This window comes from Nocardioides hungaricus, assembly GCF_054782915.1.
This window is the reverse complement of sequence record NZ_BAAGRO010000053.1, coordinates 1-112,109: the sequence shown is the minus strand read 5'-3', so window position 1 is coordinate 112,109 and position 112,109 is coordinate 1. Positions and strand designations below refer to the sequence as shown.

The following is a 112,109-nucleotide window of genomic DNA, read 5'->3' as shown; positions in this document are numbered from 1 at the left end:
AGCTCCGCGGCGGCGCCGTCGCGACCGCGCTCGACGGCGCCGACCTCACCGTGCGCAGCGGCGAGATCGTCGCCCTGGTGGGGGAGTCCGGCTCCGGCAAGACCACGCTCGCCCGCGCGCTCGTGGGCCTCCAGCCGCCGAGCCGCGGCCAGGTGCTCGTCGACGGCGAGCCGCTCGGCTACCGCACCAAGGACCTCAAGCCGTTCCGCCGCCGGGTGCAGCTGGTGCTCCAGGACCCGGCCGGCGCCCTCAACCCGCGACACACCGTCTACGACGCGGTCGCCGAGGGGCTGCGCCTGCACGGGATGTCGGACAACGAGGAGCGGCAGGTCGCGGACGCGCTCGCGGCGGCCGGGCTGCGCCCGCCGGAGCGGCTGTTCCTGCGCTACCCGCACGAGCTCTCCGGCGGCCAGCGCCAGCGCGTGCTCATCGCCGGCGCGCTCGCCCTCAAGCCCGACCTGCTCATCGCCGACGAGCCCGTCTCCAGCCTGGACGCCTCGATCCGCGGCGAGATCCTCGCGCTGCTGCTCAAGCTGCGCGCCGACCTCGGCCTCGGCGTCCTCGTGGTCACCCACGACCTCGGCCTGGCCTGGAACATCGCCGACCGCACCGCGGTGATGTACCTCGGCCGGATCGTCGAGGCCGGCCCGACCGAGGAGGTGCTCGCCGCCCCGCAGCACCCGTACACCCAGGCGCTGCTGTCCGTCGTGCCCGAGATCGACCAGCTGGAGCCGGTCGTGCTCGAGGGCGAGGTGCCCGACCCGACGAGGATCCCGCGCGGCTGCCGGTTCCACCCGCGCTGCCCGGCGCTGGCCTCGGGAGCCGCCGCACTGGTCGAGGTCGCGTGTCGCAGCGTGCCGCTCGCCGTACTGCCCGCGAGCGAGGGCCACCGGACCGCCTGTCATCTCGTCGCCGCAAGGGAGGGCTCCGATGTCTGATCTGCAGGCCGCACTGCCGCGGGAGATGTACGTCGATCCCGGCGCGTTCGCCCGCGAGCGCGACGTCGTGCTGTACGGCGAGTGGTTCTGCGTCGGCCGGGTCGCCGACCTCGGCCTCGACCGGCCGGGCCGGGTCGCGGTCGTCGACGTCGTGGGGGAGTCGGTGCTGGTCACGAGCGACTCCGGCGGCACGCTGCACGCGGCGTACAACGTCTGTCGGCACCGTGGCTCCCAGCTCTTCGCGACCGAGCCCGGCGCGGAGCCGGTGTGCACGGCCGCCGGGTCGCTGCGCTGCCCGTACCACTCGTGGACCTACGCGCTCGACGGCTCGCTGCTCAAGGCGCCGCACGCGGAGCTGGCGCCGGAGGAGATGCCGGGCTTCGCGCTGAAGCCGGTGGCCGTGGACGCCTGGGCGGGGTTCGCGTTCGTGCACCTCGGCACGCCCTCCTCGGCCCTCGGCGAGGCGATGGCGCGGCCGGACCGGACGCTCGCGAACTACGCGCTGGGCGAGCTGGTCACCGGGCTGCGGTTCCGCTACGAGGTCGCGGCCAACTACAAGGTCGTCGCCGAGAACTACAACGAGTGCTACCACTGCGGTCCGGTGCACCCCGAGCTGACCCGGCTGGTGCCGGCGTTCGGCGGTGGCGGCACCGACATCGACTGGGACAACGGCGTGCCGCACCGCGAGGGCGCCTGGACGTTCACGATGACCGGCACCACGGCGCGCTCGCCGCTGCCCGGGCTCGACGACGCCGAGCGCGAGCGGCACAAGGGCGAGCTGGTGCACCCGAACCTGATGCTGTCGGCGTCGGCCGACCACGTCGCCGCGTTCGTGCTGCTGCCGCAGTCGGTCGACCGCACCCGGATCGAGTGCCTGCTGCTCTTCCATCCCTCCGCGATCGCTTCGCCGGACTTCGACCCCTCGGACGCCGGCGACCTGTGGGACCTGGTCAACAAGCAGGACTGGGCGATCTGCGAGTCCGTGCAGCGCGGCATGTCCTCGCGCTCCTACACGCACGGGTGGTTCGCGCCGATGGAGGACGACTCCGCCGACATCCGCCGGTGGCTGCTGCCGCGCCTGGCCGACCGTGACTGAGCGCGTCGACCACGTCGTCGTCGGGCTGGGCGCGCTCGGGTCGGCGGCGGCGTACGAGCTGGCGGCCCGCGGCCGGTCGGTGGTGGGGCTGGAGCGCTTCGAGCTCGGCCACGCGAACGGGGCGAGCCACGACACCAGCCGGATCCTGCGGCACAGCTACCACACGCCGGAGTACGTCCGGCTGACCCGGGACGCCTACGACGACTGGGCCCGCCTCTCCGAGCGGGTCGGCCGCGACCTGACCACGGTGGTGGGTGGGCTCGACCTGTTCCCGCCCGACCCGGCGATCCCGATGATCGACTACACGTCGTCGCTCGACGAGGTCGGGATCGGCTACGAGCTGCTCGACGTCGCCGCGATCGGCGAGCGGTGGCCGCAGTTCGCGCTGCCCGCGGGCACGGTCGGGCTCTACCAGGAGCGCGGCGCGATCGTCCCCGCCGGGCCCGGCACTGCGGCGATGCAGGAGCAGGCGCGGCGCCACGGCGCGCAACTGCGCGGCCACGCGCTCGTCACGTCGGTCACGGGTACGTCGGTCACGCTGGCCGACGGGACGGCGTACTCCTGCGACAGCGTGGTGCTGTGCGCCGACGCGTGGACCAACGACCTGCTCGAGCCGCTCGGTGCGGAGATCCCGCTGACGGTGACGCTGGAGCAGGCGACGTACTTCGCGCCCGAGCGTCCGGAGGACTTCGCGCCCGGGCGGATGCCGCTGTGGATCTGGATGGACGAGCCGTCGTTCTACGGGTTCCCCTGCTACGGCGAGGCGACGGTCAAGGCCGCGCAGGACTGCGGCGGGCCGGCCGTCGACCCGGACGCGCGCGGCTGCGACCCGGACGAGGGGATGCTGGGGCTGCTGGCCGGGCACCTGACGCGGATGCTGCCCGGGGCGGGCCGGCCGGTGCGGTCGCTGCGCTGCCAGTACACCCTCACGCCGGACCGCGACTTCGTGATCGACCGCGTGCCCGGGCACCCGTCGCTGGTGGCGGGGCTGGGCGCCGGGCACGGGTTCAAGTTCGCGCCGACCTTCGGCCGGCTGCTGGCCGACCTCGCCACCGGCGAGCGGGAGTCGGTGTCGCCGACGTTCGCGCTCGACCGGCCGGCGCTCACGGATCCGTCGTACGCGGCACACTGGTTGGTGTAGAGGAGGGCAACGATGAGCGATCTGGTTCGTCTCCAGGAGGAGATCCGCCGCCGGGACGGCGCGGTGCCGGCGATGCTGCCGGCGGCCGCCTACACCTCCGAGGAGGTGCTGGCCTGGGAGCGACGTCACCTCTTCGCGGGCGGCTGGACCTGTCTGGGCCGGCTCGAGGAGCTGCTGCCCGCCGCCCTCGAGGAGGACGGCAAGCCCGCTACGCAGCGGGCGGTGACGGTGGGCGACGTGTCGGCGCTGCTGACGCGGGTCGATGACGTGGTGCGGATGTTCGCCAACACCTGCCGGCACCGCGCCCACGAGCTGCTCCCGGACGGCGACGCCTCGGCCCGCCGGTCGGTGATCTGCCCCTACCACGCCTGGTCCTACGACCTCGCCGGCGACCTCGTCGCCGCGCCCGGCTACCGCGACGAGCCCGGCTTCGACGACGCGGCGTACTCCCTCGTGGAGCTGCCGGTCGAGGTCTGGCAGGGCTGGGTGTTCGGCCACGCGGCGCACCGCCTCGGCGACCCCGACGTGGTGCCGTTCGCGGAGTACGTCGGCGAGCTCGACCGGATCGTGGCGCCGTACTCGCCCGCCTCGCTGGTCCTCGCCGAGCGGCACTCCTACGAGATCGCCGCGAACTGGAAGATCGTCGCGGAGAACTACCACGAGTGCTACCACTGCCCGCTGATCCACCCCGAGCTGTGCCAGGTCACGCCGCCGACGTCGGGCGACAACTACGACCTGCCCGGCGCGTGGGTCGGCGGCTCGATGGTGCTGCGCGACGGGATGGCGACGATGTCGCTGACCGGGGAGTCGAACGGCAACCCGATCCCCGGCGTCTCGCCGACGGCGGTGGAGTACCTCCACGTGCTGCCGAACCTGCTCATCTCGCCGCACCCGGACTACGTGATGACGCACCGGCTGGTGCCGCTCGCGCCCGGCCGGACCTGGATCGAGTGCTCCTGGTACCTCGCGCCGTCCGCCGACGGCAGCGTGCCGGACCCGGCCTTCGCGGTGGAGTTCTGGGACATCACCAACCGCCAGGACTGGGCCGCCTGCGAGTCCGTCCAGCGCGGCCTGGAGTCCCCGCACTACTCGCCCGGCCCGTTCTCACCCTCCGAGGACGCCGTCGAGCGGTTCGTGGCCCTGGTCTCGCGCGCGTACGTCGGGCTCCCCATCCACGACTACCGGCATCGCTCGGCGGCCGTCTGAGCGGGTCGCCGCCTGAGCGGGTCGTCCGCCTCTCGCCTGCGTATACGCCGCCCTCAGGCGGACGACCCGTGCTCCCGGGTTAGGCCGATCGCGGGATGTGCTCCGACCAGATCCGGGTGGAGACGACGTCGCCGTCCAGCGTGGCGACCGTCTCGATGGCGACGTCGAGGCCGGCCGCGGTGATGGCGACGTCCATGGTCGAGACCAGGTGGACGGCGACGCCGGGCCAGGCGAGGTCGTAGGTCGTGACGGCGTGGGAGGTCTGCTCCCAGGTGCGCCGGTCGACGGTGACGGCCCCGAGGTAGTCCTCGCGGGCGCGGCCGTCGTACGGCGTGTCGTACTCGGAGACGGTGTGCGTGTGCGCGGTGGTGGTCCGCCGGACCACGTCGTCCTCGATCGACCACCGGACGCCCTCGGCGGACTCCGAGGAGTGCTCGGCGCCCGGCGTGAACGCCGGCTCCGGCCAGGTCCCGTCCAGCACCGGCAGCGTCACCGTCGCGGAGTGCACGGTGAGCACGACCGGGGCGGGCGGGGCGATCGTGTTCGGCCAGTCCGAGCCGGTGACGCTGACGCGCAGCGTGTTGCCGGGCTTCCACTGGAAGGCGCAGGCGTCGAGGTCGAGCTCCACGTCGTACTCCTCGCCCGGGACCAGCAGTGACGGCGCGCCGTGGACGCCGTCGCGGAAGGTCAGGTCGAGCGAGCCGCGCGACACCAGCGCCGAGGTGCCGTCGGGGAAGACGTCGCACAGCTTCACCGACAGCGACGCGTACGGCTGGTCCACGCTGACCCGGAGCCGGGCGACCGGGTGGCCGACGATCGGCAGCGCCGGCGGCGCGACATCCCACGTCAGCGAGCGGGCGTCGTCCAGCCGCTGGTCGCCGGACTGCCCCCACGGCAGGTGGCCGGCGCAGTCGATCCACGCCGCCGTCCCGGTGTCGGGGTGTACGGCGAGCGGCGGCCGCCCCGCGAGCGCGACCGGCCACGGCGAGGTGGGCGGCACCGGCGGCAGCGAGACCCAGTACCCCTCGTGCAGGTCGAGGTCCGGCGCGGGCACGGTCGAGGTCCGCACGAACACGTCGCAGCCGGAGCGGTGGGCCTCGACGGCCTCGACGGGCTCGACCACCGGATCGTCGCGCAGCCACCGGTCGAACCACGCCGCCAGCTCGGCGTCCAGGTCGATCCGCGGGCCCGGCATGGCCGTCTTCGGGTCGGCGTGCGCCCACGGCCCGGCGAGCAGCCGGACCGGCACGTCCCGGGAGTCGAGCGCGGCGACGGTGCGGAAGGAGTTGTTGCGGTAGCCGTCGGCCCAGCCCGCGACCAGCATGGTCGGGACCTCGATCCGCTCGTAGCCGGCGGTGGTGCCGCCGACCCGCACCGAGCCGCCCTGCCAGTAGTCGCCGAACCGGTTCTCGCGCAGCCAGGTCAGCGCCCACGGCTCGTTGGTCTCCAGCCGCCGCAGCCACTCGTCCCGCCAGCCCGGCCCCCACAGCGCCGGCACCGGCGGCAGCACGCACATCGGCGTCATGTAGTTGCAGTAGTCGACCAGGTCGACCAGCTTCAGCGCGGCGCCGCGCCAGTGCACGTCGTCGGTCCACCGGTCGTCGCTGCTGAAGATCGAGAACACCGCGCCCAGCCCCGGCGGCCGCTCGCAGGCGAGCTGGAGGCCGTTGAAGCCGGAGTACGACGTGCCGAAGATCCCGACCCGGCCGTTGCACCAGTCCTGCCCGGCCAGCCAGGCGATCGTCTCGACCAGGTCGGCCTGCTCCTCGGGCGGGTACTCGTCGGTCGCGTCGCCCGAGCTCGACCCGGTGCCGCGCAGGTCCAGCCGGCAGACCGCGAAGCCGTACTCGTCGCGCAGGTGCTCGTAGCCCGGCACGTACGACGAGGTGAGGTCGTCCTTGCGGTAGGGCAGCGCCTCCAGCAGGCACGGCTGCGGGCCGCCGGCCGGGTCGGGCAGGTAGATCGTCGCGGCCAGCTCGACGCCGTCGCGCATCGGGATCCGGACGCTTCGGTCACGCACGCGCGGCATGACGCTCATCCTGCCCGAGCGCGGCCCGGAATGGGATGCTGAGCCCCGTGCGCATCCCCGTGGTCTGGTCACCCGCGACCAAGCGGCACGACCCGCTGCGCGAGGTGTGGGTCGGCGTCCCGACGCCCGGCACCGAGCTGCCGGTGCGGGTCGACGCGATCCTCGACGCGCTCGCCGACCACCCGCGGCACGAGGCCACGGCGCACGACGACACGCTCCTGGCGAGGGTCCACGAGTCCGGCCTGCTGCGGCACCTCGAGACCATCGCCGCGGAGTGGGCGGCCGGCCCGTACGACGAGCTGGTCGGCCAGGACCGGGTCGTGCCCTACTTCTTCCCGACCGACGCGCTGCTGGCCGGCATGCCGCCCACCGCGCCGACGGCGACGCACGCTCGCGCCGGGGTGCACTGCTACGACACGATGACGCTGGTCGGGCCCGGCACCTGGGAGGCGGCCCGCGCCGCCGTCGACGTCGCCCTCACCGCGGTCGACCTCGTGACGTCGGGGGAGCGGGCGGCGTACGGCCCGGCTGCCTATGCGCTCTGTCGGCCGCCGGGCCACCACGTCACGCCGCGCGGGTACGGCGGCTCCTGCTACCTCAACAGCGCCGCCGTCGCGGCGGAGGCGCTGCGCGCGGCCGGGCACGAACGGGTCGCGGTCGTCGACATCGACGCCCACCACGGCAACGGCACCCAGGCCGTCTTCTGGGAGCGCCCCGACGTGCGCTACGGCTCGCTGCACGTGGACCCCGCGGTGGGCTGGTTCCCGCACGTCTTCGGCCACGCGAGTGAGACCGGCGCCGGCGCCGGGGCGGGTACGACGCGCAACCTCCCGCTCCCGGAGGGCACCGGCGACGGGCCCTGGGTCGCGGCGGTCGCCGAGCTGGCGGAGTGGGTCTCCGACTGCTCCGCGCTGGTCGTGTCGCTCGGTGTGGACGCCGCCGGCGACGACCCGGAGAGCCCGCTGCAGGTGACCGCGGACGGGTTCCGCGCGGCGGGGACGATCCTCGGCGACCTGGGCGTCCCGAGCGTGCTCGTCCAGGAGGGCGGCTACGACCTGGCGAACCTGGGCGGGCTGGTCGCGGCGTACCTGGACGGCCACGCGGGCTGATTCATCATCTGCCGAGGAGTCGCTGGGTTCGGGGCTGCCCGGGCTGCCATCTCGACGCAATTGCGCTGTTGTGGCAGTGCTTGCCCCGGCCCGGCTGCCATTCCGGCGCAATTGCGCTGACATGACGGGCCAGCCACCCCGGATGACTGCCCCGGGGATGAGAGGTCGTCCGGGCCGGTCGCCGGGGCCAGCGTCCCCCACCGTCCGCATGACCTCCCGCGGATGCCGCCCGGCAGTGCCGATAGCGTGACCGGCATGCACCGGTTCGCCTGCGCCCTGCTCGTGGACCCGCGTGGATGGGTGCTGCTGCAGGAGCGCGACGAGCACCCGGTGATCGACCCCGAGCGGTGGGGGCTGGTCGGCGGGCACGTCGAGGACGGCGAGGAGTACGAGCCAGCGGCGTACCGCGAGCTCGCCGAGGAGACCGGCTTCGACCTGGCCCCGGGGACGCTCCGGCTCTTCGGCGAGATCGAGGTCTTCCACGAGGCGTACGGCACGCTCGACACCACGCAGGTCTGGTACGCCGCCACCGACCGCACCGACGCCGACGTGGTCGTGGGGGAGGGTCGCCAGATCGTCTTCGTCGAGCCGGCGGCCGCCCGGGCGAAGGACCTGACCGCGAGCGCGGCGATCGTCGTGCCGGCGTTCCTCGACTCGCCGGAGTACCGGGAGCTGCTGGCGTGACCGGTGGCCTCGACCCGGGCGTGTTCGCCCTCGTCTTCCTCGCCGTGCTGCTCGGCTCGACCGTGCAGGCGGTGGTCGGCCTCGGCGTCGGGCTGGTCGCCGCCCCCGTGATCACGCTGCTGGAGCCGAGCCTGATGCCGGGCGTGCTGATCTCGCTCGCCTTCGTGCTGCCGCTCATCACGCTGGTGGAGGAGCGGCGGGACATCGACTGGTTCGGGCTGAACTGGTCGCTGCCGCCGCGCGTGCTCGGCACCGGCGTCGGCGTGTGGGTGGTGGCGACGTTCACCGCCGACCAGCTCGGCGTGCTCATCGGCGTGATGGTCCTGCTCGCCGTACTCCTGACCTGGCACGCGGTCGAGGTGCCCGTCAACCGGAGGTCGCTCGGCGCGGCGGGGTTCGTCGGCGGCGTCACGGGCACGGCCACGTCGATCGGCGGACCGCCGTTCGCGCTGCTCTACCAGCACCGGCCGCCGCGGCAGATCCGCACGACGATGGCGGTCTACTTCCTCATCGGCGCCGCGATCAGCCTGATCGGGCTGACCGTCTCCGGCGACCTCACCCGCCACCAGGTCGCGGTCGCGGCGCTCCTGCTGCCCGCGGTGGTGCTCGGCGTCGTGGTCGGGTCGCCGCTGCGGCGGCGGCTCCCGACGCACCGGGTGCGCGGCGCCGTCCTCCTCGTCTCCGGCGCGTCGGCGCTGGTGCTGGTGGTCCGCTCGCTGCTCTGACGGCTCGACGACCCGTAGACTCCGCGACTATGGGAGCTCTCGACTCGATCACGTCGCCGCGTGACCTGCGCGGCCTCGACGACGCCCAGCTGGACGCGCTGGCGACCGAGATCCGCGACTTCCTGATCACCACGTGCGCCCGCACCGGCGGCCACATCGGCCCGAACCTCGGCGTGGTCGAGCTGACCATGGCGATCCACCGGGTCTTCGACTCACCGCGCGACCGGATCGTCTTCGACACCGGCCACCAGGCCTACGTCCACAAGCTGCTGACCGGCCGCAAGGCGGGCTTCGAGAAGCTGCGCCAGGAGGGCGGCGTCAGCGGCTACCCGAGCCGGGCGGAGTCCGACCACGACATCGTCGAGAACTCCCACGCCTCCACCGCGCTCAGCTACGCCGACGGCCTCGCCAAGGCCTACACGATCCGCGGCGAGGACCGCCACGTCGTCGCGGTCGTCGGCGACGGCGCGCTCACCGGCGGCATGGCCTGGGAGGCGCTGAACAACATCGCGGTCGCCGGTCGCAGCAGGCTGGTCATCGTCGTCAACGACAACGGCCGCTCCTACACCCCGACCGTCGGCGGCCTCGCCACCGCGCTGACCGCGCTGCGCACCAACCCGCGCTACGAGCACGTACTCGACCTGGTCAAGCGCCGGCTCAACGCGGTCCCGGGCGTCGGGCCGGCGGCGTACGACGCCCTCCACGCCATGAAGAAGGGCGTCAAGGACGCGCTGGCCCCGCAGGGCCTCTTCGAGGACCTCGGCCTCAAGTACGTCGGCCCGGTCGACGGCCACGACCGCGCGGCCATGGAGCAGGTGCTCGCCCAGGCCAGGCGGTTCGACGGCCCGGTGATCGTGCACGCGCTGACCCGCAAGGGCTACGGCTACGACCCGGCCGAGCGGCACGAGGCCGACCAGTTCCACGGCCCGGGGCCCTTCGACGTGCAGACCGGCGCCGAGAAGCCCAAGGGCCGGATCTGGACCGACCACTTCTCCGACGCGATCGTCGAGGTCGGCCAGCGCCGGCCCGACGTCGTCGCGATCACCGCGGCGATGATGCACCCGGTCGGCCTGGACAAGTTCGAGGCGCGGTTCCCCGAGCGCACCTTCGACGTCGGCATCGCCGAGCAGCACGCCGCCACCTCGGCCGCCGGGCTGGCGCTGGGCGGCCTGCACCCGGTCGTCGCGCTCTACGGCACGTTCCTCAACCGGGCCTTCGACCAGGTGCTGATGGACGTCGCGCTGCACCGTCTCGGCGTCACCTTCGTGCTCGACCGGTCGGGCGTCACCGGTGACGACGGCGCCAGCCACAACGGCATGTGGGACATGTCGATCCTCCAGGTCGTGCCCGGCCTGCGCCTCGCCGCGCCGCGCGACGTCGCGCGCCTGCGCGAGCTCCTCGGCGAGGCCGTCCAGGTCGACGACGCGCCGACCGTCATCCGCTACCCCAAGGGGCCGCCGCCCGAGGACATCGACGCGGTCGGCAAGGCCGGCGGCGCCGACGTGCTGGTGCGCAACGGCACCAGGGACGTCCTGGTCGTCGCGGTCGGCGCGATGGGGCAGGTGGGCGTCGAGGTGGCCGAGCGGCTGGTCGCGCAGGGCATCGGCGTGACCGTCGTCGACCCGCGCTGGGTCAAGCCGGTCGACCCCGCGATCGTCGAGCTCGCCCGCGAGCACCGGCTGGTCGTGAGCATCGAGGACAACGGCGAGACCGGTGGCAGCGGCGCGGTGCTGCTCCAGACGCTCAACGCGGCCGGCGTGCACACGCCGTTCCGCCTGCACGGCATCCCGCAGGAGTTCCTCGGGCACGCCAAGCGCGCCGCGATCCTCGAGCGGATCGGCCTCACCCCGCAGGCGATCGCGCTGTCCATCGTCGAGGAGATGGGCGTCGTGGAGGACATGACCTCGCTCACCGACGGTCGTTCTCCCCTCGATGTCGAGCACACTCCGTAGCGTTCTCGCCGCGCTGCTCCTGCTCGCGGCGCTCACGGCCTGCTCGGCCGACGAGCCGGAGAGCGCGCCGCCGCCCGTCGACGCGGCCCGCGCGATCGACCGCGCCCTCGACGCCCGCGCCCGCGCCGTACGCCGGGTGGACGCCGACGCCTTCACTCGGCAGGTCGCCGGCAGCCCGGAGTTCCGCGACCTGCAGCAGGCCTGGTTCGCGAACCTGACCCAGCTCCCGGTCGCGCGGCTGAGCTACCGGGTCGACCCCGGCAGCGTCGTCCGCAGGGGCGGCACGTGGACGGCGACCGTCGAGACCACCCTCCGGCTCGAGGGGTACGACGCCGCGCCGGTCGCCAGCCAGGGCCGCTACCGGTTCCGGGCGGCCGCCGCGCGGCCGCGCCGGTTCGTGCTCACCGGCATCGAGGAGCGGAGCCCGCAGCCGTGGGACCTCGGCCCGGTCGACGTCCGCGAGGGCAGCGGCGTGCTCGGCGTCTTCGACGCCGGCAGCGTCGCCGCGGCGCCCGAGCTGGTCGTCTCGGTCGAGAGCGGTCTCGCGGCCGTCGCCGCCGAGGTGCCCTACCAGTGGAGCCGCTCGGTCGTTCTCTACGCGCTCTCCGAGCCGGCGTTCCTCGAGGGCCTCGACGACGTCCCCGGCGACGATCCCGGGGACCTCGACGCGGTGGCGTTCCCGGTGGGGCGGGGCACCCGCTTCGCGCTCAATCCCCGGATGCTCGGGCAGCCCGGCCGCGAGCGCGACCGGCTGGTCCGCCACGAGCTGACCCACGTGGCGATCGGCACCCGCGACGACGCCGTGCCCGTGTGGCTCTCCGAGGGGCTGGCCGAGTACGTCGCCGTCCGTCCGCTCGCGCCGCGGGACCGCCGCATCCCGGAGGCCTCGGTGCGCGCCGCCCGGGCGGGCGCGACGGAGCTGCCCGACGACGAGACCTTCAACGACCAGGACTCCGACGCCCACTACGGCCTCGCCTGGTGGGCGGTCGAGTGGATCGCCGACACCTACGGCGACGACGCGCCGTGGACGCTGCTCGACGCGATGGCCGTGCCGGGCGCCGACCCGGACGCGGTGCTGCGCGAGCGGCTCGGCACCAGCACCGCGGAGCTCGCCAGGCAGGCGGACCGGCTGATCCTCGGCCTCTACGAGCCCGCCGGCTGATCTCTCACGCGGCGGCCGGGGCCGCCCGCCGGCCGGCAGAGGTCCGCAGTCGGTCCGCGCGGGCGCCGGCACCGGCGTCGCCGCCGGTGCGGGCGAGGACCTCGAGCGCGCCGATCACGGCCGGGGTGCCGCAGCGGCGGGCCGCGGTGTCGTCGGCGATCAGCTCGATGAGCAGCCGGGTCGCCCGGTCGAGCTCGACCGCCGGCACGAACCGCGGCAGGCAGGTGGTCGCGACGGCGGCCACCAGCCGCACGAGGTGGTGGCGCTGGTCGAGGTGCGCCCGCTCGTGCTCGAGCACGGCGGCCAGCTGGGCCGCGGTGAGCCGCCGGCGGAGCCCGGTGGTGACCAGGACGGTCGGCTGCGGCAGCCGGACCGACGCCGCGACCGGCCGCTCGTCGTCGATCGTGCGGACCTCGAGGTCGCCGACGAGCTCGAGGGCGTGGGGCTGCCCGCTGAGCAGGTCGTTGAGGTCCTCGCGACTGGCCGCCTTCGCCCGCACGACGGGCTCGGAGGTCGCGAGCAGCCGGGCCGCCACCGCGCCCGCGGCGAACATCGCCGGCCAGCCGGCCAGCGCGACCCAGGTGGCCGACCACCCGGCGGCCGGTGCCGGGTCCTCGGAGAGTACGCCGGCGGCGAGGCTCAGCAGCTGCAGCACGGTCGCGACGAGCGCGACCGCGCAGCTGAGCAGGGCCGCGTGCCACAGCGCGAGCGCGAGGCGCGGATGCCACACCGGCCAGGTGCCCCTCGTCAGCACCAGCGGCGCCAGGACCGTGGTGAGGACGAGGTAGCCGGCGCCGCCGGCGAGCCAGGTCACGCGGGCCCGCCGCGCCGGCCGCGCACCGAGGAGATCGCCCGCTCGACGAGCTCGGCGTCGGTGGCCTCCAGGTCGCCCATGAACCGGAGCAGCGCGGCGGCCCGGTCCGTGGACCCGGTGAGCGCGTCGAGCATGGTCTGGCTGACGTGCTCGGTCTCCGAGCTCGTGGCCGCGAACGCGACCCCGCGCGGGCCGTCGCCCACCCGCCGGACCAGCCCCTTGTGGACGAGCCGGTCGAGCACGGTCAGCATCGTGGTCTGCGCCGGCGCGTCGCCCGCGATCCGCTCGATCACCTGCCGGGCGGTCAGCGGGGAGTCGCTGGCCCACAAGACGCCCATCACGTCGGCCTGCAGGTCGCCCCGGGCCCGTCCGGTCATGCGTGCACTCCTCTCGCGCCGGGCCAGTCTAGGTGGAGCGCCCCAGGCCCGGCCGCGCCGACTACAACTTGTAGAGTTGCCGGGCCGCCACCCGCCCGCAGTCCGAGGTCCCACGCCGATGTCCGCGCCGCCGCTCGACCAGGTCGAGGCCGCGCCGCGCCCCGGGCCCGGCGCGGCGCCCGCCGTACGGCGCGGCTGGCTGGCCGTCGCGGCGCTCGTGGTGCTCGCGCTCCCGGCCCTCACGACCGTGCTCGCGGGCTCCTCGCCGTACGAGGAGACCTCCCGCGACCAGGCCGGCCTACTCACCGGCGTGCTGACGGCACTGGCGCGCGCGGTGGCCGACACCGCGGCGCTCCTCACCGTCGGCTGCCTGGTCTGGACGCTGGTGGTCGCCCGCTCGCGCCGGCAGCGCCGCGACCTGGCGGTGGGCACCGACGCCTCGTGGCGCCTGGTCTCGCGCGCCGCGGGGGTGTGGCTCCTGGCCGCCGCCGCCTCGATGCTCCTCGACGGCCTCGACTCCAACGGGATGACGCTCGGCCGGCTGTTGGAGCCCGGCATCGTGGGGTTCCTGCTCAGCACCACGAACTACGCCAACGCCTGGCTGCTCGCCGCGGCCTGCGCGCTGGTGGTGTGGCTGCTCGCCGGCTACGTGCGCCGCTGGGTCGGCACCGCCGCCCTCGCGCTGCTCTGCGTGCCCGCCGTCCTGGCGCCGGTGGCCGTCGGCCAGGTGCTGGTCGGCCCCGACCACGACCTCGGCGGCGACGCCGCCACGCTCGGCACCCTCGCGGCGAACGGGGCGCTCGGCGCGCTCGCCGTGGGCCTGTGGTTCGGCAGCCACCTCGACGGCGCGGGCCGGGGCGCGCCCCGGGCCCGACTGGTCGCGGTGGCGCGGGCCGGTCTGGTGGTGGCCGTGCCGGCCGGCCTGGTGGTGACCTGGTTCGAGCTCGCCGGGACCTCGCCGTTCGCGTCCGTGACGGGGTGGTTCCTGCTGGTGCGGCTGGCCGCGCTGGCGGTCGTCGCGTGGGGCGTCTGGAGGCTGTGTCGGGACCGCGCGGCGCGCTGGCCGGTCCTGCTGGTGCAGGCCGGCATCCTGGTCCACCTCGCGGTCGGCGTCGCCGCGACCCGGGTGGCGCCGCCGCAGTTCTTCGTGCCGACCTCGATCCAGCAGGTCTACCTCGGCTTCGAGGTGAGCGCCGCGCCGTCGCTCGGCGTCCTCCTGACCGCCTGGCGCCCCAACCTGCTCTTCCTGGCGCTGGCCGCCGGCGGCGTCGGGGCGTACGTCGCCGCGCTGCGCCGGCTGCGCAGCCGCGGCGAGACCTGGCACTGGACCCGCACCGCCGCCTGGCTCGCCGGCTGGCTGGTGATCGTGGTGTCGACCAGCTCGGGGATGGGCCGCTACTCCGCGCCCAGCTTCGCGGTGCACATGGGCGTCCACATGAGCCTGGGCATGCTGGCGCCGATGCTGCTCGTGCTCGGCCGCCCGATCACGCTGCTGCTCGGCACCGCCCGGATGCCGGAGCGGGACACGCCGCCCGGGCTCTTCGACTGGGTCGCGGTGACGCTCAACTCCCGCCTTTTGCGCGCGGTCTACCACCCGCTGCTCGTCTTCACGACCTACGTCGGCCTCTACTACGGCCTGTACTTCACCAGCCTGTTCGGCTCGCTGATGCCCTACCACTGGGGCCACCAGCTGATGAACCTGACGTTCCTGCTCGTCGGCCTGGTCTTCTACGGCCTGGTGCTCGGCGTGGACCCGACGCCGCGGTCGCTCCCGCAGGTGGGCCGGCTCGGGTTCCTGATCGCGGCGATGCCGTTCCACTCCTTCTTCGGGGTGCTGGTGATGAACCGCGGCGACGTCATCGCGCTCGACTTCTACCGGCGGCTCGGCCTGCCGTGGTCGCCCGACCTGGCCGACGTGCAGCGGCTCGGCGGCACGATCGCCGCCTTCGGCGGCGAGATCCCGCTCCTGTTCGGCATCGCGGTGCTCGGCCTGCAGATGCGGCGCGAGGACGGCGAGCGCCGATGACGACCGGCACGGACGCCGTACCCGACCTCGCCGCGGCCGGCGCCGTCGTCGAGCTGGACGTCGGCGGGATGACCTGCGCCGCCTGCGCGGGCCGGGTCGAGCGGGCGCTGAACAAGCTCGACGGCGTGGCGGCGACGGTCAACTACGCGACCGAGCGGGCCCGGGTGACCGGCGCCGGCCCGGACCTCGCCGGCCGGGCGACCACGGCGGTGCGCAAGGCCGGCTACGAGCCCCACGTGCGCGGCGGCAGCGAGCCGCAGGACTGGTCGGACGCCGAGACCTCCCGGCGGATCGTCGGCCTGCGCCGCCGGCTGGTGCTCGCGGCGCTGCTGGCGGTCCCGGTGATGGACCTGACCATCTTCCTCGGATTCGCCCCCGGGGCGCGGTTCCCCGGCTGGCAGCTGGTCTGCGTGCTGCTGGCGCTCCCGGTCGTGACCTGGTGCGCCCAGCCGTTCCACCGGGCGACGGTGCGCAACCTGCGGCACGGCGCGGTCAGCATGGACACGCTGGTCTCGCTCGGCATCGCAGTGTCGTTCGGCTGGGCGGTGCTGGGCGTGGCGCTCCCCGACCTCGTGGGCGAGACCGGCGACGCCACCTGGCTGGGCCTGGGGTCGCTGCCGCTGGACAGCGCGAGCCTCTACCTCGACGTCGCGGTCGGGATGACGGTCTTCCAGCTGGCCGGCCGCTACTTCGAGGCGCGGGCCCGCCGCCGGGCGGCCGACATCTTCCACGCGCTCGACCGGCTCGCAGTGCCGGTGGCGCGGGTCGTCCGCGACGGCCGCGAGGTGGAGGTCGACACCGCCGAGGTCCGCTCCGGCGACGTGGTCGTGGTCCGCGCGGGCGAGGTGGTCCCGGTCGACGGCGTCGTGGCCGAGGGCCGGGCCGCGGTCGACACCAGCGCGATGACCGGCGAGCCGGTGCCCCGGGCCGCGGGCCCCGGCGACCGGGTCGCCGGCGGCACGATCAGCACCGACGGCCGGCTCGTCCTCCACGCCACCGCCGTGGGCGCGCACACCCAGCTGGCGCAGATGGCCGCCGTCGCCGCGCGCGCCCAGGAGCAGAAGAGCCGGGTCCAGCGGCTGGTCGACCGGATCGTCGCCTGGTTCGTGCCCGTGGTGGTCGCCGGGTCGGTCGTCGTGGGCCTGGCGTGGGTAGCGGCGGGGGCGTCGCCGCAGCGCGCCGTCGGGGTCGCCGTCGCGGTGCTCATCATCGCCTGCCCGTGCGCGCTCGGGCTCGCCACGCCGACCGCGCTCATGGTCGGGGTGGGGCGCGGCGCCAGCCTGGGGCTGCTGGTCAAGGGCTACGACGCGCTCGAGGCCAGCGGCGTGATCGACACCGTGGTGCTCGACAAGACCGGCACGCTCACCTCCGGCACGATGGCCGTGACGGCGGTCCGCGCCGTCGCGGCGACCGAGCCCGACGAGGTGCTGGCGCTTGCCGCGGCGGTCGAGCAGCACTCCGAGCATCCGCTGGCCCGGGCCGTCGTGCGGCACGCCCGCGACCGGCTGGGCGAGGCGGCGATCGACGCGGTCGACGTACGCGACTTCGAGACGGTGCCCGGCGCCGGGGTCCGCGCCGACGTCGACGGGCGGCGGGTGCTCGCCGGCAGCGCCGGCTTCCTCGCCGACCACGGCGTCACCGGCCTCGACGACCCCGACGACGGGCCGGGCTCGCGGGTCCACCTCGCCGTCGACGGTACGCCGTGGGGCACCCTCGACCTCGAGGACACCCTGCGCCCCGGGGCGGCCGAGGCGGTGCGGGCGCTGCACGGCCTCGGGCTGGCGACGGTGCTGCTGACCGGCGACCGGGAGCAGGCGGCGCGGAGCATCGCCGAGCGCATCGGCGTCCAGGAGGTGCGCGCCGGGGTGCTGCCGGCCGGCAAGGCCGACGCGATCCGGGAGCTCCAGGCCGGCGGCCGGCGGGTGGCGATGGTCGGCGACGGGGTCAACGACGCCGCGGCCCTGGCTACCGCCGACCTCGGCCTCGCGGTCGTGCACGGCACCGACGTCGCGCTCAAGGCGGCCGACATCGTGCTGCTGCGCGACCACCTGCTCGCCGTACCCGACGCGATCGGGCTGGCCCGGCGCACCCTCGCCACGATCCGCGGCAACCTCGTGTGGGCGTTCGGCTACAACCTCGCGGCCGTGCCGATCGCCGCGGCCGGGCTGCTCAACCCGCTGATCGCGGCCGGCGCGATGTCGCTGTCCTCGCTGCTGGTGGTCTTCAACAGCATGCGGCTGCGCGACTACGCCGGGACCGGCGGAGCGCGGGAGAGCGAGCTGAGCGACCTCCTGCGCCCGGTCCGGGACGCCACCTGATACTGTTCTACAACTTGTAGAGGCGCGTGGGCGAGATGAAGGAGCGGCGATGATCGACGGACCGTGGAGCGTGGTCCTGGTGGTGGCGTTCGCGATCACCGGCGGCTACTGTCTCGTCGAGCTGCTGCGCCGGCGGGACGCGCACTCCGGGATGCAGGTCGTCCACGTCAACCACCTCCTGATGAGCATCGCGATGATCGTGATGGTCTTCGTCGCCGAACTCGGCGACCTGCTGACCTGGACGCAGGTGGGGGTCTTCGCCGTCCTGATCCTCGCGCTGCTGGTGCCGTGGGCCCCCAAGACGCGGGTGGAGCGGGTCGACGCCGCCGCCTACGGCGTGCTCAACGCCGCGATGATCTGGATGCTGCTGGCGATGCCCCAGCTGATGGCGGACATGTCGATGCCGGACATGTCGGGGATGTCGGACAGGTCGGGCGGGTCGATGCCCGGGATGGAGATGCCCGGCGACGGCATGGCCGCGATGTCCGCGGGTACGACGCCGGGCTGGGTCGACGCCGTCAACGCCGGCGCGGTCGGGCTGGCCGTCGTCTGCGGCCTGTGGTGGCTGTGGCGGGCGGTCGGGGTGCGCAGCCGGGTCGGGCATGCCCTCTGCGACACGCTGATGGCGGCCGGCATGGCCGTCATGCTCGTGCTGATGAACTGACTCCCACGACCCTCGCCCTCGCCGCCGCCCTGGTTTCGCCCCCGCGCTCGCCGGACAGTGTGGAGGCATGAGCCTGTTCCGGACGAAGTCGATCGAGCAGTCCATCGCCGACACCGACGACCCCGACCACCGGCTCCGCAGGGACCTCGGCGCCGCCGACCTGGTGGTCTTCGGCGTCGGCGTCATCATCGGCGCCGGCATCTTCGTGCTCACCGGCACGGTGGCCGCCTCCAACTCCGGGCCCGCGCTCGCGCTCAGCTTCCTGATCGCCGCGGTCGCCTGCGGCCTGGCCGGCCTCTGCTACGCGGAGTTCGCCTCGACGGTGCCGGTCGCCGGCTCGGCGTACACCTTCTCCTACGCCACCATGGGCGAGCTGATCGCGTGGATCATCGGCTGGGACCTGGTGCTCGAGTTCACGATCGGCGCGGCCGCGCTGTCGGTCAGCTTCTCCGGCTACCTGCAGGAGCTGCTGGACGGGACGCCGCTCGAGGTGCCGACGTCGCTGGCGTCGGCCTCAGACGGGCTCGTCAACCTGCCCGCGGTGGTGGTCGCCCTGGTCGTGATGGCACTGCTGATCCGCGGCACCAAGTTCTCCAGCCGGGTGAACCAGGTGGTGGTGGCGATCAAGCTCGCCGTGGTCGCCACCGTGATCGTGGTCGGCGTCGTCTACGTCGACCCGTCGAACTGGGTGCCGTTCATCCCCGACTCGCAGCCCGCGCCCGCGGGCGAGGGAGGCTTCCGCGACCTGCCGCTGATCACGACGCTCTTCGGGATCGAGCCGGCCGCGTTCGGCGTCGCCGGCGTGGTGGCCGGCGCCGCGATCGTGTTCTTCGCGTTCATCGGCTTCGACATCGTCGCGACCACCGCCGAGGAGGCGAAGAACCCGCAGCGGGACGTGCCGATCGGCATCCTCGGCTCGCTGGCGATCGTCACGCTGCTGTACGCCGCGGTCAGCCTGATCGTCACCGGCATCCAGCCCTTCGACCGGATCGACCCCAACGACGCGGCCCCGCTCGCCACCGCGTTCAAGGCGGCGGGCGTGGAGTGGATGGGCGACCTGATCTCGATCGGCGCCTGCATCGGCCTGGTCGTGGTCGCGATGATCCTCATGCTCGGCCAGTGCCGGGTCGCGTTCGCGATGGGCCGCGACGGCCTGCTCCCGCGGTGGATCTCGAAGACGCACCCGACCTGGGGCACGCCGTACCGCGTCACGCTGATCACCGGCGTCGTGGTCGCGGCGATCGCGGGCTTCGTCGACCTGTCCACGCTGGCCAACCTGGTCAACATCGGCACGCTGTTCGCGTTCATCCTGGTCAGCATCGCCGTGGTCGTGCTCCGGCACACCCGCCCCGACCTGCCCCGGGCGTTCCGCACCCCGCTGGTGCCGGTCGTCGCGTCGCTGTCGGTGCTGATGTGCCTCTACCTGATGCTCAACCTGACCGGCGAGACCTGGGAGCGGTTCCTCATCTGGATGGCCCTCGGCCTCGTCGTCTACTTCCTCTACGGCCGCCGCCACTCCCGCCTCGACGGGTGAGCCGGGCCGAAGGACCGAGCTCAGTGGAAGCTGCCGAGACCCTCGCGCTCGAGCAGCATGGTCAGGCCGCCGTTCCAGAACGAGAACCCGGCGCCGGTGATCATCGCCAGGTCGAGGTCCTCGGCGGCCGCGACGACGCCCTCGTCGAGCATCCGGCGCGCCTCGTCGGCCAGGCCCGTGAGCACCCGGGTCCGCACCTCCTCCGGCGACAGTACGACGGGCGAGGCGGGCCTCTCCAGCAGCGCCGCGACCTCGGGGTCGAGCGCGCCGTCGGTGCCGTAGTACGACGCCTTCCGCGCCGCCACCACGCGCTCCAGCGCGGGGGAGACGTAGAACCGGTCGGGGAAGGCGCCGTGCAGCGTCTCGACGTTGTGCAGCGCGATCGCGGGGCCCACCAGGGACAGGAGCTGATGGGGCGGCATCGGCGCCACGCCCGCGAAGGCGCCGTCGACCACCGGCACCGGCGTGCCCTCGTCGACGATCCGGCTCACCTCGCCCAGGAACCGGCCGAGCAGCCGGTTGACGATGAACGACGGGCTGTCGTCGACCAGGATCGTGGTCTTCCTCAGCGCCCTGCCGGTCGCGAACGCGGTCGCGAGGGCCTCGTCCGAGGTCTGCTCGCCCCGGACGATCTCCAGCAGCGGCATCACCGCCACCGGGTTGAAGAAGTGGAAGCCGACGACCCGCTCGGGGTGCTCGAGGTCGGCCGCCATCTCGGTGATCGACAGCGACGAGGTGTTGGTCGCGAGGACGCACTCGGGCGAGACAGTCCTCTCCACGTCGGCGAAGACCGCCTTCTTGACCGACATCTCCTCGAAGACGGCCTCGATGACGAAGTCCGCGTCGCGGAACGTCTCCTTGCCGACGGCACCCGTCACGAGCGCGCTGAGACGGCCGGCCTTGTCGGGCTCGATCCGCCCCTTGGCCAGCAGCTTGTCGATCTCGGCATGGACGTACCCGACGCCCCGGTCGACCCGCTCCTGGTCGAGGTCGGTCAGCACGACCGGCACCTCCAGGCGGCGGACGAACAGCAGCGCGAGCTGCGAGGCCATCAGGCCCGCGCCCACGATGCCGACCTTGGTCACCGGGCGGGCCAGCGACCGGTCCGGCGCACCGGCCGGGCGCTTGGCGCGCTTCTGCACCAGGTCGAACGCGTACAGCGACGCGATCAGCTCCGGCGTGTGCGACAGCGCCTCCAGGGCGTCGTCCTCGCGGGCGAAGCCGGCGTCCCGGTCGCCGTCGCGCGCGGCGTCGATCAGCTCGACCGCCGTGAGGGCCGCCGGGCTGGCGCCGCCGGTCTTCGCCTGCACGATGCCGCGCCCACGGGCCACGGCGGCGTCCCAGGCCGCGCCCCGGTCGACCTCCGGTCGATCCACCACGAGCTCGCCGCGCAGCACCGCATCGGCCCAGAGCAGCGACTGCTCCAGGAAGTCCGCGCCCTCGAAGACCGCGTCGGCGAGCCCGAGCTCGTAGGCCGCCGCGCCGCTCAGCGTCCGGCCGTTGTCGAGCGGGTTCTCCAGGATCACCGTCACGGCACGGTCGGCGCCGATCAGGTTCGGCACCAGGAACGCGCCGCCCCAGCCCGGGACCAGGCCGAGCATCACCTCGGGCAGGCCGAGCGCGGGCGCGCTGTCCATCACCGTGCGGTAGGTGCAGTGCAGCGCGACCTCCAGGCCGCCGCCGAGGGCGAGGCCGTTGACGAGGCCGAACGACGGCTTGCCGCCGTCCTGCAGCTTGCGGAAGACCGCATGGCCGAGCTCGGCCACCACGCGTACGGCGCTCTGCCCATCGCCCGAGAGTCCGCCGCCGGCGATCGAGGTCAGGTCGGCGCCGGCCGCGAGGATGAACGGCTTGCCGGTGACGCCGATCGCGGCGATCTCGTCGTCGGCCAGGGCCTCGTCGATCGCCTCGTCGAGCGCGAGCAGCGAGCGCGGGCCGAACGTGTTCGGCCTGGTGTGGTCCTCGCCGTTGTCGAGGGTGATCAGCCCGAGCACGGCGCCACCGGGCAGCGACACCTTGCGCAGGTGCGCCCGGGTCACGCGCTCGGCGTCGGAGGAGATCTCCCGCGCGCGGGTCAGCAGGTCGGTCATCACGCAGCTCCGTTCCAGTTCGGGTTCTCCCAGATCACGGTGCCGCCCATGCCGATGCCGATGCACATGGTGGTCAGGCCGTAGCGGACGTCCGGGCGCTCCTCGAACGCCCGCGCGAGCTGGGTCATCAGGCGTACGCCGGAGGAGGCCAGCGGGTGCCCCATCGCGATCGCGCCGCCGTACGGGTTGACGCGCGAGTCGTCGTCGGCGATGCCGAAGTGCTCGAGGAACGCCAGCACCTGCACGGCGAACGCCTCGTTGACCTCGAACGCGCCGATGTCGTCGATGGTCAGGCCGGCCTGCTTCAGCGCCTTCTCGGTCGCCGGGATCGGGCCGGCGCCCATCACCTCGGGCTCGACGCCGACGAAGCCGTAGGACACCAACCGCATCCTGGCCGGCAGGCCGAGCTCGCGCGCGGTCTCCTCGTCGGCGAGCAGGGCGGCGGTGGCGCCGTCGTTGATGCCGGCGGCGTTGCCCGCGGTGACCCTGCCGTGCGGGCGGAACGGCGTCCGCAGGCTCGCCAGCGACTCCAGGGTCGTCTCCGGGCGCATCGGCTCGTCCCTGGTGGCCAGGCCCCAGCCCAGCTCCGCGGAGCGGGTCGCGACCGGGACCAGGTCGGGCTGGATCCTCCCGGCGTCGTACGCCGCCGCGGTGCGCTGCTGCGAGCGCACGGCGTAGGCGTCGACGCGCTCCCTGGTGATCGTGGGGTAGCGGTCGTGCAGGTTCTCGGCGGTCTTGCCCATCACCAGCGCGTCCGGGTCGACCAGCCGCTCGGAGAGGATCCGCGGGTTCGGGTCGACGCCCTCGCCCATCGGGTGGCGGCCCATGTGCTCGACGCCGCCGGCGATGGCGACGTCGTAGGCGCCGAACGCGATGCCGGACGCGGTCGTGGTCACCGCGGTCATCGCGCCGGCGCACATCCGGTCGATCGCGTAGCCGGGCACGCTCTGCGGCAGCCCGGACAGCAGCGCGGCGGTGCGGCCGATGGTGAGGCCCTGGTCGCCGATCTGGGTGGTGGCGGCGACGGCCACCTCGTCCACGCGCTCCGGCGGCAGCGACGGGTTGCGCCGCAGGAGCTCGCGGATGCACGTGATGACCAGGTCGTCGGCACGGGTCTCGGCGTACTGGCCCTGCGCCCGGCCGAACGGCGTGCGCACGCCGTCGACGAAGACGACCTCTCGCAGCTGACGGGACAACACGGTCTCCTCTGGGTTGGGGATGGCGCCAGATTACCCAGCAGTAACAACACCGTCACCCACCCGGGGTGTGACCTCGCCCTCGCCACTAGGCTTGCGCCCATGCCCGAGCGCCTGGTCCACATCGTCGACGACGTCCCGGAGCTCGACGGCCTGTCGGCGCCGACGATGGTGCTCGCGCTCGACGGGTTCCTCGACGCGGGCAACGCCGCCGGCCGGGCGGTGCAGCACCTCGTCGACCTCTCCGACGGCCGGGTGGTCGCGACCTTCGACGTCGACGAGCTGCACGACTACCGGGCTCGCCGGCCCCCGATGTCCTTCGTCCGCGACCACTACGCGCGGTACGACGCCCCGCGGCTCGTCGTCCGGCTGCTGGAGGACACCGGCGGCACGCCGTACCTCCTCCTGCACGGCCCGGAGCCCGACACCCGCTGGGAGGCGTTCTGCGCCGCGGTGCGCGAGGTCGTCGAGCGGTTCGGCGTGACCCGCGTCGTGGGCATGGGGTCGGTGCCGATGGCGGTGCCGCACACCCGGCCGATGGCGATCACCCACCACGCCAACAACCCCGACCTGCTCACCGGCGAGAGCCCCTGGCGCGGCGAGCTGCGGATCCCGAGCAGCGCCCAGGCGCTGCTGGAGGTGCGGCTCGGCGAGTGGGGCCACGACGCGATGGGCTTCGTCGCGCACGTGCCGCACTACCTGGCGCAGCTGGACTACCCGGCGGCGGCCGCGGCGCTGCTCGAGCAGGTCGAGATCGCCGGCCGGTTGACCATCGACCTGTCCGGCCTGCGCGCCGAGGCCGAGGACCGCGAGGCCGAGGTCGCCCGCTACCTCGCCGCCAACGCGGAGGTCGCCGAGGTGGTGACCGCGCTGGAGCGGCAGTACGACGCCTTCGAGCGCGCCGAGGAGAGCGGCTCCAGCCTGCTGGCCCGCGACCAGCCGCTGCCGACCGGCGAGGAGCTCGGCAAGGAGTTCGAGCGGTTCCTCCGGGGGCTGGACAACCCCGGCGACGAGGACCGCGGCTGATGCCGCGCGACGCCGACGAGCTGGTCGCGCTGCTCGACCTCGAGACCATCGACGACAACCTGTTCCGCGGCGCGCAGATGCCGACCACCCGGCCGATGGTGTTCGGCGGGCAGGTCGCCGCGCAGGCGCTGGTCGCCGCCGTGCGCACGGTCGACCCGGAGTTCTCGGCGCACTCGCTGCACTCCTACTTCCTCCAGCCCGGCGACCCGGCCGTGCCGACGATCTTCGACGTCGACTACCTCCGCGACGGCCGCTCGTTCGTGACCCGCCGGGTGCTCGCGCAGCAGCACGGCCGGCCGATCTACGCCCAGACCGTCAACTTCCACCGGCAGGAGTCGGGCCTCGACCACGAGGAGCCGATGCCCGCCGTACCCGCTCCGGAGGAGTGCGCGCCCGCCGTCCGCCGCGCGCGCGACGAGCGGCACGACGACCAGTGGGACGTCGCCGAGATCCGCCGGGTCCCAGGCCCCGAGGCCGATCCGGAGCGCCCGGCCCGGCAGCGGGTCTGGCTGCGCACGTCCTCGCCGCTGCCCGGCGATCCCTTCTGGCACACCGCGGCGTTCACGTACTTCTCCGACCTGACGCTGATGGGCGCCGCCCTGGCCCCGCACGGGCTGAGCTACGGGACCGGCGAGGTGTTCCTCGCGTCCCTCGACCACGCCGTCTGGTTCCACCGGCCGTTCCGCGCCGACGAGTGGTGGCTCTACGACCAGCACTCGCCGGCGGCGACCGGCGGCCGGGGGCTGGTGCTCGCCAAGGTCTACTCCCGAGACGGCCGGCTGGTCGCCTCGGTCGCGCAGGAGGCCGTCGTCCGAGAGGTCCGGTCGTGAGCCCCACCGAGGAGCTCGTCGACCTGCTCGACCTCGAGGAGCTCGACACCGACCTGTTCCGGGGCCGCCAGCCGGAGTCCGTGCGCGCGCGGGTGTACGGCGGCCAGGTCGCCGCGCAGGCGCTGATCGCCGGCGTCCGCACCGTGCCGCCGGCGTACGCCGTGCACTCGCTGCACTCCTACTTCCTGCTGCCCGGCGACTACGCCGTCCCGATCGTCTACGACGTCGAGCGGATCCGCGACGGCCGCTCGTTCCTGACCCGGCGCGTGGTCGCGCGCCAGCACGGCCGGCCGATCTACTACCAGACGCTGAACTTCCAGCGGGCCGAGGAGGGCTTCGAGCACCAGGACGCGATGCCGTCCGTGGGCGCGCCCGACGCCGGTGTCGACCTGGTCGAGGTGATGCGCCGGGGCGGCAACGCCGAGGCCGACGCGCTCGGCAGGGAGTGGGGCTCGCTCGACGTGCGCTGGCTGGGCAACACCCGCTTCGGGCTGGAGCCCGACGGCGGGCACGTCTCGCAGGCGCGGATGTGGGTGCGCCTGCGCGAGGGGCTGGGCAACGGACGGTTGGGCGACGACCCGGTCGTGCACACGGCGGCGTTCGCCTACGCCAGCGACGTCAGCCTCCTCGGCGCCACGCTCGCCGCCCACGGCGGCAACCCGGCCAAGGTGCAGATGGCCTCCCTCGACCACACCATCTGGTTCCACCGGCCCTTCCGCGCCGACCGGTGGTGGCTCTACGACCAGTGGTCGCCGTCCGCCCAGGGCGCCCGCGGCCTGGCCTTCGGCCGCGTCTTCACCGAGGACGGCACCCTCGTCGCCACCGTCGCCCAGGAGGGCCTGATCCGCCAGCGCACCGACGACTACGAGGGTCCGGGCCAGGCCTGAACCGACATGACGGCGGGCGCGTTCCTCGCCCGGGGGACGGCGATCGGTGGTAGAACCGCAGCATGACGGGGCACGTCGCGCGCTGGCGCATGCAGATGGGGGCCGGGATCGGCCCGTGGGTCGACCATCCGGGGATGGTGCACGCGGTCGACGAGCGCCGCTGGCTCTCGCTCAGCGGGCTGTCGAGCCCGGATGTGAACATGGCGATGGTGTACGACGCCGACCCGGCCGTGCTCGCCGGAGCGGTCGCCGAGATCGACGCCCTCGGGGCGCCGGCGCTGGTGCTGCTGGCCGGTCCCGGCGCCGAGCGGGCCGGCGACCTGGCGGATCCGTGGATGAGCGCCGGCGAGATGCCGATGATGGCGATCGAGCTGGCGGACGCGCCGCGACGGCCGGACCCCCGGGTGCGCCGGGCCGGGCCGGAGGACCGGGAGGCGGTGGTCGGCCTGCTCGCCGACGCCTACCAGATGACGCCGGACGTCTTGTCGATCTGCGTCGACCCGCTGGACCGGATGGGCTCGACCATGGGGATCTGGCTGCTCGAGGACGACGGGGTCGCCGTCTCGACCGTGACGACCGCGGTCGCCGACGACACCGTGGGGATCTGGTGCATGGCGACGCCGGAGCGCTTCGGCCGGCGCGGGCACGGCCGGGCGCTGCTCGCCGCAGCGCTCGACCAGCTCCACGCCGACGGCGTCCGGACGGGACTGCTCGGCGCCACGCCGGCCGGCGAGCCGCTCTACGAGGCCACCGGCTGGCGGCACGTCGAGCGCTGGCGGATCTTCACCAACGCGACCTCGGCCCAGTTCTCCCACTGAGTCTCCCCCTGAGCCGGCTCAACGGGGCGTCGCCGCGCCGGCGAGGTGCGGGGCGCCGGACCTCGGCGCGCTGAGCGAGAACGCCCAGCGGTCGTCGACCCGCCGTACGCCGAAGGCGACCGAGCCGGGCAGCAGGATCGGCCTCTTGAACGCCACGGCGACGGTGACCGCGTCCGGCAGCCGGTTCTCCAGCGCGCCGACGCAGCGAGCGAGAGACCACATGCCGTGGGCGATCTGCCGCGGGAAGCCGAACGCCCTGGCGGTCAGCGGGTAGAGGTGGATCGGGTTCCGGTCGCCCGAGACGCCGGCGTACCGGCGCCCGAGGTCGGCGGGCAGCCGCCAGGTCAGGCCGCGGGGCGGCGCGTCGGGGAAGCCCGAGCCGGCGGGCGCGTCGTCGGACCCGCCGCCCCGGCGCAGGAACGTCGAGGTCTCCTCCCAGACGAGCTCGTCGCCGGAGCGCACTTCGGTGACCAGGTCGAAGACCCGGCCCTTGGCGTGTCCGCGCAAATGCGCCGATCGTGCAGTGACCGTCAGCCGCTCGTCGAGGCGGATCGGGCGGTGCTGGGTGATCGCGTTCTCCAGGTGCACGGTGCCGATCGCGGGGAACGGGAACGACGGCGCCGCCATGATCTCCAGGTGCAGCCCGAACGCCAGCAGGTGCGGGTAGGGGAGCGGCAGGGTGTCCTTGCGCGGGAAGCCGCACAGGTCGGCGTACGCCGCGACGTGCCTCGCGTCGATCGCGACGTCCTCGCGGGAGAGGGTGCGGTCGGGCAGCTCGCTGCCGGCGCGGATCTTCGGCAGCGCCGCCCTGACCAGCAGCGGGATCATCAGGCGCCCAGCATCATCTGGCCGCAGACCCGCACCACGTTGCCGTTGACGGCGGTGGAGCCGGGGCTGGCCAGCCAGGCGATCGCCTCGGCGACGTCGACCGGCAGGCCGCCCTGCGCCATCGCGTTCAGCCGCTGGCCGACCTCGCGGGTCGCGAACGGCACGGCCGCGGTCATCTGGGTGACGATGAAGCCGGGCGCGACCGCGTTGACGGTGACGCCGCGGTCGAGCTCGTGGGCGAGCGAGTCGACCAGGCCGATCACGCCGGCCTTGGAGGCGGCGTAGTTGGTCTGCCCGACGTTGCCGGCGATCCCGGCGATCGAGGCGACGCCGACGATCGCGCCGTTGTCGTTGACCACCCTCTCGTCGAGCAGGAGCCGGGTGATCCGCTCGGGGGCCGTGAGGTTGACCGCGACCACCTGGGCGAACCGGTCTCCCTCGGACGACGGGGCCATGTTCGCGAGCCTCCTGTCGCGGGTGATGCCGGCGTTGTGCACGACGACGTCGACCCCGCCGTGCTTGTCCTTCAGATGCCGGGCGATGCGGTGCGGCGCGTCCCTGGCGGTGATGTCGAGGAGCAGATGGTCGCCGTCGAGCTCTCGCATCACGGCCTGGAGCTCGCTGGCCGCCTGGGGTACGTCGACACCGACGATGCTCGCGCCGTCGCGGTGGAGCACCCGGGCGATCTGCTCCCCGATGCCGCGGCTGGCGCCGGTCACGAGCGCGACCCGGCCCTCGAGCGGCCGCACCCAGTCGGCCACCTCGCCGGCCTTCCTCTCGCCGTGGGCGCCGATGCGCACCACTTGGCCGGAGACGTACGCCGACTTGGGACTCAGCAGGAACGCGAGGGTGCTGTGCACCGCGCCCTCCGCGCCCGTGGCCACGTAGACCAGCTGGACGGTGCCGCCGCGGCCGATCTCCTTGCCGAGGCTGCGCGTGAAGCCCTCGAGCGCCCGCTGCGCGACCCGCTCCTCGCCCGTGACCAGCTCCGGTGGCGAGCCGAGCACGACCACCCGCGGGCAGGGGTCCAGCCGCCGGAGCAGGGGAGTGAGGAAGTCGCGCAGCGCGACCAGTTGATCCGACGAGGTGATCCCGGTGGCGTCGAACACCAGGCCCTTGAACGTGTCGGCGCCCGTGGTGTCGGTGACCGCCGCGATGCCGAGGGCGTCGAGGACGCCGGTGAGGGACTCGCCCAGCCGACCCCGGCCGCCGACCGCGACGGTGCCGTCGACGAGCGGGTCGCCCGCGGCGTACCGCTCCAGCTTCGCGGGCTGCGGCAGCCCGAGCAGCCTCGTGACCTGCCTGCCGATCGCGGACTCGGTGAAGCCGCGGTAGTAGTCGCTCATGGTGGGTATGTAACTCCTCGTGTAACTCAGAGTCCAGATTTCGTGATCCGGCCCTCATGTCCTTCTCCCGTTCCCTCCGCCGACGCAGGATGAACCCATGACCAGCACCCCCGGCAGCACCCGCCGTGTCGCCGTCCTCGGCGGCGACCGCACCCCCTTCGCGCGGTCCAACACCGCCTTCGCCGACGCCTCCAACCAGGAGCTGCTGACCGCCGCGATCGACGGCCTGGTGGCGCGCTTCGGGCTCGAGGGCGAGCGCCTCGGCGAGGTCGTCGCCGGCGCCGTGCTCAAGCACGCCCGCGACTTCAACCTCGCCCGCGAGGCCGTGCTCGGCTCCCGCCTCGCGCCGGAGACGCCCGCGGTCGACGTCCAGCAGGCGTGCGGCACCGGACTCCAGGCCGCGATCCAGGTCGCGAACAAGATCGCGCTCGGCACCATCGACTCGGGGCTGGCCGGCGGCACCGACACCACCTCCGACGCGCCCGTCGCGATCGGTGACCGGCTGCGCCGGAAGCTGATGAAGGTCAACGCCGCCCGCGACACCGCCGGCAAGGTCAAGGCGCTCGGCGCCATCCGCCCCGGCGACATCGGCCTGGAGATCCCGCAGAACGGCGAGCCGCGCACGCGTCTGTCCATGGGCGAGCACGCCGCGCTGACCGCGCTGGAGTGGGAGATCACCCGCGCGGACCAGGACGCGCTCGCGGCCGCCTCGCACCAGCACCTGGCGGCGGCGTACGACGCCGGCTTCCTCGACGACCAGGTCACGCCGTTGCGTGGCCTGGACCGCGACAACAACCTGCGCGCCGACTCGACCGTGGAGAGGCTCGCCACGCTCACGCCGGTCTTCGGCCGCGGCGAGGCGGCGACGATGACCGCCGGCAACTCGACCCCGCTGACCGACGGCGCGTCCGCCGTACTCCTCTCCTCGGAGGAGTGGGCCGAGGAGCGCGGCCTGTCGCCGCTGGCCTGGTTCGTGGACGCCGAGACCGCGGCCGTCGACTACGTGCACGGCGCCGAGGGCCTGTTGATGGCGCCGGCGTACGCCGTGCCGCGGCTGCTCGCCCGGCGGGGCCTGACGCTGCAGGACTTCGACTACTACGAGATCCACGAGGCGTTCGCCTCGCAGGTGCTCGCGACGCTCAAGGCGTGGGAGGACCCGATCTTCTGCCGGGAACGGCTCGGCCTGGACGCCCCGCTCGGCGCGATCGACCGGACTCGCCTCAACGTCACCGGCTCGTCGTTGGCGGCCGGCCACCCGTTCGCCGCCACCGGCGGCCGGATCGTGAACGTCGCCGCGAAGCTGCTCGCCGAGAGGGCTGCGTCAACAGGAGAGGGCGGGAGGGCGCTGATCTCGATCTGCGCGGCCGGTGGTCAGGGCGTCGTGGCGATCCTGGAGCGCTGACCGGCTGGCGCCGGGACCGTCGAGACACCCGAAACGGCCCTCCGGAAGGCGGTTCAGGGGCCAGTTCGGGTGTCTCGACGGCAGCTCAGCGAGCGGCGAGGGCCAGCGCGGAGGCGACCAGGTAGTCGCGCACCTGGTCGGCCGAGATCGTGCCGACCGTGGGGATCCCGGGGGCGGCCTCCTTTACCAGGATGCCGACCCGGGCGAGCTGGAGGGCGCCCAGGCCGCTGGCATAGAGGGTGTTCGCGAGCAGCACCGGGTCCTCGACGGTGAAGACGCCGGCGGAGACGCCGTCCTCGAGCACCTCGGTGAGCAGCGCCAGACAGGAGGAGATGCCGCGGCCGAGCCGGAACAGCGCGCTCTCGGAGATCTCGTCGAGCAGGTCGGGGCCGGTACGCCGCATCAGGGTCTGCGCGCAGTCGAGGAACGCCGGGTGGGCGACGCCGTACTCGACGAACGCGCCCACCAGCGCGCCGAGGCGCTCCCGCGGGTCGGCGCTCGACTCCGCGGCCTCGGCGAGCGCGACCCGGAGCTCCTCGAGGTAGCCGACCAGCGTGAGCGCGAACAACTCCTCCTTGCCGGTGAAGTGCCGGTAGACGATCGCCCGGTTGATGCCCACCGCCTGGGCGATGTCCTCGATCTGGGCGTCGCGCACGCCGCGCTCGTCGAAGAGGGCGCGGGTGGCGGCGATGATCTCTTGCTCACGGGCCCGGCGCCGGGCGGCGGCCGCGGTCCGCCGGCCGTCGGTCTCAGGGGTGCTCACGGTCCCATCGTATGAGCCGTGCAACTCCTAGTTGCACGGCTGTGGGACGCACGCACCTGACGCAACTGTCGTGAAATCGCCCGGTGAATCCCGGCCGAACGTCAGGGACTACCGCTCCGTCGCGCGTCCGTGATCCGACGACGAGCGCGGGCTCCCTGGTGCCTAGTGCTGGTAGGTCCCGTGGAGGATCGCGCGGCCCGCGGTCTTGAACGCCAGGTTGAACGACACCACCGCGGCGGACGCGTCGGAGTCGACGCCGAGGGTCTCCTCCCGCACCGCGTGCACGACGAAGTAGTAGCGGTGCACCTGGTCGCCCTCCGGAGGGGCGGCGCCCATGAACGCCTTCGGGCCGCCGTCGTTGCGGCACATGAACGCGTTGCCGGGCAGGTCGGCGCCCTCGGCGCCCGCACCGGCGTCGAGCGAGGTGACGTCGGCAGGCAGGTCGACCAGGACCCAGTGCCAGAAGCCGCTCGGCGTCGGGGCGTCCGGGTCGAAGCAGGTGACCGTGTAGCTCTTCGTGCCCTCGGGTGCGCCCTCCCACGTCAACTGCGGGGAGGTGTCGCCCCCGGCCGCCACCTGGTCGTCCTTCAGCGGCCGGCCGTCAGTGACGTCCGCGCTCGTGACCGTGAAGGACGGTACGGCGGGGAGCAGGTCGTAGGGGTTCGGGGTGACCGGGCGATCGAGAGTCATGACGCTCAACGTAGTCCGGAGGGTGAGCGCGCGCCACGGACGCGTCGCCCGAGGCCGCGATGATGTGCGGATGGACGCGTTCACGCCGTACCCCGCCGGCCTGCTGCTGGCCGGCCGCCGGGTGGTCGTCGTGGGCGGCGGGCACGTCGCGCAGCGGCGCGTGCCGCACCTGATCGCGGCCGGCGCGGACGTGCACGTGGTCTCGCCCGAGGTGACGCCGGCGATCGAGGGCCTCGCGCGGGGTGGCGAGGCGACGTGGCACGCGCGCGGGTTCGAGCCCGCGGACCTCGACGAGGCCTGGTACGTCATCGCCGCCACCGACGACCGGGCGGTCAACGAGGCCGTGTCGGAGGCGGCGGAGGTACGCCGGATCTTCTGCGTGCGCTCCGACGACGCGACCCGGGCCTCGGCGTGGACGCCGGCGGTCGGGCGGCACGCGGGCGTCACGGTCGCGGTGCTCGGCCAGCGGGAGCCGCAGCGCTCGGCCACGGTGCGCGACGAGATCCTGGAGGGCCTGCGTGAGGGCACGATCGCAGCCCGCCACCAGCGCGACCGCACGCCCGGCGTCGTCCTGGTCGGTGGCGGCCCCGGCGATCCGGAGCTGATGTCGGTCGCCGGGCGCAAGGCGCTGATGGAGGCCGACGTGGTCGTCGCCGACCGGCTGGCCCCGCGCGAGCTGCTGGGCGAGCTGCCCGCCGACGTGGAGCTGGTCGACGTCGCCAAACTGCCCCGGGGTCGGTCGGCCCAGCAGGAGGAGATCAACCGGATCATCGTGGCGCGCGCGCTCGAGGGGAAGCGCGTGGTCCGGTTCAAGGGCGGCGACAGCTTCGTGTTCGGCCGCGGCTACGAGGAGGTGCTGGCCTGCCGCGAGGCCGGCGTGCCGGTGACCGTGGTCCCGGGGCTGAGCAGCCCGATCGCCGTACCGGGCGTGGTCGGCATCCCCGTGACCCACCGCGGGGTCGCGCACGAGTTCACCGTGGTCTCCGGGCACCTGCCGCCAGGCCACCCCGAGTCGCTCGTCGACTGGCCCGCGCTGGGAGCGCTCCGCGGGACGGTGGTGCTGATGATGGCCGTCGAGAACGCGCCCGCGATCGCGGCGGCGCTGATCGCCGGGGGCCGCGCGCCGGACTGTCCCGTCGCGGTCGTCTGCGACGGGACGATGCCGGGGCAGCGGACGGTGCTCGCGACCCTGGGCACGCTCGCCGACCGGCTGGCCGCGGAGGCGGTGCGGCCGCCGGCGATCATCGTGGTGGGCCCGGTGGTGGCCGTGGCGCATCCGGAGCACTTCGCCTGATGGCCGCCCTCGTCGAGATCAGCGACCCCGCGGATCCCCGGCTCGCCGACTACCGCGACCTGCGCGACGTCGAGCTGCGCAAGCACCTCGAGGCGGAGCACGGGCTGTTCCTGGCCGAGGGTGAGAAGGTCGTCCGCCGCGCGGTCGCGGCCGGCTTCACGCCGCGATCGTTCCTGATAGCCCCGCGCTGGCTCGACGGGCTCGCCGTCGAGCTGTCCTCCACGGCCGCGCCCTGCTACGTCGTGAGCGAGGCGCTGGCCGAGGAGGTCACCGGGTTCCATGTCCATCGCGGCGCCCTGGCGTCGCTGGAGCGGCGGCCGCTGCCGTCCGTCCCGTCCGTGGTCGCGGGGGCGCGGTCCGTCCTGGTGCTCGAGGACATCGTCGACCACACCAACGTCGGCGCGATCTTCCGCTGCGGCGCCGCGTTCGGCTTCGACGCCGTCCTCCTCGCGCCGCGCTGCGCCGATCCGCTGTACCGGCGCTCGATCAAGGTCGGCATGGGCGCGGTCTTCACGACGCCGTGGACCCGCCTCCCGGACTGGTACGACGCCCTGCCCGCCCTCTCCGCGCTCGGCTTCGCCACCGTCGCCCTGACGCTCGCGCCGGACGCCGTACCCGTCGAGGACGCCGTCGCCGGCCTCGACCGGGTCGCCCTCGTGCTCGGCTCCGAGGGTCACGGCCTGTCGCCCCGCTGGGAGCGGTCCGCCGACCGCCGCGCGATCATCCCGATGACCCCCGGCGTCGACTCGCTCAACGTCGCCGCCGCGGCCGCCGTCGCCTGCTACCTGACGGCTCGCCGTTGACGTCGCGGTTTGGTCACCAACCGCAACATTTCGGCCCGAAATCATGCGGTTGGTGACCAAACCGCATCAACCAACCGGTTGCGGACGGCAGCTCAGATCCACCTGCGGCGCTTGAAGATGCGCCAGAGCGTGACGCTGACGAGCACCATGAGGCCGAGCGCGTAGGGGTAGCCGGCGGCCCACTGCAGCTCGGGCATGCTCTCGAAGTTCATCCCGTAGACCGTGCCGACGAGGGTCGGGGCGAACAGGATCGCCGCCCAGGCGGAGATCCGCTTCACGTCGTCGTTCTGCTCGATGCTCGCCTCGGACAGCGCCCGCATCTCCTCGTTCTGACGCTGGGCGACGAGGGTCGCGTTCACGGTGAGGATGTCGCGGAGCAGCTGCCGGAAGCCGTCGACCTGCTCGATCACCTGGGTGAGGTGGTCCTCGACGTCGCGCAGGTAGCGCTGGAGCTCGTCGTCGGTACCGTACTTCGCGAAGCCGGCGGACAGGCTGCGCAGCACCGTCGCGAGCGGGCGGGTGGCGCGTTGGAACTCGATCACCTCGCGGGTGAGCTCGTAGATGCGCCGCGAGACGCCGGGATCGCTGCCGAACACCTCGGTCTCGATCTCGTCGATGTCGTTCTCGAGGCCGGCGACGACCGGCGCGTAGCCGTCGACGATCCGGTCGAGGATCGCGTAGAGGATCGCCTCGGGGCCGAGCGCGAGCAGGCCGGGGTCCGACTCCAGCCGGCGGCGTACGGCGGACAGGTCGGGCGCCTCGGAGTGCCGGACCGTGATCACGAAGTCGGCGCCGACGAAGACGTGCACCTCGCCGAACTCGACCTCCTCGCGGGAGTCGACGTAGTGCGCCGCGCGGAGGACGACGAACAGCGTGTCGTCGTACCGCTCCAGCTTGGGCCGCTGGTGCGCCACGATCGCGTCCTCGACGGCGAGCTCGTGCAGGTCGAACTCCTGCGCCAGCGAGCCCAGCTCGTGCTGGTCGGGCCGGTAGAGCCCGATCCAGGCGACCGAGCCCTCGTGCTCGCGCAGCGAGCGGAAGGTGTCGCCGAGCGTCGGCGGCGAGTCGACGCGGTCGCCGGCGACGTAGACGGCGCTGTCGACCATGCTCACGCGGCCCGCGATCCGCTCGACCGCGAGCGAGGCCCCCGGCGCCGCGGGGGTACGCCGGCGGACCCGCCCGGTCAGCGAGCGGATCGGCTTGAAGGTACGGTCCGACACGGCTCGGAGCGTACGCCGGGGCTCAGCCCGCGGGCCACTCCGGTGGGTACTCCGCCGCGGTCCTGTCGTGGGCCTTCTGGAGTCGCTTGCGCTGCTTGGTCGAGAGCCGGTCGCCGAAGACGGTGCCCACCGTGTGGTCGGTCTCGTGCTGGAGGCAGCGCGCGAGCAGGCCCTCGCCCTCGAACGCGACCGGCTCGCCGTCCAGCCCGGTGCCGACCACCGAGGCGAAGTCGGGCCGGGCGCACTCGACGAACGCCCCCGGGAGGGACAGGCAGCCCTCGTCGTCCTCCTCCAGGCGCCGGTCCCTGCCCTCGGGGAGGGTGACCTGGGGGTTGCAGACGACGCCGGCGACCTGCTCCCCGGACGCGTCGGGGCAGTCGAAGACGAATATCGCGACGTCCTCGCCCACCTGGCACGCGGCCAGGCCCACGCCGTCCGCGGCGTACATCGTGGCGACCAGGTCGGCGGCGAGGGCGCGCAGCGCGTCGTCGTACGCCGTCACCGGCCGCTGCGGCCGGTGCATCACGTCGGCGCCCCAGCGGGTGATCGGGCGGACCGTGCCGCCGGTGGGAAGCACTCCGCGAGACTGATCGAGCATGGGCAGGAGCCTAGTGACCGGCCCCACGGCGCCAGGCGTAGCCGATAATGTAACTCTGAGTTACATTATCGCCATGTCCTCTCTCTCAACTCTGGGCAAGAGCCTCCGGCCCGGCGGGAAGCACGGGCTGTCGTCGACGGAGACGCGTGACCCGATCGGGTACGCCGTCGCCGCGCTGAGCCGCCTGGCACAGAGCGACCTGCTGGACCGGGTCGGGCTGCGCCGGCAGGCGGAGCAGGCCGTGTTCACGACCACCCGGAGCGGGTTCAAGACGATCACCGCGGCCAGCCGGACGTTCGCGAGGGCCGGCACGAAGGGGAGGCCGGGCGTGCGGCCCGGCGCGGCGCCCCGGTCGGGCGTCTTCGACCTCACGCCGACCGAGGACGAGCAGCTGCTCGTCGACGTCGCCACCGAGCTGGCCGAAGAGGTGCTGCGGCCGGCCGCCGCGGAGGCGGACGAGGCGTGCGCGGCCCCGGAGACGGTGCTGAAGGCCGGGCTCGAGGTCGGGCTGCCGATCCTCGGTGTCCCGGAGTCGCTGGGCGGCATCTCCGAGCAGCGGTCCGCGATGGCGGGCGCGCTCGTGGCCGAGGCGCTCGCCCACGGCGACATGGGTCTCGCGGTCGCCTCGCTCGCGCCGGGTGCCGTCGCCACGGCGATCGGCCTGTGGGGGAGCGAGGCCCAGCAGCAGACCTACCTGTCGGCCTTCGCCGATGGCCAAGGAGGTGGGCAGAGCGTGCCCACCGCTGCGCTCGCGCTCGGCGAGCCGGCCGTCCTCTTCGACGTGCTCTCCCCGGCGACCACGGCGCACCGCACCGACGACGGCTTCGTGCTGAACGGCGTGAAGTCCGGTGTCGTGCGCGGGGCCAACGCCGAGCTGTTCGTCATCGGCGCCTCGCTCGACGGCGCGCCGGTGCTCTTCCTGGTCGAGTCGTCGACCCCGGGCATCGAGGTCGAGGCCGACCCGGGGATGGGCGTGCGCGCCGCGGCGCTCACGAAGCTGAGCCTCACTGACGTCACGGTGCCCGTGGACGCCGTGCTGGGGGAGACCGACGGGTCGACGTACGCCGAGTGCGTCCGGCTCTCGCGGCTCGCCTGGTGCGCGCTGGCGGTCGGCACCGGGCAGGCGGTGCTCGACCACGTGACGCCGTACGTCAAGGAGCGCGAGGCGTTCGGCGAGCCGGTGGCGCACCGGCAGTCGGTGGCCTTCATGGTCGCGGACATCGCGATCGAGCTGCAGGCGATGCGGCTGCTGACCTGGAAGGCCGCGTCCCGCGCGGCCGCCGGCAAGGACTTCGCCCGCGAGGTCGCGCTGGCCTGGAGGCTGTGCGCCGACAAGGGCATGCAGATCGGCCTGGACGGCGTGCAGCTGCTCGGCGGGCACGGGTTCGTGAAGGAGCACCCGGTGGAGCGGTGGTACCGCGACCTGCGGGCGATCGGCGTGATGGAAGGTGCGGTGCTGGTCTGATGGCGATCAATCTGGACGACCCGAGGAGGTTCCGGCCGCTGGTCGGGCAGGCCCACCAGGTCGCGATGAACATGCTGCGGCCGATCTCGCGCAAGTACGACCGGGCAGAGCACGAGTACCCCAAGGAGCTCGACCTGCTCGCCGCGATGATCGACGGGCTCTCCGAGTCCGGCGCGAGCGAGGGTGCCGGCGCCGCGGGCGTGAAGCGCTCGAGCGACGAGGACGACGGGTCCGTGAAGAACGGCGCCAACCTGGCCTCGGTCATGTCGATCGCCGAGATGTGCTGGGGCGACGTCGGGCTGCTGCTGTCGATGCCGCGCCAGGGCCTCGGCAACTCCGCGATCGCGTCGGTGGCGGACGACGAGCAGCACGAGCGCTTCGACGGCGTGTGGGCCGCGATGGCGATCACCGAGCCCGGGACCGGGTCGGACTCCGCCAACATCCGTACGACCGCCGTACTGGACGGCGATCACTACGTGCTGAACGGCGAGAAGATCTTCGTGACCGCCGGGGAGCGCTCCGACGCGGTCGTGGTGTGGGCGACGCTGGACAGGTCGCTGGGGCGCGCCGCGATCAAGTCGTTCGTGGTGCCCAAGGGCACGCCCGGGATGACCGTCGAGCGGCTCGAGCACAAGCTCGGCATCAGGGCGTCCGATACCGCCACGATCCGGTTCGAGGACTGCCGGGTGCCGGCCGAGAACCTGCTCGGCTCGCCCGAGATCGACGTCAAGCAGGGGTTCGCCGGCGCGATGGCGACCTTCGACAACACCCGGCCGCTGGTCGCCTCCATGGCGGTCGGCTGCGCCCGCGCCGCCCTCGACCTGACTCGCGAGCTGCTCTCGAAGGTCGGGGTCGAGGTCGACTACGACCGCCCGGCGCACACTCAGCACGCCGCGGCCGCGAAGCTGATCCAGATGGAGGCGGACTGGGAGGCGGCGTACCTCCTCATGCTCCAGGCGGCCTGGCTGGCCGACAACCGGCAGCCGAACTCGTTGGAGGCCTCGATGGCCAAGGCGAAGGCCGGGCGAGTCGGCTCCGACATCACGCTCTCGTGCGTCGAGCTCGCCGGGTCGGTGGGCTACAGCGAGGGCGAGCTGCTGGAGAAGTGGGCGCGCGACTCGAAGATCCTCGACATCTTCGAGGGCACCCAGCAGATCCAGCAGTTGATCGTGGCCCGGCGGGTGCTCGGGCTGACCAGCGCCGAGCTGAAGTAGCTGAAGTAGTCGGGGGTCCGCTCGAGGTCAGCTCGAGGTCAGTCCGCCTTCTTCTGCGGGGGCAGCTTCCCGCTCGGGGTTGACCTCTTCGCCGGCGCCTTTCTGGCGGGGGCCTTCTTGGCCGGCGCCTTCTTCGCGGCGACGCGGGCGACGTCGGTCGGCTTCGGCGCCGCCCTCATCTCCGGCTCGGGCTCGGGGGTGCGGACCGGTGCCGGGGCCGACGGAGGCCGCGGCGTACCACCGCCCAGACGCGAGCGGACGGTCCGGGTGACCTGTCCGGCGACCCCCTCGGCGACCTTCTCGGCGACGGAGCGGCCGAGGGCGAGGGCGCCCCGGGCCGTGCCGACCGGGTCCTTGGCGACACCGCGCACGGTGCCGACGACGGTCTCCTGGAGCTTGTCGAGAGCGCTCTTGCTGGCCATGGTGGCGATTGAAGCATGCGACCGAAGCCGTCGGGCATGCTCGGTCCATGCCAGACTCCCGGCTCTCCCGCGCCCGAGCGGATCAGATCGTGCAGGTGCTCGACGACGCGTTCGCGCCCCTGATGACCGCCGACCCGGTCGCCTTCCGCGGCAAGTACCGCACGATGGCGTCCCACCCGCACGCGTTCTACCGCGGCACGGCGTGCCTGTACTACGCCGACGTGACCGCCGCCGAGGATCCGTTCTGCGACGACCGCAGCGGCCGGATCTGGATCCACGGCGACCTGCACGTCGAGAACTTCGGCACCTACCTCAACTCCGACGGCCGGCTGGTCTTCGACATCAACGACTTCGACGAGGCGTATCTGGGTCGGTTCACGTGGGACCTCCAGCGGTTCGCGGCCTCCCTCGCCCTCGTCGGCTGGCAGAAGGCGCTCCCCGAGGAGGACGTGCGCCGGCTGATCGGCCGCTACCTACGCGCCTACCTGTCGCAGGTCGACGACTACCGCCGCTCCGAGGGCGACGACTACGCGCTGCGCCTCGACAACACGACCGGGCCGATCCACGCGGCACTCGTGGCGGCGCGGCTGCGACGGCGGGCCGACCGCCTCGACGCGATGACCACGATCGTCGACGGCACCCGGATGTTCTCCGCCGGGGCCGGCGTGCGCCGGCTCGGCAGCCGCGAGCGGGCGCAGGTGGTGCGGGCGTTCGAGGCCTACCTCGACACGATCCCGCCGACCAAGCGCTTCGACCGCGAGCTCTTCTACGAGCTGCGCGACGTCGTCGGGCGGAGCGGGTTCGGCATCGGCAGTGCCGGGCTGCCGGCGTACAACCTCCTCGTCGAGGGGTTCAGTCAGGCGCTCGACAACGACGTCGTGCTCACGATGAAGCAGGCGAACGTCCCGGCGGTGAGCCGGTTCGTGGACAGCCGGGACGTCGAGCGGTACTTCGAGCACGAGGGCCACCGCACCGTCGTCAGCCAGCGCGCTCTCCAGGTCCACACGGACCCGCTGCTCGGGCACACGTCGCTCGACGGGGTCGGGTACGTCGTCGCCGAGCTGTCGCCGTACGAGGTCGACCTGAACTGGGCGGGCCTCACCGAGCCCGGCGGCCCCGACGGCATCGCGTCGGTCGTCGACCAGCTCGGCCGCGCCACCGCCAAGATCCACTGCGCGTCCGACGAGGACAGCGACCAGGACCTGGTCGACTTCCAGGTCGAGGACGCGATCGCGGCGTGCGTCGACCGGCGGCGGCGCGAGTTCACCGCCTGGGTCACCGACTTCGGGATCTCCTACGCCGACCGGGTCCGCTCGGACCACGCGCTGTTCGTCGACGCGTTCCGTGAGGGCCGGATCGGGGTGTCCGCGACGTAGCGGAAGGACGCGGATTGGTCACCAACCGCAACAATTCCGCCCGAAATCATGCGGTTGGTGACCAATCCGCATACCTCAGTCGACCAGGGCGGCCCGGCCGGAGGGCTCGGCGAGGAGGTGCTGGGGAGCCTCGAAGCCTGCCGAGGCGAAGGCGGAGTCGATGGCGGCGGCGACCGACTCGACGGCCGACGTCGGCACGATCGCCACCGACGAGCCCCCGAACCCGCCGCCGGTCATCCGGGCGCCCAGGGCTCCGGCGGCGACGGCGGTGGAGACGGCCAGGTCGAGCTCGGCGCAGGAGATCTCGAAGTCGTCGCGCATGGAGGCGTGGGACTGCGCGAACACCGAGCCGACGGCGTCCCACGACCCCGCCGAGAGCGCGCCGGCCACGGCCGCCACCCGCCCGATCTCGGTGACGACGTGCCGCGCCCGCCGGCGCACGCGCTCGTCGGCGATCGAGTCGAGGTCGGCGAGCGACGCGGAGCGCAGGGAGGGGACGCCGAGGGCGGCGGCCGCGGCCGCGCAGTCCTCGCGGCGCGAGCCGTACCCGCCGTCGGTGAGCTCGTGCGAGACCCGGGTGTCGGTGACCAGCAGCGCCAGCGCGGACAGCGGCAGGTCCACCGGCCACGACTCCCCGGAGTCGAAGTCGATCAGCAGCGCCGAGCCGGACGACGCCAGCATGGCGACCGTCTGGTCCATGCCCCCGGTGGGCGCGCCCGCCACCTCCGACTCCGCGCGGACGCACGCGTCGATGACCAGGGGCCGGTCCAAAGGCACCCCCGCGACCGCGCACGCGGCGACCGCGACCGAGCACTCCAGCGCCGCGGACGACGACAGCCCGGCGCCGATCGGCACGGTCCCGTGCACCATCACGTCCACCCCCGGCACCGGCACGCCGGCGGAGCGCAGCGCCCACAGCACGCCGGCGGCGTACGCCGCCCACCCGTCCGCCGACGCCAGCGACCCGAGGGTTCCGGACCACGGGGAGGCGCCGGAGGTGCTCGAGATCCGCACGGTGTCGTCGGCCCGCGGCGCCACGGCGGCGTACGTCGCGTGGGGGAGCGCCACCGGGAGCACCAGCCCGCGGTTGTAGTCGGTGTGCTCGCCGATCAGGTTCACCCGCCCGGGCGCCCGCCCGACCACGGTCGGGGAGGACCCGAACGCCGAGGCGAAGGCCGCCGAGGTGGCGGTGGCGAGCGACGACGGGTCTCCGGGATGAACGAAAGCCACGACGTAGAACCTAGACTGGGCCGACGTGCGTTTCCTCGACGGTGTCACCCCGGCCCACGACCTGACCTACGACGACGTCTTCATGGTCCCGCGGCACTCCGCGGTCGCCAGCCGGTACGACGTCGACCTGGCCACCAGCGACGGCACCGGGGCCACGCTGCCGCTGGTCGTCGCCAACATGACCGCGATCGCGGGCAAGCGGATGGCCGAGACGGTCGCCCGCCGGGGCGGCCTCGCGGTCATCCCGCAGGACATCCCCGCGACGGTCGTCGCCGACGTGGTGCGGTTCGTGAAGTCGCGGCACCTGGTCTTCGACACCCCGATCGAGCTCGCGCCGGAGCAGACCGTCGCGGAGGCGCTCGCGCTGATCCCGAAGCGGGCGCACCGCGCCGCCGTCGTCGTGCGGGACGGCCGGCCGCTGGGCGTCGTGGCCGAGGCCGACTGCGTCGACGTCGACCGGTTCGCCCAGGTGCAGCACGTCATGCAGCCGGTCGCGGTCCTGCTGGCCGAGGACGCCGACCCGCGCGACGCGTTCGACCGGCTCGACGCCGCCCACGCGAACCTCGCGGTCGCCGTGGATGCCGACGGCCGGCTGCTCGGCGTGCTCACCCGCACCGCCGCGCTGCGGGCGACGCTCTACGATCCCGCGGTCGACGCGAGCGGCGGGCTGCGGATCGCCGCGGCGGTCGGCGTGAACGGCGACGTGGCGGCCAAGGCGACCGAGCTGCTCGACGCCGGCGTCGACTGCCTCGTCGTCGACACCGCGCACGGCCACCAGGAGCGGATGCTCGAGGCGCTGGCCGCCGTACGCGCCCTCGACCCGCAGGTCCCGATCGCCGCGGGCAACGTGGTCTCCGCCGACGGCACGCGCGCCCTCATCGAGGCGGGCGCCGACATCGTCAAGGTCGGCGTCGGCCCGGGTGCGATGTGCACCACCCGGATGATGACCGGCGTCGGCCGCCCGCAGTTCTCGGCCGTCCTGGAGTGCGCCGAGGCGGCTCGGACGCTGGGCAGGCACGTCTGGGCCGACGGCGGCGTGCGCCACCCCCGCGACGTGGCGCTCGCGCTGGCCGCCGGGGCGAGCGCGGTCATGGTCGGCTCCTGGTTCGCCGGCACCCACGAGTCGCCGGGCGACCTGATGCTCGACTCCGACGGCCGCGCCTACAAGGTGTCCTTCGGCATGGCCTCGGCCCGAGCGGTCGCGAGCCGCACGGTCGGCGAGTCGGCCTACGACCGCGCCCGCAAGGGCCTCTACGAGGAGGGCATCTCGTCGTCGCGGATGTACCTCGACCCGGCCCGCCCGGGCGTCGAGGACCTGATCGACCAGATCTGCTCCGGGGTCCGCTCGGCCTGCACGTACGCCGGCGCCACCTCGCTCGCAGAGCTCCACGAGCGGGCGGTCGTCGGCGTGCAGAGCACGGCGGGCTTCACCGAGGGTCGTCCGCTGGCGACGAGCTGGTAGCCGGGCCGGCAGCCCGGCCGGCAGCAGTCGCCGACCAGTCGGCGGAGTTCTCCGGGTCGTTGTCGACGGCGATGACGAAGTCGTCCCCGTGCGCGGTGACGCCGGTGACGACGGCCTGCTCGACCGCCTCCTCGGCGTACTTGCGCCGGACCACGAGCGGGTCGGAGCGCAGGTCCTTCACCAGGGAGACCGCGAGCCCGATCATCACCAGCACGAACGGCAGCGCCGCCACGATGGTGATGTTCTGGAGGCCGGTGAGCGCCTCGTCGCCGCCGACCAGCAGCATCACCGCCGCGACCGCACCGGTGGCGATGCCCCAGAAGATCACGGTCGGCCGCGACGGGTGCTGGGTGCCGCGCTCGGAGAGCGTGCCCATCACGATCGAGGCGGCGTCGGCGCCGGACACGAAGAAGATGCCGACCAGGACCATCACCAGGACGCTGGTCAGCGTCGCCCAGGGGAACGACTCGAGCGTCGTGAACAGCTGCGACTCCACCACGCCGCCCCCGGCGCCGGCGATGTCCGTGCCGGCCTGCTGGAGGTTGATCGCGGCGCCGCCGAAGATGCAGAACCAGGCCAGGCTGACCAGGCTCGGCACGAGCAGGACGCCGGTCACGAACTGCCGGATCGTGCGCCCGCGGGAGATGCGGGCGATGAACATCCCGACGAACGGGGTCCAGGAGATCCACCAGGCCCAGTAGAAGACCGTCCAGCTCTGCAGCCACGAGCTGGCCTCATCGCCCTCGGCACCGGTGCGGGCGGCCATCATCGGCAGGTCGCCGAGGTAGCTGCCGACCGAGGTCGGGATCAGGTTCAGGATGAAGACCGTCGGCCCGACCACGAACAGGAAGAGCGCGAGCGCCACGGCCAGCACCATGTTGATGTTCGAGAGGTACTGGATGCCCTTCGCGACGCCGGTGACCGCGGACAGGATGAACGCGACGGTGAGCACGGCGATGATCCCGACGAGGACGCCGTTGCCGACCTCGCCGACGCCGCCGACGATCTCCAGGCCGCTGCTGATCTGGAGCGCGCCGAGACCGAGCGACGCGGCCGAGCCGAACAGCGTGGCGAAGATCGCCAGCATGTCGATGACCTTGCCCCAGCCGCCCTGGGCGCGGGCGCCGATCAGCGGCTCGAACGCCGCCGAGATCAGCTGGAGCCGGCCCTTGCGGTAGACGCCGTACGCGATGGCGAGGCCGACGACCGCGTAGATCGCCCACGGGTGCAGCGTCCAGTGGAAGAGTGTCGTGCCCATCGCGTTCTGGACGGCTTCGCCACCCGACGACGCGGTGCCCACCGCGCCGGTGCCCGGGGGCGGCGTGACGAAGTGGCTGATCGGCTCGCTGACGCCGTAGAACATCAGGCCGATGCCCATGCCGGCGCTGAACATCATCGCGATCCAGGACACCGTGCGGAACTCCGGCTCCTCGTCGTCGCGGCCGAGCGGGATGTTGCCGAACCTGCTGGCGGCCAGCCAGATCACGAAGACGACGAACGCACTCGCCGTGGTCACGAAGAGCCAGCCCATGTCGTCCATCACCCAGGTCAGCGCGGTGCCGGAGGCGTCGGCGAGGCTGCCGGTGCTGATGAATCCCCAGGCGAGGAACGCGAGCGCGATCGCGGCGGTCACGCCGAAGACGAGCCGGTCGAGCCCGGGCCGGTCCGGCCGGGCCTCCTCGACGGGCCGGTCGAGCGCGGGGTGCGGGATCGGGTCGGACGTCGGGAGGCGGCGCAGTGTGGTCACGAGTACGCCATACCCACCTGTCGGAGCGGCTACCCGTGTGGAGGCTCAGCCGCGGGAGCTGCGCTCCGTCCGGCCGCGCACGATCCCGATGAACCGCTGCACCCACGGATCCTCGTTCTCCACCAGCCAGGCGAGCCCGACGGTCGTGGCCGGGAGGTCGGCGACGACCCGGTAGGTCACGTCCCTGCGGTGGTGCAGGCGCGCGATCGACATGGGTACGACGGCGACGCCGGTGCCCGAGGCGACCACCTCGACGGCGTCCCGGACCGACATGGCCGGCCAGGCGAGCTGCGCTGCGGACGGCGTCCAGCCGGACCGCTCGGGGAGCACCAGCTGCTCCTCGGCGAGATCGGCCGTGGTCACCTCGTCGGCGAGCGTGAGGAGGTGCTCGGCGCCCAGGACGGCGACCGGCAGCTCCTCGTAGAGGGGGATGCAGTGCAGCCCGTCACGGTCGATCGGCAGCCGCACGAGCGCCGTGTCGAGCGTGCCCGCGCGGACCCGCTCCTCCTGCTCGTCCTCGGCGAGCGGCACCAGCTCGAGCGGGTCGCGTGAGTAGCGCGCTCGCCACACGCGGGCCCACTTGTCCGGTGTCGCGCCGATGACGAAGCCGACGCGGAAGTGCCCGAACGCCTCGCTCAACGGCGACCCCCGCGGCCGACGGTGGGCTGCGCACCGATGATCGGGCCGGGGAGGAGCACGCCGCCGATCCTACGTCGGTGCCCTCGCCGCCCAGCGCGCGCCGCATCCTCCGTGTGGAGATCGGGCTGGCCCCGGCCGACTCCTCGATCGCGAGGCGTGGTCGCTCGGGATCGCACTCCCGGACACCCCCGAGAACGTGTTGCACCCTACCCGGGACGGTACGGCGGGTACCCTCGACCGCGACATCGGCCGGGAGGGTGCGCATGGCGACGTCGCCGCAGACGGGTGTGCCTCCAGCGCGCGCGCGGCACCGTGCCCGGGGGCGCGCGCGGACGTTCCGGCGGGCCCGATCGCTGGGTGGCGCGCTGGGCGTGACCGTGCTCGGCGCGGTGATCCCGGGGACCGGCTACCTGTGGACCCGGCGACGGCTCGGCTGGCTGGTCCTGCTGCCGTTCCTCGCCGGTCTCGGCCTGCTGGCCTACTACGCGACCGACCTGCGCAACTTCCTCGACTTCGCGTTCGACCCGACCCGGCTGCGCGTCGCGGCCGTCGTCATCGGCGCCGTGTTCCTGCTCTGGGCGTTCACGGTCGTCACGACGTACCTGATGGCCCGCCCGCTCGGCATGAGCCGGCTGGAGCAGGTCCTCGGCGCGATCGTGGTGACCCTGATGTGCGTTCTCGTCGCGCTGCCGGCGGTCCAGAGCGTGCGGATCGCCAACAGCCAGGCCAGCTTCGTGGCGACCGTCTTCGACGACGAGCAGAACGCCACCCTGCCCGAGGGCGCGACCGAGGAGGACCCCTGGGCGGGTCGCGACCGGGTGAACGTGCTGCTGCTCGGCGGCGACGGCGGTGTCGGCCGCACCGGCGTCCGCACGGACTCGGTGATCCTGCTCAGCATGGACACCCGCACCGGCCGGTCGGTGATGTTCAGCCTGCCGCGCAACATGATGAACGCGCAGTTCCCCGAGGGCAGCCCGCTCCGCGACGTCTTCCCGGACGGGTTCCGCGGCGACGGCGACCCGGGCAACTGGATGCTCAACGCCGTCTACGGCCAGGTGCCGGCGCTCTACCCCGGGATCCTCGGCGCGTCCGACAACGAGGGCGCGGACGCGATCAAGCAGGCGGTCGCGGGCTCGCTCGGCATCGACGTCGACTACTACGTGCTGATCAACCTGCTCGGCTTCCAGCAGCTCGTCGACGCGATCGGCGGGGTCACCGTGAACATCAACGAGCCGATCGCGATCAACGGCAACACCGACCTCGGCATCCCGCCGACCGGCTACCTCGAGCCCGGCCCGGACCAGCGCCTCAACGGCTTCCAGGCCCTCTGGTTCTCCCGCGGCCGCTGGGGCTCCGACGACTACGAGCGGATGGAGCGGCAGCGCTGCATGGTGAACGCGATCGTCGACGAGGCCGACCCGCTCAACGTGCTGCGCCGCTACCAGGCGCTCGCGAAGGCGGGGGAGGAGATCCTCCGCACCGACGTGCCGCGAAAGCTGATGCCCGCCTTCGTCGACCTGGCCCTGAAGGTCAAGGAGAGGAAGATGCGCTCCATCGCCTTCGTGTCCTCCGACAGGTTCTCCTCCGGCGACCCCGACTTCGCGTGGATGCAGGAGGTCGTAGCCAGGGCGCTCGCGCCCAAGCAGGGCGGCGGCCCGAAGGGCGACCCGGGCACCGCGGTCAAGGCCGACAACGCCTGCGCCTACAACCCGGAGGGTGCGGCTAGCGCACCCTGATCGGGCGCGTGGCGGCCGCGCGGGCGACCGACTCGCTGCCGGCGTACCTGACCATCAGGTTGCGCTCTCCCGGCTTCAGGCCGCGGAAGACGACCGTGGCCGTGCCGTCGCGACGGAGCTCGACCTGCTGCTTCACGCCGGCGATCCGCACGACGACCGGGCCGCTCACGGTCTCCACGCCGGGCGCGGTCACCGTGACGAGGACCTTGATCCGCTGCTTGACCCGCTCGACTCGGACCTTGAGCCTCGGCGCCGTCTTGACCCGCGTGGTCGCGGGGGAGTCGACCGAGGCCGTCGTGTAGCCGGCCCGGCTCAGCGTGACCCGGGCGGAGATGCGCGCGCCGAGGTCGAGGTTCGTGAGCTGGTACGTCGGACCGCTGGCGTTGAGCACCGGCTCGCCGTCGCGCAGCCACTGGATCGCCACGTCCGCGTCGCTCGGCTCGAAGCCGCCGGTCCGGACGGTCAGCGTCTGGCCGAGCCTCGGGGTGCCGAGCAGGCTGGGCGGCGTGGTGATCCGGAACGTGCCCGGTGCGACGGCGGCGGTCGGCGCGGTGGTCGCGGTCACCGGCTCGTAGCCGGAGCGCGACGCGGTCACGGACGCCGAGATGACCGCGCCGACGAGGTCGGGGGTCAGGGAGAGCGTGGTCGCGTCGGCGGCGACGCCCTGGATCGGCTGCCCGTCGGCGTACCACTGGACGGCGAGGCTGTCCGGCTGCGGGTCCCACGCGCCGGTGTCGAGGCTGAGCGTCTCGTCGACCCTGGCCGTGCCGGAGATCGACGGCGGCGTCGGGTTGCCGAGCTCGCCGGGCAGGATCGCCTCGGTCGGTGCCGAGGCCACGCTCTTCCTCGGGTAGCCGAGCTTGGTGGCCGTCGTCGTGACGGAGAGCGACTGTCCCAGGCGCGCCTCGGTGAGGCGGATCGTGGACTTCGTCGACTTCCGGAGCCTCGTGCCGTCGGCGAACCACTGGTACTTGACGTCGACCGCGGACGGCTTCCAGGTGCCCGTGGTCGCGCTCAGCGTGGCGCCGACCTTGGCGACGCCGGAGATCACCGGCGGGGCGGCGTTGACCATCGGGACGTCGTTGAAGTGCATGATCCCGCTCGGCCAGTTGCCGCTGCCGCGGGTGATGACGGCCCACGAGAAGTCGCCGCCCCAGCTGTCCTGGCTGACGATGAACTCGTCCTCGGAGATCACCTGCTCGATGTACGCGACGTGCCCGGCCGAGCCCGCGGGGCCGGTGTTCGCCTTCCACCAGGCGATCGCGCCGACCCGGGGGACGTCGTCGGTGATGCGCGGCATCTGGGTGCCCCAGTACGTCGCGTTGCCGGGGCCGTCCCACGGCCGGGTGTTCGGGAGCCCGCTCTTCACCATCCGGTAGGCGGCGTAGTTGGTGCAGTTGTGCCCCGCGTACATCCGCCACCACATGGTCTTGATGTTCTTCGCATAGCCGGCGTTGGAGTAGCCCTTCGCGGTGCAGTCCTTGAAGCCGTAGCAGAGGTAGGAGCTGCGCTGGTAGACCGCGCCGGGGCCGCGGTCGGGCGCCGCCTTGCCGACGACCTTCCCTACGACCGGCCGGTCGCCGTCGGCGGTCGCCGCGGACGCGGGGGCGAGCGCGACGAGGCCCGCGACCAGGGCCCCCGCGAGGGCAGCGGTCACGGGCGCGAGCAGGCGGTTCCGCAGCGACACGGATGGGAGTCTAGGGACAGATGTGCGCTTCTGGGAACATTGTGACAGAAATTGTCAAGGAATTCGCCCGGCGTGTCGGGTTAAATTACACGGATGTATTTCGCCGGTCGGGCAAGCGAAAGGCCCGGACGCGCGTGGCGTCCGGGCCCTCCAGCAGGCGGTACGACGAGCGTCAGCTCAGGTCGAACCGGTCGTTCTCCATCACCTTGACCCAGGCGGCGACGAAGTCGTGCACGAACCTCTCGCGCGCGTCGTCGCTGGCGTAGACCTCGGCGAGCGCTCGCAGCTGCGAGTTCGAGCCGAAGACGAGGTCGACCGCGGTGGCGGTCCACTTCAGGTCGCCGCTGGCGGCGTCGCGGATCTCGTAGACGTTCTCCTCCGACTCCGAGGCCCTCCACTCCGCACCGAGGGCGAGGAGGTTGGCGAAGAAGTCGTTGCTGAGCACGCCGGGGCGGTCGGTGAGGACGCCGTGCGAGGCGCCTCCGTTGCCGAGGGCGCGCAGGCCGCCGACGAGCACCGTCATCTGCGGCGCGGTGAGGCCGAGCAGATAGGCCCGGTCGACCAGCAGCGTCTCGGGCTGGAGCTTCTCGCCGGCCCGCAGATAGTTGCGGAAGCCGTCGGCCCGCGGCTCGAGCACCGCGAACGAGTCGACGTCGGTCTGCTCCTGGCTCGCGTCCGTACGGCCGGGCCGGAACGGCACGGTCACGTCCACGCCGCCGTCCCTGGCCGCCTTCTCGACCGCCGCGGAGCCGGCGAGCACGATCAGGTCGGCCAGCGACACCTGAGCACCGCCCCGGCCGTTGAACTCCGCCCGGACGCCCTCGAGCTTCTCGAGCACGGAGGCGAGCTGCTCGGGCTGGTTGACCGCCCAGCCGCGCTGCGGCTCCAGGCGGATCCGAGCGCCGTTCGCGCCACCGCGCTTGTCGGTGCTGCGGAAGGCCGCGGCCGACGCCCATGCGGTGGACACCAGCTCGGCGACCGACAGGCCCGAGTCGAGCACCGCGGCCTTGAGGGCCGCCACGTCGGCGTCGCCGATCTGCTCGCCGGTGGCCGGCGGGACCGGGTCCTGCCACAGCTGCGGCTCGGGGACCCAGGGGCCGAGGTAGCGCTCGACCGGGCCCATGTCGCGGTGCAGCAGCTTGTACCAGGCCTTGGCGAAGGCCAGCGCGAACTCGTTGGGGTTCTCCAGGAAGCGGCGCGAGATCTTCTCGTACGCCGGGTCGAACCGCAGTGCGAGGTCGCTGGTCAGCATCGTCGGCTTGCGCTTCGGCGAGTCGGCGGTCGGGCCGGGGATGATGTCCTCGGCGTCCTTGGCGACCCACTGGTGGGCACCGGCCGGGCTCTTGGAGAGCTCCCACTCGTACTTGAAGAGGATCTTGAAGAAGTCGTTGCTCCACCGGGTCGGCGTGGTGGTCCAGGTGACCTCGAGGCCGGAGGTGATCGCGTCCGCGCCCTTGCCGGAGCCGTAGGCGCTCTTCCAGCCCAGGCCCTGCTCCTCCAGCGGGGCGCCCTCCGGCTCCGGGCCCACGAGGTCGGCGTCGCCGGCGCCGTGGGTCTTGCCGAAGGTGTGGCCACCGGCGATGAGGGCGACGGTCTCCTCGTCGTTCATCGCCATCCGGGCGAAGGTGTCGCGGATGTCGCGGGCGGAGGCCAGCGGGTCCGGGTTGCCGTTCGGGCCCTCGGGGTTGACGTAGATCAGGCCCATCTGGACCGCGCCGAGCGGGTCGGACAGCTCGCGGTCGCCGCTGTAGCGCTCGTCGCCGAGCCAGGTGTCCTCCTGGCCCCAGAAGATCTCCTCCGGCTCCCAGACGTCCTCGCGGCCGAAGCCGAAGCCGAACGTCGTGAAGCCCATGTCCTCCAGTGCGACGTTGCCGGCGAGGACGAGCAGGTCGGCCCACGAGATCTTCTGGCCGTACTTCTGCTTGACCGGCCACAGCAGGCGGCGAGCCTTGTCGAGGTTGCCGTTGTCCGGCCAGCTGTTGAGCGGCGCGAACCGCTGGGCGCCGTCGCCGGCGCCGCCGCGGCCGTCGTGGATCCGGTAGGTGCCGGCGGCGTGCCAGCTCAGCCGGATCATCAGGCCGCCGTAGTGGCCGAAGTCGGCCGGCCACCAGTCCTGGGAGGTGTTGAGGACCTCGACGACGTCGCGACGCAGCGCGGCGAGGTCGAGCTTGGCGAACTCGGCGGCGTAGTCGAAGTCCGCGCCGAGCGGGTTGCCCGCTGACGAGTGCGCGTGCAGCACCGACAGGTCGAGCTGGTTGGGCCACCAGTCCTGGTTGGTGCGGGGGCGGCCGCCGGTCTTGGGGGTCGGCGAGTCGATCGCCGGGTTCTCGCTCTCGCTGCCGCTGTGGGCGACGGGGCAGCCGCTGGGGTCCTGGTTCTCGGACATGTTCAACCTTTCGAACAGACGATCATTGGGTGACAGTGCGGGTGACGGGGCTGGTGGAGCAGGCGGGGCACAGGCCCCAGTAGATGACCTCCGCCTCGTCGATCGTGAAGCCGTGGTCGTCGGACGCGGTCAGGCACGGGGTGTGGCCGACGGCGCAGTCGACGTCGGCGATCGCGCCGCAGGAGCGGCACACGATGTGGTGGTGGTTGTCGCCGACGCGCGACTCGTAGCGGGCCACGGCGCCCGACGGCTGGATGCGGCGCACCAGCCCGGCCGTCGTCAGGGCCCGCAGCACGTCGTACACGGCCTGGTGGGAGAGGTCCCCCAGCTCGGCGCGGGCGGCGCCGATGATCGACTCGGTGTCGGCGTGGGCGAGCCGGTGCACCGCGGCCAGGACGGCGAGCCGGGGACGCGTGACCCGCAGGTCCGCGTCGCGGAGCATCTGCTCGAGGTCGGCCGTGGTGGGCATGGGGACACCCTGCCGCAGATTCTTGAACGATTCAAGAAGAGACGCGCCGGAGAAGCGAAAAGGCCCCGCATCCTACGAGGCCCTCCGGTGCTGCCGGTGTGTTGTCGGTGTCCGAGGGGGGACTTGAACCCCCACGCCCTAATACGGGCACTAGCACCTCAAGCTAGCGCGTCTGCCAATTCCGCCACCCGGACGAGTGCGGGTGGAACATTAGCAAAGGGTGGACCGAAGCCCCGCATCGGCGCCACCCCCTCCGGGCGGCGCTCGCGGTGACATGCTGGGGCCATGACGGACGCCCTGTCGAACCCGCCGCCGGACCCCGCTGCCGAGGTCGTCGACCTGTGCCGCGAGCTGATCCGGATCGACACCTCCAACTACGGCGACCAGGAGGGTCCGGGGGAGCGGAAGGCCGCCGAGTACGTCGCCGGGCTGCTCGACGAGGTGGGCATCTCCTCGGACCTCTACGAGTCCTCGCCGGGCCGTACGTCGGTCGTCGCGCAGTGGGGCGGTTCGGGCGGTTCCCGGTCGGACGGCCTGCTGCTGCACGGCCACCTCGACGTCGTGCCCGCCGCGGCCGAGGACTGGCAGGTCGACCCGTTCTCGGGTGAGATCCAGGACGGCCACGTCTGGGGCCGGGGCGCGGTCGACATGAAGGACTACGACGCGATGCTGCTGTCCGTCGTACGCGCCCGGCAGCGGACGGGGCGCGTGCCGGAGCGGCCGATCACGCTGTGCTTCACGGCCGACGAGGAGGCGGGTGGCCACCTGGGCGCGCAGGTGCTCGTCGAGCAGCATGCCGACCGGTTCGCGGACTGCACGGAGGCGGTCGGGGAGGTCGGCGGCTTCAGCGCCACGGTGCGCGGGCGCCGGATCTACCTGGTCGAGGCGGCCGAGAAGGGCATGGCCTGGATGCGGCTGACCGCCCGCGGTCGCGCCGGGCACGGCTCGATGGTCAACCGGGAGAACGCGGTCACCTCGCTCGCCTCGGCCGTCGCCCGGATCGGCGCCCACGAGTGGCCGGTGCGGCTCACGCCCGCGATGCGCACGCTGCTCGCCGCGGTCGGCGAGCTCGCCGGCGAGGAGGCGACGCCGGAGAACGCCGAGGCGCTGGTGGCCGAGTTCGGCGGCGCCGCGAGGATGCTGGGCGCGGTCATCCGCAACACCGCGAACCCCACCATGCTCGGCGCCGGCTACAAGGTGAACGTGATCCCCACCGAGGCGACCGCCCACGTCGACGGCCGGTTCCTGCCCGGCTACGAGGACGAGTTCTTCGCGACCCTCGCGTCGCTGGTGGGCGAGGACATCGAGATCGACTTCGTCAGCCACCAGCAGCCGTGGGATACGCCGTACGAGGGCGACCTCGTCGACGCGATGACCCGGTCGCTCCTGGCCGAGGACGAGGACGCGATCGTGGCGCCGTACCTGATGAGCGGCGGCACCGACGCCAAGCACTTCCGCAGGCTCGGCATGCGCTCCTACGGCTTCGCCCCACTGCGCCTGCCCGCCGACCTCGACTTCACCGCACTCTTCCACGGCGTCGACGAGCGGGTCCCGGTCGACGCCCTCGAGTTCGGTGCGCGGGTGTTCGACCGGTTCCTGGACGAGGTCTAGCAACTCGTTCGGGGGTCGCGGTTTGGTCACCAACCGCAGACTTCTGGCCCGAAATGTTGCGGTTGGTGACCAAACCACGTCCCGAAGAGCAGTTATGTCAAGCGGTCCGCACGGCCCGGATGATCTTCCGGCGCAGGACCACCCGGCGGGTGCCGTCGGCGCCGATGCGGACCCGGTCGAGCTCCCAGCCGCCGTGCTCGGCGCGGTCGACCAGCAGCTTGGTAACCACGTTGCGCGAGAACTCCCGGGAGAAGGTGACCTTCTCGAACTCCCACTCCACCCCTCGAGCGGGTGGGCGGCGCAACGCACGGGTCATGCTGCCTCCTTGCCTTCCCTCATTCCGCCGGCACGTCATTCCGCTGGCACGTCATTCTGCCGACACGTCGTCCAGCGCGCTCGCGATCTCGGCCGGCAGGCTGAGCTCCTCGACGCCGAGCGCCCCGCGCAGCTGCGCGGCGGTGCGGGCGCCGATGATCGGGGCGGTCACGCCGGGGCGGTCGCGCAACCAGGTCAGCGCGACCTCGAGCGCCGTCCAGCCGAGGCCGTCGGCCGCGCGCGCGACCGCCTCGACGATGCCGGCCGAGCGGTCGTCGAGGTAGGCGCCGACGAAGTTCGCGAAGTGCGACGACGCCGCGCGGGAGTCCGACGGGGTGCCGGTGCGGTACTTGCCGGTGAGCACCCCGCGGCCGAGCGGCGACCAGGGCAGCACGCCGAGGCCGAGCGCGACGGCGGCCGGGAGCACCTCGAGCTCGACGGCGCGGTTGAGCAGGGAGTACTCCACCTGAGTCGAGGCGATCGGCGTACGACCGGGCACCGCCCGCTGCCAGGTCGCCGCCTGGGCGGTCTGCCATCCGGCGTAGTTGGAGATGCCGACGTACGACACCCGCCCGGTCTGCACCGCCGTGTCGAGCGCCGCGAGGGTCTCCTCGATCGGGGTGTCGTCGGACCAGATGTGCACCTGCCAGAGGTCCACGTGGCTCACGCCGAGGCGGCGCAGCGAGGCGTCGAGCGTGGCGAGCAGGTGGCCGCGGGAGGTGTTGTACTCACGACCGCCGCGACGGGCGCTGATTCCGGCCTTGGTGGCCAGCACGATCTCGTCGCGGGCGACGACGTCGCCGATGAGGGTGCCGATCAGCTCCTCGGAGGCGCCGTTGCCGTAGCCGGCGGCGGTGTCGACGAGGGTGCCGCCGGCCTCGGCGAACGCGATCAGCTGGTCGCGCGCCTCGTGCTCGTCGGTGTCGCGCCCCCAGGTCATGGTGCCGAGCCCCAGGCGGGACACGGACAGGCCGGTCGCGCCGACTCGCCTCTGCTGCATGGCGACAAGGTAGTCGGCGACCCGTCGGCGGGGCTCTCCGGCACGCCCGGGCGGCCGCCGTAGGATTCCCGCCCGTGGTCGACTTCCTCCAGGCCGTGGTCCTCGGGATCATCCAGGGACTCACGGAGTTCCTGCCGATCTCCAGCAGCGCGCACCTGCGCATCTTCCCGGAGCTGGCCGGCTGGGGGGACCCGGGCGCCGCCTTCACGGCAGTCGTGCAGATCGGTACCGAGCTCGCGGTGCTCATCTTCTTCTGGAAGGACATCTGGCGGATCGCCACGATGTGGCTGAGGTCGCTGTTCCGGCCGGAGTACCGCGGCCATCTCGACGCCCGGATGGGCTGGTTCATCATCCTCGGGTCGCTGCCGATCGTGGTCCTCGGCGTCGCGCTCAAGGACGTGATCGAGCAGGACTTCCGCAGCCTCTGGATCATCGGGACGACCCTCATCGTCCTCGGCGTCGTGCTCGGCGTCGCCGACCGGATCGGCGGCACCGACAAGTCGCTGAAGCAGCTCACGCTGCGCGACGCGATCCTGATGGGCCTCGCCCAGGCGCTCGCGCTGATCCCGGGCGTCTCGCGCTCCGGCGCGACCCTGTCGATGGGCCGGCTCCTCGGCTACGACCGCGAGACCGCCACCCGGTACGCCTTCCTGCTCGCGATCCCTGCCGTCATCGGCGCCGGGCTCTTCGAGCTCAAGGAGATCCCGAACGGCGACAACCTCTACGGCTGGGGGCCGACCATCGCCGCGACGGTCGCCGCATTCGTCGTCGGGTACGCCGCCATCGCCTGGCTGCTGAGGTTCGTGGTCACGCACTCCTACACGCCGTTCGTGATCTACCGGGTCGGCCTCGGCACCCTCACGATCGCACTGGTGGCGGCCGGCGTCATCGCCGCCTGACCTCGCGACACGCCTCCGGACGGCGTCGGCGCGGACAGGACGCCGCAGCGCCCCGCCCAGCCCGGACAGGTGCGGCATCGCGCCGCTCTCGCGGCGCGACACGAGCGGCCGGTACCGTGCGGGCGTGGACTGCGACGACTACCAGCGCGCTGCGATGCGCACGGCCCGCGACAGGGACGCCCCGGACGAGTTCATGCACCTGGTCCTGGGTCTGGTCGGCGAGGCGGGCGAGATCGCGGAGAAGGTCAAGAAGCTGGTGCGAGACAAGAACGCCGATCTCGCCCAGCTCGATCGTGACGACATGGCAGCCGAGCTCGGCGACGTCTTGTGGTACGCCGCCGTCCTGGCGAACTTCCTGGACCTCTCACTCAACGACGTCGCGCAGCGGAACGTCGACAAGCTCGCCGACCGGCAGCGCCGCGCCGTCCTCGGCGGGTCCGGCGACAACCGCTGAGCAGCCGGCATCGGGGCACCTCGGCGGAGTGCAGCTCGTTGCCCTGGCCGTCGCGGTAGAGCGCGCGGTCGACGATCACGCCACCGCAGCCCCACTACATTCGTCGCCATGGCAACCGTGATCCTCGTGCGCCACGGTCGTACGACGGCGAACACGGCCGGCACCCTCGCGGGCCGGCTCCCCGGCGTACGCCTCGACGACACCGGGGCCGGGCAGGCCGCCCGGGTGGGAGAGCGGCTCGCGGCCGTCCCGCTGGCCGGCGTGGTCACCAGCCCTCTGGAGCGCTGCCGCCAGACCGCGAGGGCGATCGTGCAGGCGCACCCCGGCTCGCCGAGGGTGACGACCGAGCGCGGGATCACCGAGTGCGACTACGGCGACTGGTCGGGCCGCCAGATCAAGGAGCTCGCCAAGGAGAAGCTGTGGTCGCTCGTGCAGACCCAGCCCTCGGCGGCGACCTTCCCCGGCGGCGAGTCGATGATCGCGATGCAGGCACGGTCCGCCGGCGCCGTACGCCGCCTGGACGCGGCGTTCGAGGGCGAGCACGGCCCGGGCGCGGTGTGGGTGGCGGTGAGCCACGGCGACGTGATCAAGTCGGTGCTCGCCGACGCGCTGGGCCTGCACCTCGACCTGTTCCAGCGCCTGCACGTCGATCCGGCCTCGATCTCGATCATCCGCTACACCGCGGCCCGGCCGTTCGTGCTGGCCACCAACACCCATGCGGGCGACCTGGCCTGGCTGGCGCCGCCGGCGAACAGGGGCCGCCGCCGCAGGCCCGCCACGGACGCCGTCATCGGCGGCGGCGCCGGCCCTTCGGCGAGCGCCTAGGGTGAGTGGCATGCCCCTCGTCCACGGATTCGACCCCCCGGAGCGGTTCGTCGCCGGCACCGTCGGCCCGCCCGGGCAGCGCACGTTCTTCCTCCAGGCGCGCACGGGAGCGCGGGTGGTGAGCGTCGCTCTGGAGAAGCAGCAGGTGCAGGCGCTGGCGGAGCGGATCGACGAGCTGCTCGACGAGGTGCTGGCCAGCGACCTGGCCGAGGGCGTGGTCCCGGCGGTCGCGCCGCTGAGCCTGGACGACTCCGAGCCGCTGGAGCAGCCGATCGAGGAGGAGTTCCGGGCCGGCACGATGACGCTGTCCTGGGACCCGAGCGACCAGCGGGTCGTGATCGAGGTCTTCCCGTTCACCGAGGCCGCCGTGGTCACCCCCGAGCAGCTGGAGGAGGACTTCGAGGAGCCCGAGCCCGACGAGGTCCTCCTGGTCCGGATCGAGGCCGGGCCCGCCCGCGCCTTCGTCAAGCGCGCCGAGCAGGTGCTCGACGCCGGCCGGCCGAGCTGCCCGTTCTGCGGCAACCCGATCGACCCGGACGGCCACCTCTGCGTGCGCGCCAACGGCTTCCGGCGACGGGACCCGTGACGGAGCCCGTGACGGACCCCGTGACGGAGCCCATGACGGGGCCCGACCTGGTCGAGGGCGAGCTCGTCCTCCACGGCCGGATCATGCCCGCCTCCAACGCGACCTTCGTCGGCGAGATCGACGGGGTCCGCGTCGTCTACAAGCCGATCGCCGGCGAGCGCCCGCTCTGGGACTTCCCCGACGGCACCCTCGCCGACCGGGAGCGCGCGGCGTACCTCGTCTCCGAGGCGATCGGCTGGAGCGTCGTCCCCGAGACCTGGCTGCGCGACGGCCCGCACGGCCGCGGGATGGTGCAGCGCTGGCAGGAGCCGGCCGGCGAGCAGGCCGCCGTAACGCTCGTACCCGAGGGCGAGGTGCCCGCCGGCTGGAAGCACGTGTTCGACGGCCTCGACCAGCACGACCGCCCGATCTCGCTGGTCCACGAGGACTCCGACCCGCTGCGCCGGATGGCGGTCTTCGACATCGTCGTCAACAACGCCGACCGCAAGGGCGGGCACGTGCTCGAGATGGGCGACGGGCACCGGTACGGCGTCGACCACGGCGTCACCCTCCATGGCGACCACAAGCTGCGGACCGTCCTCTGGGGCTGGCTGGGCGAGCCGCTCACGACCGACGAGGTGACGGCCGTCCGGTCGGTGGGCGCCGAGGTCCGGGGCACGCTCGGCGACGTGCTCGCCGACCACCTGAACGACCTGGAGATCGAGGCGCTCGCCGGCCGCTGCGAGCGGCTCGCCGACCGGGCGGTGATGCCCTCGCCCCGGGGCGAGTGGCCGGCGATCCCGTGGCCGCCGTTCTGACCGGCAGTCGATAGGCTTCGCGACATGCGCGCCTGGCCGTCCCCGGAGATCCCGACCCTGTCCGTCCCGGGTCCGCCGGTCGTCCTGCACGACACCGCCTCCGGCGGCACCGTCGGCACCGCGCCCGACGGTCCGGCCCGCCTGTACGTCTGCGGCATCACGCCGTACGACGCCACCCACCTCGGCCACGCGAACACCTACGTCGCGTTCGACCTGCTGAACCGCGCCTGGCGCAACGCCGGCCACGACGTGAGCTACGTCCAGAACGTCACCGACGTCGACGACCCGCTGCTCGAGCGGGCCGAGAAGGTGCACGTCGACTGGGTGGAGCTCGCCGAGCGCGAGACCGAGCTGTTCCGGCAGGACATGACCGCGCTGCGCGTCATCGCGCCGGACCACTACGTCGGCGCCGTCGAGTCGATCCCGCTCGTGATCGAGCTGGTCCGCAGGCTGGAGGAGGCGGGCTCGGTCTATCGGGTCGAGGACGACCTGTACTTCTCGGTGACCGCCGATCCGGCGTTCGGCGCCGAGTCCGGCTGGACCCGCGAGCAAATGCTCGAGATCTACCCCGAGCGCGGGGGGGACCCGGACCGGCCCGGCAAGAAGGACCCCCTCGACTGCGTCGTCTGGCGCGGCCGGCGCGAGGGCGAGCCGTCGTGGGAGAGCCCGTGGGGACCGGGCCGCCCCGGCTGGCACGTCGAGTGCACCGCGATCGCGCAGGAGCACCTCGGGGCTGCGTTCGACGTCCAGGGCGGCGGCAGCGACCTGGTCTTCCCGCACCATGAGATGTGTGCCGGCCATGCGCAGGTCGCGGTCCCCGGTACGCCGTTCGCGAAGGTCTACAGCCACGGCGGCATGGTCGGGTACGACGGCGCGAAGATGTCGAAGTCGCGCGGCAACCTGGTCTTCGTCTCCGCGCTGCGCAACAGCGACGTCGACCCGATGGCGATCCGGCTCGCCCTGCTGCGGCACCACTACCGCACCGACTGGGAGTGGACCGACGGCCAGCTCTGGACCGCGGTCGACGACATCGACCGGTGGCGCCGGGCCCTGTCGCTCGGCGCCGGCGCCCCGGCCGCCCCGGTGGTCCGCGAGGTCCTCGCCGCGCTCGCGGACGACCTCGACGCCCCGCGGGCGATCGCGGCGGTGGACGCCTGGGTCGCCGCCACCCTCGGCACCGACGGCCTCGCCGACACCAGCGACCCCGACGCCGCCGGCGAGATGCTGCGCCTCCTCGACGCCGCCCTCGGCCTCGCGGTCTGGATGCGCTGAGCGCCGCTTCCGCAACCTTCCGGTTGATGCGGTTTGGTCACCAACCGCAACATTCGGCCCCGAAATCATGCGGTTGGTGACCAAACCGCGACGCCAGGAGCGCCCTACGCGTCGCCCTGCCGCCGCTTGAGGTACCGCTCGAACTCGCGGGCGATCGCCTCGCCGGAGGCCTCGGGGAGGTCGGTGGTGTCCCGGGTCTCCTCGAGCGCCCGCACGTAGTCGGCGACGTCCTCGTCCTCCTCGGCGAGCTCGTCGACGCCGCGCTCCCAGGCGCGGGCGTCCTCGGGCAGTTCACCGAGCGGGATCGACGCCTCCAGCAGGTCCTCGAGCTGGCCGAGCAGCGCCAGGGTCGCCTTCGGGCACGGCGGCTGGGCGACGTAGTGCGGCACCGCGGCCCAGTACGACACCGCCGGGAGGTCGAGCAGGGCGCAGGCGTCCTGGAAGACGCCGACGATGCCGGTGGGGCCCTCGTAGGTCGACTGCTCCAGCTTGAGCCGGTCCACGAGCTCGGGCTCCGAGGCGGTCCCGCTGACGGGGATCGGCCGGGTGTGCGGGGTGTCGGCGAGCAGTGCGCCGAGGGTGACCACCAGCGACCCGCCGAGCTCCTCGACCGCCGCGAGCACCTCCGCGCAGAACTGGCGCCAGCGCATGCTCGGCTCGATGCCGCGGACGAGGACGACGTCCCGGTCGAGGTCCGGGGGAGAGGCGACCGCGATCCGCGTGGTCGGCCAGGTGATCCTGCGGTACCCGTTGTCGTCGGTGCCGACGTAGGGCCGGTTGACCTGGAAGTCGTAGAAGTCCTCGGGATCGACGGCGCCGACGACCCGCGCGTCCCACACCCGCACCAGGTGGTCGACCACCGACGAGGCCGCGTCGGCGGCGTCGTTCCAGCCCTCGAAGGCGGCGATGACGATCGGGTCCACCAGGTCGGGGACGTCCTCCAGTTCGATCACCCGGCCAGCGTAGTCCGCGTCAGGATTTCTCTCCGCGAGACGCCCGGTGTCACGATCTGGGAATCCGGTCCAGCCCGTGGACAGGGTTCCTACGCTGGAAGCGGCCCGAGAGGAGTGCCCTTGTCCGAGTCCCCCGCGCCGCGCTGGCGGCCCGACGCCTCCGAGGAGCTCACCCGCACCCTGGGGATGCGGATCATGGTGATCGACGGCGCCATGGGTACGGCGATCCAGCGGGACCGCCCGGACGAGGCCGGCTACCGCGGGGAGCGGTTCGCGGACTGGCCGACCGACCTGGTCGGCAACAACGACCTGCTGACGCTCACCCAGCCGGACATCGTCGCGGCCATCCACCGCGAGTACCTCGGGGCCGGCGCCGACATCATCGAGACCAACACGTTCAACGCGAACGCGGTCTCGCTCGCCGACTACGACATGCAGGGGCTCTCCTACGAGCTCAACGCCGAGTCGGCGCGTCTTGCCCGGGCAGCCGTCGACGCGGTCGCCACCGCGGACCGGCCGAGGTACGTCGCCGGCGCACTCGGCCCCACGACCCGGACCGCCTCGATCTCCCCTGACGTCAACGACCCGGGCGCCCGGAACGTCGTGTTCGAGCAGCTCGTCGACGCCTACCTCACCGCCGCCCGCGGCCTGGTCGACGGCGGCGCCGACCTGCTGGTGATCGAGACGATCTTCGACACCCTCAACGCCAAGGCCGCGATCTTCGCCGTCGAGCAGCTCTTCGACGAGGCCGGCCGACGCTGGCCGGTGATCGTCTCCGGCACCATCACCGACGCCTCCGGCCGCACGCTGTCCGGCCAGACGACCGAGGCGTTCTGGAACTCGGTCCGCCACGTCCGGCCCCTCGCCATCGGCCTCAACTGCGCGCTCGGCGCCAAGGAGATGCGGCCCTACATCGCCGAGATGGCCCGCATCGCCGACACCTTCGTGTCGTGCTACCCGAACGCCGGCCTGCCCAACGCCTTCGGCGAGTACGACGAGGCCGCGGAGGAGACCGCCGCGATCATCGGCGAGTTCGCCGAGGCCGGGCTCGTGAACCTCGTCGGCGGCTGCTGCGGCACCACGCCCGCCCACATCGCGGCCATCGCCGCCGCGGTCGAGGGGAAGCAGCGGCGTACCGTCCCCGAGCTCCCGGCTGCCATGCGGCTCGCCGGCCTCGAGCCGTTCACGCTCGACGCCGACAGCCTGTTCGTGAACGTCGGCGAGCGCACCAACATCACCGGCTCGGCGCGGTTCCGCAACCTGATCAAGGCCGGCGACTACGACACCGGCCTGACGGTGGCCGCGCAGCAGGTCGAGAACGGCGCGCAGGTGATCGACGTCAACATGGACGAGGGCATGATCGACGGCGTCGCCGCGATGGACCGGTTCCTCAAGCTGGTCGCGAGCGAGCCCGACATCAGCCGGGTGCCGGTCATGGTCGACTCCTCGAAGTGGGAGGTGATCGAGGCCGGCCTGCGCTGCGTCCAGGGCAAGCCGATCGTCAACTCCATCTCCCTCAAGGAGGGCGAGGAGAGGTTCGTCGAGCAGGCCCGGCTGTGCCGGCGGTACGGCGCCGCGGCGGTCGTCATGGCCTTCGACGAGGACGGTCAGGCCGACAGCCTCGCGCGGCGCACCGCGATCTGCGAGCGGGCTTACCGGATCCTCGTGGACCGGGTCGGCTTCCCGGCCGAGGACATCGTCTTCGACCCGAACGTGTTCGCGGTCGCCACCGGCATCGAGGAGCACGCGTCGTACGGCCTCGACTTCATCGAGGCGACCCGCTGGATCAAGCAGCACCTGCCGGGCGCGAAGGTCTCCGGCGGCATCTCGAACGTCAGCTTCTCCTTCCGCGGCAACAACCCGGTGCGCGAGGCGATCCACGCGGTCTTCCTCTACCACGCCGTCGAGGCCGGCCTCGACATGGGCATCGTGAACGCCGGCGCCCTGGTGCCCTACACGGAGGTCGAGCCCGAGCTGCGCGAGCGGATCGAGGACGTGATCCTCAACCGCCGGCCCGCAGGCGGGCAGAGTGCCGCGGAGCGGCTGCTCGAGATCGCCGAGAGCTACAACCGTCACGGCGAGGAGGCCGAGGCGGCCGCGGAGGAGTGGCGCTCGCTGCCGGTCGCCGAGCGGATCACGCACGCGCTGGTCAAGGGTCTCGACGGCCACGTCGAGGCGGACACCGAGGAACTGCGCCGGCAGATCGCCGACCAGGGCGGCCGCCCGATCGAGGTGATCGAGGGCCCGCTGATGGACGGCATGGACGTCGTCGGCGACCTGTTCGGCTCGGGGAAGATGTTCCTCCCGCAGGTCGTGAAGTCCGCACGCGTGATGAAGAAGGCGGTCGCCTACCTGATCCCCTTCATCGAGCAGGAGAAGGCGGCCAACCCGGCCCTGGCCAGCGCCAAGGACACCAACGGCACGATCGTGATGGCGACCGTGAAGGGCGACGTCCACGACATCGGCAAGAACATCGTCGGCGTCGTCCTCCAGTGCAACAACTACGAGGTGATCGACCTCGGCGTGATGGTCCCCGCGCAGAAGATCCTGGACACCGCGGCCGAGGTCGGCGCCGACCTCATCGGCCTGTCCGGCCTGATCACGCCGTCTCTGGACGAGATGGTCGGCTTCGCCTCGGAGATGCAGCGGCTGGGACTCGACATCCCGCTGCTGATCGGCGGTGCCACCACCTCGCGCGCCCACACCGCAGTCAAGGTCGACCCGAGGTACGACGGCCCGGTCGTCTGGGTCAAGGACGCCTCCCGCTCCGTGCCCACCGCCGCCGCGCTGCTGCACGAGTCGCGCCGGGAGCGGCTGCTCGCCGAGGTCAAGGAGGACTACGACGCGCTCCGTGCCCGGCACGCGGCCAAGCACGACCGGCCGCAGCTCACCTACGCCGCCGCGCGCGCCAACGCGACCCCGGTCGACTGGGACGGCTATCTCCCGCCCGCGCCGAGGCAGCCGGGCGTGCACGTCCTCGACGACTACGACCTGGCCGAGCTGCGCGAGTACATCGACTGGCAGCCGTTCTTCAACGCCTGGGAGATGAAGGGCAGGTTCCCCGACATCCTCAACAGCCCCGCAAGCGGCGAGGCCGCGCGCAGGCTGTACGACGACGCGCAGGCCATGCTCGACCAGATGATCGCCGAGAGGTGGCTCACGGCTCGCGGCGTCTACGGCCTCTTCCCGGCCAACGCCGACGGCGACGACGTCCTCGTCTACGACGACGAGCAGCGCTCCGGCGTACGCGCGGTCCTGCACCAGCTGCGGCAGCAGGGCGAGCATCGCGAGGGCGTGCCGAACCGGTCGCTGGCCGACTACGTCGCGCCCGTGTCGACCGGTCTGGCCGACCACGTCGGCGGGTTCGCGGTCACCGCCGGCATCGGGCTGCCGGAGCGGGTGCGGGCGTTCAAGGACGACCTCGACGACTACTCCGCGATCATGGTCGAGGCGCTGGCGGACCGGCTCGCCGAGGCGTTCGCCGAGCGGCTGCACCAGCGGGTGCGCACGGAGTTCTGGGGCCACGCCCCGGAGGAGTCGCTGTCGAACGACGACCTGATCGCCGAGCGCTACCGCGGCATCCGGCCGGCGCCCGGCTACCCGGCGTGCCCCGACCACACCGAGAAGCGCACGCTCTGGGACCTGCTCGACGTCGAGGCGCGCACCGGCATCGAGCTCACCGAGTCGATGGCGATGTGGCCCGGCGCGTCGGTGTCCGGCGTCTACTACAGCCATCCGCAGGCGCAGTACTTCGTCGTCGGCCGGCTCGGCCCCGACCAGGTCGCCGACTATGCCGAGCGCAAGGGCTGGACCCTCGCCGAGGCCGAGCGGTGGCTGTCGCCGAACCTCGGCTACGACCCCGATGACTGATCCCGGCCTGCCGCAGGCCGTCCTCTGGGACATGGACGGCACGCTGGTCGACACCGAGCCGTACTGGATCGAGGCCGAGTTCGAGCTCGCCGAGCGGTACGGCGGCACGTGGAGCGACGCGCACGCGCTCAACCTGGTCGGCAACGACCTGCTGTCCTCGGCGCACTACATCCGCGAGCACATGGGCATCGACGTACCGCCCGAGCAGATCGTCGACGAGCTGCTCGACGGCGTCGTACGACGGGTGGAGGAGTCGGTGCCGTGGCGGCCCGGCGCCGTCGACCTGATCGAGCGCACCCGGGCCGCGGGCGTCCCGTGCGCGCTGGTGACGATGTCCTACGACCGGTTCGTCGCGCCGATCCTGGCGCGGCTGCCTGCGGAGACCTTCCGCGTCGTGGTGACCGGCGACCGCGTGTCCCAGGGCAAGCCGCACCCCGAGCCGTACCTGACGGCGGCCGCCGCGCTCGGCCTCGTGCCCGGTGATTGCCTGGCGATCGAGGACTCCAACACCGGCGCCAAGTCCGCGGAGACCGCCGGCTGCCTCGTCCTGGTCGTCGAGAACCACGTGCCGGTGCTGCCGGGGGAGCGTCGGGTCTTCGCCGACACCCTGGAGGGCCTCGACCTCGCGCAGGTCTGGTCGGCGGGGGACTAGTCACGGGGCCATGCCTGGTCCTAGTACCACCGGACAATGTCGCGACGTCCTCGCCCTCCGGCAGACTTCAGTCATCCGGGGGGTCACTCGCCCTGGTTCCTCAGGAAGCAGGAAGATGATTGTCCGTCGTAGTCCCGCCATCGTGCTCGGCCTCGCGCTGGGTGCAGCGGCCCTGTCAGTCGCCCCGGCGCTGGCAAAGGATGGCGGGACTACGAAGGACGTCCAGCGCGACCAGTGCGATCCGGGCACCGTCTCGCGCGCCAAGCTCAAGGTCGACCTCGCTGAAGGCAACAGCACCCGCCTGGTCGTGACCGGCAGCGTCTGGAGCGACGACGCCGACGTCTGGGACTGGAAGCTTCGCCACAACGGCGAGGTGTCCGACGACGGCCGCGCCCGCGGCCGCGAGGAGACCGACCTCAGCTTCCGGGTGATCCGGAGCATGATCAACTTCTACGGCAGCGACGACATCGTCTTCCGCGCCGAGAACCTGCGGACCGGCGAGGTCTGCCGGGTCGTGATCTCCTACTGAGGACCTATCCTGTCCGGACCAGAGCGAAAGGTCCGACGGTTGAAGCTGCTCCGCAGCCCGGTGACGCTCTTCCTCGCCATCGGTATCCTCACGGCGGCCGGCATCATCGTCGGCACTAACGCGCTCGCCGACCGGGCCGCGCGCGACGAGGCGATCGCGGAGGCCCGCGGCACCACCCAGGTCCTCGCGCAGGCGGTGGTCGGACCGGAGTTCCCAGCCGAGCTCGTGCACCTGCGCGAGCGGAATGCGAGCGGGTACGTCCGGCCGCTCGAGGAGTTCGACCGCGAGGTCAAGGAGCGCCTGCTCGAGACCAACCGCCCGTTCCGCATCAACGTCTGGTCCCAGGGCGGCCGGCTCATCTACTCCAGCCAACTCGACGTGCTGCTCGCGAGCCTCGCCGGCCACCAGCGCCTCGAGCTGGACAGCGACCAGCGCAGGGTCCTGAGCGACGGCGGCGTGGGCTCGGAGATCGCCGACCCGAGCCGCCCCGAGGATGTCGCTGCCGCCGATACCGAGGGCATGGTCCGCATCTACACCCGGTTCGTCACCTCCGACGGAGGATCGACCGACCCCCAGGTCCAGAAGGCGGCCGGCAAGCCGGTGCTCTTCGAGGCGTACTTCCCGGTCCGTGACCTCACCGACCGGCAGACCCAGATCTTCGACTCCTTCCGTTGGATCACCACGGTGGCGATCGGTCTGCTGATGCTGGTGGCAACGGTGCTGCTGCTCGGGCTGACCCGTCAGCTCAAGCGAGCGTCGACCGAGCGGGAGCGCCTGCTCGTGTCGGCGATGGACGCCTCCGACGCAGAGCGGCGCCGGATCGCGCGCGACCTGCACGACAGCGTCGTGCAGGACCTCGCCGGCACGGCGTTCTCGGTCAGCGCCGTCGCCCGGACACCCGACCTGCCCGAGGAGTCCCGCGAGACGCTCGACGGCGCGGGGACATCGCTGCGCACCAGCCTGAAGTCGCTGCGCTCGCTGCTCGCGGAGATCCACCCGCCGGACCTGCGCGCGGAGGATCTCGCGGCCGCCCTGGCCGACCTGATCGCGCCGGCGGCGGCGCTGGACATCCAGGCGTCGGTCAGCGTCGAGGGCGCCGAGACCGCGTCCGACGCGCACGTCGCGCTGGTCTGGCGGGTCGCGCAGGAGGCGGTCCGCAACGCGATGCGCCACTCGGAGGCGTCGACGCTGGCGGTCACCGTGCGCGGCGACGGCCGGACGCTGGCGCTCGAGGTCGTGGACGACGGCATCGGGTTCGACCCTGCGCGGGTGACCGCGGACAGCTACGGGCTGCGCGGGCTGCGCAGCCTGGTGACCGACAGCGGCGGCGTACTCGAGGTGCGATCCTCTCCGGGCGAGGGGACCACGGTGCGGATGGAGGTGGACGCCCAATGAGCGCTCCGGTGAAGGTGGTCCTCGTCGACGACCACGCGGTGATCCGGGCCGGCCTCGAGCAGCTGCTCGCCGGCACCGACGACATCGAGGTGGTCGGCACGGCCGCGAACGGCGCCGAGGCGCTCGAGGTCGTGCGCCGGCTCCGCCCCGACGTGGTCCTGATGGACCTGCAGATGCCCGGGGTCGACGGCGTCGCGGCCACTCGCTCGATCATGGCCGAGCGGCTCGGCGTCGACGTGCTCGTGCTGACCTCGTTCTCCGACAGCGAGCGGATCATCGCGGCCCTCGACGCCGGCGCGGTCGGCTACCTGCTCAAGGACGCCGACCCCGAGGACGTGCTCCAAGGCATCCGCGCCGTCAGCCGCGGCGAGTCCCCGATCCACCCCAAGGCGGCCCGCGCCCTCCTCGGCTCCCGCGCCGGCTCGACCCAGGTCCAGCTCACCTCCCGCGAGACCGAGGTGCTCGGCCTGGTGCGCGAGGGGCTCGCCAACAAGCAGATCGCCCGCCGCCTCGACATCAGCGAACGCACCGTGAAGGCGCACCTCACCTCCGCCTTCGCCCGGATCGGCGTCTCCGACCGCACCCAGGCGGCCCTCTGGGCGGAGCGCAACGGGCTCTGAGGCTCTGGGCTGCTCAGGGCTGTGGTTTGGTCACCAACCGCAGATTCTCGGCGCGGAATGTTGCGGTTGGTGACCAAACCACGACATTTAGTGAACTCGTGAATCAGAGCGCGTGGTCAGCCGGGCCAGGGACGTCAACGGCGGTCTCGACCGGCCGCTCCGGCAGGGGGGAGGCGTGCCGCCCCAGGCAGGGCAGATGGCCCGGTGGGCGCACCAGTCGCACAGCCGGCCGGGGCTCGGGCGCCAGTCGCCGGACTCCTCGGCGAGCCGGATCGCCTGCCAGATCGCCTCGACCTTGCGCTCGGTCGCGAGCAGGTCGCGTTCGTCGGGGACGTAGCGCAGGATCTCGCCGTTGCCGAGGTAGACGAGCTGGAGCATCGCCGGGAGGACCCCGCGGGTGCGCCAGATGACCAGCGCGTAGAACCTCATCTGGAAGAGCGCCTTGGCCTCGAACATCTCGCCTGGCGAGGGGCCGGTCTTGTAGTCCACGACCCGGATCTCACCGGTCGGTGCCACGTCGATCCGGTCGACGAACCCCCGCAGCAGCAGCTTGGAGTCGAGCAGCGACTCGACGTACAGCTCCCGCTCGGCGGGCTCGAGCCGGCGCGGGTCCTCGAGCGTGAAGTAGCGGTCGAGGACGGTCCGGCAGGACGCCAGCCAGGCGGCCGCCTCGGCGCCCTCGTCGGCACCGAACATCTCGGCCAGCTCGGGCGCCTGCTCGACCAGAGCTTCCCAGGCAGGGGTGAGCATCTCGCCGGCGCGCTCGGGCGTCCGATCGACCGCGGGCAGGTCGAAGAGGTCCTCCAGCACCTTGTGCACGATGATGCCGCGCACGGCGTCGGGGGAGTACGGCTCCGGCAGCTTGTCGATCGTGCGGAAGCGGTAGAGCAACGGGCAGCTCAGGAAGTCACCCGCGCGACTGGGTGAGAGGGCACCGAGGACGTCGACGCCGTCCACGGGCGTGCCCAGCCGGATCGCCGGCGACTCCTGCTCCACACCCACGCCGTCACCCTAGGCGAGGCCGTGGACAGCCCCACGCCGGGCGGTCGGCTAGCCTCGTGGCGTGCCCGACACCCCGCCCCGGCCGCCCCGACCACCGGGCACGCTGCGGGTCGGCTCGATCGCGGGCAGCGATGTCCTCGTGTCGTCGTCCTGGTTCCTCGTGGCTGGCCTGATCGCGGTGGTCGTGGCGCCCGCCGCGGAGGCCGCGCAGCCCGGGCTCGGGGGGTGGAGGTACGTCGCCGGCTTCGCCTTCGCGGTGATCCTCTACCTCTCCGTGCTCCTGCACGAGGCGTCGCACGCCTTCGTCGCACGGCACTACGGCTTCCCGGTCAGCTCGATCACGCTGCACTTCCTCGGTGGGATGACCGCGATCGAGGGCGAGGCTCGGACGCCGCGCCAGGAGTTCCTCATCGCGGTCGTCGGCCCGCTGACCTCGCTGGTCGTCGGCGGCGCCGCCCTCGCGCTTTACCCGGTCACGCCCGACGGGCTGCTCCTGATGGCGGTCGGCGGCCTGGCCGGCGCCAACCTCCTCGTCGGGGTCCTCAACCTCGTTCCGGGACTGCCGCTGGACGGCGGCCGGGTACTCAAGGCGGGCGTCTGGGCGCTCACCGGCAACGTCCACCGGGGCACCATCGTCGCCGGCTGGGGCGGACGGCTCGCCGCGGTGGCGGTGCTCTTCTGGCCGTTCCTGATGGGCCCGGCGCGCGGTCGCGACCTCGAGCTGCTCGACATGGCGTTCGCGGTGATCATCGCGCTGTTCTTGTGGTCGGGCTCGACCTCGGCGATGGCCGCGGCCCGGTTCCGCAGCCGCATGCCGAACCTGGTCGCGCGCCAGCTTGCCCGCCGTACCCTCGCCGTGCCGGGCGACCTCCCGCTCGCCGAGGCGGTACGCCGGGCGCAGGACGCCGAGGCGGGCAGCATCCTCACCGTGACGGGCTCGGGGGTCCCCGTGGGCATCGTCAGCGAGGCGGCCGTCGAAGCGACCCCGGCCGACCGCCGGCCCTGGGTCGCCACGTCGACCGTCGCCCGCACGCTCGTCGGCGGACTGCAGCTCCCAGCCGACATCCGGGGCGAGGACCTGGTGATGGCGATCAGCCGCACGCCGTCCGACGAGTACCTCCTCGTCGAGCCCGATGGCACGGTCGTCGGCGTGCTGGCGACCGTGGATGTCGATAGGGCGTTCCGGAGCTCCGCGGACTAGGCTCTCGCGCCGTGTCCGAGCAGAGCCCTGATGTTCCCGCCGAGGCGTGGTCCGGCGTCCACCGTGGGCCGCTGCGAGCGGGCGAGTGGATCCGCCTCGTCGATCAGAAGGGCCGCCGGCACAACTTCGAGCTCGTGCCCGGCAAGCGGTTCTTCTCCAACCGCGGCCACCTCGAGCACGACGAGCTGATCGGGCGCGAGGAGGGCTTCACGGTCGTCTCGTCGGCCGGTGGCGAGTACCTCTGCTTCCGACCGCTGCTCTCCGAGTTCGTTGTCTCGATGCCGCGCGGTGCCGCGGTCGTCTACCCCAAGGACGCCGCCCAGATCGTCGCGCTCGCCGACATCTTCCCCGGGGCGCACGTCGTCGAGGCCGGCGTCGGCTCCGGTGCGCTCACCTGCTCGCTGCTGCGTGCCGTCGGCCCCTACGGCCGCGTGTCGTCGTACGAGCGTCGCGAGGAGTTCGCGGACGTCGCCCGCCGCAACGTTCACCGGTTCTTCGGTGCGCCCGACGGTGAGACCCACCCCGCCTGGCGCCTCACACTCGGCGACCTGGCCGAGGCGCTGCCGGCATCCGGCGAGCGGGCGGACCGGGTCATCCTCGACATGCTCGCGCCGTGGGAGTGCCTCGACGCCACCGCCGCGGCGCTGCGCCCCGGCGGCATCGTGTGCGCGTACGTCGCCACCACGACTCAGCTCTCGCGCTTCGTCGAGACGGTGCGCGTCCACGGGGGCTTCACCGAGCCGCAGGCGTGGGAGTCGCTGGTCCGCGACTGGCACGTCGAGGGGCTCGCGGTCCGCCCCGGCCACCAGATGATCGGCCACACGGCGTTCCTCGTGACCGCTCGCCGGATGGCCCCGGGTGAGCGTCCGCCGCTGAAGAAGCGCCGCCCGGCCCCCGGCGCCTACGGCCCCGACTACACCGGCCCGCGTCCGCCCGGCGTGTCGGTCGAAGGGCAGCTCTGACGGGGGTTGAGTATGCGGTTTGGTCACCAACCGCACGTTTTCCGACCCGATTTCTGCGGTTGGTGACCAAACCGCAACGCCACGCCGAGCAGCACACCGCGTCCAAATCGTGACCAACACCGTGAAATGAACCCTTCCCAGGCGAAGGCTCACGGGTAGGGTCGAAATTCACAGGAGGTGGTGCTCATGTCGACATCGGGTGGTGTCAGGGGTGGCCGGAGCTCCGAGGAGCTCGAGGACCAGGTCCGTCTCCTGCAGTCCGAGGTCAACGACCTCCGGCACCGATTGGCCGAGAGCCCGTCGAGCTCGCGCGGCCTCGAGCTACGCCTCGCGGACGCCCAGCGGAGCCTCGCCGGGCTGACCTCGCAGAACGAGCGGCTCGCGCAGACGCTGCGCGAGGCGCGCGACCAGATCATGAAGCTCAAGGAGGAGGTCGACCGGCTCGCCCAGCCGCCGGCCGGCTTCGGCACGTTCCTCACACGCAACGAGGACGACTCCATCGACGTGTTCACCGGCGGGCGCAAGCTGCGGGTGAACGTGAGCCCGAGCGTCGACCTCGACAGCCTCCAGCGCGGCCAGGAGGTCATGCTGAACGAGGCCCTGAACGTCGTCGCGGCACTCGAGTTCGAGAAGGTCGGCGAGGTCGTGATGTTCAAGGAGCTGCTCGCTGACGGCGACCGGGCCCTGGTCATTGCGAACGCCGACGAGGAGCGGGTCGTCCGCATCGCCGAGCCGCTGCGCGCCGACACGATCCGCGCCGGCGACTCGCTGCTGCTCGACTCCCGCGCCGGCTACGTCTACGAGAAGGTCCCGAAGTCCGAGGTCGAGGAGCTGGTCCTCGAGGAGGTCCCGGACATCGCCTACGAGTCGATCGGCGGCCTCGGCAACCAGATCGAGGCGATCCGCGACGCGGTCGAGCTCCCGTACCTGCACCCCGAGCTCTTCAAGGAGCACCAGCTCAAGCCGCCCAAGGGCGTGCTGCTCTACGGCCCTCCCGGCTGCGGCAAGACGCTGATTGCCAAGGCCGTCGCCAACTCCCTGGCCAAGAAGGTCAGCGAGAAGACCGGCCAGGAGGGGAAGTCCTACTTCCTCAACATCAAAGGCCCCGAGCTCCTCAACAAGTACGTCGGGGAGACCGAGCGCCACATCCGCCTGGTCTTCCAGCGCGCTCGCGAGAAGGCGAGCGGCGGTACGCCGGTCATCGTGTTCTTCGACGAGATGGACTCGCTGTTCCGCACCCGCGGCTCCGGCGTCTCCTCCGACGTCGAGAACACGATCGTCCCGCAGCTGCTCAGCGAGATCGACGGCGTCGAGCTGCTCGAGAACGTGCTCGTCATCGGCGCCTCCAACCGTGAGGACATGATCGACCCGGCGATCCTGCGTCCCGGGCGGCTCGACGTGAAGATCAAGATCGAGCGGCCCGACGCGGAGTCGGCGCGCGACATCTTCAGCAAGTACCTCACGACGGATCTGCCGCTGCACGCCGACGACCTCGCCGAGTTCGGCGACGACCGCGACGCCACGGTCGCGGGGATGATCCGCGCCACCGTCGAGCGGATGTATACCGAGACCGAGGAGAACCGCTTCCTCGAGGTGACCTACGCCAACGGCGACAAGGAGGTCCTGTACTTCAAGGACTTCAACTCCGGCGCGATGATCCAGAACATCGTCGACCGCGCCAAGAAGATGGCGATCAAGGACTTCCTCGACTCCGGGTTCAACGAGGGCCAGCGCGGCCTGCGGATCTCGCACCTGCTCCAGGCCTGCGTGGACGAGTTCAAGGAGAACGAGGACCTCCCGAACACCACCAACCCGGACGACTGGGCCCGCATCTCCGGCAAGAAGGGCGAGCGGATCGTGTTCATCCGCACGCTCATCACCGGCAAGCAGGGCACCGAGCCGGGCCGCTCCATCGACACCGTCTCCAACACCGGCCAGTACCTGTAGCGGCCGCTCCGTGGCGTGGTTTGGTCACCAACCGCACGCTGTCGGCCCAACATGTTGCGGTTGGTGACCAAACCACGCGCCCGATCGGCGACGTGCCTGGCGGCAGACCGCCTACGGGAGAGAGCGGACCGGGCCGTGCCGGGCCGCAGCGGATGCGCAGGCCGAGCGCATCCGCTGCGGCGATGGCCCGGTCGGAGCCGCGGACGTCGAGCGCCCAACACCGAGCCCTCGCGTACCCTCGGTGCATGAGCGTGCGCCGGGTCATGGGGACCGAGGTCGAGTACGGCATCGCCGTACAGGGCCAGCCTCTGGCCAACCCGATGGTGGCCTCGTCGCAGGTGGTCAACGCCTACGCGTCGGCCACCGCGAAGGCACGCCGGGCGCGCTGGGACTTCGAGGAGGAGTCGCCGCTGCGCGATGCCCGCGGCTTCGACATGTCGCGCCAGGTCGCCGACCCCAGCCAGCTCACCGACGAGGACATGGGGCTGGCCAACGTCATCCTCACCAACGGCGCCCGGCTCTACGTCGACCACGCCCACCCCGAGTACTCCACGCCCGAGGTCACCACCCCGCTCGACGTCGTGAGGTGGGACAAGGCGGGGGAGCAGGTGATGCTCGACGCCCAGCGCCGCGCCAGCCAGCTGCCCGGCGGCGCGCCGATCGCGCTCTACAAGAACAACACCGACAACAAGGGCGCGTCGTACGGCGCCCACGAGAACTACCTGATGCGCCGCTCCACGCCGTTCGGCGACATCGTCCGGCACCTGACGCCGTTCTTCGTCAGCCGCCAGGTGGTCTGCGGCGCCGGCCGGGTCGGCCGCGGCCAGGACGGTCGCGAGCAGGGATTCCAGATCAGCCAGCGCGCCGACTTCTTCGAGGTGGAGGTCGGGCTCGAGACGACCCTCAAGCGGCCGATCATCAACACTCGCGACGAGCCGCACGCCGACCCGGAGAAGTACCGGCGGCTGCACGTGATCATCGGCGACGCCAACCTCTCCGAGGTGGCGACGTACCTCAAGGTCGGCACGACCGCGCTCGTGCTGGCGATGATCGAGGACCGGTTCATCGCCGCCGACCTCACCGTCGACGGCCCGGTGTCGGGGCTCCGCGCCATCTCGCACGACCCGACCCTCCAGCAGACCGTCACGCTCGCCGACGGCCGCACGCTGACCGGCCTCCAGCTGCAGCTGGAGTACCTCGACCTCGCCAAGAAGTTCGTCGAGGACCGGTACGGCGCCGACGCCGATCCCCAGACCGTCGACGTGCTCGCCCGCTGGGAGTCCGTGCTCGACCGCCTGGAGCGCGACCCGATGCTCTGCGCCCGCGAACTGGACTGGGTGGCGAAGCTGCGGCTGCTCGAGCAGTACCGCCAGCGCGACGGCCTGGCGTGGGACGACGCGAAGCTCCAGCTGATCGACTACCAGTACTCCGACATCCGCCCCGAGAAGGGCCTCTACCACCGGCTCGTCGCCGGCGGACGGATGGAGCGGCTGCTCGACGGCGCCGTGATCGAGGCCGCGATGCACGACCCGCCGGAGGACACCCGCGCCTACTTCCGCGGCCGCTGCCTGGAGAAGTACGCCGAGCACGTGGCCGCCGCGTCCTGGGACTCGGTCATCTTCGACCTGCCCGGCCGCGAGTCGCTGCAGCGCGTGCCGACCATCGACCCGCTGCGCGGCAGCAAGGCCCATGTGGGCGAACTGCTCGACCGCAGCGCGACGGCCGAGGCCCTGTTCACCGCGCTCACGCACTGATCTCGACGCGCCGGCTCGTGCCGTCGCGGTCACTGCTCGCTGGATAGGGTGGGGGCATGGCACAGGAGCAGAAGCAGCCGCGGAAGTCCACGGAGTCCGAGGAGGTCGTCGAGACCGCCCCGGAGACCGATGTCGCGGAGCGCAAGGAGGCCCTCGACAGCGACGTCGACGACCTGCTCGACGAGATCGACGACGTGCTCGAGACCAACGCCGAGGACTTCGTGAAGTCGTTCATCCAGAAGGGCGGCCAGTGATCGACCCCCGACTCCCGGCCGCCTTCCTGCAGCCGGGCACCTCGTCGTTCAGCGACTTCCTCGCCGATCAGGCGCCCGACCTGCTGCCCGCCCGCCGCACGCTGCCCCAGGGCCACGCGCCGGGACGCGCCGGCGAACTCGCGCCGCACGGCACGACGATCGTCGCGGCGACGTACCCCGGCGGCGTGGTGATGGCCGGCGACCGGCGAGCCACGATGGGCAACATCATCGCCCAGCGCGACATGGAGAAGGTGTTCGCGGCCGACGAGTTCTCCGCGGTCGGCATCGCCGGCTCGGCCGGCATCGCGGTGGAGATGGTGCGACTGTTCCAGACCGAGCTCGAGCACTACGAGAAGATCGAGGGCACCACGCTCTCGATGGACGGCAAGGCCAACCGGCTCGCCGCGCTGATCCGTGGCAACCTCGGCATGGCGATGCAGGGGCTGGCCGTCGTACCCCTCTTCGCCGGCTTCGACCTCGCCGCTGGCCAGGGCCGGATCTTCAGCTACGACGCGACCGGCGGGCGCTATGAGGAGACGGCGTTCCACTCGGTGGGCTCGGGCTCGCTGTTCGCGCGCGGCTCGCTGAAGAAGCTCTACCGCGAGGACCTCGACGAGACCGGCTGCGTGACCGCGGTCGTGCAGGCGCTGTACGACGCCGCCGACGACGACTCCGCGACCGGCGGCCCCGATCTGACCCGCCGGATCTTCCCGGTCGTCCAGGTGATCACCGCCGCTGGCGGGCGCCGGATGGCCGACACCGAGGTGGCCGCGATCGCGGACCAGGTGATCGCCGGCCGGATGACCCGGCCCGACGGGCCCGCCGCCCCACTCGTGGAAGGCGGCCCGCGATGAGCATGCCGTTCTACGTCTCGCCCGAGCAGCTGATGAAGGACCGGGCCGACTTCGCCCGCAAGGGCATCGCCCGCGGCCGGTCCGTGGTGGCGGTGCAGTACGCCGACGGCGTCCTGTTCGTCTCCGAGAACCCCTCCCAGGCGCTGCACAAGGTCTCCGAGATCTACGACCGGATCGCGTTCGCCGCGGTCGGGCGCTACAACGAGTTCGAGAACCTGCGCATCGCCGGCGTCCGCCTCGCCGACATGCGCGGCTACGCCTACGACCGCCGCGACGTCACCGGCCGCGGCCTCGCCAACGCCTACGCCCAGACCCTCGGCACGATCTTCTCCTCGGGCGGCGAGAAGCCCTACGAGGTCGAGCTCTTCGTCGCCGAGATCGGCGACACTGCTGCCGCGGACCAGCTCTACCGGCTGACGTACGACGGCCAGGTCGCCGACGAGCACGGCTACGCCGTCATGGGCGGCGCGGCCGACTTGGTGGCGGCGTACCTCCAGGAGCGGTACGCCGAGGGGGCCTCGCTCGCGTCCGCGCTGACGCTCGCCGTCGGCGCCCTCGGGCACTCTGCCGACGCCGACCGGGTGATCCCGGTGAAGGACCTCGAGGTCGCCGTGCTCGACCGCACCCGCACCCAGCCCCGGAAGTTCTCGCGCCTCCGCCCCGCCCGCCTCGAGGAGCTCCTCGGCGACCGCGGCCCGTCCGAGCCCGCCCCCTCCGAACCCGCCGCGGACCTCGCGACCGAGTCCCTGTCGGAGTCCGCGGCGCCCCCGGACGACGACCCGCCCATCGCCCCGCCGGTCTCCTGACCTCGGTAGCCGCGCGTGACGCGGTTTGGTCACCAACCGCATATCGGATCGCCTCCGGCCCGCGGTTGGTGACCAAACCGCAACCGTTCCAACCGTTCCTACCGCGGTCATCCACAGCTCGATGCGCTCGCGGTTTGCCGCGCCTCGGGTCGGCGCAATGTTGCGGGCATGCAGATCTCGGACGACCCCATCAGGGGAGAGGTGCGGCTGGCTGGCCACCGGCGCGTGAGCCACGGGCTGTTCGTTCGCCTGCGGAACGACCTCAGCGGCAGCGAGGAGTTCCTGCGCGACCTTGCGGCGTACCTGCTCGTGCTCCCGCCCTCAGTCGTGTTCACCCACCTCACGGCGGCACGACTCATGGGCTGGCAGTTGCCGAAGCTTCCGGAGCAGGTGCCGGTCTTCGTCGCGGTCGACGGCGACGACCTGCGACCACGTCGGCATGGCCTGATCTGCTCGCGGCTGCGACGCGAGCGAAGACCGAGCCGACGTCTCGGCCTGCCCGTGGACGCCCCAGAGGAGATCCTCTTGCGTGCGGCTAGGGATCTCGGACTGCTCGACCTCACGGTGCTCGTCGACTCGGCCCTCCGCGTCGGCGACCTCGATGCCGATCGGATGGAGGAGATTCTGACGTCCCGACGACCGGGCGTCCGCATGCTCCGCAAAGCCTGGCACCGGGCGCCCGGCCGCGCAGAGTCCGGCCCCGAGACGTTGTTGCAACAGTTCCACATCGAGATGGAGATCCCCTTCACGTCCCAGGTGGACCTGTACGACGCCGCCGGCTGGCACCTCGGACGCGCGGATCTCATGGTCGACGGCACGACGATGCTCCACGAGTACGACGGTGCGCACCACCGGGATGCGCGGCAGCACCGGACCGATCTGCGCCGAGAGCGCACCCTGTCGGCCGCGGGCTACACGCGCCGCGGCGTCGTACTCGACGACCTGGTCAATCATCCCGCTGTCTTGATGCAGGAGCTGGACCGTGCGCTCGGTCGCCAGCCGGACCTGCGGCGGCTCATACGCTGGCGCCGACTCGTCGACAACTCGCTGTACGCGGAGGCCGGCCGGGAACGCATGATGAACCGTTGGCGGCGTCAAGGAGGGATCGTCGATTGGGCAGGAACCGCATGACATGGCCCCGGTTACGTTGCGGTTGGTGACCAAACCGCAACGTCAGGGCCAACCACGGAACACCGCAGACGACCGCCGTGCGCCTAGGCTGAGGCCGTGGACCGGCGGATCTTCGGGATCGAGAACGAGTACGGCGTGACGTGCACGTTCAAGGGGCAGCGCCGGCTGAGCCCGGACGAGGTAGCACGCTACCTGTTCCGGAAGGTCGTCAGCTGGGGGCGCAGCAGCAACGTCTTCCTCCGCAACGGCGCCCGGCTCTACCTCGACGTGGGCAGCCACCCCGAGTACGCGACGCCCGAGTGCGACGACGTCGTCGAGTTGGTCAGCCACGACAAGGCGGGGGAGCGGGTCCTCGAGGGACTGCTCCTCGACGCCGAGCAACGGCTACACGACGAGGGCATCGCCGGCGAGATCTACCTGTTCAAGAACAACACCGACTCGGCCGGCAACTCCTACGGCTGCCACGAGAACTACCTCGTGAGCCGGGCCGGCGAGTTCAGCCGGCTGGCCGACGTACTGATCCCGTTCCTCGTGACCCGCCAGATCGTCGTCGGAGCCGGGAAGATCACGCAGACCCCGCGGGGCGCCAGCTACAGCGTGAGCCAGCGCGCCGAGCACATCTGGGAGGGAGTCAGCAGCGCCACCACGCGCAGCCGGCCGATCATCAACACGCGCGACGAGCCGCACGCGGACGCCGAGAAGTACCGGCGCCTCCACGTGATCGTCGGCGACAGCAACATGAGCGAGACCACCACGATGCTCAAGGTGGCCACCTGCGACCTGGTGCTGCGGATGATCGAGGAGGGGGTCGTGATGCGCGACCTGACGATGGAGAACCCGATCCGCGCGATCCGGGAGATCTCCCACGACGTCAGCGGCCGCCGCAAGGTCCGCCTCGCGAACGGCCGCGAGGCCAGCGCGCTCGACATCCAGCAGGAGTACCTCGCGAAGGCCCGCGACTTCGTCGACCGCCGGGAGATCAGTACGCCGGTGATCGAGGCCGCCCTGGACCTGTGGGAGCGCGGGCTGAAGGCCGTCGAGTCCGACGACCTCGGCCTCGTCGACCGCGAGATCGACTGGGTCATCAAGTGGAAGCTGATCGAGCAGTACCGGGCCAGACACGGGCTGCCGCTCGGTCACCCGCGGATCGCCCAGCTCGACCTGGCCTATCACGACATCCACCGCGGCCGTGGTCTCTACTACCTGCTCGAGAAGCGGGGCGCGGTCGCCCGGGTGACCAGCGACCTGAAGGTCTTCGAGGCCAAGTCGGTCCCGCCGCAGACCACCCGCGCCCGCCTGCGGGGGGAGTTCATCCGCCGCGCCCAGGAGCGCCGCCGCGACTTCACGGTCGACTGGGTGCACCTCAAGCTCAACGACCAGGCGCAGCGGACCGTACTCTGCAAGGACCCGTTCCGGGCGTACGACGAGCGCGTGCAGCGCCTGATCGACGGCATGTGAGTTGTCGAAATGTCGTGGTTTGGTCACCAACCGCAACATTTCGCCCCCAGAACATGCGGTTGGTGACCAAACCGCGACCGCGACCCCACCACGCGATCAGGTTCCGCTCAGGCCCGCCGGATAGGGTGAGCGGCGCTGGACCGAACCCGATTCGATAGGTGAAACACCGTGCCCCGACGTCTCCGACGCCTTCCCGCCCTGCTCCTTCCGCTCGTGCTCGCGACCACGCTGGTCGCCTGCGGCAACGACACGAGCACCGACAAGGGCGGTGACAAGAGCACCGACAGCTCCGCCGGCGGCACCGTGCAGGGGGTCACCATCGGCGGTGACCTCGGCCAGGCGCCGGAGGTCACGTGGGACGGCGAACTGCAGACCACGAAGACCGAGACCAAGGTCGTCATCGAGGGTGACGGCGACAAGCTTGCCGAGGGCGACCAGGTGCAGGCGCGGCTGTGGATCGGCAACGGCACGACCCAGAAGGAGGCCTACAGCGGCTTCGGCGACGGGACCCAGCCCGAGACCGTGATGGCCACCAAGAACCTCAGCCCGGTGTTCCGCGACGCCATCCTCGGCCAGACCATCGGCTCCCGCGTCGCGGTGACCACGACCGCCGCGGAGGCGTTCGGCGCCAGCGGCAACCCGAGCCTGCAGATCGGCAAGTCCGACACCGTGCTGCTCATCGTGGATCTGATCGAGGCGTTCGTGCCGCCCACCCCCAAGGACGTCCCTCAGTCGCAGCTCCCGAAGATCGTCGAGAAGGGCGGCGACGTGACCGGCCTCGACTTCGGCGGCGTGGACAAGCCGGACCCCGAGGGCGACCTGCTCCGCAGCGTGGTCAAGGAGGGCGACGGCGCGGTCGTTAAGGAGAGCGACACCGTCACCGCCGACTACCTCGGCATGGTGTACGACGCCAAGGAGCCGTTCGACGAGAGCTACTCCCAGCAGCCGGTGCCGTTCGGCCTGCAGAGCGTCGTCAAGGGCTGGACCTACGGCCTGACCGGGCTGAAGGTCGGCTCCCGGGTGCTGCTGCAGATCCCGCCGGCGCTCGGCTACGGTGCGGACAACAGCAAACCGAGCATCCCGCCGAACAGCACGCTCTACTTCGTGGTCGACATCCGCGACGCCAAGAGCGCCGGGTAGCGCCGGGTAGCGCCCACGGAGCAGGAGAGGTGCGCGTTGACCGTGCAGAAGAGTGAGCGCCTGCTCAACCTGCTCATCATGCTGCTCGTCCAGCGCCACTACGTCGCCAAGGAGCGGATCCGCACGATTCTCTACCCCGACTCGAGCACGGACGCCTTCGAGAAGATGTTCGAGCGGGACAAGGAGGAGCTGCGCAGCCTCGGGGTGCCGATCGAGGTGGGCAGCATGGACGCCTACTTCGATGACGAGCCGGGCTACCGGATCCGCGCCGACGAGCTGTCCCTGCCCGACATCGAGCTCACCGCCGACGAGGCGGCGGTGATCGGCCTGGCGACCCGGGTGTGGCAGCACGCCCGGCTCGCCGAGGCCACCACCGAGGCGGTCCGCAAGCTCACCGCGCTCGGCGTCCCGCTCGACGTGAGCGCGCTGGACATCGCCCAGCCGCGGCTGAGCGCCGAGGAGCCGTCGTTCGACGTCTTCTGGGAGGCGGTCCAGGAGCGGACGCCGGTCGAGTTCGACTACCGGCGGGCCGGCGCGGTCGGGCACGCGACCCGCCACCTTCAGCCCTGGGGCGTGGTCCGCTACTCCGGACGCTGGTACGTCGTCGGCCTCGACACCGACCGGGGCGAGGAGCGCGTCTTCCGGCTCTCGCGGGTCCAGGGCGAGGCGCGCAAGCGGGGCCGGCCGGGCTCCTACGAGGTGCCCGACGGCACCGACGTCCGTGCGACCACGGTCCGGCTCGCCCCGCCCCCGCGCACGACCCGCGTCGTGCTGCTCGTCCGCGAGAACGCCGGACTGGCGCTGCGCCGCGACGCCGAGTCGGTCGAGACCGGGGTGCCCGGCCCGGACGACCGCACGGGCTGGGACCGCCTGGTGCTCAGCCGCAGCAGCGACGCCGCCGACGAGATCCTCGGCTACGGCCCCGACGTGTACGTCGAGCAGCCCGCCGAGCTCCGCGACCAGGTCGTCCGCCGGCTGCGCGCGGTCGTGGAGGTCGCCTCGTGAGCGTCGCCGCCGGCGCCAAGGACCAGGTCGCCCGGCTGCTCACCCTGGTGCCCTACCTCCACCGCCACGGGACGGTCCGTCTGGAGGAGGCGGCGGCCGCCCTCGGCGTACCCGCGGACCAGCTCCTCGGCGACCTGAAGGTGCTGCTCATGTGCGGCCTGCCCGGCGGCTACCCCGACGACCTGATCGACGTCGACCTCGACGCGCTCGAGGGACCCGAGGCCGACGGCGTCATCCGGGTCTCGAACGCCGAGTACCTGGCCCGCCCGCTCCGGCTCACGCCCACCGAGGCCACCGCGATCATCGTCGCCCTCCGCGCCCTGCGCGGCGGCGCCGGCGCGGACACCCGCGAGGTCGTCGACCGGGCGCTGGCCAAGCTCGAGGGCGCCGCCGCGCAGGGCTCCGCGGTGCCGCTGATCGACCCGGGGGAGGAGCCCCGCGGCCGCGACCTGGCGCGGCTGGAGGCCGACCTCCAGGACGCCGTCGCCCGCCGGCGTCAGGTCCGGCTGACCTACTTCGCGCCGAGCCGCGACGAGCGGTCCGAGCGCACCGTCGACCCGCGCGGCGTCGTCGCCGCCGAGGGCTTTACCTACCTCGACGCCTGGTGCCACGCCGCCGGCGGGCCGCGGCTGTTCCGGCTGGACCGGATCCAGGACGCCGAGGTCCTCGACGACCCGATCGCGACCGAGGCCGAGCCGCCTCGCGACCTGGGCGACGGGCTGTTCACCCGCGGCGGCGACACCACCCCGGTGACGCTCCGTCTGGAGCCGGCCGCACGCTGGATCATCGACTACTACCCGGTCGAGGCGGTGCGCCCACGCCGGGGCGGCACGCTCGAGGTCGACCTGCTGGTCGCCGACGAGCGCTGGCTGCAGCGGCTGCTGCTCCGGCTGGCGCCGCACGCGCGCGTGCTCAGCCCGGCCGGGTACGACGAGGCGTTCGCCGACCGTGCCCGGACCACGCTCGGGCTCTACCGCTGATCCGGCGTACGATGGGTCCCGCACCAACCACGACAGATCGACAGATGAGGTCACGATGCTCACCCCAATGATCGGCATGCCCCAGGGAGCCGAGTGGCTCGTCATTCTGGCGATCGTGATCCTCGTCTTCGGTGCGGCCAAGCTCCCCGACCTCGCCCGCGGCACGGGCCAGGCGCTGCGGATCTTCAAGTCCGAGACCAAGGGCCTGCGCGACGACGACGAGAAGGACGCGCCCGCCCCGCCGCCGAGCCAGCTCCCGCCGGCGACGGAGGCGCAGCAGCCGCTCCGGTCCGAGGACTCCCAGACCGACAAGCACAACGGCTGACGTTGGCCCTCCGCGGGATCCTCCGGCTCTTCGCCGGGACCCCCGTCCACCCCGTCGGCGCCGACGGGCGGATGGCGCTCTCGGACCACCTGAGGGAGTTGCGCGCCCGGATCCTCAAGGTGGCGCTGACCCTGATCGTCGCGCTCGTCGTCGCGCTGTTCTTCTACGAGCAGCTCTTCGACTTCGTCTACGGCCCCTACGAGGACGCCAAGGAGTCGTTGCCCAAGGGCGCGACGCTCGCGACCACGAGTGGGGCGGGCGGCGGCCTGATGCTCTACCTGAAGCTCTGCGGCTTCACGGCGCTGATCGGCACCAGCCCGATCTGGCTCTACCAGATCTGGGCGTTCGTCCTTCCCGGCCTGCACCCGAGCGAGAGGCGCTGGTCCTACGTCTTCCTCGCCGTCGCCGGCCCGTTGTTCGCGGCCGGCGTGGTGCTCGGGTTCCTGACCCTGCCGAAGGGCCTCGAGGTCCTGATCGGCCTGAACCCCGACGTGATCACCAACATCCTCGACTTCAACGATTACCTGCAGTTCTTCTTCCGCACCCTGCTGGTCTTCGGCCTCGCCTTCGAGATCCCGGTGTTCGTGATCATGCTGAACCGCGCCGGCGTGGTGAAGGGCCGCACCCTCGCTCGCTACCGGCACTGGATCATCATCGCCATCTTCGTCTTCGCGGCGGTGGCCACGCCGTCGACCGACCCGTTCACGATGACGTTCATGGCCGTCCCGATGGTCCTCCTCTACCTGGTGTCCGAGGTGATCGCGCGGATGAACGACAACCGCCGTGCCCGCCGCAACCCGTTCTCGGGCCTCTCGCCCGACGAGGCCGCGCCCCTGTGACCCGTCGGATCACCACGGTCGACCCGTTCGACCTCCCCGACTGGCTCGGCGAGGAGGACGTCACCTGGAGCACCGAGTCCGGTCTCCGGCGGGGGTACGACGTCGCCGGGACGCTCACCGGCCACGACCGCGCGCCGGTGCCGTGCGACCTGCTCGCCGTCGACGAGGCCTACCCGGTCCCGGTGGCCGACGAGCAGGTCCGCCACGACGCCCACCAGGCGTGGCGGCACGGGCAGGTGCTCGTCGTCGAGGTCGAGGGGCGGGTGACGCTCGCCGTCCCCGGCACCGGCTTCACCGCCGACCTCGTGATGGACGCGCTCAGCCGGCTCGCCAAGGCGGTCGGCGCCTCCCCTGACCACTACTCCGTCCGCCTGCGGATCGGCACCGCGAAGTCCTAGAGTCCACCGCGTGAAGGTCCTCAGGGAGATCGCGCTGCTCACCAACCCGACCGCCGGCAAGGGTCGCGGTGCCCGCTTCCGCGATGCCGCCGCCACCCACCTCCGCGCCGCCGGGCTGAGCGTGCGCACCCTCGAGGGCCGCGACGCCGACGAGGCGCTCGACCTGGCGCGCTCGGTCGTCGAGGAGGGCACGGACGGCCTGGTCCTGTGCGGCGGGGACGGCATGGTCCACCTCGGCGTCCAGGCGACGGCCGGGACGGGTACGCCGATCGGCATCATCCCGGCGGGCACCGGCAACGACGTCGCCCGCTACTTCGACATCGCGCGCAAGGACCCGGTGGCCGCGGCCGAGCAGCTGCTTCGCGGCGAGGTCCGCGCCGTCGACCTGGCCCGGACCGGGACGAGGTACTTCGTCACGGTGCTCGCCGCCGGCTTCGACGCGATCGTCAACGAGCGGGCCAACCAGATGACCTGGCCGAAGGGCCAGATGCGCTACAACATCGCCACGCTGGCCGAGCTGCGCACGTTCAGGCCGATCCCGTACGCGCTCGAGCTCGACGGCGAGCAACGGCTCCTGGAGGCGATGCTGGTCGCGGTCGGCAACGGCCCGTCCTTCGGCGGCGGACTGCGCATCACCGAGGGCGCGATCCTCGACGACGGCTACCTCGACGTCGTCATCATCAGGCCGATGAGCAGGCCCGGCCTGGTCAGGACCTACCCGAAGCTGTTCAAGGGCACCCACGTCACCCACCCGGCCTACGAGCACCACCGGGTCAGGACCGTCACGGTCGCCGCGCCCGGGATCGTCTCGTACGCCGACGGCGAGCGCTTCGGCGCGCTCCCGCTGACCGTGGAGTGCGCCGCCGGCGCGCTGCAGGTGCTCGCGTAGGTTGGAGGGCATGACGACGTCGGACGAGGCCAGTCCGTCCGAGCGGTACGCCGACTTCGCCAGGCACCGCCAGCACCCGGTGCTCAAGGACTTCCAGGCGCTCTACGACTTCCCGCTCGACGAGTTCCAGCTCGAGGGCTGCCGGGCCATCGAGGACGGCCGCGGCGTGCTGGTCGCCGCGCCGACGGGCTCCGGCAAGACCGTCGTCGGCGAGTTCGCGGTCCACCTCGCGATGCAGACCGGACGCAAGTGCTTCTACACGACGCCGATCAAGGCGCTGTCGAACCAGAAGTTCAACGACCTCGTCACCCGCTACGGCCCCGAGCAGGTCGGCCTGCTGACCGGCGACAACGTCGTCAACGGCGAGGCGCCGATCGTGGTGATGACGACCGAGGTGCTGCGCAACATGCTGTACGCCGGGTCGCGCACCCTGCTGGGACTCGGCTTCGTGGTGATGGACGAGGTCCACTACCTCGCCGACCGCTCTCGGGGCGCGGTCTGGGAGGAGGTCATCATCCACCTCCCGGAGTCGGTGTCGCTGATCTCGCTGTCCGCCACCGTCTCCAACGCCGAGGAGTTCGGCGAATGGCTCGAAACGGTCCGCGGCGACACCCGCACCATCGTCGAGGAGCGGCGGCCGGTCCCGCTCTACCAGCACGTGATGGTCGGCCGCCGGGTGCTCGACCTGTTCGCGAGGTCCGACGTGGACGCCGCGGCCGGATTCGTGAAGGAGGGCGCGCCGGTCAACGACGAGCTGCTCAAGATCGCCCGCGACGACTGGGCCAGCACCCGGGTCCGCGACCGCCGTACTCCCCGCGGGAGGGGCCGGCCCGGGCAGCGCAACGTCGGCAACGGCCGCCGGGTGTGGATCCCGAGCCGGCCCGACGCGATCGAGCAGCTCGACCGGATGGCGCTGCTGCCGGCGATCGTCTTCATCTTCAGCCGGGTCGGGTGCGACGCGGCGGTCACCCAGTGCCTCAGCGCGGGCGTCCGCCTGACCACGCCCGAGGAGCGCGACGAGATCTACGCGTTCGTCGAGGAGGCGTGCTCGCACCTGCCGTCCGAGGACCTGCACGTCCTCGGCTACCACGACTTCCTCGATGGCCTGACCCGCGGCGTCGCGGCGCACCACGCGGGCATGCTGCCGGCGTTCAAGGAGTGCGTGGAGGAGCTGTTCCTGCGCGGGCTCTGCAAGGTCGTGTTCGCCACCGAGACGCTCGCGCTCGGCATCAACATGCCGGCGCGGACGGTCGTGATCGAGAAGCTCTCGAAGTGGAACGGCGAGACGCACGCCGACATCACGCCGGGGGAGTACACCCAGCTGACCGGCCGCGCCGGCCGCCGCGGCCTCGACACGGAGGGGCACGCGGTCGTGCTCTGGCAGCCGGGCACGGACCCACGCCAGGTCGCGGGCCTCGCCTCGACGCGCACCTACCCGCTCCGCTCGTCGTTCCGCCCGTCGTACAACATGGCGGTCAACCTCGTGCACCAGTTCGGGCGGGAGCGGTCGCGGGAGCTGCTGGAGCAGTCGTTCGCGCAGTTCCAGGCCGACAAGGCGGTCGTCGGGCTGGCGCGGCAGCTCCGGTCGGCCGAGGACGCGCTCGACGGCTACCGCGAGGCGGCGGCCTGTCATCTCGGCGACTTCATGGAGTACGCCGGCCTCCGCCGCCGGATCGGCGAGGTCGAGAAGGGCGCCAGCCGCGCGCGCAAGGCGGACCGGCGCGAGGAGGCGCTGGAGTCGCTGCGCGCGCTCAAGCCCGGCGACGTGATCGCGGTGCCGACCGGGAAGTTCGCCGGGTACGCCGTCGTGGTCGACCCCGGCTGGTCGCCGGAGGGCCCGCGTCCGTACGTCGTGACGGCCGACCGACAGGCCCGGCGGCTGGCGATGATCGACTTCCCGACCCCGGTGACCGCGCTGGCGCGGGTCCGGGTGCCGAAGGGCTTCAACGGCCGCAACCCGCAGATGCGGCGCGACCTCGCCTCCGCGCTGCGGTCGCGCACCAACGACCTCGCGCCGCCCCCGCCGTCGCGGACCGCGAAGGACGACCGGTCGCGCACGGCGGCCGACGACGAGATCGCGGAGCTGCGCGCGCAGCTGCGCGCACACCCGTGCCATGCCTGCCCGGACCGCGAGGACCATGCGCGCTGGGCCGAGCGGTGGTTCAAGCTCGACCGCGACGCGCAGACCCTGAAGCGCCGGGTCGAGCGGCGCACGAACACCGTGGCCCGCACGTTCGACCGGGTCTGCGACGTGCTGACGGCACTCGGCTACCTCGACGGCGACACGATCACCGAGCGCGGCCGGCCGCTGATGCGGATCTACTCCGAGCTCGACCTGGTCGCCGCGGAGTGCATCCGGATCGGGCTCTGGGACGACCTCGACCCCTCCGGACTCGCGGCCGTGCTCTCGGTGCTGGTCTTCGAGGCCCGCCGGCCCGACGACGCGTCGTCACCGCGGATGCCGGGCGGCGCCGTCCGCGACGTGGTCGGCGAGATGGTGCGGCTCTGGGGCACCCTCGACGCCCTCGAGCGCGACCATCGGCTCGACTTCCTCCGCCAGCCCGACCTCGGGTTCGCCTGGGTGGCCTACCGCTGGGCCGAGGGCGACGAGCTCGACGACGTGCTGCTGGTCAGCGACCTGGCCGCGGGCGACTTCGTGCGCTGGATGAAGCAGCTCGTCGACCTCGCCGGGCAGGTCGCCGACGCCGCGGGTCCAACCCCGCTGCGTGAGAGCGCGCGCGAGGCGGTCCGCCGGCTGCGGCGCGGCGTCGTGGCCTACTCCTCGCTCGCCGACGACGACTGACCCTGCCGAACCGCATCCTCGGCCGATACGTCGCCATCGACGAGGTCGGCTGCTTCAGTTTGCGTGGTAGTCGCGCGGTTTGGTCACCAACCGCAGCTGGGAGCGCTCCCGATCTGCGGTTGGTGACCAAACCGCGGATGCTTCCGACGCCGTGCCGGTCGCGACGTCATCGACCGGACGGTCGAGCTGGCTCGTCAGCGGGCATCGCAGAGCACCTCCGTCAGGCGCTGCACGGGGCTCGCGATGCCCCAGCGCTCGCCCAGCTCGGCCACCTTCGCCAGGTCGCGCGGCTCGCGGGGGAGCGCGGTGGGCGGCGCGCCGAGGTCGAGGTCGCGGGCGACCGCCACCACCTGCGGCGCGATCTCGAGGTACGCCGCCGCGGCCCTGACCTTGCCGCGGGGGCCCGGACCCAGGTCGGAGTCGGGGTCGAGCGCGGCGGCCACGATGCCGTCCATGTCGCCGAACCGCCCCAGCAGGGTCGCCGCGGTCTTCTCACCGACACCCGCGACACCGGGGAGGCCGTCCGAGGCGTCGCCGCGCAGGGTCGCGAAGTCGGCGTACTGGTGGGCGTCGATGCCGTACTTGGCGCGCACCCACTCGTTGGTCACCCGCTCGTGGTTGCCGACCCCGCGGGCGATGTAGAGCACCCGCACGTCGCGGTCGTCGTCGACGAGCTGGAACAGGTCACGGTCCCCGGTGACGATGTCGACCGGCTGGCGTGCCTGCGCGGCGAACGAGCCGATCACGTCGTCGGCCTCGTAGTCGTCCTTGCCGATCACGCAGATCCCGAAGGCGTCGAGGACCTCGCGGATGATCGGCACCTGCACCTCGAGCGGATCGGGGACCTCCTCGACGTCGGGCGCGTCCGAGCGCTCGGCGGCGACGCGGTGCGCCTTGTACGACGGCAGCAGGTCGACCCGCCACTGCGGCCGCCAGTCGTTGTCCCAGCAGCAGACCAGGTCGCTGGGCCGGTAGTCGCCCACCAGCCGCGAGACGAAGTCGAGGAGCCCGCGCACCGCGTTGACCGGCGTACCGTCCGGGGCGTTGATCTCCGGGACGCCGAAGAAGGCCCGGAAGTACATCGAGGCGGTGTCGAGGAGCATCAGTCGTCCGGGCTGGCCAGTCACGCCCCGCATCCTGCCACGGGCGGCTACCCTGCTCGCGTGAACCAGTCAGAGCTCGAAGCCACGGATCGCAAGATCCTGGGGCTGCTCGCCGCCGACGGCCGGATGTCCTTCACCGACCTCGGCAAGGCGACCGGGCTGTCGACCTCCGCCGTCCACCAGCGGGTCAAGCGGCTGGAGTCGCGCGGGCTGATCACGGGGTACGGCGCGACCATCGACCACGAGCAGCTCGGCCTGCCGCTCACCGCGTTCATCTCGATCCGCCCGATCGACCCCTCGCAGCCCGACGACTCCCCGGAGCGCGTGCGCGCCATCGCGGAGATCGAGTCGTGCTGGTCGGTCGCCGGCGACGAGTCCTACATCCTCAAGGTGCGCGTCGCCACCCCCACCGACCTCGAGGACCTGCTCGCCCGGATCCGCGCCGCCGCCAACGTCTCCACGCGGACCACGATCGTCCTCTCCACCCCGTACGAGGGCCGCCCGATCAACTGACCCGCGAGTCGGCGCATCTTGCCCGTTCGGGAGGCGCGGTCGGCGGCATGTGGATTGGTCACCAACCGCAACATTCCGGGCCGAAGACGTGCGGTTGGTGACCAATCCACATCATGCTGGCCCGCGATCACCAGGCATGGAGGGCAGCCGTACGGCGCGACGCCTCGGCGACCTCGGCCGCCTTCAGGTCGGCCGAGGAGAGGTCGGCGTGCTGAGCCCACCACTCCTGCCCGGCGGCCGGGAGAGTATGGATCGGGTCGTAGTACTCGTAGGTCCTCGTCAGGGCGTCCGAGGAGGACGCCTCGATCGAGGTGCGGTAGTTCTTCGTCCAGTACGAGATGCCCCGCTCGGTGTCGTAGCCGGCGAGCTGGTGCACCCAGCGCTTGCCGACGAACGGCACGTCGCAGACGATCCGTGGGGTCGCGAAGCCGGGCAGATAGCCCATGATGTGGTGCTGCAGGTGCTGCGCGTCGGCGACCGAGACCCGCCAGTGCTCCGAGAACGGGATCATGTCGCACAGGTAGAAGTAGTACGGCATGATCTGCGCACCATCGAGCAGCCGGAAGCACAGGTCGAGCAGCGCGTGCGGGTCGGCGTTGACGCCGCCCAGCAGCACGCCCTGGTTGCGCACGTCGCGGACGCCGGCCTCGAGCATCGCCTTGGCCGCGTCGGCGACCAGCGGGGTGATCGAGTTGGCGTGGTTGGCGTGGGTGTGGATCGCGATCGAGACGCCGCGCGCCCGAGCGGTCCCCGCCACCCGCGCCATGCCGGCGCGCACGTCGTCCTGCAGCCAGTGCTGGGGCAGTCCGACGAGCGCCTTTGTGGCGAGCCGGATGTCGCGGATGTTCTCGATCTCGAGCAGCCGGGTGAGGAAGTCCTCCAGACGGGCCCACGGCATGTTGGCCACGTCGCCGCCGGAGACCACCACGTCGCGCACCGAGGGGGTACGCCGCAGATAGTCGAGCATCGCGCCGAGCCGGTCTTGCGGTTTGGTCACAAATCGCAACTTCTCGACCGTCGCGGTGGAGTTGCCGACCAGGTCCATGCGGGTGCAGTGGCCGCAGTACTGCGGGCAGGTGGGCAGCAGCTCGGCCAGCACCTTGGTGGGGTAGCGGTGGGTCAGGCCCTCGGCCACCCACATGTCGTGCTCGTGCAGCGAGTCGCGGGTGGCGTGCGGGTGCGAGGACCAGTCCGTGCGCCGGTCGGAGAACACCGGGATCATGTAGCGGCGGACCGGGTCAGCGTAGAACTCCTCGGTCAGCGAGCCCGGCCCGGAGGGCCCTTGTCCGTCCCCAGCGTGCGGGACCATCGTGTTCATCATCTGCGGCGGCACCAGCATCGACATGGTCGCCCGCTCGGCCTGGTCGCGCTCGAGGTCGGCGTAGAACCGCTCGTCGAGCAGGTCGCCCATCAGCTCGCGGAGCTGCCGGACGCTCTTGACGCAGTGCGCGCGCTGCCACTGCACGGACTCCCACTCGGCGGTGGTGACGTCCCGCCAGCCCGGGAACCGGGTCCAGTCGGGCTCGACCAGCTCCACGCGGCGGTACGGGTACGGCTGGCCGGACCCCTCCCAGAGATCCGACTCCCAGAGATCCGGCGCAGCGTTGGCGATCTCGATGGTCACTCAGCCACTGTAGGCGGCGATTCTCCGGTCTGTCGAATGCCACGCCGGATAATCTTTCGCTACGATCCATATGTGCGAGATGTTCCCAGCGATCCGACCGGCCTGCACCGCGTGCTCGACGCCAGCGTCGACGGCAGCGTCCGGCTACCGCAGGCCGCCGACCGGCTCGACACCCGCCGCGAGCTGTGGCCCGACGAGGTCCGGGTCCGGGTCGAGCGGCTGAACCTGGACGCGGCGTCGTATCGCCAGCTGGAGGAAAAGCACGCCGGCGACGGTGCGCGGGTCCGCGCCGAGGTCCTCGACATCGTCCGCGCCCGCGGCAAGATGCAGAACCCCGAGACCGGCTCGGGCGGCATGCTCGTCGGCACCGTCGAGGAGGTCGGCCCGGAGTCGCCGCTCGGCCTCGCCGTCGGCGACCGGGTCGCCACGCTCGTCTCGCTCACGCTGACGCCGCTCGTCATCGAGGACGAGCTGCGGGGGTGGGACGGGCTGGGGGAGCAGGTGCCCTGCGACGGGTACGCCGTGCTGTTCGGCCGCTCCGTCGCGGCGGTCCTCCCCGACGACCTGCCGGCCGAGCTGAGCCTGTCGGTCATGGACGTGTGCGGCGCTCCCGCGCTGACCGCGCGCGTCGTGGAGCAGTACGACGCCCCGGTGGTCGCCGTGATCGGCGGCGCCGGCAAGTCCGGCTCGCTCAGCCTGGCCGCGGCCCGCCGGGCCGGCGCGGAGCGCACCATCGGCGTGGTCCCGCACCGGCCGGAGGCCGACCTCCTCGCCGGCACCGGGCTCGCCGACGAGGTCGTCGTCGCCGACGCCCGCAACCCGATCGCGCTGCGCGACGCGGTGACCGCCGCCGGAGGACCGGCCGACGTCACCGTCGTCTGCGTCGACGTGCCCGGATGCGAGGGCGGCGCGATCCTGGCGACCGCCGACCGGGGCACGGTCGTCTTCTTCTCGATGGCCACGTCGTTCTCCGCCGCCGCGCTAGGCGCCGAGGGGCTGGCCGCCGATGTCACCATGCTGGTGGGCAACGGCTACGCGCCCGGCCACGCGGCGTACGCCCTGGAGCTGCTCCGGGAGACGCCCGGCGTGCGCGACCTGTTCGAGAGGAGGCTGGGATGAGCGGCAAGCTCGACCTCGACCCGCGCACCGTCAAGCAGGCCCGCGCGCTCGCGCGCAAGGCGGGCCGGCCGATCGTGACGATGGCGAGGAGGCACACCACGGTCGCCGTCGAGCGGGCCACGCTGCGCCTGGCCGGCCTCGAAGGCGCCGACCCCGACGGCACGCCGTGGGTGAACCGCCTCCTCGACGTGGTCCGCGCCGACACCGGTCTGGAGCACGGCGTCGCGCTACCCGTCTGGGACGCGCTGCTCCGCGGCGAGGCCGACGACCTGGCGGCGCTCGCCGAGAAGGCGTCGGCCGGCTCGGTCACCTTCCGGCTGCCCGAGGGCAGGGCCGCCGACCGCGCCCGCCGGGCGTCCCGCGCCCAGGTGGGCCGCGGCATCAAGCTCATCGACAGGCGCCGTACCGAGCGGGAGCGCCTGATCAAGCGCTTCGGCGACGCCCCGCGCACGCCGTGGATCTACCTGATCGTCGCCACCGGCGACATCCACGAGGACATCCCGCAGGCCCAGCAGGCCGCGCGCGAGGGCGCCGACGTGATCGCGGTGATCCGCTCGACCGGCCAGAGCCTGCTCGACTTCGTGCCCGAGGGCGCGACCCGCGAGGGCTTCGCCGGCACCTACGCCACCCAGGAGAACTTCCGGCTGATGCGGGCCGCGCTGGACGAGTTCAGCAGCGAGCTGGGCCGCTACGTCCGGCTCACCAACTACGCCTCCGGCCTGTGCATGCCGGAGATCGCGACGCTCGCCGGCCTGGAGCGGCTCGACATGATGCTCAACGACTCGATGTACGGGATCCTCTTCCGCGACATCAACCCCGTGCGCACGTTCGTCGACCAGCGCTTCAGCCGCCAGGTCCACGCCCGCGCCGGCATCATCATCAACACCGGCGAGGACAACTACCTCACCACCGCCGACGCGGTCGAGGCCGCGCACACGGTGACGACCAGCCAGCTGCTCAACGAGTACTTCGCCAAGGAGGCCGGCCTCGAGGACTGGCAGCTCGGCCTGGGCCACGCCTTCGAGATCGACCCGGACGTACCGGACTCGTTCCGCCTCGAGCTCGCCCACGCGATGCTCGCCCGCGAGCTGTTCCCGGACGCGCCGCTGAAGTGGATGCCGCCGACTCGCCACATGACCGGCGACGTGTTCCGCGGCTACCTGCTCGACGGGTTCTTCAACCTCGCCGGCGCCCTGACTGGGCAGGGCATCCTGCTCGTGGGCATGATGACCGAGGCCGTCGTGACGCCGTGGCTCTCCGACCGCGACCTCGCGCTCCAGAACGTCCGCTATGTCCTGAACGCCGCCGGCAGCCTGCACGAGGACCTCCGTCCGTCGCCCGACGGTTTCATCGCCGAGCGCGCGCGTCAGGTGCTCGGCGAGTCGATCGACCTGCTCTCGAAGATCGGCGAAGAGGGTCTGCTCGATGCGATCGCGGACGGCACCTTCGGCCTGATGAAGCGCCCGCAGGACGCCGGCAAGGGCCTCGATGGCGTCGCGAGGAAGTCGAGCGCCTACTACAACCCGGCGACCGAGATCCTGGAGGCCAAGGCATGAGTAGCCAGCTCGTCCGTCCGTACGGCGACACCACCGGCGACGGCATGGTGCAGGTCAGCTTCACCCTGCCCGTCAACGGGCAGGGCCCGCACGCGAAGGTCGCCGAGGGCGCCGCCGCCCAGCTCGCCGCCAAGATGGGGTTGGACCCGGCGCTGGTCGTGCACGTCAAGCCGATGGGGCCGGACTTCACGTTCTTCGTGGTCTACGGCCGGGTCCACCACCTGGTGAACCTCGACGAGGTCGAGGTGGTCGAGCGCGACTACCCGCTGCTCACCCCCAAGGAGGCGAACGCCGCGATCAAGCGGGCGATGCGCCGCCGGCTGGTCGTCGTCGGCGGCTGCATCGGCACCGACGCACACACGGTCGGCATCGACGCGATCCTCAACGTCAAGGGCTTCGCGGGGGAGAAGGGCCTGGAGTACTACCGCGAGCTCAAGGTGGTGAACCTCGGCGCCCAGGTCTCCGTCCCGCAGCTCGTCGAGCGCGCGCGGGCCGAGAGGGCCGACGCGGTGCTCGTCTCCCAGGTCGTCACCCAGCGCGACGCCCACCTGCTCAACACCCGGGAGATGTCCGCGGCGTTCCGCGAGTCCTACCCGTCGGACGAACGGCCGCTGCTGATCGTCGGCGGACCGCGCTTCGACGAGTCGATGGCCGGCGAGCTCGGCGTCGACCGCGTCTTCACCCGCGGTACGACGCCCGGCGAGGTCGCGTCCTACTTGGTTCACCGCCTCGCCAGCACGGGAGCAGCGGCATGAGCGCCCAGTCATCAGGCCAGTCATCAGGCCAGTCATCGGCCCAGTCATCGGCCGAGGTCGGCATGAAGGTGGTCCACCGCCGCTACGTGCCGTACTCCCACGCCCACTACGCCGGCAACCTGGTCGACGGCGCCTACAGTCTCGGCCTGTTCGGGGACGTCGCCACCGAGATGTGCATCCGCACCGACGGCGACGAGGGGCTGTTCGCGTCGTACTCCGACGTGCAGTTCCAGGCGCCGGTCCGTGCCGGCGACGTCCTCGAGATCAGCTGCGAGCTGGTGCGGGTCGGCACCCGGTCGCGGGTGATGGCGTTCGCGGTGCACGTGGTCGCCCGGGGCGCGGCGACGGCGGAGCGACCCGGGGCCGCGCTCGTCCTGGAGGAGCCGATCGTGGCGACCACGGCCACCGGGACCGTCGTGGTCCCCGGCTGAGGACGCCGCCATCGCACCGCTGTCGGCGTGTCGTCTGCGACACGCCGACAGCGCTCCGGAAATTCGCCCCGATTTCCGACTCCGAACCACCTCCCTGACCTGCGCCTTCGCGCATCTGCGCAGGTCAGGTCGCTCTTGACGATCCCACCCGTCGCGATCCAGTCTCGGTGCCGTTCGCCCGTGCAGATCGTGGTCGGCGTACCGACGTCCGAGTGGCCGGGTCGGAGGGTGGGAGTGCCAGCCATCCGTCAGACCTGGTTCGCGGAGGTCGGTCCGCCCCCGAGGGTGGACTCGGAGGAGACCCGCGTCCCCTAGACAACAGCCTCGTCCCCGGCAGCCGGTCGGAGGCGGACTGGACCGAAGGGTGCGGGTCCCTTCCGACCTCTCTCCGCCCGCCGCCGGGTAGTTTCTGACTGTGCTGCTCCGCGTCCTGGCCGTCTCGCCCCTCGTCCCGGTCGTCGCCACGAGCGGGACGGCGACGACATGAGTGACCACCCGAGTCTGGGCCGGGTGGTCGTCGTCGTCCCGACGTACAACGAGGCGGACAACCTCGCGTGGATCGTCGGGCGGGTGCGCGCCGCGCAGCCGGACGTCGACGTCCTCGTCGTCGACGACGGGTCGCCGGACGGCACCGGCGCGATCGCCGACGGGCTGGCGGCCGCCGACCCCCGGGTGCAGGTGCTGCACCGTACGGCGAAGGCGGGGCTCGGCGCGGCGTACCTCCACGGCTTCCGGGTCGCGCTCGACGCCGGGTACGACGTGATCGGCGAGATGGACGCCGACGGCTCCCACCAGCCCGAGCAGCTCGACCGGCTGCTGGCCGCCCTGGAGACCGCCGACCTCGTGATCGGGTCGCGCTGGGTTCCCGGCGGGGCGGTCGTGAACTGGCCGCTGCAGCGCGAGCTGCTCTCGCGCGGCGGCAACCTCTACGTGCGGCTGCTGCTCGGGGTGAGGGTGCGCGACGCGACCGCCGGCTACCGGCTGTTCCGGCGGGCCACGCTGGAGAGGATCGACCTCGCGTCGGTGCGGTCGACCGGCTACGTGTTCCAGACCGACATGGTCGCCCGCACGCTGGCGGCCGGTCTGGTCGTGAAGGAGGTCCCGATCGAGTTCGTGGAGCGGATCCGCGGCGACTCCAAGATGAGCGGCTCGGTCGCGACCGAGTCGCTGCGCCGGATCACCGCCTGGGGGCTGCGGGAGCGCCGCGACCAGCTGCGCCGCGCGTGGGGCAGGAGATGAGCGCCGTACGCCGCCGCAGCGGCCCGGTCACCGCCGTGCTGCTCACGGTGTTCGTCCTGCTGCCGATCCTGGAGATCTACGTGATCATCCAGGTCGGCCAGGTGATCGGGCCGTGGTGGACCGTCCTGCTGCTCGTCGCCGACAGCGTCTTCGGCACCTGGCTGATCAGGCACGAGGGCGCTCGCGCGTGGCGGTCGCTGCGCGATGCCCTGCGCGATGCCCTGGGCGACGGCCGGATGCCGGCGACCGAGCTCGCCGACGGCGCGCTGATCCTCGTCGGCGGCACCCTGATGCTCGCGCCGGGGTTCGTGACCGATGCCTTCGGCATCCTGCTGATCCTGCCGTTCACCCGACCGCTGTTCCGGCGGGCGCTCGCCGCGGTGGTCGCCCGGCGGATCACGGTCCTGGACGCGACTCGCCCCGGACGCGGGCCCGAGGGCCCGGTCGTCCGGGGCGAGGTGGTCGACGAGGACTGAGTCGTCAGGCGGAGGCTCTCCGCTTCTTCTGGTTGGCGCGGTGCAGGTGCGCCGGGCCGATCTCACCGTCGCGGAGCAGCTGGAGCCGCTCCTTGAGGATGTCCTCGAGCTCCTTCTCCGAACGGCGCTCGAGCAGCATGTCCCAGTGGGTGCGGGCCGGCTTCTCGGCCTTCGCCTCGGGCTGGATGCCGGCGACGCTGAGGGCCTCCGCGCCGCAGCGCGGGCACTCCCAGACCGCCGGGACGTCGGCCTCGACCGACATCGTGATCTCGAACTCGTGCCCCTGCGGGCACCGGTAGCCGACCTGCTGGCGAGCCGCGAACTCGATGCCGCGCTCGTCCTCGAAGCTCTGGCCCCCAAGCCGCGCTCCCCGTAGCGTGCGCTCTGCCATTGAGCCACCTCCCGAATTCTCTGTTCCCCCGTTGGCGTGTCCGAGACGTGTGCTGCGAGCGTCCATGACGTCGGTTCCCTGCCCGGGTTGTACCCAGGAGGTGCACGCCTCAACCCGTTCAACGGTACGGGGAGGAGCAAGATTCCGAGAATCGCCGCGACCGCGGCGTTCGCCCGGTGTCCTCAGCCGGTGCTCTCAGGCTGAGGACACCGGATCACACGACCCGGGGGAGCGGGTTGCCGGCCTCCGCGATGCCGCGCCTCGGGTCGACCCGGAGGAGGAACCCGATGCCGATCACGAACAGCACCATGAGGGCGAGCAGCGCCGGCCGGTAGGAGTCGGTCCACTGGTGGACCAAGCCGAAGACCAGGGTGCCGATCCAGCTCGTGCCACGCTCGCAGGCCTGGTAGAGCGAGAAGTACTCCGCCTCCCGGCCCCGCGGGATCAGCTGGCTGTAGAACGATCGTGAGAGCGCCTGGGTGCCGCCGAGGACCACGCCGATGGCGACCGCCAGGGCCAGGAACAGCACCAGGTTCTCGTCGGGGGTCAGCCAGCCCGCGACGACGACCGCGAGCCAGATGAACAGGCCGGTGAGGATCACCCGGTAGGCACCGCGGCGACGGGCGAACCGGCCGAAGAGCAGCGCGCCGCCGATGCCGACGAACTGGACCACGAGGAAGGCGAGCAGCACGGTGCTCTTCTCGAAGCCGAGCTGCTTCTCGCCGTACACGGACGCGGCGTAGATGACCGTCTGGATGCCGTCGTTGTAGAAGAGGTAGGCGACCAGGAAGGTCAGCGTGACGGGGTAGCGCCGGAGGTCGCGGAGGGTGTGCCACAGCTGGCCGAAGCTCGCCCTCATCAGGCCGCCGGACTCCGCGCCCCGCCCGGCGACGGCGTTGACCGGTGGCCGGGACCGGACGCCGCGGACCGGGATGATCGTGAACACCGCCCACCACACGCCGGCCGAGAGCAGGCTGATCCGCACGGCCATCTCGGTGTTGTCGCTCATCACGGTGAGCAGCACGAAGTTGGCGGCGAGCAGCAGGCCGCCGCCGAGGTAGCCCAGCGCCCAGCCGCGCGAGGACACCCGGTCGCGGTCGTCGGGCTCGGCGACATCGACCAGCAGCGCGTCGTACACCACCAGGCTGGCGCCGAGGCAGAGCGTGGCGAGCAGCAGCAGGACGGCGCCGAGCTGCCAGCTGCTGCCGGCGACCAGGAACATCGCCGCGGCGAACGCACTGCCGGCCCAGGCGAAGCCGCCGAGCAGCCGCGGCTTGCGGGGGCTGCGGTCGGCGATCGCGCCGACGATCGGGAGCACGACGGCGGACAGGATCGTCGAGACCGTGACGATGTAGAAGACCAGGGAGCCGGCCGAGACGTCGAGGCCGAGCACCTGCAGGTCGGTCGTGCACTTGACGCCCTTGTCCTCGTCGGTGACGAAGCCGCAGGCGGCCCTCTCGGCGACCGAGGTGAGATACGGCGCGAACAGCACCGCGGCGGTCGTGGTGACGAAGGCGCTGTTGGCCCAGTCGTACCAGTACCAGGCCCGCTGCTCCGCCTTCTTCTCGGGCAGGGTGCTCGTCATGGATCACCCCTCCATCTGCCGCGTGCGACCAGCACGTCCCTGAGTATGTCGGTCCGGTCGGTGAAGATGCCGTCGACGCCCCGGTCGAGCAGAGTGTTCATCTCCGCGGCGTCGTCGATCGTCCAGACGTGCACCTGCAGGCCGACCGCGTGCGCGCGGCGGACGAAGCCGGGGGTGACGACGGTGATGCGCCGGCGCTGGTGCGGGACCTGGAATGCCTGGAAGCGGCTCTGGGTGAGCAGTCGAGCCAGGCGCGCGCTGGGCAACAGTCGGTACGCCGCGATCTCCACCGGCGTCGCACAGGTCGGCACCCGCCCTCCGGTGAGCTCCCGGAAGCGCGCCGTACGCCGGCGGGAGAAGGAGCCGACGAGGACCCGGTCCCAGGCCTCGCGGGCGGAGACGAAGTCGGCGAGCGCGGGCACGGCGCCCTCGGACTTGAGGTCGATGTTGAAGCGGACGCTCGGGAAGGCGTCGAAGAGCTCGGCCAGCGTCGGTACCGCCTCGCGGCCGTTGACCAGCGCCTCGCGGACCTCGGCGAGGCTCAGCGCGCCTACCTCGCCCTCGCGGTCGGTGACCCGGTCGAGGACGGAGTCGTGGAAGGCCAGCAGCACGCCGTCCCGGGTCACGTGGACGTCGGTCTCCAGGTAGCGGTAGCCGAGCGCCACCGCGTGCCGGAACGCGGCCAGGGTGTTCTCCAGGCCCTCGATCTCCGGGTGGTAGGCGCCACCGCGGTGCGCGAACGCGAGCACTGGCCCGGGGTCGTCGAGGTAGGCGAACCCGGTGTGCGACGTGACCACGGGAGCAGTATTCACGGCCGGTCGACCGCGCGGGACGACCGGCGGGGCGGTAGCGTCGTCCCATGGAGAGCTTGACCTGTCCTCGTTGCGGCACCGAGATGGTCACGCGGGCGCTGAGCGCCTCGCTGGGTGACGGCGAGTTCAGCCAGTGCCCCGACGGGCACGGCGTCTTCCTCGCCCGTGCCGACCTCGGCGCCCTGATCGAGTCGGAGAGCGACTGGCACCGCCACGCCGGCCAGCACACCGCCCCGATGCCGCGCATCACCGCCGACATGGCCGCCCCACCGGCCAGCCGGCCGACCCCGCGCGCCTGGGTGGAGACGCTGTTCGACTGACGGACGGGGTTGTCGCCGTCGCGGGCGTCCAGCTCTGCGGTTGGTGACCAAACCGCAACATTTCGGCCGCGGAACGTGCGGTTGGTGACCAAACCACCGACCGATAGTCGGACGCTCAGGGCGCCCGCGACCCGCCTCAGATATCCCGGAACGTCTCGATGGAGGCGCCGAGCTGGTTGAGGCGCTCGGCGAGGTCCTCGTAGCCCCGGTGGATGACGTACGTCGAGCGCAGGACCGAGGTGCCCTTCGAGGCGAGCATCGCCAGCAGGATGACCACGGCCGGGCGGAGCGCGGGCGGGCAGACGAGCTCGGTGCCGGTGAACGACGTCGGGCCCTCGATCATCACCCGGTGGGGGTCGAGGAGCTTGACCTTCGCACCGAGCTTGGTGAGGTCGGTGAGGTAGATCGCCCGGTTCTCGTACACCCAGTCGTGCAGCAGCGTCTGGCCCTCGGCGACGGCCGCGATCACCGCGAAGAACGGCAGGTTGTCGATGTTGAGGCCGGGGAACGGCATCGGGTGGATTTTGTCCAGCGGTGCGTGCAGCATCGACGACCGGGTGGTGAGGTCGACCAGGCGGGTGTGGCCGTTGAGGGCGACGTACTCCTCGGAGCGGTCGTACTGGAAGCCCATCTCCTCGAGCAGCGCGAGCTCGATCTCGAGGAACTCGATCGGCACCCGGCGGATCGTGATCGAGGAGTTGGTGACGATCGCGGCGGCGAGCAGCGACATGGCCTCGATCGGGTCCTCGCTGGGCGCGTAGTCGACGTCGACGTCGATGTCCGCGCAGCCGGTGACGGTGAGCGTCGTGGTGCCGATGCCCTCGATCCGCACGCCGAGGCGCTCGAGGTAGCAGCACAGGTCCTGGACCATGTAGTTCGACGAGGCGTTGCGGATGACCGTGGTGCCGGGGTGCAGTGCGGCGGCCATCAGCGCGTTCTCGGTGACGGTGTCGCCGCGCTCGGTGAGCACGATCGGCCGGCCGGGCTCGATCGAGCGGTTGACCGCGGCGTGGTAGTGGCCCTCGGTCGCCTTCACCTCGAGGCCGAACGGCCGCAGCGCCGACAGGTGCGGCTCGACGGTGCGCGTGCCGAGGTCGCAGCCGCCGGCGTACGGGAGCTGGAAGGCGTCCGCGCGGTGCAGCAGCGGGCCGAGGAACATGATGATCGAGCGGGTACGGCGCGCGGCCTCGGCGTCGACGTGGTCGAGGTCGAGCGCCTTCGGCGGCACGATCTCGAGGTCGTTGTCCTCGTTGAGCCAGCGGCACTGGACGCCGAGGCTGGTGAGCACCTCGATCAGCCGGTTGACCTCCTCGATCCGGGCGACCTTGCGCAGCGTGGTGCGGCCCCGGTTGAGGAGGGTCGCGCACAGCAGCGCGACGCCGGCGTTCTTGGAGGTCTTGACGTCGATCTCGCCGGACAGCGTCGTGGGGCCGGTGATCCGCAGGTGGGTCGGGCCGGCGCCGACGGCGACGATCTCGGAGTCGAGGGCGGCGCCGATCCGGGCGAGCATCTCCAGGGACAGGTTCTGGTGCCCCTTCTCGATCCGGTTGATGGCGCTCTGGCTGGTCCCGAGCAGATCGGCGAGCTGGTGCTGGGTCAGGCCGCGGTGCTTGCGCGCGTCGCGGATGAGGTTCCCGATCCGATCCTTGTATCCCTCGCTCATGAGATCCACGGTAACTCACATATGAGATAAGGCAACTCAGCCCGAGTCGGGTGTCGCCGGCGAGCCGGGGGAGGGCTGGAAGGATGGCCGGCATGCGAGCGACGACCATCGACGGTCCCCGCGACATCCGGTCAGCGACGTCCCCGACCCGACCATCCAGGCGTCCACCGAGGGGTACGCGGCGATGGACGAGCGGCGCGCGGTGAAGGTGCTGATCGAGCCCTGAGCCCTGCTCAGCCCCGGTGGCCGCTGGTGTAGAGCGCGGTGCCCGCGAGGAGCATGCCGCCGGACACGACCTCGGAGATCAACACCGCGGTCGAGTTGTCGAGGAAGATCCCGAACAGCACGAGCAGGATGCCACTGAGCGCCATCAGGCCGAGGAACGGCCGCTTCGGGAGGGAGCTGTTCAGGGCCATCGCGCCGAGCACGACGACCGTCCCGATGACGCCGCCGCGGTAGCCGGCCCACATGCCGTCGTAGTCCTTGGGGTAGAGCAGCCAGGTGGCGAGGACCAGGCCGATGCCGGCGGCGAGGACGAGGAGCCAGCCGACCGGAGCCAGCACGGGGACCGGCTCGAGCGGGGCGGCGGGCGCCGCCGGGACAGCCGGAGCGGACGAGCCGGTGGGCTTCGCGGGGGTCGACATGGGCCACAGCGTATTAGGTTCTGACCATGCTGGTGCTGGGACCACTCCTTCGGTACGTCGACGACACCTCCGCGACCGTGTGGGTCGAGACCTCGGCGGCTGCCGAGGTCACCGTCACCGCGGGGGAGCGGCGCGCCTCGGCCCGCACCTTCCGCGCCCACGGCCACCACTACGCGCTGGTGGAGATCACCGGCCTCGAGCCCGGGTCGAAGACGCCGTACACCGTCGACGTCGGCGGCGCGCGGGTCTGGCCGTCGACCGACCCGGACCTCGCGGACTTCCCGCCGTCGGTCATCCCCACGCTGCTGCCGGGCAAGCCGCTGCGGCTGGCGTTCGGCTCCTGCCGCGTCAGCGTGCCGCACGACGCGGAGGGCAACGCGCGCTTCGGCGTCGACGCGCTGCACGCCTACGCGCTGCACATGGCCGGGCTCACCGACGCGAGCCAGGACGAGGACGAGCGCTGGCCGGACCTGGTCGTGTTCCTCGGCGACCAGGTGTACGCCGACGAGACCAGCGAGGCGATGCGCCGGTTCATCGAGCAGGAGCGCGATCCGGAGCAGGCGCCGTGGTACGAGCTCCGGGACTTCCACGAGTACGCGCACCTCTACGCGCTGGCGTGGTGCGACCCCGCGAACCGGTGGCTGCTCTCGACGCTGCCGAGCGCGATGATCTTCGACGACCACGACATCCGCGACGACTGGAACACCAGCTGGGCGTGGCGGCAGCAGATGGAGGCCACCGACTGGTGGCACGACCGGGTCGTCGGCGGGCTCGGGTCGTACTGGGTCTACCAGCACCTGGGCAACCTCGGACCCGGGGAGCGGCACGCCGACGAGCTGTGGAAGCGCATCACCGCGCACGACGGCCCCGAGGAGCTCGACGTCACCGCGGACATCGACGCGCTGGCCGACCGCGCCGACCAGCACCCGGAGACCTACCGGTGGAGCTTCGCCCGCGACTTCGACACCCAGGCGCGGCTGGTCGTCGTCGACTCGCGCGCGGCCCGGGTGCTCGAGCCGGACCGCCGCTCGATGCTCGACGACGGCGAGCTGATGTGGCTCGACGCCCAGCTCCGGGGCGACGTCGACCACCTGCTGATCGGGACCTCGCTGCCGTTCCTGCTGGCGCCGGGCATCCACCACATCGAGGCCTTCGGCGAGTCGATCGCCGAAGGCGCCTGGGGGGCGCTGGGGCGGCGCCTGGGGGAGCGGGGCCGGCAGGCCGCGGACCTGGAGCACTGGGCGGCGTTCCAGCGCGGGTTCCGCGACGTCGCCGAGATCGTGGTCGAGGTCGCCACCGGGCGGCGCGGGCGGCCGCCGCGGACGATCACGTTCCTGTCCGGCGACGTGCACCACAGCTACGTCGCCGAGGCATGGCCCCGTGACGCCATGGCGACCACGCGGATCATCCAGGCGGTGTGCTCGCCGATTCGCAACCCGCTGCCCCCGGTGATGCGGGGCTTCACCGCGCTCGCCGCGCGGCGGCTGACCGGCGCGGCGGGCCGGCTGCTCTCGCGCGCCGGCCGGGTGCCGCCGGAGCCGCTGCGGTGGTCGGTCACGCACGGTCCCTGGTACGACAACAACCTGGCGGTGCTGGAGCTCGGCCCGCCCGGCCTGCGGTTGTGGTGGAACGCCGGGCACATCCCAGCGCATGTCTCAGGGGAGGAGGTCGACGGTCGCCCGGAACTGCCCGTGCTCAAGCGGGTGGCGACCGTCGACCCGGTCGGCTGAGGCGCCGAGACGCTGCGCCCGGCCGACGTACCGGATGGGGGGGTCGGGTGGTCGAACGGTGTGACTGGGTCGTGAGTATCAGACGGTGGCGAGCTGTGCGAGCCTGCTCGGCCGCACGGGCACGCAGTCACATCCGTCCCCGCACTCGAGGTAGACGTGGAGGGCGTGCCCGCAGTGTGGGCACGGCATGTCGTGCGTGAGGTGCTCGACGTTCGCCTGGACGGTGTCCCACATGGCTCTACCTCCTCTCGTGCCTCGGCGATGCCCCCAAGCGATGCTCGATCATCACGTCCGCGCTCGCTCTCCTCACGAGGAGACCGGTCGGACGGACCGGATACATCGCACCCGAAAGTAAAGGCTGCTCCCGCGAGGCGCGCGGCGTTTCCGGGACAAATGCCCCGGACGGGTGGCGTCGGGGTAGTCCTTCCGGGCCACGGGTGCCGAACCGCCCGGCACTGCGGCGCGGCGTGCCCCATGCTGGTCCCGTGCTCCTCCGAACCGCCGCTCCGGCGACCGCGCTCATCGTCCTCGCCGCGCTCGTGTCCGGCTGCTCCGGCGACGGCGGCGGTGGCGACTGCACGGGCGCGACCTACGACGTCGACCTCTCCGAGCAGGGCGCCGCGACCCCGATCGACGCACTCAACGACTGGCTCGCCGGGCCGGAGGAGCTCGGCGAGCCACCGTCGGAGGAGACCTGGACCCTCCAGGACACCGGCCAGAAGGACCCGGACGAGGTCGTCATCCGCAGCGAGGACGGCGCCGGCTGGTGGGTGCAGGCGGTGCGCACCGACGGCGGCGGCTGGGTGGTCAGCCAGGCCACCAACGACTGGAAGTCCTGCCAGGACGAGCTGTCGTGAGCTCTCGCTAGCATCGAGCCGTGTCCACTCGGAGCGACCTCGTCCTGCTGCGCCGCGTCCGCGACCGGATCGACCGCGAGTATGCGCAGCCGCTGGACGTCGAGGCCCTCGCCCGCGGCGTGCACCTGTCGGCCGGCCACCTGAGCCGGCAGTTCCGGCAGGCGTACGGCGAGTCGGTGTACTCCTACCTGATGACGCGGCGGATCGAGCGCGCGATGGCGCTGCTGCGGCGCGGCGACCTGAGCGTCACGGACGTGTGCTTCGCGGTGGGCTGCCAGTCGCTGGGGACGTTCAGCACCCGGTTCACCGAGCTGGTCGGCGTACCTCCCAGCGTGTACCGGCGGGAGGCCGGGGAGGCGATGGCCGGGGTGCCGTCGTGCGAGACGCGGAAGGTCACCCGACCGGTCAGGAATCGAGAAGCGCGGGCTGCGGAGCGGGCCCTAACGTGAGCCGCATGGACATCACCATCCACACCACCTTCCTGCCCCAGGACGATCCTGAGGCCGCACTCGGCTTCTACCGCGACACCCTCGGCTTCGAGCTGCGCAACGACGTCGGCCACGAGAGCATGCGCTGGCTCACCGTCGGGCCGCCCCGGCAGCCGAGCGTCAACATCGTGCTCCACCCGCCGGCCGCCGACCCCGGCATCACCGACGAGGAGCGGCGGACCATCGCCGAGATGATGGCCAAGGGCACCTACGCCAGCATCATGCTGGCCACCGGCGACCTGGACGCGACGTTCGAAGCGCTGCAGGCGAGCGACGTCGAGATCGTCCAGGAGCCGACCGGCCAGCCGTGGGGCATGCGCGACTGCGCCGTCCGCGACCCCGCCGGCAACATGGTCCGGATCCAGGAGACGCCCCGAGGATGACCGCCCACGCCGCCGACCGCCACGACCTGATCCGGGTGACCGGAGCACGCGTCAACAACCTGCGCGACGTCAGCGTCGAGATCCCGAAGCGCCGGCTGAGCGCCTTCACCGGCGTCTCGGGCTCGGGCAAGAGCTCGCTGGTGTTCGGCACGATCGCGGCGGAGTCGCGGCGGCTGATCGACGAGACGTACTCGACGTTCGTCCAGGGCTTCATGCCCAACCTGCCCCGCCCCGAGGTCGACGCGCTCGACGGTCTGACGACCGCGATCATCGTCGACCAGGAGCGCCTCGGCGCCAACCCGCGCTCGACGCTCGGGACCGTCACCGACGCCAACGCCATGCTGCGCTCGCTGTTCAGCCGGCTGGGCGAGCCGTACATCGGCGGGCCGACGGCGTTCTCGTTCAACATCCCCACCACCCGGGCCAGCGGGGTGATGACCGGGCCGAAGGGGGAGAAGAAGATCGTCAAGGACGCGGTCTACCTCGGCGGCATGTGCGCCGAGTGCGAGGGGCGCGGGACCGTCTCCGACCTCGACCTCTCCGTGATCGTCGACGAGTCCAAATCGCTGGTCGAGGGCGCGATCCTGGTCCCGGGGTACACCGCGGACGGGTGGATGGTGGCGACCTACATCGAGTCCGGGTTCTTCGATCCGCGGAAGCCGATCGAGGACTACTCGGAGAAGGAGCGCCACGACCTGCTCTACAAGCAGACGACCAAGATCAAGGCCAAGGGCATCAACGTCAGCTACGACGGGCTGATCCCCAAGATCCGGAAGTCGATGTTCAGCAAGGACGTCGACTCGCTCCAGCCACACATCAAGGCGTTCGTCGAGCGGGCCGCGGTCTTCCAGACCTGCCCCGCCTGCGACGGCACCCGGCTCAACGAGTCGGCGCGCTCCTCGAAGGTCGCCGGCCTCGGCATCGCCGACGTCTGTGCGATGCAGGTGACCGACGCGGTCGAGTGGCTGCGGGGGATCGACGACCGGTCCGTCGCGCCGCTGGTCGCGAGCCTGCTGCATCTCTTCGACTCCTTCGTCGAGATCGGCCTCGGCTACCTCTCGCTCGACCGGCCGTCGGGCACGCTGTCCGGGGGAGAGGCGCAGCGGACCAAGATGGTCCGGCACCTCGGATCCGCCCTCACCGACGTCACCTACGTCTTCGACGAGCCCACCGTGGGCCTGCACCCGCACGACATCGCGCGGATGAACAAGCTGCTCCTCGACCTACGCGACAAGGGCAACACCGTCCTGGTCGTCGAGCACAAGCCGGAGACCATCGAGATCGCCGACCACGTCGTCGACCTGGGCCCCGGGGCGGGCACCGGGGGAGGGACGGTCTGCTTCGAGGGCACGGTCGAGGGGCTGCGGGCCTCCGACACCCTGACCGGGCGGCACCTCGGCCACCGGGCGCAGCTCAAGGGCGACGTACGCCCGCCGTCCGGGCGGCTGGAGATCCGCGGTGCGAGCGAGCACAACCTGCGAGACGTCGACGTCGACGTGCCCCTCGGCGTGCTGTGCGTGGTCACCGGCGTCGCCGGCTCGGGCAAGTCGTCGCTGATCCACGGCTCCATCCCCGCGGAGGAGGGCGTGGTGTACGTCGACCAGTCCGCGATCAAGGGGTCGCGGCGCTCCAATCCGGCGACGTACACCGGTCTCCTCGAGCCGATCCGCAAGGCGTTCGCGAAGGCGAACGGGGTCAAGCCGGCGCTCTTCTCGGCGAACTCCGAGGGCGCCTGCCCGACCTGCAAGGGCAACGGGATGGTCTACACCGAGCTCGGGTTCATGGAGACGGTCGCCACGCCCTGCGAGGACTGCGGCGGCAAGCGCTTCCAGGCGACGGTGCTGGAGCTGCGCTTCGGCGGGCTCGACATCGCCGAGGTGCTCGACCTGCCGGTGGCCGAGGCGCATGCGTTCTTCGCGGCCGGCGAGGCGAGGACGCCGGCGGCCGCGTCGATCCTGGAGCGCCTGGAGGACGTCGGACTCGGCTACCTCAAGCTCGGGCAGCCCCTCAACACGCTCTCCGGCGGCGAGCGCCAGCGGCTGAAGCTGGCGATGCACATGGGGGAGGACGGCGGCGTCTACGTCCTCGACGAGCCGACGAGCGGCCTGCACCTCGCCGACGTCGACCACCTGCTCGCCCTGCTCGACCGGCTCGTCGACTCCGGCAAGTCCGTCATCGTGATCGAGCACCACCAGGCCGTGATGGCCCACGCCGACTGGATCATCGACCTCGGCCCCGGCGCCGGCCACGACGGTGGTCGCGTGGTCTTCGAGGGCACCCCGGCCGACCTCGTGGCCGCGCCCGCGAAGAGGCAGACGCTCTCCGGCCAGCACCTGGCGGCGTACGTCCGCGGCTGAGTCGTGTGGCCACGTCGGTCGACGCCGCCCGGCTTCACGCGATCAGCTCGACGCTCTCGGGGAGCGCCGTCGCGAGTGCCTGATCGAGGGTGGCCAGCCGGCCACCCCGGCTCGCGGCGAGGGCGGCCAGGTAGGCGTCGGTGACCTGGCGGTAGCCGACGACATGGCTCAGCTCTGCTGTCCGGTAGGAGATGGAGTCCTCCCAGAACTCGCACCGGGGCGAGGCGTGCATCGCGGTGAGGATCGCCGCGGCCGTGGCCCGGCTCTCGCCGGTGCGGATGAGGAAGCGGACGAGGGCGCCCTCCACGATGGGGCACAGGGCGATCCGTTCGACGTCCGCCGCCCATCGGGCCGCCCTGTCGTGGTGCTCGTGGTCGGCGATGGCGAGTGCGATGAGCGCGTTCGCGTCGAGGAGTACGGCGGTCACTCGTCGTCCACCGCGTCCGCCACATCGGCGGAGGTGATCCGACGCCCCAGGGTGACCGCGGGGAGACCGCTGATCGGGTCGGTCGACACCTGCACGGGTTCGCCCAGGGCAGCGAGGCCGCGGACGGTCAGGTCGGCGACCACAGCAGACAGGGACTGGTGGCGCTCCCGCGCGAGCTCGCTGGCGCGGCGGTGCACCGAAGCAGGTAGGTCGACCGTCGTCCGCATGTCTGCATCATAGCCGCATCATTCGTGATGCGAGGCGGGACGAGCTGCCTTCGGCCTCCTCCGTCAGGGCTTGCAGCCCTGGGGGAGACGGCGCCTAGGGTCGAGGTGTGCGTACCCATCCGCTCTGGCACCCGTACGAGACGCCGTCGATGGAGGAGATCGACGCCGCGCGCGTCCAGGTGGGCGCGTGGTCGCCGGCGCCGGTCGAGGTCGTCGCTCCCGACCCGGCCTGGCCGGAGTGGTACGTCGTCGTACGCAAGCAGGTCTGTGCGACCCTGGGGGAGCGGGTGCTCGCGATCGCGCACGTCGGCTCGACGGCCGTGCCGGGACTGTGGGCGAAGCCGATGATCGACGTCGACCTCACCGTCGCCGACTCCGCGGACGAGGACGCCTGGCTCCCCGACCTTCGCGCCGCGGGGTTCGTGCTGCGGGTTCGCGAGCCCGACTGGGAGGAGCACCGCCTCCTCCGCGGCCCCGAGCCGGCCACGAACCTGCACGTCTTCTCGCCGGGCGCGCGTGAGCCCCGGCGCCACCTGCTCTTCCGCGACTGGCTGCGCGCGCATCCCGACGACCGCGATCAGTACGCCGGAGTCAAGCGGGAGGTCGCCGCCCGCGGCTTCACCGACTCGATGCTCTACAACAACGCGAAGGCGTGGTTCGTCTACGACCTCTACGAGAAGGTCTTCGCGGCCGACCCGGAGCATGGGCACGACCCGCACCCGCGCCTGCGCTGAGACCGATCTCGCTCGCAGCTAGCCTCGTCCCGTGGCGGACCTGGGACAGCTCAGCTCTCGATCGTCCAGATTGACCCAGACCGGCTTCGGCTTCCGGCCGTAATGCGCCCGACACTCTCCTCGGGATGCAGTGGCGAGGAGTCACTCAGCGTGCGAGGTCGAGGAAGTCGACGAGCCAGGAGCGGATCTCCTGCAGGGTGGCGACATCGATCTGGCCGGCGTACTTGGTAATGCGGCGCCGGTCGATGGTTCGTGGCTGTTCGGTCATGGCGAAGGAGTCCGGACCGAGGCCCGGGTTGCCGCCGAGTCGGACATGGTTCGGCAGGCCGCGGTCTCGCGTGGTGACGGGAAGCACGACCACGACGTTGGGCACGCTGGCCAGATAGTCGTCGCCGGAGACGATCACGGCAGGCCGGTGGCCGGCCTGCTCGGATCCGATGACGGGGCTGAGGTTGGCCCAGACGACCTGGCCGCAGGAGAGGTCAGGCACCCTCGAGCCCGTCGGTGTTCGCGGCGTCCCACTCGGCGGCCTCGGAGTAGTAGTCGTCGTCGACCGGGAGTGCCGCGTACCCGACGCGCACGGCAGCGAAGCGCTGGGCACGGTCGTCGGCGTCGAGCAGAGCCTCGAGGAGCGCCGCCGGGGTGAGGCCCCGGGCGCGTGCTCGCTCGTTGATGCGGTCGCGTGCGTGAGGAGTGACCTTGATAGTCGTCGTTGCCGCTGCCATGCATCCAGCGTAGCGCTTGAATCCGTTCCAGGCGCTACCGAATCGTATACAGTACGGGACTTGGAGGAGACCCATGTCCGTCACTGCGAGCCAGGCCCGCAAGCGGCTCTTTCCGCTGATCGAGAAGGTCAACAACGACCTCGAGAGCCTTCAGCAAGCGAGGTCGGGCGATGGGTACGAGCAGGAAACTTGCCGAGTATGGCTCGTCTTCACGCCGGACGGCTGGGACGACTACCAGCACTGGCTTCAGGCCGACCGGCAGATTCTCAAGCGGATCAACCGGCTCATCGATGATGCGCTCAGGGACCCGACCGACGGCATCGGCAAACCGGAGCCGTTGAGACACATGTTCGCCGGCGCGTGGTCTCGCCGCATCACCGACGAGCACCGGCTGGTGTATCTGGTCGACGACGAGGACCTCGTGGTCCTGCAGGCGCGTTTCCGCTACCAGTGACACGACGCTGGCAGGATCCCCACGGGCAGGCGCCGAGGTGGTGACGAGACGCGTTGAAGTGGGACGCATGGCCTGCCAGAATGGCCATATTCGAAGGATGCAATGTGGCCAGAAGGAGGCTGTCAATGGATGTCGGGATTCGCGAGCTGCGCGATGGCCTGAGTCGTCACCTGGCATCGGTCCGCGAAGGCCACTCGATCACGGTGACCGACCATGGGCAGCCTGTCGCGCGGATCGTCCCCGTGGGCGTTCCCACCAAGCTCGAGCGCCTGATCGCAGAGGGCAAGGTGACGCCCGCCCGGCGTCGACGCCAGCCGTTGCCGCCCCCGGTCAAGACATCCGGCACCGTCAGCGATCTGATCGACGAGCAGCGTCGTTGATTGTCTACCTCGACTCCTCAGCGATCGTACCGATCCTGGTGGATGAGCCGTCGACAGAGACTTGCCACCGCATCTGGGATGACGCCGATAGGCGCACCAGCTCGAGACTGGCCTACGTCGAGGTGGCCGCTGCCTTGGCTACGGCCGAGCGTCAGGAGCGGATCTCAGCCTCGGAGTACGACCAGGCGTGGACGAACTTCGGCGCGATCTGGCCCGATGTCGATGTCGTCGACCTGACCCCCGAACTCGCGGGAAGTGCCGCTGTCATTGCCCGCTCGGTCTCGCTTCGCGGCTACGACGCAGTGCACTGCGCGTCGGCCGTGGAACTCGACGATGTCGAGCTGGTTGCTGCGACAGGAGACGCTCGGCTGCTCGCGGCGTGGCGGGAACTGGGCGTGTCGGTCATTGATACGAACGGATCCGGCTGACGAGGCTGTCCCGTCCCATCTGATCTGACACATCGTGAGCCTCCTGGCAGCTGTGCGTCAGATTCAATGAGCCGATGGCCCCGCGACTGTCTCACCCAACCTGACGCACTCCCCAGATGTGATCGTTACTCAACCTGGGCGCACGCCGGTGCGTAGGGATTGGATGAGACAACCGATCAGCGAGGGGACGTCACGGTGAGGCGAGAGCAGCGAGGCCGCGAGTCTGACCTGGACTTCGAGGACTTCGAGGACTTCGTCGTCGCTGCGTGGCCCCGCCTTCGGCGGGCGGCGTACCTGCTCTGTTACAACACCGAAGAGGCCGACGACATCGTGCAGACTGCGCTGGCTTCTACCTACGCGCGCTGGCGCACCGTTCGCAAGGCCGATGCCTATGCGTACGTGCGCCGCTCGGTGATCAACGCGTATCTGGACAGTCTGCGCAGGCGGCGTCCGGTGCCGGTTGAGCGTGACCCGGACCGTCCCGTTCAGGCCGATCACACGGTTGAGGAGCGAAGTGAGCTCACCGAACTTCTTGCGCCGTTGTCTCCCCGCGAACGCACCATCATCGTGTGGCGCTACTACTTCGACGCTCCGGAGGCCGAGGTCGCTGACCGCCTCGGCATCTCGACGGGGACGGTGAAGAGCACCGCTTCACGAGCACTGGCCCGGGTGCGTTCGGCCGCGATCGTTCAAGCCACTGCTACCGAAGGAGCGAGCCGATGACGGACCAGGACACCATCGAACTTCGCAGGATGGTCGAGACCGACCCAGCTCACGCCGGACCGCCGGACCTTCCGGCGCTGATTCGCTCCGGTCGGCGGGTCAGGAACCGTCGCCGAGTCGTTGGTGGTGGCGTGGCGCTGGGAGCCGCCGCGGTGGTCACGGTGCCGCTGCTGATCCTCACCGGCGGACCCGGTGTGACGCCCGTCGCGGACGACATGGCCCCAGCCTCTGCGCCGACGTCAACGTCGGTGTCGCCGCGCACTGCGGGGTCCCGCTGCGGTGTCCTGTCCTGTGTGGACCCGCCGAGCTCGGTCGTGGAGACCGGAGCGCTGTTGGACGAGCTGTCGGTCGACACCCTGCCGGACGGCGCCGAGGAGATCCTTTATGTCGCTCGCGCGCAGGGTGCCGGCGCGTGGGCCGGCCAGAGGATCGAGGTACTCTCGGCCGGCTATCGCGCTGACGGGAAGGTGTACCGCACCGCTTGGGCGCTCCAGCCCGAGACCAGCGACCCTGGCGCGCCGAGGTTCTGGGCCAGTCCGGGGCTGGTCAACGGACGGCCCGGCGACAGCGACCACTACGTCGTCCTGGGTTTTGTTGACGGCAGCCCCGAGAGGATTACGTGGTCGACGCCGGATGGTGGGTCTGGCGAGGTGGACGGCATGCTGCGACTCGACGGGTACACGGCGTTCTACCTGACCCAACCCATGCCCGCGGACTATGTCCCGCCGCGGGTGACAAAGAACAAGGACGGATCCGTCACCGTCGAAACCGATGAAGGCCCCAGGACCGTCCGATCGGGCGACGAAACCTCGATCGAGGACCTGATGGCGGGTGCAACCGAGTTCTCGCCCGAGTTGACGATCCACACTTCCGACGGCTGGTCCTGCACTCTGCGGGAGTGCGGGTCGATGGGCTGAGCCAACGGCGTAAGTCAGCGCGCGCCGCGCTGCGTGCCACGATGCGGTCCATCCCATGTTGGCTTGCAGCCGAGCTGTCCAAAGTCTCAGCTTGTTGTCCACAACGGTCAGCCGGGGCTGACG

Annotated in this window: 107 protein-coding genes and 1 tRNA gene (1 of these 108 running past the window's edge); 73 read left to right on the top strand and 35 right to left on the bottom strand. The window is 72.1% G+C overall.

Translation table 11 applies throughout. The features are described from left to right. The 4 genes in view from ACYVKX_RS19800 to ACYVKX_RS19785 are tightly spaced (at most 12 nt apart) and all read left to right on the top strand, a layout consistent with a single transcriptional unit that may run on beyond the window. On the top strand, nucleotides 1-938 hold the 3' portion of the coding sequence (locus ACYVKX_RS19800; RefSeq protein ID WP_460835399.1) for an ABC transporter ATP-binding protein. Its footprint begins 46 nt before the window's first position; the window shows 938 of its 984 coding nt (coding positions 47-984); its start codon lies off the left edge, out of view; the stop codon is at nucleotides 936-938. After that, a complete protein-coding gene (locus tag ACYVKX_RS19795) occupies nucleotides 931-2,034 on the top strand; it encodes an aromatic ring-hydroxylating oxygenase subunit alpha (RefSeq protein WP_460835398.1) in 1,104 nt (367 codons plus the stop codon). The genes ACYVKX_RS19800 and ACYVKX_RS19795 overlap by 8 nt, the downstream gene beginning before the upstream one ends. Continuing rightward, nucleotides 2,027-3,175, top strand: coding sequence for an FAD-dependent oxidoreductase (locus ACYVKX_RS19790; protein ID WP_460835397.1), 1,149 nt, complete (start codon nucleotides 2,027-2,029; stop codon nucleotides 3,173-3,175). Before ACYVKX_RS19795 ends, ACYVKX_RS19790 begins: the two co-directional genes overlap by 8 nt. 12 nt (nucleotides 3,176-3,187) lie before the next feature. After that, a complete protein-coding gene (locus ACYVKX_RS19785) occupies nucleotides 3,188-4,381 on the top strand; it encodes an aromatic ring-hydroxylating oxygenase subunit alpha (RefSeq protein WP_460835396.1) in 1,194 nt (397 codons plus the stop codon). Nucleotides 4,382-4,460: 79 nt separating this feature from the next. On the opposite strand, the gene ACYVKX_RS19780 is transcribed toward ACYVKX_RS19785, so the two are convergent. After that, nucleotides 4,461-6,410, bottom strand: coding sequence for a CocE/NonD family hydrolase (locus ACYVKX_RS19780; RefSeq protein WP_460835395.1), 1,950 nt, complete (start codon nucleotides 6,408-6,410; stop codon nucleotides 4,461-4,463). 47 nt (nucleotides 6,411-6,457) lie between these two features. Between ACYVKX_RS19780 and ACYVKX_RS19775 the strand changes: the two genes are divergently transcribed. The 5 genes from ACYVKX_RS19775 (at nucleotide 6,458) to ACYVKX_RS19755 (ending at nucleotide 12,042) form a co-directional block, all read left to right on the top strand. Continuing rightward, a complete protein-coding gene (locus ACYVKX_RS19775) occupies nucleotides 6,458-7,519 on the top strand; it encodes an arginase family protein (protein WP_460835394.1) in 1,062 nt (353 codons plus the stop codon). A gap of 255 nt (nucleotides 7,520-7,774) precedes the next feature. Beyond that, nucleotides 7,775-8,203 (top strand): NUDIX domain-containing protein, encoded by a 429-nt coding sequence (locus ACYVKX_RS19770; RefSeq protein ID WP_460835392.1) that lies wholly within the window; start codon nucleotides 7,775-7,777, stop codon nucleotides 8,201-8,203. Further along, complete coding sequence (locus ACYVKX_RS19765) at nucleotides 8,200-8,928, top strand: sulfite exporter TauE/SafE family protein (RefSeq protein ID WP_460835391.1); 729 nt, start codon at nucleotides 8,200-8,202, stop codon at nucleotides 8,926-8,928. Before ACYVKX_RS19770 ends, ACYVKX_RS19765 begins: the two co-directional genes overlap by 4 nt. 29 nt (nucleotides 8,929-8,957) lie before the next feature. Continuing rightward, a complete protein-coding gene (gene dxs / locus ACYVKX_RS19760; protein WP_460835390.1) occupies nucleotides 8,958-10,880 on the top strand; it encodes a 1-deoxy-D-xylulose-5-phosphate synthase in 1,923 nt (640 codons plus the stop codon). Next, the gene (locus ACYVKX_RS19755) at nucleotides 10,861-12,042 is read left to right on the top strand and encodes a hypothetical protein (RefSeq protein ID WP_460835389.1); all 1,182 of its coding nucleotides are present in this window, start codon (nucleotides 10,861-10,863) and stop codon (nucleotides 12,040-12,042) included. Before dxs ends, ACYVKX_RS19755 begins: the two co-directional genes overlap by 20 nt. 4 nt (nucleotides 12,043-12,046) lie before the next feature. Here ACYVKX_RS19755 and ACYVKX_RS19750 read toward each other — a convergent pair whose 3' ends face one another. Both ACYVKX_RS19750 and ACYVKX_RS19745 read right to left on the bottom strand, forming a co-directional pair. Further along, nucleotides 12,047-12,856 (bottom strand): M56 family metallopeptidase, encoded by an 810-nt coding sequence (locus ACYVKX_RS19750; protein WP_460835388.1) that lies wholly within the window; start codon nucleotides 12,854-12,856, stop codon nucleotides 12,047-12,049. Further along, the gene (locus tag ACYVKX_RS19745) at nucleotides 12,853-13,233 is read right to left on the bottom strand and encodes a BlaI/MecI/CopY family transcriptional regulator (RefSeq protein WP_460835387.1); all 381 of its coding nucleotides are present in this window, start codon (nucleotides 13,231-13,233) and stop codon (nucleotides 12,853-12,855) included. Before ACYVKX_RS19745 ends, ACYVKX_RS19750 begins: the two co-directional genes overlap by 4 nt. A gap of 118 nt (nucleotides 13,234-13,351) precedes the next feature. Between ACYVKX_RS19745 and ACYVKX_RS19740 the strand changes: the two genes are divergently transcribed. The 4 genes from ACYVKX_RS19740 to ACYVKX_RS19725 all read left to right on the top strand — a co-directional run bounded on the left by ACYVKX_RS19740 (nucleotide 13,352) and on the right by ACYVKX_RS19725 (nucleotide 19,775). Then, on the top strand, nucleotides 13,352-15,259 hold the full coding sequence (locus tag ACYVKX_RS19740) for a cytochrome c oxidase assembly protein (RefSeq protein WP_460835386.1): 1,908 nt from the start codon (nucleotides 13,352-13,354) through the stop codon (nucleotides 15,257-15,259). Then, nucleotides 15,256-17,577 (top strand): heavy metal translocating P-type ATPase, encoded by a 2,322-nt coding sequence (locus ACYVKX_RS19735; RefSeq protein ID WP_460835385.1) that lies wholly within the window; start codon nucleotides 15,256-15,258, stop codon nucleotides 17,575-17,577. Before ACYVKX_RS19740 ends, ACYVKX_RS19735 begins: the two co-directional genes overlap by 4 nt. A gap of 49 nt (nucleotides 17,578-17,626) precedes the next feature. Beyond that, a complete protein-coding gene (locus tag ACYVKX_RS19730; RefSeq protein WP_460835384.1) occupies nucleotides 17,627-18,241 on the top strand; it encodes a DUF5134 domain-containing protein in 615 nt (204 codons plus the stop codon). A gap of 67 nt (nucleotides 18,242-18,308) precedes the next feature. Next, the gene (locus ACYVKX_RS19725) at nucleotides 18,309-19,775 is read left to right on the top strand and encodes an amino acid permease (protein ID WP_460835383.1); all 1,467 of its coding nucleotides are present in this window, start codon (nucleotides 18,309-18,311) and stop codon (nucleotides 19,773-19,775) included. 20 nt (nucleotides 19,776-19,795) lie between these two features. On the opposite strand, the gene ACYVKX_RS19720 is transcribed toward ACYVKX_RS19725, so the two are convergent. Together ACYVKX_RS19720 and ACYVKX_RS19715 are read right to left on the bottom strand one after the other, a co-directional pair. After that, on the bottom strand, nucleotides 19,796-21,865 hold the full coding sequence (locus ACYVKX_RS19720) for a 3-hydroxyacyl-CoA dehydrogenase NAD-binding domain-containing protein (RefSeq protein ID WP_460835382.1): 2,070 nt from the start codon (nucleotides 21,863-21,865) through the stop codon (nucleotides 19,796-19,798). Next, a complete protein-coding gene (locus tag ACYVKX_RS19715; RefSeq protein ID WP_460835381.1) occupies nucleotides 21,865-23,061 on the bottom strand; it encodes a thiolase family protein in 1,197 nt (398 codons plus the stop codon). Before ACYVKX_RS19715 ends, ACYVKX_RS19720 begins: the two co-directional genes overlap by 1 nt. A gap of 102 nt (nucleotides 23,062-23,163) precedes the next feature. Here ACYVKX_RS19715 and ACYVKX_RS19710 point away from each other — a divergent pair, with 102 nt between their 5' ends. The 4 genes from ACYVKX_RS19710 (at nucleotide 23,164) to ACYVKX_RS19695 (ending at nucleotide 26,622) form a co-directional block, all read left to right on the top strand. Next, nucleotides 23,164-24,087: a proteasome assembly chaperone family protein gene (locus ACYVKX_RS19710; RefSeq protein ID WP_460835380.1), complete on the top strand. Its 924-nt coding sequence runs from the start codon at nucleotides 23,164-23,166 to the stop codon at nucleotides 24,085-24,087. Then, entirely contained in the window at nucleotides 24,087-24,917 is an 831-nt protein-coding gene (locus ACYVKX_RS19705) for an acyl-CoA thioesterase (protein ID WP_460835379.1), read from the top strand. Before ACYVKX_RS19710 ends, ACYVKX_RS19705 begins: the two co-directional genes overlap by 1 nt. Next, entirely contained in the window at nucleotides 24,914-25,804 is an 891-nt protein-coding gene (locus ACYVKX_RS19700; RefSeq protein ID WP_460835378.1) for an acyl-CoA thioesterase, read from the top strand. Before ACYVKX_RS19705 ends, ACYVKX_RS19700 begins: the two co-directional genes overlap by 4 nt. Before the next feature lie 62 nt (nucleotides 25,805-25,866). Beyond that, nucleotides 25,867-26,622, top strand: coding sequence for a GNAT family N-acetyltransferase (locus ACYVKX_RS19695; RefSeq protein ID WP_460835377.1), 756 nt, complete (start codon nucleotides 25,867-25,869; stop codon nucleotides 26,620-26,622). An 18-nt stretch (nucleotides 26,623-26,640) separates the two neighbouring features. Here ACYVKX_RS19695 and ACYVKX_RS19690 read toward each other — a convergent pair whose 3' ends face one another. Together ACYVKX_RS19690 and ACYVKX_RS19685 are read right to left on the bottom strand one after the other, a co-directional pair. Beyond that, nucleotides 26,641-27,450, bottom strand: a complete 810-nt coding sequence (locus ACYVKX_RS19690; protein WP_460835376.1) for a MaoC family dehydratase — start codon at nucleotides 27,448-27,450, stop codon at nucleotides 26,641-26,643. Beyond that, nucleotides 27,450-28,796 (bottom strand): 3-oxoacyl-ACP reductase, encoded by a 1,347-nt coding sequence (locus tag ACYVKX_RS19685; RefSeq protein WP_460835375.1) that lies wholly within the window; start codon nucleotides 28,794-28,796, stop codon nucleotides 27,450-27,452. Before ACYVKX_RS19685 ends, ACYVKX_RS19690 begins: the two co-directional genes overlap by 1 nt. Before the next feature lie 97 nt (nucleotides 28,797-28,893). Between ACYVKX_RS19685 and ACYVKX_RS19680 the strand changes: the two genes are divergently transcribed. Beyond that, nucleotides 28,894-30,198, top strand: coding sequence for an acetyl-CoA C-acetyltransferase (locus tag ACYVKX_RS19680; protein WP_460835374.1), 1,305 nt, complete (start codon nucleotides 28,894-28,896; stop codon nucleotides 30,196-30,198). Nucleotides 30,199-30,283: 85 nt separating this feature from the next. Here the strand turns inward: ACYVKX_RS19680 and ACYVKX_RS19675 are convergent, their stop codons facing one another. After that, on the bottom strand, nucleotides 30,284-30,961 hold the full coding sequence (locus tag ACYVKX_RS19675; protein ID WP_460835373.1) for a TetR/AcrR family transcriptional regulator: 678 nt from the start codon (nucleotides 30,959-30,961) through the stop codon (nucleotides 30,284-30,286). 162 nt (nucleotides 30,962-31,123) lie between these two features. Next, nucleotides 31,124-31,651 (bottom strand): YbhB/YbcL family Raf kinase inhibitor-like protein, encoded by a 528-nt coding sequence (locus ACYVKX_RS19670; RefSeq protein WP_460835372.1) that lies wholly within the window; start codon nucleotides 31,649-31,651, stop codon nucleotides 31,124-31,126. A gap of 70 nt (nucleotides 31,652-31,721) precedes the next feature. Here ACYVKX_RS19670 and cobA point away from each other — a divergent pair, with 70 nt between their 5' ends. Further along, on the top strand, nucleotides 31,722-32,945 hold the full coding sequence (gene cobA / locus ACYVKX_RS19665; RefSeq protein WP_460835371.1) for a uroporphyrinogen-III C-methyltransferase: 1,224 nt from the start codon (nucleotides 31,722-31,724) through the stop codon (nucleotides 32,943-32,945). After that, the gene (locus ACYVKX_RS19660; RefSeq protein WP_460835370.1) at nucleotides 32,945-33,748 is read left to right on the top strand and encodes a TrmH family RNA methyltransferase; all 804 of its coding nucleotides are present in this window, start codon (nucleotides 32,945-32,947) and stop codon (nucleotides 33,746-33,748) included. The genes cobA and ACYVKX_RS19660 overlap by 1 nt, the downstream gene beginning before the upstream one ends. A gap of 92 nt (nucleotides 33,749-33,840) precedes the next feature. On the opposite strand, the gene ACYVKX_RS19655 is transcribed toward ACYVKX_RS19660, so the two are convergent. Together ACYVKX_RS19655 and def are read right to left on the bottom strand one after the other, a co-directional pair. Next, nucleotides 33,841-34,968, bottom strand: a complete 1,128-nt coding sequence (locus tag ACYVKX_RS19655) for a magnesium and cobalt transport protein CorA (protein ID WP_460835369.1) — start codon at nucleotides 34,966-34,968, stop codon at nucleotides 33,841-33,843. A gap of 22 nt (nucleotides 34,969-34,990) precedes the next feature. After that, nucleotides 34,991-35,566: a peptide deformylase gene (gene def / locus ACYVKX_RS19650; protein WP_460835368.1), complete on the bottom strand. Its 576-nt coding sequence runs from the start codon at nucleotides 35,564-35,566 to the stop codon at nucleotides 34,991-34,993. 73 nt (nucleotides 35,567-35,639) lie between these two features. Between def and ACYVKX_RS19645 the strand changes: the two genes are divergently transcribed. Both ACYVKX_RS19645 and ACYVKX_RS19640 read left to right on the top strand, forming a co-directional pair. Next, nucleotides 35,640-37,031: an acyl-CoA dehydrogenase family protein gene (locus tag ACYVKX_RS19645; RefSeq protein WP_460835367.1), complete on the top strand. Its 1,392-nt coding sequence runs from the start codon at nucleotides 35,640-35,642 to the stop codon at nucleotides 37,029-37,031. Continuing rightward, nucleotides 37,031-38,245 (top strand): acyl-CoA dehydrogenase family protein, encoded by a 1,215-nt coding sequence (locus tag ACYVKX_RS19640; RefSeq protein ID WP_460835366.1) that lies wholly within the window; start codon nucleotides 37,031-37,033, stop codon nucleotides 38,243-38,245. The genes ACYVKX_RS19645 and ACYVKX_RS19640 overlap by 1 nt, the downstream gene beginning before the upstream one ends. A gap of 38 nt (nucleotides 38,246-38,283) precedes the next feature. Here ACYVKX_RS19640 and ACYVKX_RS19635 read toward each other — a convergent pair whose 3' ends face one another. After that, nucleotides 38,284-38,667, bottom strand: coding sequence for a hypothetical protein (locus tag ACYVKX_RS19635; protein ID WP_460835365.1), 384 nt, complete (start codon nucleotides 38,665-38,667; stop codon nucleotides 38,284-38,286). Nucleotides 38,668-38,714: 47 nt separating this feature from the next. Between ACYVKX_RS19635 and ACYVKX_RS19630 the strand changes: the two genes are divergently transcribed. Further along, complete coding sequence (locus ACYVKX_RS19630; protein WP_460835364.1) at nucleotides 38,715-40,043, top strand: DUF2252 domain-containing protein; 1,329 nt, start codon at nucleotides 38,715-38,717, stop codon at nucleotides 40,041-40,043. Between the two features lie 75 nt (nucleotides 40,044-40,118). Here the strand turns inward: ACYVKX_RS19630 and galK are convergent, their stop codons facing one another. After that, nucleotides 40,119-41,273 carry a galactokinase gene (gene galK, locus ACYVKX_RS19625; protein ID WP_460835363.1) on the bottom strand — a complete coding sequence of 385 codons (1,155 nt, stop codon included), beginning with the start codon at nucleotides 41,271-41,273 and terminating at the stop codon, nucleotides 40,119-40,121. Nucleotides 41,274-41,298: 25 nt separating this feature from the next. Between galK and ACYVKX_RS19620 the strand changes: the two genes are divergently transcribed. Then, nucleotides 41,299-42,735 carry a GuaB1 family IMP dehydrogenase-related protein gene (locus ACYVKX_RS19620; RefSeq protein ID WP_460835362.1) on the top strand — a complete coding sequence of 479 codons (1,437 nt, stop codon included), beginning with the start codon at nucleotides 41,299-41,301 and terminating at the stop codon, nucleotides 42,733-42,735. Here the strand turns inward: ACYVKX_RS19620 and ACYVKX_RS19615 are convergent. Further along, on the bottom strand, nucleotides 42,701-44,482 hold the full coding sequence (locus ACYVKX_RS19615; RefSeq protein WP_460835361.1) for a BCCT family transporter: 1,782 nt from the start codon (nucleotides 44,480-44,482) through the stop codon (nucleotides 42,701-42,703). The genes ACYVKX_RS19620 and ACYVKX_RS19615 overlap by 35 nt on opposite strands. A gap of 45 nt (nucleotides 44,483-44,527) precedes the next feature. Beyond that, nucleotides 44,528-45,121, bottom strand: a complete 594-nt coding sequence (locus ACYVKX_RS19610; RefSeq protein WP_460835360.1) for a LysR family substrate-binding domain-containing protein — start codon at nucleotides 45,119-45,121, stop codon at nucleotides 44,528-44,530. A gap of 263 nt (nucleotides 45,122-45,384) precedes the next feature. On the opposite strand from ACYVKX_RS19610, the gene ACYVKX_RS19605 reads away from it, so the two are divergent. Further along, nucleotides 45,385-46,857, top strand: coding sequence for an LCP family protein (locus tag ACYVKX_RS19605; RefSeq protein ID WP_460835359.1), 1,473 nt, complete (start codon nucleotides 45,385-45,387; stop codon nucleotides 46,855-46,857). Here ACYVKX_RS19605 and ACYVKX_RS19600 read toward each other — a convergent pair. The 4 genes from ACYVKX_RS19600 to ACYVKX_RS19585 form a co-directional block, all read right to left on the bottom strand. Further along, nucleotides 46,844-48,544, bottom strand: a complete 1,701-nt coding sequence (locus tag ACYVKX_RS19600; protein WP_460835358.1) for a CHAP domain-containing protein — start codon at nucleotides 48,542-48,544, stop codon at nucleotides 46,844-46,846. The two genes, ACYVKX_RS19605 and ACYVKX_RS19600, sit on opposite strands and share 14 nt — an antisense overlap. A 172-nt stretch (nucleotides 48,545-48,716) precedes the next feature. Next, nucleotides 48,717-50,930: a catalase/peroxidase HPI gene (katG, locus tag ACYVKX_RS19595; RefSeq protein WP_460835357.1), complete on the bottom strand. Its 2,214-nt coding sequence runs from the start codon at nucleotides 50,928-50,930 to the stop codon at nucleotides 48,717-48,719. Between the two features lie 22 nt (nucleotides 50,931-50,952). Then, nucleotides 50,953-51,399 (bottom strand): Fur family transcriptional regulator, encoded by a 447-nt coding sequence (locus ACYVKX_RS19590; protein WP_460835356.1) that lies wholly within the window; start codon nucleotides 51,397-51,399, stop codon nucleotides 50,953-50,955. A 108-nt stretch (nucleotides 51,400-51,507) separates the two neighbouring features. Continuing rightward, nucleotides 51,508-51,593, bottom strand: a tRNA-Leu gene (locus ACYVKX_RS19585). A 91-nt stretch (nucleotides 51,594-51,684) separates the two neighbouring features. Here ACYVKX_RS19585 and ACYVKX_RS19580 point away from each other — a divergent pair. After that, nucleotides 51,685-53,010: a M20/M25/M40 family metallo-hydrolase gene (locus tag ACYVKX_RS19580; RefSeq protein ID WP_460835355.1), complete on the top strand. Its 1,326-nt coding sequence runs from the start codon at nucleotides 51,685-51,687 to the stop codon at nucleotides 53,008-53,010. A 97-nt stretch (nucleotides 53,011-53,107) separates the two neighbouring features. On the opposite strand, the gene ACYVKX_RS19575 is transcribed toward ACYVKX_RS19580, so the two are convergent. Beyond that, nucleotides 53,108-53,326, bottom strand: coding sequence for a DUF5703 family protein (locus ACYVKX_RS19575; RefSeq protein ID WP_460835354.1), 219 nt, complete (start codon nucleotides 53,324-53,326; stop codon nucleotides 53,108-53,110). A gap of 51 nt (nucleotides 53,327-53,377) precedes the next feature. After that, nucleotides 53,378-54,325: an aldo/keto reductase gene (locus ACYVKX_RS19570; RefSeq protein ID WP_460835353.1), complete on the bottom strand. Its 948-nt coding sequence runs from the start codon at nucleotides 54,323-54,325 to the stop codon at nucleotides 53,378-53,380. A 74-nt stretch (nucleotides 54,326-54,399) separates the two neighbouring features. On the opposite strand from ACYVKX_RS19570, the gene ACYVKX_RS19565 reads away from it, so the two are divergent. From ACYVKX_RS19565 to mshC, 6 genes are all read left to right on the top strand, one after another. Continuing rightward, nucleotides 54,400-55,224 carry an undecaprenyl-diphosphate phosphatase gene (locus ACYVKX_RS19565; protein WP_460835352.1) on the top strand — a complete coding sequence of 275 codons (825 nt, stop codon included), beginning with the start codon at nucleotides 54,400-54,402 and terminating at the stop codon, nucleotides 55,222-55,224. A 124-nt stretch (nucleotides 55,225-55,348) separates the two neighbouring features. After that, entirely contained in the window at nucleotides 55,349-55,678 is a 330-nt protein-coding gene (locus ACYVKX_RS19560; protein ID WP_460835351.1) for a nucleoside triphosphate pyrophosphohydrolase family protein, read from the top strand. 108 nt (nucleotides 55,679-55,786) lie between these two features. After that, on the top strand, nucleotides 55,787-56,503 hold the full coding sequence (locus ACYVKX_RS19555; RefSeq protein WP_460835350.1) for a histidine phosphatase family protein: 717 nt from the start codon (nucleotides 55,787-55,789) through the stop codon (nucleotides 56,501-56,503). Between the two features lie 10 nt (nucleotides 56,504-56,513). Then, complete coding sequence (locus tag ACYVKX_RS19550; protein ID WP_460835349.1) at nucleotides 56,514-57,089, top strand: DUF3090 domain-containing protein; 576 nt, start codon at nucleotides 56,514-56,516, stop codon at nucleotides 57,087-57,089. A 32-nt stretch (nucleotides 57,090-57,121) separates the two neighbouring features. Next, nucleotides 57,122-57,886 carry an SCO1664 family protein gene (locus ACYVKX_RS19545; RefSeq protein ID WP_460835348.1) on the top strand — a complete coding sequence of 255 codons (765 nt, stop codon included), beginning with the start codon at nucleotides 57,122-57,124 and terminating at the stop codon, nucleotides 57,884-57,886. Nucleotides 57,887-57,910: 24 nt separating this feature from the next. Beyond that, the gene (gene mshC / locus ACYVKX_RS19540; protein WP_460835347.1) at nucleotides 57,911-59,158 is read left to right on the top strand and encodes a cysteine--1-D-myo-inosityl 2-amino-2-deoxy-alpha-D-glucopyranoside ligase; all 1,248 of its coding nucleotides are present in this window, start codon (nucleotides 57,911-57,913) and stop codon (nucleotides 59,156-59,158) included. A gap of 104 nt (nucleotides 59,159-59,262) precedes the next feature. Here mshC and ACYVKX_RS19535 read toward each other — a convergent pair whose 3' ends face one another. Then, complete coding sequence (locus ACYVKX_RS19535; RefSeq protein ID WP_460835346.1) at nucleotides 59,263-60,111, bottom strand: PAC2 family protein; 849 nt, start codon at nucleotides 60,109-60,111, stop codon at nucleotides 59,263-59,265. Nucleotides 60,112-60,297: 186 nt separating this feature from the next. Here ACYVKX_RS19535 and metH point away from each other — a divergent pair, with 186 nt between their 5' ends. The 5 genes from metH to ACYVKX_RS19510 all read left to right on the top strand — a co-directional run bounded on the left by metH (nucleotide 60,298) and on the right by ACYVKX_RS19510 (nucleotide 67,177). Further along, entirely contained in the window at nucleotides 60,298-63,981 is a 3,684-nt protein-coding gene (metH, locus tag ACYVKX_RS19530) for a methionine synthase (protein ID WP_460835429.1), read from the top strand. Further along, nucleotides 63,974-64,633, top strand: a complete 660-nt coding sequence (locus ACYVKX_RS19525; RefSeq protein ID WP_460835345.1) for an HAD family hydrolase — start codon at nucleotides 63,974-63,976, stop codon at nucleotides 64,631-64,633. Before metH ends, ACYVKX_RS19525 begins: the two co-directional genes overlap by 8 nt. A gap of 115 nt (nucleotides 64,634-64,748) precedes the next feature. After that, a complete protein-coding gene (locus ACYVKX_RS19520) occupies nucleotides 64,749-65,162 on the top strand; it encodes a hypothetical protein (protein ID WP_460835344.1) in 414 nt (137 codons plus the stop codon). Nucleotides 65,163-65,201: 39 nt separating this feature from the next. After that, a complete protein-coding gene (locus tag ACYVKX_RS19515) occupies nucleotides 65,202-66,557 on the top strand; it encodes a sensor histidine kinase (protein ID WP_460835343.1) in 1,356 nt (451 codons plus the stop codon). Continuing rightward, nucleotides 66,554-67,177, top strand: coding sequence for a response regulator (locus tag ACYVKX_RS19510; protein ID WP_460835342.1), 624 nt, complete (start codon nucleotides 66,554-66,556; stop codon nucleotides 67,175-67,177). Before ACYVKX_RS19515 ends, ACYVKX_RS19510 begins: the two co-directional genes overlap by 4 nt. 87 nt (nucleotides 67,178-67,264) lie before the next feature. Here ACYVKX_RS19510 and ACYVKX_RS19505 read toward each other — a convergent pair whose 3' ends face one another. After that, nucleotides 67,265-68,173: a RecB family exonuclease gene (locus tag ACYVKX_RS19505; RefSeq protein ID WP_460835428.1), complete on the bottom strand. Its 909-nt coding sequence runs from the start codon at nucleotides 68,171-68,173 to the stop codon at nucleotides 67,265-67,267. 67 nt (nucleotides 68,174-68,240) lie between these two features. On the opposite strand from ACYVKX_RS19505, the gene ACYVKX_RS19500 reads away from it, so the two are divergent. The 17 genes from ACYVKX_RS19500 to ACYVKX_RS19420 all read left to right on the top strand — a co-directional run bounded on the left by ACYVKX_RS19500 (nucleotide 68,241) and on the right by ACYVKX_RS19420 (nucleotide 86,925). Beyond that, on the top strand, nucleotides 68,241-69,380 hold the full coding sequence (locus ACYVKX_RS19500; RefSeq protein WP_460835341.1) for a site-2 protease family protein: 1,140 nt from the start codon (nucleotides 68,241-68,243) through the stop codon (nucleotides 69,378-69,380). A gap of 11 nt (nucleotides 69,381-69,391) precedes the next feature. Beyond that, nucleotides 69,392-70,342 carry a tRNA (adenine-N1)-methyltransferase gene (locus ACYVKX_RS19495; RefSeq protein ID WP_460835340.1) on the top strand — a complete coding sequence of 317 codons (951 nt, stop codon included), beginning with the start codon at nucleotides 69,392-69,394 and terminating at the stop codon, nucleotides 70,340-70,342. A 186-nt stretch (nucleotides 70,343-70,528) separates the two neighbouring features. Then, the gene (gene arc, locus ACYVKX_RS19490; RefSeq protein ID WP_460835339.1) at nucleotides 70,529-72,289 is read left to right on the top strand and encodes a proteasome ATPase; all 1,761 of its coding nucleotides are present in this window, start codon (nucleotides 70,529-70,531) and stop codon (nucleotides 72,287-72,289) included. Between the two features lie 245 nt (nucleotides 72,290-72,534). Next, nucleotides 72,535-74,043: a depupylase/deamidase Dop gene (gene dop / locus ACYVKX_RS19485; RefSeq protein ID WP_460835338.1), complete on the top strand. Its 1,509-nt coding sequence runs from the start codon at nucleotides 72,535-72,537 to the stop codon at nucleotides 74,041-74,043. Between the two features lie 56 nt (nucleotides 74,044-74,099). Beyond that, complete coding sequence (locus tag ACYVKX_RS19480; protein WP_460835337.1) at nucleotides 74,100-74,297, top strand: ubiquitin-like protein Pup; 198 nt, start codon at nucleotides 74,100-74,102, stop codon at nucleotides 74,295-74,297. Then, the gene (gene prcB / locus ACYVKX_RS19475) at nucleotides 74,294-75,151 is read left to right on the top strand and encodes a proteasome subunit beta (protein WP_460835336.1); all 858 of its coding nucleotides are present in this window, start codon (nucleotides 74,294-74,296) and stop codon (nucleotides 75,149-75,151) included. Before ACYVKX_RS19480 ends, prcB begins: the two co-directional genes overlap by 4 nt. Continuing rightward, nucleotides 75,148-75,957 carry a proteasome subunit alpha gene (gene prcA, locus ACYVKX_RS19470; RefSeq protein WP_460835335.1) on the top strand — a complete coding sequence of 270 codons (810 nt, stop codon included), beginning with the start codon at nucleotides 75,148-75,150 and terminating at the stop codon, nucleotides 75,955-75,957. Before prcB ends, prcA begins: the two co-directional genes overlap by 4 nt. Nucleotides 75,958-76,125: 168 nt before the next feature. Then, the gene (locus ACYVKX_RS19465; RefSeq protein WP_460835334.1) at nucleotides 76,126-77,088 is read left to right on the top strand and encodes a hypothetical protein; all 963 of its coding nucleotides are present in this window, start codon (nucleotides 76,126-76,128) and stop codon (nucleotides 77,086-77,088) included. A 96-nt stretch (nucleotides 77,089-77,184) separates the two neighbouring features. Further along, nucleotides 77,185-78,546 (top strand): Pup--protein ligase, encoded by a 1,362-nt coding sequence (gene pafA, locus ACYVKX_RS19460; protein WP_460835333.1) that lies wholly within the window; start codon nucleotides 77,185-77,187, stop codon nucleotides 78,544-78,546. A 168-nt stretch (nucleotides 78,547-78,714) separates the two neighbouring features. Continuing rightward, nucleotides 78,715-79,686, top strand: coding sequence for an FKBP-type peptidyl-prolyl cis-trans isomerase (locus ACYVKX_RS19455; protein WP_460835332.1), 972 nt, complete (start codon nucleotides 78,715-78,717; stop codon nucleotides 79,684-79,686). A 42-nt stretch (nucleotides 79,687-79,728) separates the two neighbouring features. Continuing rightward, entirely contained in the window at nucleotides 79,729-80,691 is a 963-nt protein-coding gene (locus ACYVKX_RS19450) for a helix-turn-helix transcriptional regulator (RefSeq protein WP_460835331.1), read from the top strand. Then, a complete protein-coding gene (locus ACYVKX_RS19445; protein WP_460835330.1) occupies nucleotides 80,688-81,671 on the top strand; it encodes a helix-turn-helix transcriptional regulator in 984 nt (327 codons plus the stop codon). Before ACYVKX_RS19450 ends, ACYVKX_RS19445 begins: the two co-directional genes overlap by 4 nt. Nucleotides 81,672-81,747: 76 nt before the next feature. Further along, nucleotides 81,748-81,996 carry a Sec-independent protein translocase subunit TatA gene (tatA, locus tag ACYVKX_RS19440; protein WP_460835329.1) on the top strand — a complete coding sequence of 83 codons (249 nt, stop codon included), beginning with the start codon at nucleotides 81,748-81,750 and terminating at the stop codon, nucleotides 81,994-81,996. A 2-nt stretch (nucleotides 81,997-81,998) separates the two neighbouring features. Then, the gene (gene tatC, locus ACYVKX_RS19435; protein WP_460835328.1) at nucleotides 81,999-82,835 is read left to right on the top strand and encodes a twin-arginine translocase subunit TatC; all 837 of its coding nucleotides are present in this window, start codon (nucleotides 81,999-82,001) and stop codon (nucleotides 82,833-82,835) included. Beyond that, nucleotides 82,832-83,233 (top strand): hypothetical protein, encoded by a 402-nt coding sequence (locus tag ACYVKX_RS19430; protein WP_460835327.1) that lies wholly within the window; start codon nucleotides 82,832-82,834, stop codon nucleotides 83,231-83,233. The genes tatC and ACYVKX_RS19430 overlap by 4 nt, the downstream gene beginning before the upstream one ends. Before the next feature lie 10 nt (nucleotides 83,234-83,243). Next, nucleotides 83,244-84,122 carry a YegS/Rv2252/BmrU family lipid kinase gene (locus ACYVKX_RS19425; protein ID WP_460835326.1) on the top strand — a complete coding sequence of 293 codons (879 nt, stop codon included), beginning with the start codon at nucleotides 83,244-83,246 and terminating at the stop codon, nucleotides 84,120-84,122. A gap of 10 nt (nucleotides 84,123-84,132) precedes the next feature. Continuing rightward, complete coding sequence (locus tag ACYVKX_RS19420; protein ID WP_460835325.1) at nucleotides 84,133-86,925, top strand: DEAD/DEAH box helicase; 2,793 nt, start codon at nucleotides 84,133-84,135, stop codon at nucleotides 86,923-86,925. A gap of 194 nt (nucleotides 86,926-87,119) precedes the next feature. Here the strand turns inward: ACYVKX_RS19420 and ACYVKX_RS19415 are convergent, their stop codons facing one another. Further along, nucleotides 87,120-88,028 (bottom strand): 5'-3' exonuclease, encoded by a 909-nt coding sequence (locus ACYVKX_RS19415; protein ID WP_460835427.1) that lies wholly within the window; start codon nucleotides 88,026-88,028, stop codon nucleotides 87,120-87,122. Between the two features lie 60 nt (nucleotides 88,029-88,088). On the opposite strand from ACYVKX_RS19415, the gene ACYVKX_RS19410 reads away from it, so the two are divergent. Next, on the top strand, nucleotides 88,089-88,541 hold the full coding sequence (locus ACYVKX_RS19410; protein ID WP_460835324.1) for an Lrp/AsnC family transcriptional regulator: 453 nt from the start codon (nucleotides 88,089-88,091) through the stop codon (nucleotides 88,539-88,541). Between the two features lie 127 nt (nucleotides 88,542-88,668). Here ACYVKX_RS19410 and ACYVKX_RS19405 read toward each other — a convergent pair whose 3' ends face one another. Continuing rightward, nucleotides 88,669-90,159 (bottom strand): KamA family radical SAM protein, encoded by a 1,491-nt coding sequence (locus ACYVKX_RS19405; RefSeq protein ID WP_460835426.1) that lies wholly within the window; start codon nucleotides 90,157-90,159, stop codon nucleotides 88,669-88,671. Between the two features lie 78 nt (nucleotides 90,160-90,237). Here ACYVKX_RS19405 and kdd point away from each other — a divergent pair, with 78 nt between their 5' ends. The 6 genes from kdd (at nucleotide 90,238) to ACYVKX_RS19375 (ending at nucleotide 95,741) form a co-directional block, all read left to right on the top strand. Beyond that, a complete protein-coding gene (kdd, locus tag ACYVKX_RS19400; protein ID WP_460835323.1) occupies nucleotides 90,238-91,284 on the top strand; it encodes an L-erythro-3,5-diaminohexanoate dehydrogenase in 1,047 nt (348 codons plus the stop codon). Further along, nucleotides 91,281-92,840, top strand: a complete 1,560-nt coding sequence (gene kamD / locus ACYVKX_RS19395) for a lysine 5,6-aminomutase subunit alpha (protein WP_460835322.1) — start codon at nucleotides 91,281-91,283, stop codon at nucleotides 92,838-92,840. Before kdd ends, kamD begins: the two co-directional genes overlap by 4 nt. Beyond that, a complete protein-coding gene (gene kamE, locus ACYVKX_RS19390; RefSeq protein ID WP_460835321.1) occupies nucleotides 92,837-93,595 on the top strand; it encodes a lysine 5,6-aminomutase subunit beta in 759 nt (252 codons plus the stop codon). The genes kamD and kamE overlap by 4 nt, the downstream gene beginning before the upstream one ends. Nucleotides 93,596-93,657: 62 nt before the next feature. Continuing rightward, nucleotides 93,658-94,026: a 3-aminobutyryl-CoA ammonia lyase gene (gene kal / locus ACYVKX_RS19385; protein WP_460835320.1), complete on the top strand. Its 369-nt coding sequence runs from the start codon at nucleotides 93,658-93,660 to the stop codon at nucleotides 94,024-94,026. A 483-nt stretch (nucleotides 94,027-94,509) separates the two neighbouring features. Next, nucleotides 94,510-95,265: a polyprenol monophosphomannose synthase gene (locus ACYVKX_RS19380; RefSeq protein ID WP_460835319.1), complete on the top strand. Its 756-nt coding sequence runs from the start codon at nucleotides 94,510-94,512 to the stop codon at nucleotides 95,263-95,265. Next, a complete protein-coding gene (locus ACYVKX_RS19375; protein WP_460835318.1) occupies nucleotides 95,262-95,741 on the top strand; it encodes an FxsA family protein in 480 nt (159 codons plus the stop codon). The genes ACYVKX_RS19380 and ACYVKX_RS19375 overlap by 4 nt, the downstream gene beginning before the upstream one ends. Before the next feature lie 4 nt (nucleotides 95,742-95,745). On the opposite strand, the gene ACYVKX_RS19370 is transcribed toward ACYVKX_RS19375, so the two are convergent. The 3 genes from ACYVKX_RS19370 to ACYVKX_RS19360 form a co-directional block, all read right to left on the bottom strand. Further along, nucleotides 95,746-96,132, bottom strand: coding sequence for an RNA polymerase-binding protein RbpA (locus ACYVKX_RS19370; RefSeq protein ID WP_460835317.1), 387 nt, complete (start codon nucleotides 96,130-96,132; stop codon nucleotides 95,746-95,748). A 214-nt stretch (nucleotides 96,133-96,346) separates the two neighbouring features. Beyond that, entirely contained in the window at nucleotides 96,347-97,717 is a 1,371-nt protein-coding gene (locus tag ACYVKX_RS19365; protein ID WP_460835316.1) for an MFS transporter, read from the bottom strand. Then, complete coding sequence (locus tag ACYVKX_RS19360) at nucleotides 97,714-98,514, bottom strand: glycerophosphodiester phosphodiesterase (RefSeq protein ID WP_460835315.1); 801 nt, start codon at nucleotides 98,512-98,514, stop codon at nucleotides 97,714-97,716. Before ACYVKX_RS19360 ends, ACYVKX_RS19365 begins: the two co-directional genes overlap by 4 nt. Nucleotides 98,515-98,576: 62 nt before the next feature. On the opposite strand from ACYVKX_RS19360, the gene ACYVKX_RS19355 reads away from it, so the two are divergent. Continuing rightward, a complete protein-coding gene (locus ACYVKX_RS19355; RefSeq protein ID WP_460835314.1) occupies nucleotides 98,577-98,849 on the top strand; it encodes a TFIIB-type zinc ribbon-containing protein in 273 nt (90 codons plus the stop codon). Nucleotides 98,850-98,985: 136 nt separating this feature from the next. Here ACYVKX_RS19355 and ACYVKX_RS19350 read toward each other — a convergent pair whose 3' ends face one another. Further along, nucleotides 98,986-100,512: a UDP-N-acetylglucosamine 1-carboxyvinyltransferase gene (locus ACYVKX_RS19350; RefSeq protein WP_460835313.1), complete on the bottom strand. Its 1,527-nt coding sequence runs from the start codon at nucleotides 100,510-100,512 to the stop codon at nucleotides 98,986-98,988. A 233-nt stretch (nucleotides 100,513-100,745) separates the two neighbouring features. Further along, nucleotides 100,746-101,156, bottom strand: coding sequence for a hypothetical protein (locus ACYVKX_RS19345; protein WP_460835312.1), 411 nt, complete (start codon nucleotides 101,154-101,156; stop codon nucleotides 100,746-100,748). Nucleotides 101,157-101,182: 26 nt separating this feature from the next. Here ACYVKX_RS19345 and ACYVKX_RS19340 point away from each other — a divergent pair, with 26 nt between their 5' ends. Next, a complete protein-coding gene (locus ACYVKX_RS19340) occupies nucleotides 101,183-102,886 on the top strand; it encodes an alkaline phosphatase D family protein (RefSeq protein ID WP_460835311.1) in 1,704 nt (567 codons plus the stop codon). A 78-nt stretch (nucleotides 102,887-102,964) separates the two neighbouring features. Here the strand turns inward: ACYVKX_RS19340 and ACYVKX_RS19335 are convergent, their stop codons facing one another. After that, nucleotides 102,965-103,120 (bottom strand): hypothetical protein, encoded by a 156-nt coding sequence (locus ACYVKX_RS19335; protein WP_460835310.1) that lies wholly within the window; start codon nucleotides 103,118-103,120, stop codon nucleotides 102,965-102,967. Between the two features lie 251 nt (nucleotides 103,121-103,371). Here ACYVKX_RS19335 and ACYVKX_RS19330 point away from each other — a divergent pair, with 251 nt between their 5' ends. Genes ACYVKX_RS19330 through ACYVKX_RS19315 form a run of 4 tightly spaced genes read left to right on the top strand, consistent with a single transcriptional unit; the run spans nucleotide 103,372 to nucleotide 106,971 of the window. Next, nucleotides 103,372-103,743, top strand: coding sequence for a hypothetical protein (locus ACYVKX_RS19330; protein ID WP_460835309.1), 372 nt, complete (start codon nucleotides 103,372-103,374; stop codon nucleotides 103,741-103,743). 20 nt (nucleotides 103,744-103,763) lie between these two features. After that, complete coding sequence (locus ACYVKX_RS19325; protein ID WP_460835308.1) at nucleotides 103,764-104,192, top strand: helix-turn-helix transcriptional regulator; 429 nt, start codon at nucleotides 103,764-103,766, stop codon at nucleotides 104,190-104,192. 5 nt (nucleotides 104,193-104,197) lie between these two features. Beyond that, a complete protein-coding gene (locus tag ACYVKX_RS19320) occupies nucleotides 104,198-104,614 on the top strand; it encodes a VOC family protein (protein WP_460835307.1) in 417 nt (138 codons plus the stop codon). Then, nucleotides 104,611-106,971, top strand: coding sequence for an ATP-binding cassette domain-containing protein (locus ACYVKX_RS19315; RefSeq protein ID WP_460835306.1), 2,361 nt, complete (start codon nucleotides 104,611-104,613; stop codon nucleotides 106,969-106,971). Before ACYVKX_RS19320 ends, ACYVKX_RS19315 begins: the two co-directional genes overlap by 4 nt. A 34-nt stretch (nucleotides 106,972-107,005) precedes the next feature. Here the strand turns inward: ACYVKX_RS19315 and ACYVKX_RS19310 are convergent, their stop codons facing one another. Both ACYVKX_RS19310 and ACYVKX_RS19305 read right to left on the bottom strand, forming a co-directional pair. Further along, nucleotides 107,006-107,398, bottom strand: coding sequence for a TA system VapC family ribonuclease toxin (locus ACYVKX_RS19310; RefSeq protein WP_460835305.1), 393 nt, complete (start codon nucleotides 107,396-107,398; stop codon nucleotides 107,006-107,008). Then, nucleotides 107,395-107,625, bottom strand: coding sequence for a hypothetical protein (locus ACYVKX_RS19305; protein ID WP_460835304.1), 231 nt, complete (start codon nucleotides 107,623-107,625; stop codon nucleotides 107,395-107,397). Before ACYVKX_RS19305 ends, ACYVKX_RS19310 begins: the two co-directional genes overlap by 4 nt. A gap of 107 nt (nucleotides 107,626-107,732) precedes the next feature. Between ACYVKX_RS19305 and ACYVKX_RS19300 the strand changes: the two genes are divergently transcribed. Continuing rightward, a complete protein-coding gene (locus ACYVKX_RS19300; protein ID WP_460835303.1) occupies nucleotides 107,733-108,359 on the top strand; it encodes a GrpB family protein in 627 nt (208 codons plus the stop codon). Nucleotides 108,360-108,504: 145 nt separating this feature from the next. Here the strand turns inward: ACYVKX_RS19300 and ACYVKX_RS19295 are convergent, their stop codons facing one another. Beyond that, nucleotides 108,505-108,849: a type II toxin-antitoxin system PemK/MazF family toxin gene (locus ACYVKX_RS19295; RefSeq protein ID WP_460835302.1), complete on the bottom strand. Its 345-nt coding sequence runs from the start codon at nucleotides 108,847-108,849 to the stop codon at nucleotides 108,505-108,507. Further along, complete coding sequence (locus tag ACYVKX_RS19290) at nucleotides 108,842-109,084, bottom strand: hypothetical protein (protein ID WP_460835301.1); 243 nt, start codon at nucleotides 109,082-109,084, stop codon at nucleotides 108,842-108,844. The genes ACYVKX_RS19295 and ACYVKX_RS19290 overlap by 8 nt, the downstream gene beginning before the upstream one ends. 73 nt (nucleotides 109,085-109,157) lie before the next feature. Between ACYVKX_RS19290 and ACYVKX_RS19285 the strand changes: the two genes are divergently transcribed. From ACYVKX_RS19285 to ACYVKX_RS19265, 5 genes are all read left to right on the top strand, one after another. Next, entirely contained in the window at nucleotides 109,158-109,538 is a 381-nt protein-coding gene (locus tag ACYVKX_RS19285) for a Txe/YoeB family addiction module toxin (protein WP_460835300.1), read from the top strand. A 125-nt stretch (nucleotides 109,539-109,663) separates the two neighbouring features. Next, nucleotides 109,664-109,918, top strand: a complete 255-nt coding sequence (locus ACYVKX_RS19280) for a type II toxin-antitoxin system Phd/YefM family antitoxin (protein ID WP_460835299.1) — start codon at nucleotides 109,664-109,666, stop codon at nucleotides 109,916-109,918. Beyond that, nucleotides 109,915-110,346, top strand: coding sequence for a type II toxin-antitoxin system VapC family toxin (locus ACYVKX_RS19275; protein ID WP_460835298.1), 432 nt, complete (start codon nucleotides 109,915-109,917; stop codon nucleotides 110,344-110,346). The genes ACYVKX_RS19280 and ACYVKX_RS19275 overlap by 4 nt, the downstream gene beginning before the upstream one ends. A gap of 195 nt (nucleotides 110,347-110,541) precedes the next feature. Further along, entirely contained in the window at nucleotides 110,542-111,069 is a 528-nt protein-coding gene (locus ACYVKX_RS19270) for a SigE family RNA polymerase sigma factor (RefSeq protein WP_460835297.1), read from the top strand. Further along, nucleotides 111,066-111,986 carry a hypothetical protein gene (locus ACYVKX_RS19265; RefSeq protein ID WP_460835296.1) on the top strand — a complete coding sequence of 307 codons (921 nt, stop codon included), beginning with the start codon at nucleotides 111,066-111,068 and terminating at the stop codon, nucleotides 111,984-111,986. Before ACYVKX_RS19270 ends, ACYVKX_RS19265 begins: the two co-directional genes overlap by 4 nt. Nucleotides 111,987-112,109 lie beyond the last annotated feature (123 nt).

Bases quoted from the DNA above. Each gene is read 5' to 3' on its own strand.
- prcA (WP_460835335.1), top strand. From the start codon at position 75,148: ATGAGCATGCCGTTCTACGTCTCGCCCGAGCAGCTGATGAAGGACCGG.
- metH (WP_460835429.1), top strand. From the start codon at position 60,298: ATGCGGATCATGGTGATCGACGGCGCCATGGGTACGGCGATCCAGCGG.
- ACYVKX_RS19340 (WP_460835311.1), top strand. From the start codon at position 101,183: ATGCTGGTGCTGGGACCACTCCTTCGGTACGTCGACGACACCTCCGCG.
- ACYVKX_RS19465 (WP_460835334.1), top strand. From the start codon at position 76,126: ATGCAGATCTCGGACGACCCCATCAGGGGAGAGGTGCGGCTGGCTGGC.
- ACYVKX_RS19510 (WP_460835342.1), top strand. From the start codon at position 66,554: ATGAGCGCTCCGGTGAAGGTGGTCCTCGTCGACGACCACGCGGTGATC.
- ACYVKX_RS19315 (WP_460835306.1), top strand. From the start codon at position 104,611: ATGACCGCCCACGCCGCCGACCGCCACGACCTGATCCGGGTGACCGGA.
- katG (WP_460835357.1), bottom strand. From the start codon at position 50,930: ATGTCCGAGAACCAGGACCCCAGCGGCTGCCCCGTCGCCCACAGCGGC.
- ACYVKX_RS19365 (WP_460835316.1), bottom strand. From the start codon at position 97,717: ATGACGAGCACCCTGCCCGAGAAGAAGGCGGAGCAGCGGGCCTGGTAC.
- ACYVKX_RS19525 (WP_460835345.1), top strand. From the start codon at position 63,974: ATGACTGATCCCGGCCTGCCGCAGGCCGTCCTCTGGGACATGGACGGC.
- ACYVKX_RS19705 (WP_460835379.1), top strand. From the start codon at position 24,087: ATGCCGCGCGACGCCGACGAGCTGGTCGCGCTGCTCGACCTCGAGACC.
- ACYVKX_RS19265 (WP_460835296.1), top strand. From the start codon at position 111,066: ATGACGGACCAGGACACCATCGAACTTCGCAGGATGGTCGAGACCGAC.
- ACYVKX_RS19735 (WP_460835385.1), top strand. From the start codon at position 15,256: ATGACGACCGGCACGGACGCCGTACCCGACCTCGCCGCGGCCGGCGCC.
- ACYVKX_RS19745 (WP_460835387.1), bottom strand. From the start codon at position 13,233: ATGACCGGACGGGCCCGGGGCGACCTGCAGGCCGACGTGATGGGCGTC.
- ACYVKX_RS19695 (WP_460835377.1), top strand. From the start codon at position 25,867: ATGACGGGGCACGTCGCGCGCTGGCGCATGCAGATGGGGGCCGGGATC.
- ACYVKX_RS19555 (WP_460835350.1), top strand. From the start codon at position 55,787: ATGGCAACCGTGATCCTCGTGCGCCACGGTCGTACGACGGCGAACACG.
- ACYVKX_RS19660 (WP_460835370.1), top strand. From the start codon at position 32,945: ATGGCCGCCCTCGTCGAGATCAGCGACCCCGCGGATCCCCGGCTCGCC.
- ACYVKX_RS19730 (WP_460835384.1), top strand. From the start codon at position 17,627: ATGATCGACGGACCGTGGAGCGTGGTCCTGGTGGTGGCGTTCGCGATC.
- ACYVKX_RS19280 (WP_460835299.1), top strand. From the start codon at position 109,664: ATGGATGTCGGGATTCGCGAGCTGCGCGATGGCCTGAGTCGTCACCTG.
- ACYVKX_RS19720 (WP_460835382.1), bottom strand. From the start codon at position 21,865: ATGACCGACCTGCTGACCCGCGCGCGGGAGATCTCCTCCGACGCCGAG.
- ACYVKX_RS19710 (WP_460835380.1), top strand. From the start codon at position 23,164: ATGCCCGAGCGCCTGGTCCACATCGTCGACGACGTCCCGGAGCTCGAC.
- ACYVKX_RS19355 (WP_460835314.1), top strand. From the start codon at position 98,577: ATGGAGAGCTTGACCTGTCCTCGTTGCGGCACCGAGATGGTCACGCGG.
- ACYVKX_RS19680 (WP_460835374.1), top strand. From the start codon at position 28,894: ATGACCAGCACCCCCGGCAGCACCCGCCGTGTCGCCGTCCTCGGCGGC.
- kamE (WP_460835321.1), top strand. From the start codon at position 92,837: ATGAGTAGCCAGCTCGTCCGTCCGTACGGCGACACCACCGGCGACGGC.
- ACYVKX_RS19630 (WP_460835364.1), top strand. From the start codon at position 38,715: ATGCCAGACTCCCGGCTCTCCCGCGCCCGAGCGGATCAGATCGTGCAG.
- ACYVKX_RS19755 (WP_460835389.1), top strand. From the start codon at position 10,861: ATGTCGAGCACACTCCGTAGCGTTCTCGCCGCGCTGCTCCTGCTCGCG.
- ACYVKX_RS19335 (WP_460835310.1), bottom strand. From the start codon at position 103,120: ATGTGGGACACCGTCCAGGCGAACGTCGAGCACCTCACGCACGACATG.
- ACYVKX_RS19370 (WP_460835317.1), bottom strand. From the start codon at position 96,132: ATGGCAGAGCGCACGCTACGGGGAGCGCGGCTTGGGGGCCAGAGCTTC.
- dop (WP_460835338.1), top strand. From the start codon at position 72,535: ATGAGCGTGCGCCGGGTCATGGGGACCGAGGTCGAGTACGGCATCGCC.
- ACYVKX_RS19645 (WP_460835367.1), top strand. From the start codon at position 35,640: ATGTCCTCTCTCTCAACTCTGGGCAAGAGCCTCCGGCCCGGCGGGAAG.
- ACYVKX_RS19725 (WP_460835383.1), top strand. From the start codon at position 18,309: ATGAGCCTGTTCCGGACGAAGTCGATCGAGCAGTCCATCGCCGACACC.
- ACYVKX_RS19290 (WP_460835301.1), bottom strand. From the start codon at position 109,084: ATGGCAGCGGCAACGACGACTATCAAGGTCACTCCTCACGCACGCGAC.
- ACYVKX_RS19780 (WP_460835395.1), bottom strand. From the start codon at position 6,410: ATGCCGCGCGTGCGTGACCGAAGCGTCCGGATCCCGATGCGCGACGGC.
- cobA (WP_460835371.1), top strand. From the start codon at position 31,722: ATGGACGCGTTCACGCCGTACCCCGCCGGCCTGCTGCTGGCCGGCCGC.
- ACYVKX_RS19380 (WP_460835319.1), top strand. From the start codon at position 94,510: ATGAGTGACCACCCGAGTCTGGGCCGGGTGGTCGTCGTCGTCCCGACG.
- ACYVKX_RS19345 (WP_460835312.1), bottom strand. From the start codon at position 101,156: ATGTCGACCCCCGCGAAGCCCACCGGCTCGTCCGCTCCGGCTGTCCCG.
- ACYVKX_RS19415 (WP_460835427.1), bottom strand. From the start codon at position 88,028: ATGCTCCTCGACACCGCCTCGATGTACTTCCGGGCCTTCTTCGGCGTC.
- ACYVKX_RS19770 (WP_460835392.1), top strand. From the start codon at position 7,775: ATGCACCGGTTCGCCTGCGCCCTGCTCGTGGACCCGCGTGGATGGGTG.
- tatA (WP_460835329.1), top strand. From the start codon at position 81,748: ATGCCCCAGGGAGCCGAGTGGCTCGTCATTCTGGCGATCGTGATCCTC.
- ACYVKX_RS19320 (WP_460835307.1), top strand. From the start codon at position 104,198: ATGGACATCACCATCCACACCACCTTCCTGCCCCAGGACGATCCTGAG.
- ACYVKX_RS19690 (WP_460835376.1), bottom strand. From the start codon at position 27,450: ATGATCCCGCTGCTGGTCAGGGCGGCGCTGCCGAAGATCCGCGCCGGC.
- ACYVKX_RS19590 (WP_460835356.1), bottom strand. From the start codon at position 51,399: ATGCCCACCACGGCCGACCTCGAGCAGATGCTCCGCGACGCGGACCTG.
- ACYVKX_RS19575 (WP_460835354.1), bottom strand. From the start codon at position 53,326: ATGACCCGTGCGTTGCGCCGCCCACCCGCTCGAGGGGTGGAGTGGGAG.
- ACYVKX_RS19285 (WP_460835300.1), top strand. From the start codon at position 109,158: ATGTCCGTCACTGCGAGCCAGGCCCGCAAGCGGCTCTTTCCGCTGATC.
- arc (WP_460835339.1), top strand. From the start codon at position 70,529: ATGTCGACATCGGGTGGTGTCAGGGGTGGCCGGAGCTCCGAGGAGCTC.
- ACYVKX_RS19740 (WP_460835386.1), top strand. From the start codon at position 13,352: ATGTCCGCGCCGCCGCTCGACCAGGTCGAGGCCGCGCCGCGCCCCGGG.
- ACYVKX_RS19580 (WP_460835355.1), top strand. From the start codon at position 51,685: ATGACGGACGCCCTGTCGAACCCGCCGCCGGACCCCGCTGCCGAGGTC.
- ACYVKX_RS19635 (WP_460835365.1), bottom strand. From the start codon at position 38,667: ATGGCCAGCAAGAGCGCTCTCGACAAGCTCCAGGAGACCGTCGTCGGC.
- ACYVKX_RS19480 (WP_460835337.1), top strand. From the start codon at position 74,100: ATGGCACAGGAGCAGAAGCAGCCGCGGAAGTCCACGGAGTCCGAGGAG.
- ACYVKX_RS19640 (WP_460835366.1), top strand. From the start codon at position 37,031: ATGGCGATCAATCTGGACGACCCGAGGAGGTTCCGGCCGCTGGTCGGG.
- dxs (WP_460835390.1), top strand. From the start codon at position 8,958: ATGGGAGCTCTCGACTCGATCACGTCGCCGCGTGACCTGCGCGGCCTC.
- ACYVKX_RS19520 (WP_460835344.1), top strand. From the start codon at position 64,749: ATGATTGTCCGTCGTAGTCCCGCCATCGTGCTCGGCCTCGCGCTGGGT.
- ACYVKX_RS19570 (WP_460835353.1), bottom strand. From the start codon at position 54,325: ATGCAGCAGAGGCGAGTCGGCGCGACCGGCCTGTCCGTGTCCCGCCTG.
- mshC (WP_460835347.1), top strand. From the start codon at position 57,911: ATGCGCGCCTGGCCGTCCCCGGAGATCCCGACCCTGTCCGTCCCGGGT.
- ACYVKX_RS19670 (WP_460835372.1), bottom strand. From the start codon at position 31,651: ATGACTCTCGATCGCCCGGTCACCCCGAACCCCTACGACCTGCTCCCC.
- ACYVKX_RS19350 (WP_460835313.1), bottom strand. From the start codon at position 100,512: ATGAGCGAGGGATACAAGGATCGGATCGGGAACCTCATCCGCGACGCG.
- kal (WP_460835320.1), top strand. From the start codon at position 93,658: ATGAAGGTGGTCCACCGCCGCTACGTGCCGTACTCCCACGCCCACTAC.
- ACYVKX_RS19305 (WP_460835304.1), bottom strand. From the start codon at position 107,625: ATGCGGACGACGGTCGACCTACCTGCTTCGGTGCACCGCCGCGCCAGC.
- kamD (WP_460835322.1), top strand. From the start codon at position 91,281: ATGAGCGGCAAGCTCGACCTCGACCCGCGCACCGTCAAGCAGGCCCGC.
- ACYVKX_RS19785 (WP_460835396.1), top strand. From the start codon at position 3,188: ATGAGCGATCTGGTTCGTCTCCAGGAGGAGATCCGCCGCCGGGACGGC.
- ACYVKX_RS19545 (WP_460835348.1), top strand. From the start codon at position 57,122: ATGACGGGGCCCGACCTGGTCGAGGGCGAGCTCGTCCTCCACGGCCGG.
- ACYVKX_RS19420 (WP_460835325.1), top strand. From the start codon at position 84,133: ATGACGACGTCGGACGAGGCCAGTCCGTCCGAGCGGTACGCCGACTTC.
- ACYVKX_RS19685 (WP_460835375.1), bottom strand. From the start codon at position 28,796: ATGAGCGACTACTACCGCGGCTTCACCGAGTCCGCGATCGGCAGGCAG.
- def (WP_460835368.1), bottom strand. From the start codon at position 35,566: ATGCTCGATCAGTCTCGCGGAGTGCTTCCCACCGGCGGCACGGTCCGC.
- ACYVKX_RS19375 (WP_460835318.1), top strand. From the start codon at position 95,262: ATGAGCGCCGTACGCCGCCGCAGCGGCCCGGTCACCGCCGTGCTGCTC.
- ACYVKX_RS19795 (WP_460835398.1), top strand. From the start codon at position 931: ATGTCTGATCTGCAGGCCGCACTGCCGCGGGAGATGTACGTCGATCCC.
- ACYVKX_RS19550 (WP_460835349.1), top strand. From the start codon at position 56,514: ATGCCCCTCGTCCACGGATTCGACCCCCCGGAGCGGTTCGTCGCCGGC.
- ACYVKX_RS19605 (WP_460835359.1), top strand. From the start codon at position 45,385: ATGGCGACGTCGCCGCAGACGGGTGTGCCTCCAGCGCGCGCGCGGCAC.